At 56.4% G+C, this 113,957-nt stretch carries 109 protein-coding genes, 1 tRNA gene and 3 pseudogenes (1 of these 113 only partly in view); 62 read left to right on the forward strand and 51 right to left on the reverse strand.

The genetic code is table 11. The annotated features are described in order from the left end of the window. The 5 genes from MTP37_RS00260 to MTP37_RS00280 form a co-directional block, all read left to right on the forward strand. Positions 1-38, forward strand: the end of a protein-coding gene (locus tag MTP37_RS00260; RefSeq protein ID WP_249237682.1) for a PTS mannose/fructose/sorbose/N-acetylgalactosamine transporter subunit IIC. It extends 736 nt beyond the left edge of the window; 38 of the gene's 774 nt are visible here — the last part of the coding sequence; its start codon lies off the left edge, out of view; the stop codon is at positions 36-38. Then, positions 28-846: a PTS system mannose/fructose/sorbose family transporter subunit IID gene (locus MTP37_RS00265; protein WP_249237683.1), complete on the forward strand. Its 819-nt coding sequence runs from the start codon at positions 28-30 to the stop codon at positions 844-846. Before MTP37_RS00260 ends, MTP37_RS00265 begins: the two co-directional genes overlap by 11 nt. A 93-nt stretch (positions 847-939) precedes the next feature. After that, a complete protein-coding gene (locus MTP37_RS00270) occupies positions 940-1,839 on the forward strand; it encodes a serine hydrolase domain-containing protein (RefSeq protein WP_249237684.1) in 900 nt (299 codons plus the stop codon). Positions 1,840-1,872: 33 nt separating this feature from the next. Beyond that, the gene (locus MTP37_RS00275; protein ID WP_249237685.1) at positions 1,873-4,590 is read left to right on the forward strand and encodes a PRD domain-containing protein; all 2,718 of its coding nucleotides are present in this window, start codon (positions 1,873-1,875) and stop codon (positions 4,588-4,590) included. A gap of 25 nt (positions 4,591-4,615) precedes the next feature. Continuing rightward, positions 4,616-5,788 (forward strand): NAD(P)-dependent malic enzyme, encoded by a 1,173-nt coding sequence (locus MTP37_RS00280; protein ID WP_249237686.1) that lies wholly within the window; start codon positions 4,616-4,618, stop codon positions 5,786-5,788. A 69-nt stretch (positions 5,789-5,857) separates the two neighbouring features. Here the strand turns inward: MTP37_RS00280 and MTP37_RS00285 are convergent, their stop codons facing one another. Then, positions 5,858-6,079, reverse strand: a complete 222-nt coding sequence (locus MTP37_RS00285; RefSeq protein WP_249237687.1) for a DUF6061 family protein — start codon at positions 6,077-6,079, stop codon at positions 5,858-5,860. Next, entirely contained in the window at positions 6,080-6,493 is a 414-nt protein-coding gene (locus MTP37_RS00290) for a hypothetical protein (RefSeq protein WP_249237688.1), read from the reverse strand. A gap of 119 nt (positions 6,494-6,612) precedes the next feature. Between MTP37_RS00290 and MTP37_RS00295 the strand changes: the two genes are divergently transcribed. After that, entirely contained in the window at positions 6,613-7,695 is a 1,083-nt protein-coding gene (locus MTP37_RS00295; RefSeq protein ID WP_249237689.1) for a LacI family DNA-binding transcriptional regulator, read from the forward strand. Between the two features lie 106 nt (positions 7,696-7,801). On the opposite strand, the gene MTP37_RS00300 is transcribed toward MTP37_RS00295, so the two are convergent. Beyond that, complete coding sequence (locus tag MTP37_RS00300; protein WP_249237690.1) at positions 7,802-8,926, reverse strand: enolase C-terminal domain-like protein; 1,125 nt, start codon at positions 8,924-8,926, stop codon at positions 7,802-7,804. Positions 8,927-9,329: 403 nt separating this feature from the next. On the opposite strand from MTP37_RS00300, the gene dctP reads away from it, so the two are divergent. The 15 genes and pseudogenes from dctP to MTP37_RS00375 all read left to right on the forward strand — a co-directional run bounded on the left by dctP (position 9,330) and on the right by MTP37_RS00375 (position 23,738). After that, positions 9,330-10,451 carry a TRAP transporter substrate-binding protein DctP gene (dctP, locus tag MTP37_RS00305; protein WP_249237691.1) on the forward strand — a complete coding sequence of 374 codons (1,122 nt, stop codon included), beginning with the start codon at positions 9,330-9,332 and terminating at the stop codon, positions 10,449-10,451. A 103-nt stretch (positions 10,452-10,554) separates the two neighbouring features. Beyond that, entirely contained in the window at positions 10,555-11,043 is a 489-nt protein-coding gene (locus tag MTP37_RS00310) for a TRAP transporter small permease (protein ID WP_249237692.1), read from the forward strand. Further along, a complete protein-coding gene (locus MTP37_RS00315) occupies positions 11,044-12,345 on the forward strand; it encodes a TRAP transporter large permease (RefSeq protein WP_249237693.1) in 1,302 nt (433 codons plus the stop codon). A gap of 6 nt (positions 12,346-12,351) precedes the next feature. Continuing rightward, on the forward strand, positions 12,352-13,101 hold the full coding sequence (locus MTP37_RS00320) for an alpha/beta hydrolase (protein ID WP_249237694.1): 750 nt from the start codon (positions 12,352-12,354) through the stop codon (positions 13,099-13,101). A 6-nt stretch (positions 13,102-13,107) separates the two neighbouring features. Further along, positions 13,108-13,821: an RraA family protein gene (locus MTP37_RS00325; RefSeq protein WP_005938401.1), complete on the forward strand. Its 714-nt coding sequence runs from the start codon at positions 13,108-13,110 to the stop codon at positions 13,819-13,821. Between the two features lie 3 nt (positions 13,822-13,824). Next, positions 13,825-14,160: a UxaA family hydrolase gene (locus MTP37_RS00330; RefSeq protein ID WP_249237695.1), complete on the forward strand. Its 336-nt coding sequence runs from the start codon at positions 13,825-13,827 to the stop codon at positions 14,158-14,160. Between the two features lie 14 nt (positions 14,161-14,174). Continuing rightward, the gene (locus tag MTP37_RS00335) at positions 14,175-15,401 is read left to right on the forward strand and encodes a UxaA family hydrolase (RefSeq protein WP_249237696.1); all 1,227 of its coding nucleotides are present in this window, start codon (positions 14,175-14,177) and stop codon (positions 15,399-15,401) included. A 15-nt stretch (positions 15,402-15,416) separates the two neighbouring features. Beyond that, positions 15,417-16,217, forward strand: a complete 801-nt coding sequence (locus MTP37_RS00340; RefSeq protein ID WP_005938393.1) for an SDR family NAD(P)-dependent oxidoreductase — start codon at positions 15,417-15,419, stop codon at positions 16,215-16,217. A gap of 59 nt (positions 16,218-16,276) precedes the next feature. Beyond that, positions 16,277-17,689: a glucuronate isomerase gene (uxaC, locus tag MTP37_RS00345; RefSeq protein ID WP_249237697.1), complete on the forward strand. Its 1,413-nt coding sequence runs from the start codon at positions 16,277-16,279 to the stop codon at positions 17,687-17,689. A gap of 11 nt (positions 17,690-17,700) precedes the next feature. Beyond that, entirely contained in the window at positions 17,701-18,453 is a 753-nt protein-coding gene (locus tag MTP37_RS00350) for an SDR family NAD(P)-dependent oxidoreductase (RefSeq protein WP_249237698.1), read from the forward strand. A gap of 128 nt (positions 18,454-18,581) precedes the next feature. Continuing rightward, positions 18,582-18,698 (forward strand): annotated as a pseudogene (locus tag MTP37_RS13175) (DUF6061 family protein); the annotation flags it as partial. Between the two features lie 165 nt (positions 18,699-18,863). Then, complete coding sequence (locus MTP37_RS00360; protein WP_249237699.1) at positions 18,864-20,201, forward strand: TrkH family potassium uptake protein; 1,338 nt, start codon at positions 18,864-18,866, stop codon at positions 20,199-20,201. Between the two features lie 11 nt (positions 20,202-20,212). Continuing rightward, a complete protein-coding gene (locus MTP37_RS00365) occupies positions 20,213-20,860 on the forward strand; it encodes a potassium channel family protein (protein ID WP_249237700.1) in 648 nt (215 codons plus the stop codon). Positions 20,861-21,139: 279 nt separating this feature from the next. Next, positions 21,140-23,023 (forward strand): DUF4118 domain-containing protein, encoded by a 1,884-nt coding sequence (locus tag MTP37_RS00370; protein WP_396344535.1) that lies wholly within the window; start codon positions 21,140-21,142, stop codon positions 23,021-23,023. Then, positions 23,016-23,738: a response regulator gene (locus MTP37_RS00375; RefSeq protein ID WP_249237702.1), complete on the forward strand. Its 723-nt coding sequence runs from the start codon at positions 23,016-23,018 to the stop codon at positions 23,736-23,738. The genes MTP37_RS00370 and MTP37_RS00375 overlap by 8 nt, the downstream gene beginning before the upstream one ends. A 132-nt stretch (positions 23,739-23,870) precedes the next feature. On the opposite strand, the gene pyrB is transcribed toward MTP37_RS00375, so the two are convergent. The 5 genes from pyrB to MTP37_RS00400 form a co-directional block, all read right to left on the reverse strand. Continuing rightward, positions 23,871-24,824: an aspartate carbamoyltransferase gene (gene pyrB / locus MTP37_RS00380; protein ID WP_249237703.1), complete on the reverse strand. Its 954-nt coding sequence runs from the start codon at positions 24,822-24,824 to the stop codon at positions 23,871-23,873. Further along, a complete protein-coding gene (locus MTP37_RS00385) occupies positions 24,815-26,116 on the reverse strand; it encodes an adenylosuccinate synthase (RefSeq protein ID WP_249237704.1) in 1,302 nt (433 codons plus the stop codon). The genes pyrB and MTP37_RS00385 overlap by 10 nt, the downstream gene beginning before the upstream one ends. A gap of 6 nt (positions 26,117-26,122) precedes the next feature. Further along, a complete protein-coding gene (locus MTP37_RS00390; protein ID WP_249237705.1) occupies positions 26,123-27,346 on the reverse strand; it encodes an argininosuccinate synthase in 1,224 nt (407 codons plus the stop codon). Positions 27,347-27,570: 224 nt separating this feature from the next. Next, positions 27,571-28,371 carry a YoaK family protein gene (locus tag MTP37_RS00395; protein WP_249237706.1) on the reverse strand — a complete coding sequence of 267 codons (801 nt, stop codon included), beginning with the start codon at positions 28,369-28,371 and terminating at the stop codon, positions 27,571-27,573. A gap of 122 nt (positions 28,372-28,493) precedes the next feature. Then, positions 28,494-29,147, reverse strand: a complete 654-nt coding sequence (locus MTP37_RS00400) for an HAD family hydrolase (RefSeq protein WP_249237707.1) — start codon at positions 29,145-29,147, stop codon at positions 28,494-28,496. A gap of 240 nt (positions 29,148-29,387) precedes the next feature. Between MTP37_RS00400 and MTP37_RS00405 the strand changes: the two genes are divergently transcribed. The 15 genes from MTP37_RS00405 to argF all read left to right on the forward strand — a co-directional run bounded on the left by MTP37_RS00405 (position 29,388) and on the right by argF (position 46,445). After that, the gene (locus MTP37_RS00405) at positions 29,388-30,464 is read left to right on the forward strand and encodes a branched-chain amino acid aminotransferase (RefSeq protein ID WP_249237708.1); all 1,077 of its coding nucleotides are present in this window, start codon (positions 29,388-29,390) and stop codon (positions 30,462-30,464) included. A 350-nt stretch (positions 30,465-30,814) separates the two neighbouring features. Next, positions 30,815-31,585: an alpha/beta hydrolase gene (locus tag MTP37_RS00410; protein WP_249237709.1), complete on the forward strand. Its 771-nt coding sequence runs from the start codon at positions 30,815-30,817 to the stop codon at positions 31,583-31,585. A 152-nt stretch (positions 31,586-31,737) separates the two neighbouring features. Then, on the forward strand, positions 31,738-32,496 hold the full coding sequence (locus MTP37_RS00415) for an esterase family protein (protein WP_249237710.1): 759 nt from the start codon (positions 31,738-31,740) through the stop codon (positions 32,494-32,496). Between the two features lie 160 nt (positions 32,497-32,656). Further along, the gene (locus MTP37_RS00420; RefSeq protein WP_249237711.1) at positions 32,657-33,988 is read left to right on the forward strand and encodes an ATP-grasp domain-containing protein; all 1,332 of its coding nucleotides are present in this window, start codon (positions 32,657-32,659) and stop codon (positions 33,986-33,988) included. A 209-nt stretch (positions 33,989-34,197) separates the two neighbouring features. Beyond that, the gene (locus MTP37_RS00425) at positions 34,198-35,094 is read left to right on the forward strand and encodes a hypothetical protein (protein WP_249237712.1); all 897 of its coding nucleotides are present in this window, start codon (positions 34,198-34,200) and stop codon (positions 35,092-35,094) included. A 222-nt stretch (positions 35,095-35,316) separates the two neighbouring features. Then, entirely contained in the window at positions 35,317-36,285 is a 969-nt protein-coding gene (locus MTP37_RS00430; RefSeq protein ID WP_249237713.1) for a hypothetical protein, read from the forward strand. A 115-nt stretch (positions 36,286-36,400) separates the two neighbouring features. Next, positions 36,401-37,228, forward strand: coding sequence for an MYG1 family protein (locus MTP37_RS00435; protein WP_249237714.1), 828 nt, complete (start codon positions 36,401-36,403; stop codon positions 37,226-37,228). Beyond that, positions 37,215-37,523, forward strand: coding sequence for a GIY-YIG nuclease family protein (locus MTP37_RS00440; protein ID WP_249237715.1), 309 nt, complete (start codon positions 37,215-37,217; stop codon positions 37,521-37,523). The genes MTP37_RS00435 and MTP37_RS00440 overlap by 14 nt, the downstream gene beginning before the upstream one ends. A 368-nt stretch (positions 37,524-37,891) precedes the next feature. After that, entirely contained in the window at positions 37,892-39,124 is a 1,233-nt protein-coding gene (locus tag MTP37_RS00445; RefSeq protein ID WP_249237716.1) for an argininosuccinate synthase, read from the forward strand. A gap of 332 nt (positions 39,125-39,456) precedes the next feature. Continuing rightward, positions 39,457-40,857 (forward strand): argininosuccinate lyase, encoded by a 1,401-nt coding sequence (gene argH / locus MTP37_RS00450; RefSeq protein ID WP_249237717.1) that lies wholly within the window; start codon positions 39,457-39,459, stop codon positions 40,855-40,857. Then, positions 40,854-41,795, forward strand: a complete 942-nt coding sequence (gene argC / locus MTP37_RS00455; RefSeq protein WP_249237718.1) for an N-acetyl-gamma-glutamyl-phosphate reductase — start codon at positions 40,854-40,856, stop codon at positions 41,793-41,795. Before argH ends, argC begins: the two co-directional genes overlap by 4 nt. A 114-nt stretch (positions 41,796-41,909) precedes the next feature. Beyond that, positions 41,910-43,139, forward strand: a complete 1,230-nt coding sequence (gene argJ / locus MTP37_RS00460; RefSeq protein ID WP_249237719.1) for a bifunctional glutamate N-acetyltransferase/amino-acid acetyltransferase ArgJ — start codon at positions 41,910-41,912, stop codon at positions 43,137-43,139. A 217-nt stretch (positions 43,140-43,356) separates the two neighbouring features. Continuing rightward, a complete protein-coding gene (gene argB, locus MTP37_RS00465; protein WP_249237720.1) occupies positions 43,357-44,211 on the forward strand; it encodes an acetylglutamate kinase in 855 nt (284 codons plus the stop codon). A 120-nt stretch (positions 44,212-44,331) separates the two neighbouring features. After that, positions 44,332-45,534, forward strand: a complete 1,203-nt coding sequence (locus MTP37_RS00470) for an aspartate aminotransferase family protein (protein WP_249237721.1) — start codon at positions 44,332-44,334, stop codon at positions 45,532-45,534. Beyond that, entirely contained in the window at positions 45,531-46,445 is a 915-nt protein-coding gene (gene argF / locus MTP37_RS00475; protein WP_249237722.1) for an ornithine carbamoyltransferase, read from the forward strand. Before MTP37_RS00470 ends, argF begins: the two co-directional genes overlap by 4 nt. Before the next feature lie 106 nt (positions 46,446-46,551). Here argF and MTP37_RS00480 read toward each other — a convergent pair whose 3' ends face one another. After that, positions 46,552-47,919, reverse strand: coding sequence for an MATE family efflux transporter (locus MTP37_RS00480; RefSeq protein ID WP_249237723.1), 1,368 nt, complete (start codon positions 47,917-47,919; stop codon positions 46,552-46,554). Positions 47,920-48,558: 639 nt separating this feature from the next. Here MTP37_RS00480 and MTP37_RS00485 point away from each other — a divergent pair. Continuing rightward, positions 48,559-48,650: transfer RNA gene (locus tag MTP37_RS00485), tRNA-Ser, on the forward strand. Between the two features lie 87 nt (positions 48,651-48,737). Here the strand turns inward: MTP37_RS00485 and MTP37_RS00490 are convergent. From MTP37_RS00490 to MTP37_RS00515, 7 genes are all read right to left on the reverse strand, one after another. Continuing rightward, positions 48,738-49,913, reverse strand: a complete 1,176-nt coding sequence (locus MTP37_RS00490) for a tyrosine-type recombinase/integrase (protein ID WP_249237724.1) — start codon at positions 49,911-49,913, stop codon at positions 48,738-48,740. Between the two features lie 93 nt (positions 49,914-50,006). After that, positions 50,007-50,246, reverse strand: a complete 240-nt coding sequence (locus MTP37_RS00495) for a helix-turn-helix domain-containing protein (protein WP_316543814.1) — start codon at positions 50,244-50,246, stop codon at positions 50,007-50,009. A 42-nt stretch (positions 50,247-50,288) separates the two neighbouring features. Further along, positions 50,289-50,441, reverse strand: coding sequence for a hypothetical protein (locus tag MTP37_RS13240; protein ID WP_437443576.1), 153 nt, complete (start codon positions 50,439-50,441; stop codon positions 50,289-50,291). Next, a complete protein-coding gene (locus MTP37_RS13245) occupies positions 50,438-50,611 on the reverse strand; it encodes a type II toxin-antitoxin system PemK/MazF family toxin (RefSeq protein ID WP_437443578.1) in 174 nt (57 codons plus the stop codon). Before MTP37_RS13245 ends, MTP37_RS13240 begins: the two co-directional genes overlap by 4 nt. A gap of 73 nt (positions 50,612-50,684) precedes the next feature. Continuing rightward, positions 50,685-51,743 carry a ParB N-terminal domain-containing protein gene (locus tag MTP37_RS00505; RefSeq protein WP_249237725.1) on the reverse strand — a complete coding sequence of 353 codons (1,059 nt, stop codon included), beginning with the start codon at positions 51,741-51,743 and terminating at the stop codon, positions 50,685-50,687. Further along, on the reverse strand, positions 51,721-51,966 hold the full coding sequence (locus MTP37_RS00510; protein ID WP_005942348.1) for a hypothetical protein: 246 nt from the start codon (positions 51,964-51,966) through the stop codon (positions 51,721-51,723). The genes MTP37_RS00505 and MTP37_RS00510 overlap by 23 nt, the downstream gene beginning before the upstream one ends. A gap of 435 nt (positions 51,967-52,401) precedes the next feature. After that, positions 52,402-52,680: a hypothetical protein gene (locus tag MTP37_RS00515; protein WP_249237726.1), complete on the reverse strand. Its 279-nt coding sequence runs from the start codon at positions 52,678-52,680 to the stop codon at positions 52,402-52,404. Positions 52,681-52,783: 103 nt separating this feature from the next. On the opposite strand from MTP37_RS00515, the gene MTP37_RS00520 reads away from it, so the two are divergent. The 3 genes from MTP37_RS00520 (at position 52,784) to MTP37_RS00530 (ending at position 56,089) form a co-directional block, all read left to right on the forward strand. Continuing rightward, entirely contained in the window at positions 52,784-53,572 is a 789-nt protein-coding gene (locus MTP37_RS00520) for a DUF975 family protein (protein WP_249237727.1), read from the forward strand. A 434-nt stretch (positions 53,573-54,006) separates the two neighbouring features. Then, positions 54,007-55,581 (forward strand): type I restriction-modification system subunit M, encoded by a 1,575-nt coding sequence (locus tag MTP37_RS00525; RefSeq protein WP_249237728.1) that lies wholly within the window; start codon positions 54,007-54,009, stop codon positions 55,579-55,581. After that, entirely contained in the window at positions 55,565-56,089 is a 525-nt protein-coding gene (locus MTP37_RS00530; protein ID WP_249237729.1) for a restriction endonuclease subunit S, read from the forward strand. The genes MTP37_RS00525 and MTP37_RS00530 overlap by 17 nt, the downstream gene beginning before the upstream one ends. Here the strand turns inward: MTP37_RS00530 and MTP37_RS00535 are convergent. Continuing rightward, positions 56,078-56,701, reverse strand: coding sequence for a restriction endonuclease subunit S (locus MTP37_RS00535; protein ID WP_330221219.1), 624 nt, complete (start codon positions 56,699-56,701; stop codon positions 56,078-56,080). The genes MTP37_RS00530 and MTP37_RS00535 overlap by 12 nt on opposite strands. A gap of 148 nt (positions 56,702-56,849) precedes the next feature. Here MTP37_RS00535 and MTP37_RS00540 point away from each other — a divergent pair, with 148 nt between their 5' ends. Then, positions 56,850-59,990 (forward strand): type I restriction endonuclease subunit R, encoded by a 3,141-nt coding sequence (locus MTP37_RS00540; RefSeq protein WP_249237731.1) that lies wholly within the window; start codon positions 56,850-56,852, stop codon positions 59,988-59,990. Between the two features lie 148 nt (positions 59,991-60,138). On the opposite strand, the gene MTP37_RS00545 is transcribed toward MTP37_RS00540, so the two are convergent. The 6 genes and pseudogenes from MTP37_RS00545 to MTP37_RS00570 all read right to left on the reverse strand — a co-directional run bounded on the left by MTP37_RS00545 (position 60,139) and on the right by MTP37_RS00570 (position 64,184). Then, entirely contained in the window at positions 60,139-60,657 is a 519-nt protein-coding gene (locus MTP37_RS00545) for a hypothetical protein (RefSeq protein WP_249237732.1), read from the reverse strand. Between the two features lie 126 nt (positions 60,658-60,783). Further along, entirely contained in the window at positions 60,784-61,122 is a 339-nt protein-coding gene (locus MTP37_RS00550; protein WP_112091936.1) for a helix-turn-helix domain-containing protein, read from the reverse strand. Between the two features lie 162 nt (positions 61,123-61,284). Further along, positions 61,285-61,569: pseudogene (locus MTP37_RS00555) on the reverse strand (relaxase/mobilization nuclease domain-containing protein); the annotation flags it as partial. A 30-nt stretch (positions 61,570-61,599) separates the two neighbouring features. After that, entirely contained in the window at positions 61,600-62,529 is a 930-nt protein-coding gene (locus MTP37_RS00560) for a ParB/RepB/Spo0J family partition protein (protein WP_249237733.1), read from the reverse strand. Next, positions 62,486-63,313, reverse strand: a complete 828-nt coding sequence (locus tag MTP37_RS00565; protein WP_396344533.1) for a ParA family protein — start codon at positions 63,311-63,313, stop codon at positions 62,486-62,488. The genes MTP37_RS00560 and MTP37_RS00565 overlap by 44 nt, the downstream gene beginning before the upstream one ends. A gap of 4 nt (positions 63,314-63,317) precedes the next feature. After that, positions 63,318-64,184, reverse strand: coding sequence for a DUF6017 domain-containing protein (locus MTP37_RS00570; RefSeq protein WP_249237735.1), 867 nt, complete (start codon positions 64,182-64,184; stop codon positions 63,318-63,320). A gap of 164 nt (positions 64,185-64,348) precedes the next feature. On the opposite strand from MTP37_RS00570, the gene MTP37_RS00575 reads away from it, so the two are divergent. Then, entirely contained in the window at positions 64,349-65,668 is a 1,320-nt protein-coding gene (locus MTP37_RS00575; protein ID WP_158576330.1) for an AAA family ATPase, read from the forward strand. An 8-nt stretch (positions 65,669-65,676) separates the two neighbouring features. Next, positions 65,677-66,390, forward strand: a complete 714-nt coding sequence (locus tag MTP37_RS00580; RefSeq protein ID WP_117530175.1) for a retron system putative HNH endonuclease — start codon at positions 65,677-65,679, stop codon at positions 66,388-66,390. 97 nt (positions 66,391-66,487) lie between these two features. Here MTP37_RS00580 and MTP37_RS00585 read toward each other — a convergent pair whose 3' ends face one another. From MTP37_RS00585 to MTP37_RS00635, 11 genes and pseudogenes are all read right to left on the reverse strand, one after another. Further along, on the reverse strand, positions 66,488-67,117 hold the full coding sequence (locus MTP37_RS00585; RefSeq protein ID WP_118527509.1) for a helix-turn-helix domain-containing protein: 630 nt from the start codon (positions 67,115-67,117) through the stop codon (positions 66,488-66,490). Positions 67,118-67,663: 546 nt separating this feature from the next. Further along, positions 67,664-68,854, reverse strand: coding sequence for a tyrosine-type recombinase/integrase (locus MTP37_RS00590; protein ID WP_249237736.1), 1,191 nt, complete (start codon positions 68,852-68,854; stop codon positions 67,664-67,666). 65 nt (positions 68,855-68,919) lie between these two features. After that, on the reverse strand, positions 68,920-69,195 hold the full coding sequence (locus MTP37_RS00595; RefSeq protein ID WP_097773038.1) for a helix-turn-helix domain-containing protein: 276 nt from the start codon (positions 69,193-69,195) through the stop codon (positions 68,920-68,922). A gap of 912 nt (positions 69,196-70,107) precedes the next feature. Next, a pseudogene (locus tag MTP37_RS00600) lies at positions 70,108-70,542 on the reverse strand (YaiI/YqxD family protein). Continuing rightward, positions 70,539-71,207 carry an alpha/beta hydrolase gene (locus MTP37_RS00605; RefSeq protein ID WP_413784545.1) on the reverse strand — a complete coding sequence of 223 codons (669 nt, stop codon included), beginning with the start codon at positions 71,205-71,207 and terminating at the stop codon, positions 70,539-70,541. Before MTP37_RS00605 ends, MTP37_RS00600 begins: the two are co-directional and overlap by 4 nt. A 379-nt stretch (positions 71,208-71,586) precedes the next feature. Beyond that, complete coding sequence (locus tag MTP37_RS00610; protein WP_249237738.1) at positions 71,587-71,778, reverse strand: hypothetical protein; 192 nt, start codon at positions 71,776-71,778, stop codon at positions 71,587-71,589. Positions 71,779-71,800: 22 nt separating this feature from the next. Beyond that, positions 71,801-72,409 (reverse strand): HAD family hydrolase, encoded by a 609-nt coding sequence (locus tag MTP37_RS00615; RefSeq protein ID WP_249237739.1) that lies wholly within the window; start codon positions 72,407-72,409, stop codon positions 71,801-71,803. Positions 72,410-72,436: 27 nt separating this feature from the next. Further along, positions 72,437-73,177, reverse strand: coding sequence for an MgtC/SapB family protein (locus tag MTP37_RS00620; RefSeq protein WP_249237740.1), 741 nt, complete (start codon positions 73,175-73,177; stop codon positions 72,437-72,439). Next, the gene (locus MTP37_RS00625; protein ID WP_249237741.1) at positions 73,174-74,628 is read right to left on the reverse strand and encodes a cation:proton antiporter; all 1,455 of its coding nucleotides are present in this window, start codon (positions 74,626-74,628) and stop codon (positions 73,174-73,176) included. The genes MTP37_RS00620 and MTP37_RS00625 overlap by 4 nt, the downstream gene beginning before the upstream one ends. A 55-nt stretch (positions 74,629-74,683) precedes the next feature. Beyond that, entirely contained in the window at positions 74,684-75,355 is a 672-nt protein-coding gene (locus tag MTP37_RS00630) for a non-canonical purine NTP pyrophosphatase (RefSeq protein ID WP_249237742.1), read from the reverse strand. A 78-nt stretch (positions 75,356-75,433) separates the two neighbouring features. Further along, positions 75,434-75,769: a DUF4996 domain-containing protein gene (locus MTP37_RS00635; RefSeq protein ID WP_249237743.1), complete on the reverse strand. Its 336-nt coding sequence runs from the start codon at positions 75,767-75,769 to the stop codon at positions 75,434-75,436. Here MTP37_RS00635 and MTP37_RS00640 point away from each other — a divergent pair, their 5' ends adjacent. Next, a complete protein-coding gene (locus tag MTP37_RS00640) occupies positions 75,770-76,054 on the forward strand; it encodes a hypothetical protein (RefSeq protein WP_249237744.1) in 285 nt (94 codons plus the stop codon). An 85-nt stretch (positions 76,055-76,139) separates the two neighbouring features. On the opposite strand, the gene MTP37_RS00645 is transcribed toward MTP37_RS00640, so the two are convergent. From MTP37_RS00645 to MTP37_RS00670, 6 genes are all read right to left on the reverse strand, one after another. Beyond that, positions 76,140-78,083 (reverse strand): polysaccharide biosynthesis tyrosine autokinase, encoded by a 1,944-nt coding sequence (locus MTP37_RS00645; RefSeq protein ID WP_249237745.1) that lies wholly within the window; start codon positions 78,081-78,083, stop codon positions 76,140-76,142. A 15-nt stretch (positions 78,084-78,098) separates the two neighbouring features. Further along, complete coding sequence (locus tag MTP37_RS00650) at positions 78,099-79,781, reverse strand: MSCRAMM family protein (protein WP_249237746.1); 1,683 nt, start codon at positions 79,779-79,781, stop codon at positions 78,099-78,101. Then, on the reverse strand, positions 79,778-81,340 hold the full coding sequence (locus MTP37_RS00655) for an EAL domain-containing protein (protein ID WP_249237747.1): 1,563 nt from the start codon (positions 81,338-81,340) through the stop codon (positions 79,778-79,780). The genes MTP37_RS00650 and MTP37_RS00655 overlap by 4 nt, the downstream gene beginning before the upstream one ends. Positions 81,341-81,835: 495 nt before the next feature. Next, complete coding sequence (locus MTP37_RS00660; protein WP_249237748.1) at positions 81,836-83,728, reverse strand: heavy metal translocating P-type ATPase; 1,893 nt, start codon at positions 83,726-83,728, stop codon at positions 81,836-81,838. A gap of 506 nt (positions 83,729-84,234) precedes the next feature. Continuing rightward, positions 84,235-84,456 (reverse strand): cation transporter, encoded by a 222-nt coding sequence (locus MTP37_RS00665; RefSeq protein WP_249238732.1) that lies wholly within the window; start codon positions 84,454-84,456, stop codon positions 84,235-84,237. Positions 84,457-84,480: 24 nt separating this feature from the next. Further along, positions 84,481-84,816, reverse strand: coding sequence for an ArsR/SmtB family transcription factor (locus MTP37_RS00670; RefSeq protein ID WP_249237749.1), 336 nt, complete (start codon positions 84,814-84,816; stop codon positions 84,481-84,483). A gap of 500 nt (positions 84,817-85,316) precedes the next feature. On the opposite strand from MTP37_RS00670, the gene MTP37_RS00675 reads away from it, so the two are divergent. Then, positions 85,317-85,706: a thioesterase family protein gene (locus tag MTP37_RS00675; RefSeq protein WP_044953511.1), complete on the forward strand. Its 390-nt coding sequence runs from the start codon at positions 85,317-85,319 to the stop codon at positions 85,704-85,706. Positions 85,707-85,766: 60 nt separating this feature from the next. On the opposite strand, the gene MTP37_RS13080 is transcribed toward MTP37_RS00675, so the two are convergent. Further along, complete coding sequence (locus MTP37_RS13080; RefSeq protein WP_256469114.1) at positions 85,767-85,901, reverse strand: hypothetical protein; 135 nt, start codon at positions 85,899-85,901, stop codon at positions 85,767-85,769. 111 nt (positions 85,902-86,012) lie between these two features. Here MTP37_RS13080 and MTP37_RS00680 point away from each other — a divergent pair, with 111 nt between their 5' ends. Both MTP37_RS00680 and MTP37_RS00685 read left to right on the forward strand, forming a co-directional pair. Continuing rightward, positions 86,013-87,677, forward strand: coding sequence for a Na+/H+ antiporter NhaC family protein (locus tag MTP37_RS00680; RefSeq protein ID WP_249237750.1), 1,665 nt, complete (start codon positions 86,013-86,015; stop codon positions 87,675-87,677). Positions 87,678-87,964: 287 nt separating this feature from the next. Then, on the forward strand, positions 87,965-88,420 hold the full coding sequence (locus MTP37_RS00685; protein ID WP_249237751.1) for a MarR family winged helix-turn-helix transcriptional regulator: 456 nt from the start codon (positions 87,965-87,967) through the stop codon (positions 88,418-88,420). A 45-nt stretch (positions 88,421-88,465) separates the two neighbouring features. Here MTP37_RS00685 and MTP37_RS00690 read toward each other — a convergent pair whose 3' ends face one another. Next, positions 88,466-88,714 carry a hypothetical protein gene (locus MTP37_RS00690; protein ID WP_249237752.1) on the reverse strand — a complete coding sequence of 83 codons (249 nt, stop codon included), beginning with the start codon at positions 88,712-88,714 and terminating at the stop codon, positions 88,466-88,468. 192 nt (positions 88,715-88,906) lie between these two features. Between MTP37_RS00690 and MTP37_RS00695 the strand changes: the two genes are divergently transcribed. From MTP37_RS00695 to MTP37_RS00710, 4 genes are all read left to right on the forward strand, one after another. Further along, positions 88,907-89,668 carry an AzlC family ABC transporter permease gene (locus MTP37_RS00695; protein ID WP_249237753.1) on the forward strand — a complete coding sequence of 254 codons (762 nt, stop codon included), beginning with the start codon at positions 88,907-88,909 and terminating at the stop codon, positions 89,666-89,668. Beyond that, positions 89,665-89,994, forward strand: a complete 330-nt coding sequence (locus tag MTP37_RS00700) for a branched-chain amino acid transporter permease (RefSeq protein WP_005943786.1) — start codon at positions 89,665-89,667, stop codon at positions 89,992-89,994. Before MTP37_RS00695 ends, MTP37_RS00700 begins: the two co-directional genes overlap by 4 nt. 188 nt (positions 89,995-90,182) lie before the next feature. Continuing rightward, positions 90,183-91,040, forward strand: coding sequence for an NAD(P)/FAD-dependent oxidoreductase (locus MTP37_RS00705; protein ID WP_249237754.1), 858 nt, complete (start codon positions 90,183-90,185; stop codon positions 91,038-91,040). Between the two features lie 5 nt (positions 91,041-91,045). Continuing rightward, the gene (locus tag MTP37_RS00710; protein WP_249237755.1) at positions 91,046-91,735 is read left to right on the forward strand and encodes a Crp/Fnr family transcriptional regulator; all 690 of its coding nucleotides are present in this window, start codon (positions 91,046-91,048) and stop codon (positions 91,733-91,735) included. Positions 91,736-91,784: 49 nt separating this feature from the next. Here MTP37_RS00710 and MTP37_RS00715 read toward each other — a convergent pair whose 3' ends face one another. From MTP37_RS00715 to MTP37_RS00725, 3 genes are all read right to left on the reverse strand, one after another. Beyond that, complete coding sequence (locus MTP37_RS00715) at positions 91,785-92,252, reverse strand: hypothetical protein (RefSeq protein WP_249237756.1); 468 nt, start codon at positions 92,250-92,252, stop codon at positions 91,785-91,787. 25 nt (positions 92,253-92,277) lie between these two features. After that, positions 92,278-93,240: a TIGR03943 family putative permease subunit gene (locus tag MTP37_RS00720; RefSeq protein ID WP_249237757.1), complete on the reverse strand. Its 963-nt coding sequence runs from the start codon at positions 93,238-93,240 to the stop codon at positions 92,278-92,280. Between the two features lie 81 nt (positions 93,241-93,321). Continuing rightward, a complete protein-coding gene (locus MTP37_RS00725) occupies positions 93,322-94,569 on the reverse strand; it encodes a CobW family GTP-binding protein (RefSeq protein ID WP_249237758.1) in 1,248 nt (415 codons plus the stop codon). A 503-nt stretch (positions 94,570-95,072) separates the two neighbouring features. On the opposite strand from MTP37_RS00725, the gene MTP37_RS00730 reads away from it, so the two are divergent. Beyond that, positions 95,073-96,872 (forward strand): aminopeptidase P family protein, encoded by a 1,800-nt coding sequence (locus tag MTP37_RS00730; RefSeq protein WP_249237759.1) that lies wholly within the window; start codon positions 95,073-95,075, stop codon positions 96,870-96,872. A 99-nt stretch (positions 96,873-96,971) separates the two neighbouring features. Here MTP37_RS00730 and MTP37_RS00735 read toward each other — a convergent pair whose 3' ends face one another. Beyond that, positions 96,972-97,877 carry a glycosyltransferase family 2 protein gene (locus MTP37_RS00735; RefSeq protein ID WP_249237760.1) on the reverse strand — a complete coding sequence of 302 codons (906 nt, stop codon included), beginning with the start codon at positions 97,875-97,877 and terminating at the stop codon, positions 96,972-96,974. 14 nt (positions 97,878-97,891) lie between these two features. Then, the gene (locus tag MTP37_RS00740) at positions 97,892-98,809 is read right to left on the reverse strand and encodes a glycosyltransferase family 2 protein (protein WP_249237761.1); all 918 of its coding nucleotides are present in this window, start codon (positions 98,807-98,809) and stop codon (positions 97,892-97,894) included. Positions 98,810-98,871: 62 nt separating this feature from the next. Here MTP37_RS00740 and MTP37_RS00745 point away from each other — a divergent pair, with 62 nt between their 5' ends. Continuing rightward, the gene (locus tag MTP37_RS00745; protein WP_249237762.1) at positions 98,872-99,594 is read left to right on the forward strand and encodes a LytR/AlgR family response regulator transcription factor; all 723 of its coding nucleotides are present in this window, start codon (positions 98,872-98,874) and stop codon (positions 99,592-99,594) included. 53 nt (positions 99,595-99,647) lie between these two features. On the opposite strand, the gene MTP37_RS00750 is transcribed toward MTP37_RS00745, so the two are convergent. Both MTP37_RS00750 and MTP37_RS00755 read right to left on the reverse strand, forming a co-directional pair. Next, on the reverse strand, positions 99,648-100,631 hold the full coding sequence (locus tag MTP37_RS00750) for a glycosyltransferase (RefSeq protein WP_249237763.1): 984 nt from the start codon (positions 100,629-100,631) through the stop codon (positions 99,648-99,650). A 208-nt stretch (positions 100,632-100,839) separates the two neighbouring features. Next, the gene (locus MTP37_RS00755; RefSeq protein WP_249237764.1) at positions 100,840-101,490 is read right to left on the reverse strand and encodes an HAD family hydrolase; all 651 of its coding nucleotides are present in this window, start codon (positions 101,488-101,490) and stop codon (positions 100,840-100,842) included. A 147-nt stretch (positions 101,491-101,637) separates the two neighbouring features. Here MTP37_RS00755 and MTP37_RS00760 point away from each other — a divergent pair, with 147 nt between their 5' ends. Both MTP37_RS00760 and MTP37_RS00765 read left to right on the forward strand, forming a co-directional pair. After that, complete coding sequence (locus tag MTP37_RS00760) at positions 101,638-102,828, forward strand: patatin-like phospholipase family protein (RefSeq protein WP_249237765.1); 1,191 nt, start codon at positions 101,638-101,640, stop codon at positions 102,826-102,828. Further along, positions 102,815-104,422, forward strand: a complete 1,608-nt coding sequence (locus MTP37_RS00765) for a phosphoenolpyruvate--protein phosphotransferase (protein ID WP_249237766.1) — start codon at positions 102,815-102,817, stop codon at positions 104,420-104,422. The genes MTP37_RS00760 and MTP37_RS00765 overlap by 14 nt, the downstream gene beginning before the upstream one ends. Before the next feature lie 47 nt (positions 104,423-104,469). Here the strand turns inward: MTP37_RS00765 and MTP37_RS00770 are convergent, their stop codons facing one another. Beyond that, a complete protein-coding gene (locus tag MTP37_RS00770) occupies positions 104,470-105,213 on the reverse strand; it encodes an RsmE family RNA methyltransferase (protein ID WP_249237767.1) in 744 nt (247 codons plus the stop codon). Positions 105,214-105,286: 73 nt separating this feature from the next. Next, positions 105,287-106,201 (reverse strand): 50S ribosomal protein L11 methyltransferase, encoded by a 915-nt coding sequence (prmA, locus tag MTP37_RS00775; RefSeq protein ID WP_249237768.1) that lies wholly within the window; start codon positions 106,199-106,201, stop codon positions 105,287-105,289. A gap of 317 nt (positions 106,202-106,518) precedes the next feature. Here prmA and MTP37_RS00780 point away from each other — a divergent pair, with 317 nt between their 5' ends. The 7 genes from MTP37_RS00780 to phoU all read left to right on the forward strand — a co-directional run bounded on the left by MTP37_RS00780 (position 106,519) and on the right by phoU (position 113,665). Beyond that, entirely contained in the window at positions 106,519-107,985 is a 1,467-nt protein-coding gene (locus MTP37_RS00780) for a PTS transporter subunit EIIC (RefSeq protein ID WP_249237769.1), read from the forward strand. Between the two features lie 176 nt (positions 107,986-108,161). Further along, complete coding sequence (locus MTP37_RS00785) at positions 108,162-108,761, forward strand: GNAT family N-acetyltransferase (RefSeq protein WP_249237770.1); 600 nt, start codon at positions 108,162-108,164, stop codon at positions 108,759-108,761. Positions 108,762-109,059: 298 nt separating this feature from the next. Continuing rightward, complete coding sequence (locus MTP37_RS00790) at positions 109,060-109,953, forward strand: phosphate ABC transporter substrate-binding protein (RefSeq protein ID WP_249237771.1); 894 nt, start codon at positions 109,060-109,062, stop codon at positions 109,951-109,953. Between the two features lie 241 nt (positions 109,954-110,194). After that, a complete protein-coding gene (gene pstC, locus MTP37_RS00795; protein WP_249237772.1) occupies positions 110,195-111,106 on the forward strand; it encodes a phosphate ABC transporter permease subunit PstC in 912 nt (303 codons plus the stop codon). Then, the gene (pstA, locus tag MTP37_RS00800; protein WP_249237773.1) at positions 111,099-111,956 is read left to right on the forward strand and encodes a phosphate ABC transporter permease PstA; all 858 of its coding nucleotides are present in this window, start codon (positions 111,099-111,101) and stop codon (positions 111,954-111,956) included. The genes pstC and pstA overlap by 8 nt, the downstream gene beginning before the upstream one ends. Before the next feature lie 258 nt (positions 111,957-112,214). Further along, positions 112,215-112,982, forward strand: coding sequence for a phosphate ABC transporter ATP-binding protein PstB (pstB, locus tag MTP37_RS00805; RefSeq protein WP_005943706.1), 768 nt, complete (start codon positions 112,215-112,217; stop codon positions 112,980-112,982). A 14-nt stretch (positions 112,983-112,996) separates the two neighbouring features. Then, positions 112,997-113,665: a phosphate signaling complex protein PhoU gene (gene phoU / locus MTP37_RS00810; RefSeq protein WP_249237774.1), complete on the forward strand. Its 669-nt coding sequence runs from the start codon at positions 112,997-112,999 to the stop codon at positions 113,663-113,665. Positions 113,666-113,957 lie beyond the last annotated feature (292 nt).

Here is a 113,957-nt window from a genome sequence, read left to right on the forward strand (position 1 = left end):
CTGCTGTGGTTGACGGAGGTGCTGACGATGACTTCTAATAACGAGAAAAAGCTGCTCACCAAGAGCGATATCAACAAGGTTTTCTGGAGATCCTTTACGGTCAATGCATCCTTTAACTACGAGCGTCAGATGAACCAGGGTGCGCAGTATGCGCTGTCCCCTGTCCTGCAGAAGCTGTACCCGGAAAAGAAAGATCTGGCAGAGGCGCTGCAGCGTCACGCTGAGTTCTTCAACACCACGCCCATGCTCTGCCCCTTTATCTTCGGCATTGCAGCGGCCATGGAGGAGGAGAACGCCACGCAGGAGGACTTTGACCCCAACACCATCAACTCGGTCAAGGCCGGTCTGATGGGCCCTCTGGCCGGCATCGGCGACTCGGTGTTCTGGGGCACCCTGCGTCCGCTGGCCGGCGGCATTGCCTGCTCGCTGGCACTGACGGGCAACCTGTTTGCACCGTTCCTGTTCCTGCTGCTGTTCAACATCCCCAACGTGCTGGTGCGCTACTTCGGCTGCCACTGGGGCTACAACTCCGGCATGAAGGCACTGAACCGCTTTGAGGAGCTGGGTCTGACCGAAAAGATCTTTACCGCGGCATCCATCATCGGCCTGCTGGTCATCGGCGGCATGTCGGCCTCCATGGTCAGCATCAACCCGGTCATTGCCATTGGCAGCGGCGACAGTGCCATCAAGCTGATCGATGTCATCAACGGCATCATGCCCAAGATGCTCTCTCTGTTCACCACACTGGGTGTCTACAGGCTGCTCAAGAAGGGCACGAAGCCCAACACGATCCTGCTTGGCATCATCGTGGTCAGCGTGCTGCTCACCGCCATCGGCGTTTTCTGAGCAGAACTTTTCAAGACGACAATTTTATAGTAAAATGGAAAGCGGATGGGAGCGTGGACTGACATCCGCTTTCCCACTTATCAGGAGGCTGCAATGAACTGTACCGAAGAATTTATTGCTAAAATGAAGCAGAAGGATATTGTGATCAACTTTGTGCAGGCATGGCGCAATGATACGCTGGAGGAAAGCTATGCCCGTCTGGACAAGCCTACCCGCCTGCACGCGTATTCGGTAAGCAAGAGCGTCACCTCCATCGGTGTGGGCCTTGCCGTGCAGGAAGGGCTGCTGCGGCTGGACGACCCGGTGCTCAGGTTCTACCCGGAGTATGATCCCGCAGAGCTTGCGCCGAACCTGCGCCGCATGACCGTGCGGGATCTGCTGAAGATGGGCTGCGGCTCCAAGGATAAAATGTTCTTCTGGAACGATGCGCAGCGGCTGCAGTGCAGGGACTGGCAGGATTATTTCCTGCGCAATGCGTTCCCCTACGAGCCGGGCACCCGGTTCGAGTACAACAATTTCAACAGCTATATGTGCAGCTGCATCGTGGAGCGCGCTGCGGGCTGCACCCTAAAGGACTACATGACGCCCCGCTTTTTTGATAAGCTGGGCATCGGCAACCCGGACTGGCTCACCTGCCCCATGGGACATTCTGCCGGAGCGTACGGCCTGTTTTTGAGCATTGACGAGATGTCCCGCATCGGGCAGTTCCTGCTGCACGACGGTTGCTGGAACGGCGAGCAGCTTCTGGACCCCGCATATTTGCATGAGGCAGAAAAAAACCAGTACCCGGTCAATGCCCCCAAGCACGGCTACGGCTATTTCTTCTGGACGAACCCGGACGACGAATCCTACCGCGCAGACGGTAGGTATGGTCAGTACATCGTGGTGGTGCCCAAGAGCAATGTGGTGGTCACGGTGCAGGCGCTGGACAGTAAAAAATTCTTCGACGATGTGTGGTCGGAGCTGGTGGTGCCCTTCCTGAACAAGGGCTGACCGGATGAAAAAACAACAGGAGCAAAGGTGACAATGGCAAATCTGCAGAAGCTGAATCCGACCCAGCAGGAGCTGTACAACTATCTGGAACAGCAGACCGGACAGGTGAACTTTGAGGTGCTGCAGCCGTTTACCACGCAGGAAATGGGTGCGGTGCTGCACATCAGCCGCAACACGGTGAGCCAGTACCTGAACGAGTTTTTCAAAGAGGGCTGGATGGTCAAGATCAATACCCGGCCGGTCTATTATTTCCTGCGGGAGACGCTGAGCCGGAAATTCAACGTTCAGACGCTGGATGCTGAATATGAGGATCTGCAGTTTCTGCAGCAGGATCTGAACCATGGCCGCCGTGCGGACAGCTGCTTTGCGGGAGTCATCGGCTATCACCTCAGCCTGAAATCCGCCGTGGAAAAATGCCGTGTGGCGGTGGAGTATCCGCCCACCGGCCTGCCGCTGGTGCTGGCGGGCGAAAAAGGCACCGGCAAGCGTCTGCTGGCCGGCAAGACCTGGGAGTATGCAAAGGAAAAGCAGGTCGTGCCGGCAGAGAGCCGTTTTTCCGAGCTGGACTGCGCCATGTGGGGCGCAGCAGAGCCGGGCGGCACCGGCTTTGCCGCTTCGTTCAAACGCAGGCTGGAGGCTGGCACCGGCAGCGATTTTTTGTACCTGCACGGCTTTGACCAGCTGGAGAGCAGTGTGCAGGCCGAGGCGGTGCGCTTTTTAACGGCAGTGCTGCCGGAGCTGGGCGCGAAGTATCCGCGCCTGATCTTCGGTGTGCAGACGGTGCCGCCCTCGCTCAAGAACAGTGTGCCGGTGCAGGCAGAGCTTCTGCCGCTGCGCAGCCGGTCGCTGCTGGAGAAAAAACGGCTCATCTATCGTTTTCTGATGCAGGAGGAGCAGCGCATCGGCCGCAGGGTGCAGGTGACGGGTCAGGCATACCAGATGCTGATGCAGTATCCGTATGAGCGGAACGTGGGTCAGCTGGAGCAGGTCATCCGTACCAGCTGCACCAATGCATACTCCCGCAGCCGGGACGGCAGCATCTGCATCGGGCTGCCGGTGCTGCCGGATGCCGTGTTTGAGAGCTGCCTGCTGCTGCCGGAGGCCGGTGCGCAGAACCATCCGCTGACACTGGACGACCTGCGGGAGGACTGCGGCTTTGAAAAGGAGCATCGTCTGCTGGAGGAGATCCGGGAGCAGGGGCGGCTGTATTTACAGGGCAGTCTGGAATGTGCCGGATTCTGCACCCGCATGGTGCACCAGCTGGAAGAGTACAACAACTATATCCTGTTCCAGAACAAGATCGCGGATGAGCGCATCAAGGGCATCGAACAGGGAATGCTGCGCATCTCGGAGCGCATCCATGAGCTGTACGGTGTCGGCTTCCCCAACAGCTTTATCCTGATGCTGGCGCGGTGGGTGTATTTCGGCAATGTGTTCGATGATGCCTTGCCGGAGGACAGCGCCGAGGTGCAGCAGCTGGTGACAGATCTGACCGAGGCTGTCCGGCGGGATGCGCCCTACAGTTTTGCGGTGGCAAGTGATCTGCTGCTGATGGTGCAGAACACCACCGATGTGCATTTCTCGTCCATCGGCATCCTGATGATCAGCGCCTTTGTGGAGGTGCTGCACCGCCCCGGCAACAAGCTGCCGGTGCAGGCGTTCATCATCTGCCACGGTTACGCCACGGCCAGCAGCATTGCAGACGTGTGCAACAAGATGCTGCATAAGTATCTGTTCAACGCCATCGATATGCCCTATGATGTGCCGGTCAGCGAGATCGTCAGTCAGGTCAAAAAGATCCTTTATTTCAACGAGAACCGTGATGTGCTGATTCTGGTAGACCTCGGCTCACTGGAAAACATCACCGAGCTTCTGGACGACCTGCCGAATGTCAACCTCGGGATCATCAACAATGTTTCCACAGCGATGGCACTTTCGGTGGGCAGCCATATTCTGGACGGGATGCCGCTGGCAGAGGTTCTGGAAAATGCCAAAAATGCTTCGCAGATCCGCTATAAGATCCTGGAAAAAGCCCGCAAAGAGGATGTGATCCTGTTTGTGAGCGAGAGCGGCAGCAACGTCGCTGCAAAGGTGAGCGAGCTGTTCATGCACAGCCTGAACCACCTGAACACCAAGGTGAATGCGCGCTTTTTGTGCTACGATGTGCAGACCTATGAGCAGCTGCGCCAGAGCGGCCACTGGAATACCTGCAACGTGCTGTTTGCGGCGTCCACCATGGAGCTTGGCCCGGCGGATTTCCCGGTGGTGGCTGTGGAGGACATCATCACCCAGCGCGGACTGGATAAGATCAAAAGCGGCCTCAGCGGTTATCTGACCGAGGAAGAGTTCGAGCACTTCAAGCAGAATCTGGTCAACCAGTTCTCGCTGGAGAATGTGGTGGAATCGCTCACCATCCTGAACGCTTCACGGGTGCTTTCTTTGGTGGCAGATATGCTGGAGGAGATGCAGCGGGCGCTTGGCTCCCACTTCCAGCCCAAGACCGTGGTGGGTCTGAACCTGCACATCAGCTGCCTGATCGAGCGGCTGGTGAAAAAAGAGGAGATCAAGAGCTACCGTGAACTGGAACGCTTCTGTGAAGAGCACCGGGACTTTGTGGCACTGGCGCGGCGCTGCTTTGCCAACATTGCGGAGCAGTACCGCATCAACCTGCCGGACAGTGAGATCGGCTATATTTACGATTATATTTCCCACGATTACAGCGATGAAAGTCCTTGGAAAAATGAGTTTTGAACCAATGGGAGGAAATTCAATTCAAATGGATTACAATAAAGCAGCTCTGGAAATGCACGAGACCCACAAAGGCAAGGTGGGCATCGTGAGCAAGGTGGAGGTCGCCACCCGCGACGACCTGTCCACCGCCTACACTCCCGGCGTGGCCGAGCCCTGCCGCAAGATCAAGGAAAACCCCGAGGACGTGTATAAGTACACCTTCAAGGGCAACATGGTGGCGGTCGTTTCCAACGGCACGGCTGTGCTGGGCCTGGGCGATATCGGCCCGGAGGCCGGTCTGCCGGTCATGGAGGGCAAGGCGGTGCTGTTCAAGGAGTTCGGCGGCGTGGACGCCTTCCCCATCTGCATCGATGCCCACGACGCTGCCAGCGTCATTGCTGCCTGCAAGGCCATTGCGCCCACCTTTGGCGGCATCAATCTGGAGGACATCAAGAGCCCCGAATGCTTTGAAATTGAGGAAACTTTGGAGCGGGAGCTGGATATCCCCGTTTTCCACGATGACCAGCACGGCACCGCGATCGTGGTCACTGCTGCCCTCATCAACGCTCTGCGTGTGGTGGGCAAGAAGATGGAGGATGTGCACATCGTCCTGAACGGCCCCGGCGCTGCCGGTACCGCCATCATCAAGATGCTCATGACCGCCGGTGCGAAGGATATCATTGCAGTGGATCAGTTCGGCACCCTGTACAAGGGCTGCAACAGCGCCGAGGCCCACAAGAACTGGCTGGGTGAGATGACCAACCCCCGTCAGGTCAAGGGCGGCCTGAAGGAGGCGCTGGAGGGCGCCGACGTGTTCATCGGCGTGTCCAAGCCCGGCATCCTGACCACCGAGCTGTGCAAGACCATGAACAAGGACGCCATCGTCTTTGCCATGGCCAACCCCACCCCGGAGATCATGCCGGACGAGGCCAAGGCCGGCGGCGTGCGGGTGATGGCCACCGGCCGCAGCGACTTCCCCAATCAGGTCAACAACGTGCTGTGCTTCCCCGGCCTGTTCAAGGGCGCGCTCAGCGTCCGCGCCCGGGATATCAACAATGAGATGAAGCTGGCCGCTGCCTACGCCATTGCAGACCTCATCACCGATGCAGACCGCAGCGAGGAGAACATCATCCCCGGCGCGTTCGACCCCCGCGTGGCCGAGGCTGTGGCAAATGCCGTGGCAAAGGCTGCCCGCGAGACTGGTGTGGCAAGAGCTTGATCGAAAATAAAACAACCACCTATTGCACGATTTTGTGTAGTAGGTGGTTGTTTTTTCATATCTATAATGTTAATCTTCCAGTCTGCCATGGTCGCAGCCGAGAGAAAGACAACGCTCCATCTCCCCTCTCAGCACCATCTGTGCGTACTCCAAGGGCTTATTATACAGCAGCCAGTCCAGCTCTGCCCGCTGTGCCGTGGTGTTGCCGTACTCGTCCTCGACGGCAATGCAGTCGATGGCAAGAATGGTGCCATCCTCGAACAGGGCGGAGGCGCATAGCACCGCAAGCAATCAGCCCAGTGCAACAACGACGACCGCAGCCTGCGGCTGAAACAGGGAGGAGTTGTTGGGGCCGCGTTCTGATTTTTCAAAGCCCTGCCAAGGGGCTGCGGAAAAATCAGCTAACGCAACCCGTTTCTGTTGCTTAGCCCGCGGGTTCCAACGCGTAGGAATGTCTACCGTGGAAGCTGTAAATCGAAAGATTTCATGGCCTTTTGTTTTGTAAGCCATGGGTGCACGGTTTCTGCACGGTTTTTGCACGGTCGGTGTTTTCCATGTCCGATGATGTAGGGCGCTGTATTGCATTGCAATCAGTGCCCTTTTTTGCATCAGGTGAGCAGTGCCAGGCGCAGCTTTGCCTTCATTTCCGGGTCGGCATCCTTTGCGCTGCTCGTCCTCGGCCAGTGCGCTGATCCGCTTGACCATGGGGTGCTGCAGAAACTTCTGCTTATTTACAGTATACCTCGTGCGTGCTATACTAAAATCAGTACCCTTTTCACGCATCGTTTTTGCGAAACAGCTGTTTTTTAAGAGAGAGTGACCTTATGAACAAAAAGATTACGATCCGTGATGTGGCACAGGCAGCGGGCGTTTCCATCAGCACGGTCCATCAGGCACTGAACGACAAGCCTGGCGTCAGTGAGGTCACCAGGGAGCATATCCGGAGGATCGCGGATGATCTGGGCTACCGGCCCAATAAAATGGCTTCCGGCCTGAAACGCCGCACCCAGCGTGTGGCTGTGCTTCTGCCGGATGAGGTGGGTCGAAACCGCTTTTATTATCCGCCTTTGTGGCAGGGTGTGCGGGACTACTTGAAAAACTCTGAAGATCTGAACGTGGAGTGTACCGAGTTCAGTTTCCCCAATGAGATCGACCCTTCCCACTCCCGCGGAGTGGAAGAGGTGCGCGCTCTGCTGGCCGAGGACAAACTGGACGGCCTGCTGACAGTGGGTCACATGGAAGCTATGACAATGCAGGAGTGGCAGCATGCCCGGGATGCCGGTGTGGCAGTGGTGCAGGTGGGGTTTAGAAACCCGAAGATCGCACCGCTGTGCAGCGTGCAGCCTGACTATGAGGTCATTGGACGGACGATGGCGGAGCTGATCTTCAGCCATATCCCCTCTTTCGGCAGTGTGGTGCTCTGTGCCGGAAATCCCAAATGGGAGCAGCATGCCCGCATCGTGCAGGGGTTTGAGGATTATATGCAGGAGAACGGTGCGCAGAACCGCATTTATCTGGACAATTCCTGCTGCATCGGCTCAGAGGCACAGAGGAACATCCTGAATCTGCTGGAAAAACCGGATGTTGCGGCCTGCTGCAGTGTGCTGTCGCAGGGGAGCGTGATGCTCGTGCAGGGGCTGCAGCAGTGCGGCAAAGCGGGTAAAGTGTTCGCGGTGGGCAGCGACGTATTCGAAGAAAATCTGGACGCTCTGCGGAACAGAATACTGGACAATATCGTGCAGAAAAACCCTTACGCTCAAGGGTATCTTGGCATCAAAGCACTGGTGGAATATCTCGTGCAGGGCAAGGCTCCGGAACAGCGCACCATTTACGTGGGCTCTGAAGTGGTGTTCCGCAGCAACGCTGTGATGTATGACCGGGACAATTTCCGGGGGCTGCTGCTCTGAAAACAAAAAACATGAAAAAGGCGGACTGGTTTCCAATCAGTCCGCCTTTTTCATGTAAATGGAGAAGTAAAAAGAGCAAGCAGTAAACGTCAAAAAGTCAGTGGGATCAGCCCTTGTACTCGAGCTTGCGGTAGCTACGGCAGTTCTTCTCGATCAGATCCCAATCCAGTTCGGCACCCACGCCCGGACCCTGCGGCACATGGATGATGCCATGTTCGTCAATGGGCAGTTTGCCCTTCATGGGCAGGGTGTAGTTTTCTTCAGGTACGAAGTACTCGAAGTACTCACAGTTCTTGATGGCGCAGCTGACATGCAGGTTGACAAGATCCATGTAGTTCATGGTGGTGGTGTGGATCTCGCAGTTCAGGCCGAATGCTTCTGCCAGATGTGCGATTTTCAGCGTGCCGGTGATGCCGTCCTTCCAACTGACATCCGCGCGGACGATATCGGCAGCGTGCTGAGCAATGACCTGCGCCACACCCCAGTGGCAGCCGCGGGTGGTCTCGGTGGCAGCGATAGGGATATCCAGTGTGCGGCACAGCTCAGTGTATTTATACAGCTCAAAGTCGCGGAAGGGCTCTTCGAACCACTTATAATTCAGCCTTTCCAGCTGACGCCCCACGGTGACGGCTTCGTTGATGGTATAGTCGCCCACGGGGTCGGTCATCAGCAGGTAGTCGGGGCCGACAGCGTCGCGGATGGCCTGATGCACTTCCATATCAAAGCTGACCGGCCCGCCCGGATGGGCTTTGTAGCCGGGAATGCCTTTGCTCTGGTAGTAGAGAGCCTCGTCCACATACTCCTTAACAGTGCCGTGGAAGTTGCCGCTGGCATAGACCGGCAGGCTGTCGCGGCAAGCGCCGATGTACTTATAAAGAGGAAGCCCGGCTTCCTTGGCACAGATATCCCACAAGGCTACATCCACGGGGCCGGGCAGGAACACGGGAAAGAATGCCTCATGACGGTCGATGGTCCACAGTTCCTGGAAGATGGCCTCACGGTCATGGGGGTCACGTCCCAGAACAACAGGGCCGATGCTCTCCTGTAAGTAAGCTTCGCTCACAGCGCCGCTGCGGGCTGCCATGCAGGTGGCAACGCCCTCAATGCCGGTGTCGGTGGTCAGTTTGATGGCGATGACATCCCAGCCCATTTTGGCACCGCCCTGACGCTTTTCGTCAAACAGGCAGCGGCCGCGCTCGACCCACCATGTCTCGAACTTGGTAATGATCATAAAAATGCTCCTCTCGTTGATCGTGTTAAAGGAATTGGCTGCTTGATAACCGGAATTTTGCTTCGCGGCAAAGAATCTTTAACGGAAACACGTCAATAAAATATAACCGAAACGTTTTGCTTGATTATAATGCAAAAGCACATAAAAGTAAAGAGATTACAGAATTTTGGTTGGAAAATCGTCACACTGCAAAAACGATTTGGTCAAAAACTATGCTATACGACAAAAATATATCCGAAACAGACGAAAAAATTGAAAAATATTGACCTCGCGCACAAGACGTGCTAAAATGTTGCCAAAGAAAGCTACAAAAACGTTTTTGTAGCAAGGAGCAGGCGGGACACGAAGACGCTGCCCCGAACACGTATCCGACACACGATGCCAAGAAAAAAGGAGATTTCTTATGAAAAAAGCAATTTCTCGTCGTGACTTCCTGAAGGTTGTTGGCGTTTCTGCCGCAGCGCTGGGCATGACCGCATGCGGCGGTTCTTCCGCTTCCACCTCTACTTCCACCGCAGCTTCCACTGCAGCTTCCTCCACTGCCTCTTCTGCAGCAGCAGGTGCAGGCGAGGGCGGCTCCGGCAATGACTACAAGCTGACATGGAACGAGGTCAACGGCGAGGACTACGGCGCAACCGTTGGCGCACACACCTTTGCTGAGAAGATCGAAGAGCTGTCCGGCGGTCACATCACCATTGACCTGTACATCAACGGCACGCTGGGTTCCGAGGCTGAGTCCATGCAGGGCATCCAGATGGGTACTCTGGATATCTTCCGCGGCAACGCTTCTTCTCTGCCCAACTACGGCGCTGAACTGATCGGCACCACCGGCCTGCCGTATGTCTTTAAGGATATGGCACAGTTTGAGGATGTGGCTGAGAGCAGTCTGGGCGACGAGCTGCTGCAGAGCGTGGAAGATGCCAACTGCGGTTATGTTGCTCTGGGCTGGCTGGTCGAAGGTCCTCGCAGCATGTTCATCACCCCGAAGGTTTACGAGCGTCTGGGCAAGCCCACCGACTTCACGCTGGACAAGATGAAGGGCCTGAAGGTCCGCGTGCCCGAGACTGACCTGATGATCAACACCATGGATGCTCTGGGCGCTTCCGCCACCGCAATCGCTTACTCTGAGCTGTACACCTCTCTGCAGTCCGGCGTCGTCGATGCTGCTGAGAACGGCGTTACCTCTTACATGAGCAACAGCTTCAACGAAGTTGCCCCCTACTTCATCACCGATGCACACACCTTTGGCTGCGGCGTCATCCTGATGAACGCTGACAAGTGGAACGGCTTCAACGATGCCGAGAAGGGCTGGATCAAGGAAGCCGCTCTGGCCGCACGTTCCGCCTGCTACGAGTACAACCAGAAGCAGGAGCAGGCCTGCTTCGATTCCTTCGCCGACAAGGGCATCACCAAGCTGGAGGTTTCCGATATCGAAAAGTGGCAGGAGGCCTGCGCACCTCTGTACGAGAAGGAGAGCGCAGAGGCTCAGGACATCATCGCTAAGATCCAGGGCGGCAACTACTGATAAGCTCCACAGTACTTTTATAGCACAATAAAGGACGAACGTTCCCCACGGCTGGCAACGGTTGTGGGGAATTTTAGAAAAACGAACAATCAAGGAGTCGATTATGGACAAATTTGAAACTGTTTGGAAAAAGATCGACGCCGTGCTGTTCCAGACTTTGCGCCATATCTGCGCATTGATCCTGGGAGCTCTGGTAGCGGTGGTCTTTTTTATCTTCTTTGGGCGTTATGTGATGCACCATTCTCCAATGTGGGGCGAGCCGTTCTCCCTGCTGTGTCTGGTATGGCTGAGCCTGCTGGGCAGCGTGCTGGTGGTGCGCAAGAACGAGCACCTGGCCGTTACCATGTTTGACGAAAAGCTGGGCGAAAAGGGTGTCTTTCTCACAGATATTCTGGCGTCTGTCTGTGTGTTTGCTTTTTCCATCTTCCTCATCGTGTACGGCATCAAGCTGGCACAGCAGGGTGCAGGCAACAACATGGCCGGCATCAATGTGCCCTATGCCTTTATGTACAGTGCACTGCCTGTGACCGGCGTGCTGAACATCTTTGCGCTGATTGGCCACTGGGTGCTGGGTCGAAAGGAGAAAAAGTAAATGTCTACTGCAACGATCGCAACCATCCTGCTGCTGGGTGTGTTCCTGGTGCTGGTTTTCCTCCGCGTGCCCGTGGTATATGCCATTGGTGTGGCTTCTCTGCTGGATTTCTTCTATCTGGGCATCAACCCCATGCAGATGGCTCTGAAATTTGTCAGCAATCTGAACTCCTATACGCTGCTGGCGGTGCCCTTCTTCATCCTGATGGGTGAATTGATGAGCGCGGGCGGCATCACCGATACCCTGATCGCTTTCTCAAAGGAACTTGTCGGCTGGATGCGCGGCGGTGCTGCCATGGTCAACGTGGTGGCCTCCTTCTTCTTCGGCGGCATCTCCGGCTCTTCTTCTGCCGACTGTGCCTCTCTGGGCCCCATCGAGATCAAGATGATGGAAGAGCAGGGCTATGACCGCGAGTTCTCCACCTGCCTGACCATGGCATCCTCCGTTGAAGGCATTCTGGTTCCCCCCTCTCAGAACATGGTCATCTTCACTCTGGCTGCTGCCGGCGTCACCACCGTTTCCATCGGCCAGCTGTTCGTGGCCGGCTACATGCCCGGCGCTGTGCTGAGCATCGTGCTGATGATCTACTCCTACTACTACTCCAAGAAGATGGACATCCCGGTCACCGGCAAGTTCAACCTGAAGAACTGCATCAAGGCGTTCTTCAAGGCCATCTGGGGCATGCTGGCTGTTATGTTCGTGGTCGTCGGCGTCATCGCCGGTGTCTTTACCACCACCGAGTCCGCAGCCGCCGCTGTTGTGTGGTCTCTGTGCGTCGGCCTGTTCATCTACAAGGGCTTCTCCTTCAAGGATGTCCCCCACATCTTTGCAAACGTCGTGGAGACTCTGGGCAAGGTGCTGATCCTGCTGGGCGTGTCCGGCGCATTCACCTACCTGCTGACCTATCTGCGCATCCCCACCATGATCGCTACCGGTCTGTTCTCCATCACCAGCAACAAGATCGTCATCCTGATCCTGCTCAACATCCTGATGCTGTTCCTGGGCTGCCTGATCGAGATGGCCTGCCTGATCCTGATGCTGACCCCCGTCATCCTGCCCATCTGGATGCAGCTGGGTCTGTCCCCCATCCATCTGGGCATCGTCATGGTGCTGAACCTCGGCATCGGCCTGCTGACCCCTCCCGTCGGCTCCACCCTGTTCATCGGTTCTGCCATTTCCGGCATCAAGATCGAGACCCTGTCCAAGAAGATGGTGCCGTTCTACATCACCATGTTCATTGCGCTGATGATCCTGACCTACTTCCCGCAGAGCTTCATGTGGCTGCCCAACCTGCTGTACTAAGCGCGTATGGAAACAATGAATCTGCCGCTGGGGGCGCGGCTCTGGATTGCAGATGCCCCCAAAGACCCCAAAGGAATGATCTTGATCTGCCCCGGCGGCGGCTACCAGTGGCTTTCGCCGCGTGAGGCCGAGCCGGTGGCCCGCGCCTTTGCCGCCGCCGGCTGGGCGGCTGCGGTGGTGTACTACACCATTCGCGAAAAGCCCGGCCAACCCCCGCTGGGCACCCTGCCGGTGCGCCAGCTGGGCGAAGCACTGCAGACCATGCAGCAGCGTTTCCCGGCACTGTCGGCGCTGGTCTGCGGCTTCTCCGCAGGCGGCCATCTGGCAGCCAGTCTGGGCGTGCACTGGCGTGAGTTGGGCCTGCCCCGCCCCGACGGCATGATCCTGGGCTACCCGGTGATCACCGCCGGAAAGTACGCCCACCGCGGCAGTATCCAAAATCTGGCCGGCTCGGACGATCCGGGCTGGTATTCGCTGGAAACGCAGGTCACGGCAGATACGCCGCCTGCCTTCTTCTGGCATACCGTCACCGACCCGGAAGTGCCGGTGCAGAACAGCCTGCTTCTGGCAGGTGCACTGAGCGCGGCCGGTGTGCGCTACGAAATGCATCTTTACCCCCGCGGGGTGCACGGTCTGAGTCTGGCAACGCCCGAAGTGGACGAGCCGGAAAAGCACCGCGTTGCAGATCCTCACATCGCCGGCTGGTTCGGGCAGTGCCTCGAATGGCTGGATATTCTAAAAACGACAAAGGAGTGATTCCCCATGGCAATGTGGAAAAACGACGATGAAATGTTCGCCCTGATGAAAGAGAAGCTCTATACCCCCGTTGTGGGTGATATTCTGGATCAGATGGGCTATAAGCACCAGTTCCTGCCCGCTTCCATCCGCCCGCTGGCTGCACAGGTGCCTACCGCACCCTACATCCTGCCCGGAGAGGAAGAGGACAAGCGCCTGAAGGTGGCTGGCTACGCCTGCACCGTTCTGGAAAACGATGTGTTTGAGTACCCCGCCGAAAAGCCCTTCGGTTATATGACGGAGGCGCTGGATGACCTGAAGCCCAACGAGATCTACATCGCTACCGGCGCACACAACAGTGCTCTGTGGGGCGAGCTGCTCACCGCCTGCGGCAAGGCCCGCGGTGCAGTTGGCGCCGTTCTGGACGGCTACACCCGCGATACCCCCAAGGTCATCGAGCAGAACTTCCCTGTTTTCTGCTCCGGTACATGGGCACAGGATTCCTCCGTCCGTACCTACGTGTTCAAGTGGCGCTGCCCCATTGAGATCGGTCAGGTGACCATCCACAATGGCGATATCGTCTTTGGCGACATCGACGGCGTGCTCATCATCCCCAAGGATATTGCACCGGAAGTCATCGAGAAAGCCCTCGTCAAGGCAAGCACGGAAAAGACCATGCGCAAAGCCATTGAAGACGGCATGATGGTCACGGATGCATTTGCAAAGTTCGGAGTGCTGTAAGCTATGGACGAAAAGCAGAACGCCTTTCAGATCAATCGGGAAGACAATGTGGCCACGGCCCTGACCCCGCTGGTGCCCGGCCCTGTGGAGCTGCGCGGCGATGCCTGCGCCCCCGAAGTGGAAGCCGCCACCGAGGTGCCGATGGGCCATAAAATTGCCCTGCGGGACATCAGGAACGGTGAGGATATCGTCAAGTACGGCGTAGTCATTGGCCGCGCTACCGCCGATATCCCGGCTGGCAGCTGGGTACACCTGCACGTCATGCGCAGCGTCTACGACCAGCGTTCCAGCCATCTGGACGTCAGGACCGGTGCTCCCAAAGACACGAAGTACGAGTAAAGGAGAGGCTTTTAATGGATTGGAATGAACTGCAAAGCCTCACTTGGCCCGGCTACGCCCGCAAAAACGGCGGAAAGGGCATCCGTAACCGGGTGTTGGTGATCTACACGGTCAAGTGTGCCGAGTTTGTGGCGCAGCAGATCGTAGCCAAAAGCGGCAGTACCAATGTGGAACTGCTGGGCTTTGACGGCTGTACCGATAACCAGTATGCGGTGAACCTGCTCATCAGCTTCATCCGCCACCCCAACGTGGGTGCGGTGCTGGCTGTAGGCCTTGGCTGTGAATACGTGCAGCCGGAATGGCTGTCTAAAATTGCCGAGGAAGAGGGCAAGCCCACAAGCTGGATGTTCATCCAGAACGAGGGCGGCACCCAGCCTGCCGTCCGCAAGGGCGTGGAGTGGGTGCAGAGCGCACTCAAAGAGCTGGAAAACACCCCCCGCGTGGAGATGTCCGTAAAAGATCTGGTCATTGGCGCAGAGTGCGGCGGCAGTGACTACACCAGCGGTCTGGCTGGCAATGTGGTCGTGGGCCGGTTCTACGACTGGCTCACCGATCAGGGCGGCACGGCCATCTTTGAGGAGATCGTCGAGGCCATTGGTCTGGATCATCTGCTGCTCAAGCGCGCTGCTTCTGAGCAGGCCGCAAAAGAGCTGCGCTATACCTATGATAAAGCGCTGGAATACTGCCGCAGCGTGCGGCAGTATTCGGTCAGCCCCGGCAACTTTGCAGGCGGCCTGTCCACCATTGAAGAAAAGAGCATGGGTGCTGTGATCAAGAGCGGCTCCCGCCCCATTCAGGGCGTCATCAAGGTGTCCTGCCCTGCGCCCCATCCGGGTCTGTGGCTGCTGGACTCCACCCCGGACCCTTACTGGATGCAGTTTGGCATCACCAATCCCAACGACAACGAGGGCTTGATGGATCTTGCCAGCTGTGGCGCACACATCGTATTCCTCGTTACAGGACGCGGCAATGTGGTGGGCAGCGCAGTAGCCCCCTGCATCAAGATCACCGGCAACGGTGCGACTTACGCCCGCATGGAGGGCGATATGGACTTCAATGCCAACCCCGTGCTCCGGGGCGAATGCACCCAGAGCGAGCTGGCCCGCCGCCTGACCGAACTGGTGGTAAAAACTGCCGCCGGTCAGCCCACCAAGAGCGAAGCCCAGGGACACCACGAGTTCTTTGTACCGTATAAATATCAGGAAAAGCAGGTCGCTTTCAAGCGTGCCTGCGAAGAGTGAGGAGGACTGTTCCCCATGGCAGCATTTACCGAAGAACAGGTGAAGGATTTCAGCATCAAGAACTGGTACGATCTGTCCGGTCAGGTCGCCGTCGTCACCGGCGGTGCCACCGGTCTTGGCCTTGCCATTACCCGCTGTCTTGTTTCCGCAGGCGCAAAGGTGGCCGTTGTGGCTTCCCGCGCTCCTGAGCTGGTGGCCGATACTCTGGCAGAGTTTGGCGGCAAGGCTGTGTACTATCAGTTCAATATCACCGATACCGACCACGCTCAGGAACTGGCCGATAAGATCACCGCTGAGCAGGGCCCCGTGAGCATCCTTGTGAACAACGCAGGCAACCATTGCAAGAAGTTCATCTGGGATATGACCGTGGACGATTACAAGCGCGTTCTGGATGTGCATCTGGTGGGTGCATTCGCACTGACCAAGGCTTTTGTTCCCCAGATGAAGGAGCAGGGTCATGGCCGCATCATCTTCCAGGCCAGCATGACCAGCTACATCGGCCAGCCCCAGGTGGCAGGCTACTCCACCGCAAAGGCCGGCTATCTGGGCCTGATCCACACCCTGACCGCTGAACTGGCCGAGTACGGCATCACCGTCAACGCCATTGCTCCGGGCTGGATCGACACCCCCATGTTCCACAAAGCTACCGACAACGACCCACCGCGTCTGGCCAAGATCATGGGCCGCATCCCCGCCAAGAGCGTGGGCGACCCTATGGATGTCGGCATGTGTGCAGCGTTCCTGTGCAGTGACGCAGCCCGCTATATCAGCGGCACCTGCATCCCTGTTGACGGCGGCGCTCTGATCGGATTCTGATGAAATGAGCCCACCCATCTCCTGAACAGACGGGTGGGCATTTTTGGAGGATATTTGTTATGAATGATCGTTTCAGCGAAGAGCTGTTCCTCACCAATGAGACCGGCAAGATGCTCTACCACAAGTATGCAGAGCATATGCCGATCATCGATTACCATTGCCATCTGCAGCCCGTGGAGATCGCCGAGAACAAGGAGTTTGAAGATCTGGGCGAGATGTGGCTGCGCGGAGACCACTACAAGTGGCGCTGTATGCGCACCTTTGGTATCGACGAGAAGTACATCACCGGTGACGCCAGCTACTACGAAAAGTACATGAAGTTTGCCGAAATTCTGCCCCAGCTGGTGGGCAATCCCATCTACATCTGGTGTGCACTGGAGCTGAAGCGCTACTTCGACATCGACGAACCCCTGACCGCAGCCAATGCACAGGAAATTTATGACCGCACCAAAAAGCTTATCACTGAAAAGCACATGACCCGCCGCTGGTGCATGGAGCACAGCAATGTGCGTCTGGTCTCCACCACCGAAGACCCCATCGACGACCTGCGCTACCACAAGGCGCTGAACGAGGAAAAGATGTTCACCCGCGTGATCACCGCCTTCCGCCCCGATAAGGCCATGTTCTGCGCCAACGCCGATTTTGCTGCTTATCTGGCAAAGCTTTCTGCTGCTACGGAGCAGCCCATTGACAGCTTTGCCGAGATGCTCACCGCATTGGAAAAGCGTTTGCAGTATTTCCAGCAGATCACCGGCACCACCGTCAGTGACGACGGCATCCCCTACTTCAACTGGGCAGATTACACCCCCGCCGAGGTAGAGGGCATCTTTGCCAAGGCACGCAGCGGCGGCAAGCTGACCCAGCATGAGATCGACCAGTACCAGAGCGCATTCCTGTTCGAGATGGCCCGTATCTACAACCGCAACCACTACGTTATGCAGCTGCACATCGGCACCTATCTGGATGCCAACACCAGCCATGTGAAGAGTGTGGGCCAGTCCACTGGTTTTGATTGCTGCGACGATGCCGCACCGGTCAAGGGCGTTGGCGAGCTGCTGAACAACCTGACCACCATCGGCGAACTGCCCAAAACCATCATCTATCCGCTGGACGGCACCAAGATTGAGACCTGGGCGATCTTAGCCGCAGGCTTCTGCGATAATGGCACCAAGGCAAAAGTTCAGCTGGGCGCACCCTGGTGGTTCAACGATCAGGCCTTTGGTATCCAGCGCCAGTTCGAGGCCTGTGCAAACCTGTACCCGGTCTCACTGTCGGTCGGCATGCTGACCGACAGCCGCAGCTTTATCTCCTATCCCCGTCATGAGCTGTACCGCCGCGTGCTGTGCAGTTATCTGGGCAGTCTGGTGGAGCGCGGAGAGTATTTCTCCGGTGAGGAAGAGCTGAAAAAGACCATCGAGAATGTCTGCTTCAACAATGTGAATGAGTTCTTTGGCTTCAACGTTAAGGTTTGATAGGAGGATTTATGATGGCAGATCTGAAGGGTAAGGCCGGCATCGTCACCGGCGGCAGCAGCGGCATTGGTTTCCAGATCGCAAATGTGCTGGCAGAGGCCGGCGCAACGGTTTATGTGATCAGCCGTACCGGCAGGCCCAAAGAGGGCGTGGGAGAAAGCGCATCGGGCGTTGTCCACCTGAAGGGCGATGTGGGCGATGTAGAAGCCATGAAGGCTATGGTGGCAGAGCTTGCCGCAAAGCACAATGGCTGCCTTGATTTTCTGGTGAACAATGCAGGCGTCAGCTATAAATGCCGTGCCGAAAACTTCCCTATGGAACAGTTTGACAACATCATGAACGTGAACGTCAAGTATTTGTTTGAGATGAGCGTTGTCTGCTACCCCTACCTGAAGAAGAGCGCGGACAAGGGCCGCATCATCAACATCACCAGCATGAGCGCACATCTGGGCTTCAGCGAGGTGGTGCCCTACTGCACCAGCAAGGGCGCTGTTTTGGCTATGACCCGCGCACTGGCTGTGGAGTGGGCCGGGGACAACATCACCGTCAACAGCATCGCACCGGGCTGGTTCCGCAGCAAGATGAACGAGCAGGTGGTGGACGCCGCCCGTGAGCAGAAGATCCTGAACCGGATGCCCCTGCATGCTTACGGCGATACCCGCGATCTGGGCAAGATGGCCGAGTTCCTGGTGGGCGATGGAGCCTCCTACATCACAGGTCAGGATTTTGCCGTGGATGGCGGTGCCCTGGCGTATGGATACTGACCGAACTTGATTTTTGGTGTGCGGTCGCTCGAGTCCCTTCCATCGCACCAAACAATGAAAATCCGAACCTTTTCTCGATAGGAGAAGGGTTCGGATTTTTCGTTTTCTTCGGAAAGCAAAATGCCGCGGCAGAGTTAGACTGCCTTATTTACAATGACCCGCTGGGCTATGCGGACTTGATCCTGAATGGCGACCCGGAGAAATATTTGAAGAATGCGGCCGGAAGCCATGGGTCAGAGATCTGAATGAATGCTGGACATTACCGCTTTTTTTGCGCTGGTGATGCCCGGCATTTTTTAGTGTTGGCTGATCGATTTTAATGGAATCTTTATACTTCTACAATTTTCTTTACGGCTCCTTTATCTGTTCCATGCTAATCTTTATGCACACGGATAGGTAAAGGAGCTTTTATGATTCAATATCCTCGTTACAGGCAGCACCGTTTTTCTTCTTTTCAGGTCATTATTGCAGGTTTTGCGGCAGTTGATCTGGTGGGCGCATTGCTTCTGATGCTCCCGATTGCTGCACAGCAGCGGTGCGTCACACCGTTCCATGAGGCACTGTTTACCTCCACCTCCGCCCTTTGCGTGACCGGACTGGTGGTACAGGATACCGGCAGCTACTGGTCGGCATTCGGGCAGAGCGTGATCCTTCTTCTGATCCAGATCGGAGGATTGGGCGTCATTACGGTGGGCGCTGCCTTTGCGCTGCTTTCCGGGCGAAAGATCTCCCTCAAGCAGCGCAGCACGATGCAGGAAGCTACGGCTGCCCCGCAGATGGGCGGCATCGTGCGGCTGACGGGCTTTATTCTGCGGATCACCGCCCTGTTTGAATTGGTCGGTGCTGCACTGCTGCTGCCGACATTTTGCGCCGATTATGGATTGCGCGGGATCTGGTACGCATTGTTTCATTCCATTTCGGCGTTCTGCAATGCCGGGTTTGACCTGCTGGGAACAGAGGGGGCAAAATTTGTTTCGCTGACACAGTATGCAGGTGACCCATTGCTTACCACAGTGATCGCGGCCCTGATCGTCTTTGGCGGCCTTGGCTTTCTGACATGGGAGGACATTTGTACATATCGCCTTAATTTTCACCGTTACCGGATGCAGAGCAAGGTGATCCTTGTCACAACGGCATTTCTTCTGGTACTGCCGACGCTGTACTTTTATTGCTTCGAGTTCACGGCAGGCTCTGCCCGGCAGCGCATTTTATTGTCGATGTTCCAATCCGTTACACCCCGTACTGCCGGTTTTAACACCGCTGATCTTGCTGCGATGGGCAGCACTTCACAGGCATTGATGGTGGTTCTGATGCTGTTGGGCGGTTCGCCCGGCTCCACGGCAGGCGGCATGAAAACCACAACATTTGCCGTTCTGCTGGCCAATATGTGGGCGACCTTCCGCCGCAGAGAAGATGCCGAATTTTTCGGGCGGCGCATAGATGGTTCCGCGGTCAAGAATGCTGCCACCATCGCAGGGATGTATTTGACGCTGTTCTTCCTCGGAGCCTTTGTCATTGCTGCGGCCGAGCAGCTGCCGATGTCGGTCTGTCTGTATGAGACTGCATCGGCTGTGGCAACGGTGGGTCTGACATTGGGCATCACACCGCAGTTGGGCATCCTTTCGCAGGGGGTGCTGATCGCACTGATGTTTTTGGGACGTGTTGGCGGATTGACGTTGATCTATGCGGCATTTGGCAGCAGCCCTGCCCACTCTCGTCTGCCGCAGGAGAAAATCGCAATCGGATAAAGGAGGCAACTATGAAATCGATTCTTTTGATTGGGCTTGGCCGTTTTGGCCGCCATATTGCGCAGGAACTGAATGAGCTGGGTCATCAGGTCATGGCGATCGACAGCAACGAAGACCGTGTGAACGCCGTGCTTTCCTATGTGACGAATGCACAGATCGGTGACAGCACCAGCGAATACTTTCTGCGCTCCCTCGGTGTCGGCAATTTTGATGTGTGTATCGTAACCATCGGCGGTAATTTTCAAAACTCGCTGGAAACCACTTCACTGCTCAAGGAGCTGGGCGCAAAGCTTGTAGTCTCGCGTGCAGAACGGGATGTACAAGCCAAGTTTCTGCTGCGCAACGGTGCGGATGAAGTGGTCTACCCGGAAAAGCAGCTGGCAAAGTGGGCAGCGATCCGATACAGCTCCGAACACATTCTGGATTACATCGAGCTGCAGGACGACCACGCCATCATGGAAGTGACCATTCCGCCGGAATGGATGGATCGCACGATCGGTGAGATCAATATCCGAAAAAAGTATAACATCAACATTCTTGCACTGAAAAAAGACGGAAAGCTCGATATGAGCATCACGCCGGATACGCAGCTGTGCCGGGATGAAAGTATGCTGGTTTTGGGAAAATACGCATCGATCCAGAAGTGTTTCCGGCTCTGAAAAGATAGGACGGATCATATGGATGTCGTTTTGTTATTGATGGTTCTTGGAGTCATGTTGAGTGGTTTCCGGGCAGCAGATGCGCTGGATCACATGCGGAAGGAGATCCTTCAACAGGAAGGAAAAAGACGCGGCTGGTGGTCGTGACCATCAAATTGTGCTATACTGTGGGCAAGGCAGGTGATCTTTATGAATCAGAATGACCCACCCACTGAACATATTCTGGCGTGTCTGTCATCCTCTCCCTCCAATGCAAAGATCGTGCGGACGGCAGCAACGATGGCAAAGGCGTTTGGCGGGACCTTTACAGCTCTGTATGTCCGGACTCCGGATTCGGATCAGATGGGAAAAGAAGATCGTCGGCGCTTGCAGCAGCACATTCGTATGGCAGAACAGGCAGGTGCCGACATTTCTACGATCTACGGGGATGACATTCCACAGCAGATCGCAGAGTTTGCCCGGATCTCCGGCATTACAAAAATCGTACTGGGGCGCTCCAGCGTACATCGCCGCCATTTCTGGAGTGGGCCGTCCCTGACCGAAAAATTGACGCTGACTGCACCCAATCTGGATATTTATATCATCCCGGATGCTTCTGCAGAGAACGGCTACGATTCAGGACGGAAGCTGTTCACCCGTCCGCTTCTGCCGTCTGTCCGTGATCTGCTGATCACCGCCGGCATCCTGAGCGGCATCACGCTCATCGGCTTCTTTTTCCTGCAGCTGGACTTTGCGCGTTATAACATTATTATGCTCTATATGCTGGGGGTGCTGTTCACCGCATGGTTTACCAGCGGCTACACCTGTGGTGTGCTGGGCTCTGTTGCCAGTGTTGCGCTGTACAATTTTTTTCTGACGGAACCGCGCCTGACATTCCATGCGTATGATCCCGGTTATCAGGTCACATTTGCCCTGATGCTGACCTCTGCGATCATTACCTGTGCGTTGACGACACGGTTGAAAGACCATGCAAAAATGTCTGCGCAGGCAGCGTTCCGTACAAAAATACTGTTTGATACGAATCAGCTTTTACAGAGAGCAAAAAGCGAGGAAGAGATCCTCTCTCAGACAGCTTCCCAGCTGATGAAGCTGCTGAACCGGAGCCTGATCGTCTACCCGGAACAAAACGGAGGTCTTGGGGCAGAACAGATTTTTTCGGTTGACGGAGAAACGGCGCAAAACATCTTTTCTGCACCGGAAGAACGGGATGCGGCAAACTGGACGTTTGCCAACAAAAAGCGTTCCGGTGCAGGCACGGATAGCTACCCGGATGCAAAGGGGCTTTATCTTGCACTTCGGACCGGAGGCGGCGTGTTTGGAGTGATCGGGATCGATCTGTCCGAAAAACCGCTGGATGCCTTTGAAAACAGCGTGCTGCTCTCCATTCTGGGCGAAGGCGCGCTGGCTATCGAAAACCGCAGAAACGCACTGGAAAAAGAGCAGGCAACCGTGCAGGCAAAAAATGAAGAGCTGCGGGCAAACCTGCTGCGCACGATCTCCCATGACCTGCGCACCCCGCTGACCTCCATTTCCGGCAATGCCAGCAATCTGCTTTCCAACGGAGAAACGCTGGATACAGAGACCCGGAACAAGATCTGCACCGATATTTTTGACGATGCACAATGGCTGATCGGTCTGGTGGAAAATCTGCTTTCCATCACCCGCATTGAAGATGGACGGATGAATCTGCAGATCTCACCGCAGCTGATGGACGAAATGATCGAAGAAGCACTGCATCATGTCAACCGGAAAAGCTGCGAACACACCATCACAACACAGTATGGGGACGAGATCCTCCTGGTCAATGTGGATGCACGGCTGATCATGCAGGTCGTTGTCAATCTGGTGGATAACGCCATCAAATACACCCCCGTGGGCTCGGTCATTCAGATCTCGGCTTACCGGAAAGACCATCAGGTCGTAGTGGAAGTGGCAGATAACGGTCCCGGCATTCCGGATCACGCAAAAGCACAGGTGTTCGAGATGTTTTATACCGGGCAGAGCCGCATCGCAGACAGCCACCGCAGCCTTGGACTGGGCTTGCCCCTCTGCCGTGCGATCCTGACGGCTCACGGCGGAACATTGACCCTGCGTGACAACATTCCCAATGGCAGTGTCTTTTCCTTCGCATTGCCGCAAAGCGAGGTGAACATTCATGAATAAGCCGTCCATTCTGGTCGTAGAGGATGATGTTCCTGTACGGTGTCTGATCACAACGACCCTGAAGACCCACGGCTATAAATATCTGACTGCTTCCAATGGGGAAACGGCGATCATGATGGCCACCAGCCACAATCCGGACATCATGCTGCTGGATCTTGGGCTGCCCGATATAGACGGCATTGAGGTCATCCGCAGCGTCCGCACATGGTCGAACCTGCCCATCATCGTCCTGAGTGCCCGGAGTGAGGATTCTGATAAGATCGAAGCACTGGACAACGGCGCAGACGATTATCTGACAAAGCCGTTTTCCGTGGACGAGCTGCTGGCAAGACTGCGTGTAACACAGCGCCGATTGAATCTGCTGGCTTCTGACGGCATCAACAGTCCGGTTTTTGTCAATGGCCCTTTGAAGATCGATTTCTCGGCAGGCTGCGTCTGGTTGAGCGAGAATGAATTGCATCTGACCCCCATCGAGTACAAACTGCTGTGTGTGCTGGCGCATAATGTGGGCAAGGTGTTGACGCACACCTCCCTCACGCAGAAAGTATGGGGCAGTACGCAGGAAAATGACATTGCCTCCTTGCGTGTTTATATGGCATCCCTGCGCAAAAAACTGGAACGATGCCCGGATGCGCCGCATCTGATCCAGACCCATGTTGGCGTAGGATACCGGATGCTGCGCGTGGAAAATGATGCAGCCATCCCCGAAGAATAACCTGCATAAAAGGTTCCGGTGCCCACACCCGTGCCGAGTGGATGGACCGGTATCTGGATCAAACGCAAAATGCCCGCCCACTGTGGTTTTTCCACGGTGGGCGGGCATGATGGTTTTTCGGGAGGCAAAGGCTCAGCGCTGCAGGACTTTTTTCCCGGTCAGCGGATCGGGGATGCCCAGCAGGGCCAGAATGATCGCCATGCGGATGTAAACGCCGTTGTGCACCTGATCGAAGTAGGCGGCGCGGGGGTCGTTGTCCACATCCAGCTTGATCTCGTCGATGCGGGGCAGCGGATGGAGCACCGGCATATCCTGCGGTGCCTTCTGCAGCAGCGCTTCGTCCAGCTGGTAGCAGCCTTTCAGGCGCAGGTATTCTTCCTCGTTGAAAAAGCGCTCCTGCTGGATACGAGTCATGTACAGCACATCCAGATGCGGCAGCTCGGCTTCAAGGTCAGCCGTTTCCTTATAGATCTGATGGGTCGGCTCCAGCGATTCATTCTTCACATACTGCGGCAGGCGCAGATCTTCCGGCGAGATGAACACGAACCGGTTGCCCTCAAACTGGCTCAGCGCAGCGGTCAGGGAGTGGACCGTGCGCCCGAATTTGAGGTCGCCGCAGAAACCGATGGTCAGATGGTCCAGCCGCCCCTTGCGCTGGCGAATGGTCATCAGGTCGATCATGGTCTGGCTGGGGTGGGCGTGTCCGCCATCCCCTGCATTGATGACGGGAACGCGTGCATACATGGACGCCCGCAGCGGCGCACCCTCTTTGGGGTGGCGCATGGCAATGATGTCGGCATAGTTGCTCACGACGCGGGCGGTGTCGGCAACGGTCTCGCCCTTGCTGGCACTGGACAGCTGGGCCCCTGCAAAGCCCAGCGTCTTGCCGCCCAGCCGCAGCATGGCCGACTCAAACGAAAGGCGGGTGCGGGTGGAAGGCTCATAGAACAGGGTGGCCAGAATGCGCCCATCGCACAGGTGGGCATAGGGTGCCGGGTCGGCCTCCATCCGGTCGGCAAGATCCAGAAGGGCCAGCTGCTCTTCCAGAGAAAAGCTGTTGGGCTCAATGAAGTGTCTCACAGCCATTCTCCTTTCAGCACGAACTTCTCGCGCTCGGCACCGGTGGAAACGAACTGGATCTCATGACCCAGCTGCTTTTCCAGAAATTCCACGTAAGCCTTGGCCTCTTTGGGCAGCTCATCCCAGCTCTTGCAGCCGGAGATGTCCTTCTGCCAGCCGGGCAGCGTGGTGACGACGGGCTCTACACGGTCAAGGTCGGACAGCGGGTCGAAGCTGGGGACTTGCACGCCATCCAATGTGTAACCGGTGATCACCGGGATCTCTTTCATGCTGCTGAGCACATCCAGCTTGGTGAGGGCGATCTTGTCTGCGCCCTGACAGGCCAGACCGTAGCGGCTGGCCACGCAGTCAAAGGGGCCTACCCGGCGGGGACGGCCGGTGGCGGCACCGTATTCGCCGCCTGCCTTGCGCAGCTGCTCGTTCCAGCCTTCGCTCATGGCATTCTCGGCGGCAAAGGGGCCTGCACCCACACAGGTGGAGTAGGCCTTCAGCACACCTACCACGTGATCCAGCTTGCAATTGGGGATGCCTGCACCCAGCGGCGCATAGGCAGCCAGTGTGTTGGAGCTGGAAGTGAAGGGGAAGATGCCGTAATCGATATCCCGCATGGCACCCAGCTGCGCTTCCAGCACGATGCGCTTGCCGCTGTCGTGGGCCTGCTGCAGGAATGCGCCTGCATCACAGATATAGGGAGAGAACTGTCCCGCCTGCATCCGGCACCATTCCAGCAGGGCGTCATAGCTCATGGGCTCCTGATGGTAACAGCCTGCCAGCTCCAGATTCTTGGATTCCAAAATCATGTGCAGACGGTCCTGCACCCGCTTTTCGTTCAGGTGCAGCAGATCCCCCAGACGCAGGGTCTTTTTGCGGTACTTGTCGCTGTAGGCGTAGGCGATGCCGCGCCGGGTGGAGCCGAAAGCGGTGCCCTTTCGGGCAAGGCGGTCTTCTTCCAGCCCGTCCTGTACCTTGTGCCACGGCATGGAAATGGTGGCCTTATCCGAGAGCTTGAGGTTTTCGGGGCCGACCCGGATGCCGCGCTGCTCGATGGCGTCCATCTCCCCGGCCAGATGATCCAGATCGATCACCATGCCTGCGCCCAGCACACAAGTCACGTCCGGGTGCAGGATGCCGGAGGGCAGCAGGTTCAGGATGAACTTGCCCTGCTCCGTGACGACTGTGTGGCCGGCGTTGTTGCCGCCCTGATAGCGGGCCACTACATCGGCGTTTTCGGCTAACAGGTCGATGACACGGCCCTTGCCTTCATCGCCCCAATTGATACCAGTAACTGCGGTAAGCATAACTCTTTATTTACCTTCTTTTTCGTTGTTTACGATGGCCTGCACCTTGGTGGGCAGACCATAGATGCTGATGAAGCCGGTGGCATCACTCTGCTTGTAGTCGCCGCCGGCGGCAAAGGTGGCGATGTCCTCCCGGTAGAGGGAGTAGGGCGACCAGACCCCTGCATTGATGAGGTTGCCCTTGTACAGTTCCAGACGCACCTTGCCGGTAACATGCTCCTGGGTGGAGGTGACGAAGGCACTCAGGGCCTTGCGCAGGGGGCTGAACCACTGGCCGTCGTAGACCAGCTCACCAAAGGTGATGGCCAGCTCGCGCTTTTTGTGGGCGGTGAGCTTGTCCAGCGTCAGGGTCTCCAGCACCTCATGGGCCTTGTACAGGATGGTGCCGCCGGGGGTCTCGTAGACGCCGCGGCTCTTCATGCCCACCAGACGGTTCTCCACCACGTCGTACAGGCCGATGCCGTTGCGTCCGCCGATCTCGTTGAGCTTTGCGATGATGGCGGCGGGCTTCAGCTTCTCGCCGTTCAGAGCCACAGGCACGCCCTGTTCAAATTCCAGCTCCACGAACTCGGACTTGTCCGGGGCGGTCTTGGGGCTGACGCCCAGCTCAAGGAAGCCGGGCTTTTCGTACTGGGGCTCATTGCCCGGGTCTTCCAGATCAAGGCCCTCGTGGCTCAGGTGCCACAGGTTCTTGTCCTTGGAGTAGTTGGTCTCGCGGCTGATTTTCAGCGGGATGTGATGAGCCTCGGCGTAGTCGATCTCCTCATCGCGGCTCTGGATGTCCCACTCGCGCCACGGGGTGATGATCTTCAGGTCGGGTGCAAAGTGCATGATGGCCAGCTCAAAGCGTACCTGATCGTTGCCCTTGCCGGTGCTGCCGTGGCAGACCGCATCCGCACCCTCGGCGCGGGCGATCTCCACCACCCGCTTTGCCAGAATGGGGCGGGCAAAGCTGGTGCCCAGCAGATAGCCCTCGTAATCGGCCCCGGCCTGCATGGTGGGGATGACGTAATCCTCCACAAATTCGTCGGTCAGGTCTTCGATGTACAGCTTGGATGCGCCGCTTGCCTTGGCGCGCTCCTCCAAGCCTTCCAACTCACCCTTCTGGCCCACATTGCCGCACACGGCAATGACCTCGCAGTTGTTGTAGTGCTCTTTCAGCCACGGGATGATAATGGAAGTATCCAGACCGCCGGAGTAGGCCAGCACGACCTTTTTGACCTCAGACATAGGAACTGCCTCCGTTCACAAAACTACTTGATATACATTCGATTCCCTCTTGCAACGTTCGATTGCAGTGCTTATTATACGAGCAGACAGAGGATGTGTAAAAAGTATCCTGCACATGGCGGCAATATGATTTTTACATAAAAGCAGGGGGCAGCCGCACAAATACGATGCAGCTGCCCCCTGCGCAGAATGCGCTCAGGCGTAAAACAAAAAATTCAGAGAGATCATCTGTGGTGCGGCACGGCGCTCTCCTTTAATTCCTGCTGCTGTTCCTGCAGCTCCTGACGGAGGACGTGGTCGATCTCCCGGGTCTCCTGCCGGATCTCGGCAAGGTCTTTTTCGATCACCGGGTTCTCTTCCAGATCTTCACGAATGAACATCAGCGCAAAGCTGACCAGCAGCAGCCCGCAGGAGATCCAGATGGCCCTGCCGCCAAGCCAGACGCAGCTCTTGCTGCCAATGCCGGAGCCCAGAGCAAACAGCAGAATGATGCCAAAATAGCGCAGCATCCGGTCTTTGGCCTTGGGTTCGCGGGTGCGGCTCCAGACACACAGGGCCTCCACGCCGCTGCGCAGGTCGCCGATGCACATGGTGCTGGCAAAGGCGTAGCCGTTCACCTTGCGGAACGCCTGCACCTGCATGGCGCAGGAAAAGGAGACGATGGCATTGGCCAGCAGGTTTTGCTCCTGCGGCAGAAAGCCCACAAGGAACAGCAGCAGCACCTCGCCCAGCACCACCAGCTGCCGCCAGTGGAGCCGCTGCATGTTCCGGAAGTGCTCCTGCATCTTTTCGGCGGTCAGCACGCCCAGCGCAAAGGCGCACAGGGGCACCAGATAATGCAGCACCCGCTCCCAGTTCCCGTCCATCAGGTTGGAACTGAGCAGCACGATGTTGCCGGTCTGCGCGTTGGCAAATACCTTGCCGCGGAACAGATAGGTGTAGGCGTCCTGCAGGCCGCCGGACAGGGACAGGAATACGGCTGTAAGAAAAGATTCGGACATTTGTCCGCGATGTTTTGGTTTCATGCTTGCACCTTCTTTTTTTGCTCTCCCATTATAGTACATTTTTGCGGCCCGGCTGATATCAGTTTTACATGGCCGACATGTTTTGGGTGCAAGCTGTGCCGGAAAACGGCGGGGAAACGCTGTTACAGCTTCCCTGCTTTCAGCAGTTTCTTTACCTCGAACAGATCCCTGCACTCGGCGGTGTACAGGCTGCGCATCTCGTCGTCGGCGGGGGCAAGGTCCGGCACCATCACGGTGACAAAGCCGCCCCGGGCACCGGCCCGCACGCCGTTGTAGCTGTCCTCCAGCACCAGCGTTTCAGCCGGGACGGTGCCCAGCGCCTTGGCCGCCGTGAGGAAGATCTCCGGGTCGGGCTTGGACGCGGAGAACTGCTCGCCGGAAATAAGGGCCTTGAAGTGATCGGTCATGTGCCAGTTGTTGAGGTGCCGCAGGATGGACGCCATCCGGCTGGAGGAAGCCACCACCATGGGGATGTGCTGTGCTTCCAAATAGGCGATCAGCTCATCCAGCCCCGGCTTTTTGGGCGGCGGTGCCTGAAAGGCCGTCTCTGCCTGCTGGTGCAGCGCCTCCATGATGGCGTCGGTATCGCAGTCCGGGCCGAAGAAGCGGCGCAGCACCGCCCGCATGGAGTCGCCTGCCGTGCCCCGGGCGGCGGCGTCCAGCCCTTCCTTATAAGAAAGGCCCAGTGTGGCCAGCGCGGGCCGCCACAGGGTGGCCCAGATGCGCTCGGTGTCGAACATCAGCCCGTCCATATCAAAAATAACACCTTTTATCATTGTGCAAAAGCTCCTTTCTGAGCCTGTAAGATCCGGCTTATGCCCTCATTGTATCATATTTTGGGCAGATTGCACATAGAAAAGCAGGCAATTCCGCGCAACTTAACAGGGGGAAAGATGAAAGATTTTTCGTTTCCTTGTAAAACGATTTCATAATACTATAATAGAAAACAACATTCGGTGTTTGCGGGCGCATTTTCACTCGCTGCGCCCGAGATCAGGAAAGAGGGAAAATAAATCATGTTGGATATCAAGATCACCCGTACCACTGCTCCGAAGGCAAAGCCTGACGAGAGCAATCTGGGTTTTGGCAAGAAGTTTACCGACCATATGTTCGTGATGGATTACACCGAGGGCGAAGGCTGGCACGATGCCCGCATCGTCCCCTATGGCCCCTTTGAGCTGGACCCGGCTACCGTCGTGTTCCACTACGCTCAGGAGATCTTTGAGGGCATGAAGGCATACCGCACTGCCGACGATACCGTCCAGCTGTTCCGCCCGGACTGCAACGCAAAGCGTTTCCAGGACTCCGCCGACCGTCTGTGCATCCCCAAGATCCCTGTGGAAGACTACATTCAGGCTGTTGAGACGCTGGTGGATGTGGACCGTGACTGGGTGCCCCACACCGACGGCGCTTCCCTGTACATCCGTCCCTTCATCTTTGCCAATGATGTGGGTCTGGGCGTGCACGCTTCCAAGCACTATATCTTCTGCATCATCTGCGCTCCCTCCGGCGCTTACTACGCCGAGGGCATCAACCCCGTGCGCATCTACGTGGAAGACGAGTACATCCGTGCCGCTCCCGGCCTGACCGGCTTCACCAAGTGCGGCGGCAACTACGCTGCTTCCATCAAGGCCGGCGAGCTGGCCGAGGAGCAGGGCTACGCACAGGTGCTGTGGCTGGACGGCGTGGAAAAGAAGTACGTCGAGGAAGTCGGCAGCATGAACATCATGTTCAAGATCGACGGCAAGGTGTACACCGCTGCTACCGTCGGCACCGTTCTGCCCGGCGTCACCCGCCGCAGCTGCATCGAGCTGCTGAAGGACTGGGGCTATGAGGTGGTAGAAGGCAAGATCGCCATTGCCGACATCATGGCTGCTGCCCGCGAAGGCAAGCTGGAAGAAGTGTTCGGCACCGGCACCGCCGCTGTCGTCTCCCCCGTCAAGGAGCTGGTCTGGAAGGGCGAGCACGCCTACATCGGCGACGGCAAGATCGGCCCTGTCACCCAGAAGCTGTACGACACCATGACCGGTATGCAGTGGGGCAAGCTCCCCGATACCAAGGGCTGGATCGTGCCGGTGGAGAAAAAGAACTGATCCCGATTCTCCGGAGAAAACCTTTTTATTCAGAATAGCAGCAAACGCCGCCAGGCCTCCGCTCGGCGGCGTTTGCCGTATCACCCTCTCAGTCAGTGCCTGCGGCCCTGCCAGCTCTCCCGAAGGGCGAGCTTTGAGTGGGAACTGGAAAGTTTTCCTTTTTGGAAAAAGCTCCCCCATCGGGGGAGCTGGCTGCGAACACAGTGAGCAGACTGAGAGGGTCTCTCCGTCAAACCTCCAAAATTTCCCGGCGCAATTGCTTTCTGTGCCCTGCAGTGCTAAACTGAAAACAGAACAGCGGCCTGCATTGCGGCAGGCCATGTGCAGGAAAGATTGAGAGGAATGGACCCATGGTTAAAAAATGGAGCGTGAGCTACCCTGCCGTCAATGGCACCGAGCAGCGCAGAGTTTATGTCTATCTGCCCACGATGTATGAAGCCGAGCCGGACCGCAGGTATCCGGTGCTGTATATGTTCGACGGCCAGAACGTCTTTTTTGACGAGGACGCCACCTTTGGCAAGAGCTGGGGCGTGGCCGATTATCTGGACTACACCGACACCCCGCTGATCGTGGCTGCGGTGGAATGCAATGCCGGGGCCAACAACGAGCGGCTGGTGGAGTATTCGCCCTACCGGTTCGATGACCCGCAGTTCGGCCACTTCGACGGCAAGGGGCAGGCCACCATGAGCTGGTATATCCACCGGTTCAAGCCCTTTATCGATCACAATTTCCGCACCCTGCCCGACCGGGAGCACACCTTCATTGGCGGCAGCAGCATGGGCGGCCTGATGAGCCTGTACGCCCTGTTGCAGTACAATGAGGTATTCAGCCGTGCGGCGGCGCTGTCGCCGTCCATCTGGGTCTCACCGGAAAAGCTCTCCGGCCTTGTGGGCCGGGCAAAGCTGGAGCCGGGCACCGTGCTGTACATGGACTACGGCTCCCGCGAGATGGGCAACCACGAGGGCATGCGCCGCGGCTTTGCCGAGATGTGCAGCAAGGTACTGACCCGGGGCATCCACCTCACCAGCCGCATCGTGCCCGGCGGCACCCACAGCGAAGCCAGCTGGGAAAAGCAGCTGCCCTTTATGTTCCATACCCTGATGTATGAGGTGGAGGAGTAAAACCCTCTCAGGCATCGCCTGACGGCGCTGCCAGCTCTCCCGAAGGGCGAGCTTCTATGCATCTGGCGGTAAGGCAGAAAAAGCTCCCCCTTTCGGGGGGAGCTGGCGAACAAAGTGAGCCTGAGAGGGTCCACAACAAAGGAGGAAACACCATGGAAATGCAGTATTTCAAGGATTACAGTCCGGCGCTGGGCCGTGACATGGAGTGCAAGATCTACGGCCACGCAGGCCGCCCGATGCTGTACATCCCCTGTCAGGATGGCCGCTTCTTCGATTTTGAGAACTTCCACATGAACGATACCCTTGCCCCGTGGATCGAGTCCGGGCAGATCATGGTCCTCTCCATCGACACCATGGACAAGGAGACCTGGTCCGACACGCAGGGCGACCCCTATTGGCGCATCCGCCGCTATGAGCAGTGGCTGCGCTACATCGTGGAGGAGGCTGTGCCCAAGATCCAGTATCTGGCCAAGGAGCGCAACGGCTGGGACGACCTGCCCGGCGTCATTGCCTTTGGCTGCAGTCTGGGTGCCACCCATGCGGTCAACCTGTACCTGCGCCGCCCGGATGTGTTCTGCGGCTGTCTGGCCCTCAGCGGCATCTACACGGCCCACTACGGCTTCGGCAATTATATGGACGAGCTGGTGTACATGAACTCGCCCGTGGACTACATGAAGAACTTCCCGGAGGATCACCCCTACATGCAGCTGTACCGCAGCCAGAAGGCGGTCATCTGCTGTGGTCAGGGCGACTGGGAGCAGCCGGACACCACATGGTTCCTCAAGCGCATCTTCGAGGCCAAGAACATCCCCATCTGGGTGGATCTGTGGGGCCACGATGTCAACCACGACTGGAACTGGTGGTATAAGCAGACTGCATATTACATGCCGTATATTCTGGGACAGCAGTAAAACAAACCCTCTCAGGCGCTGACGCGCCAGCTTTCCCGAAGGGCGAGCTTTGATGCATCTGACGGAAAAGCAGAAAAAGCTCCCCCTTCGGGGGAGCTGGCAACGCTGTAAGCGTTGACTGAGAGGGTTTTCTTATAGAGGAAAGAGGAATCGTAAAACCATGCAGAATTTCATTTTTATTTCGCCCAACTTCCCCACCAACTACTGGCAGTTCTGCCATGAGCTGAAAAACAACGGCATGAACGTGCTGGGCATCGGCGACCAGCCCTACGATGAGCTGAAGCCGGAGCTGAAGGACAGCCTGAACGAGTACTACAAGGTGGGCAGTCTGGAAAACTACGACGAGGTCTACCGCGCCGTGGCCTTTTTTGCCTTCAAGTATGGCCGCATCGACTGGCTGGAGTCCAACAACGAATACTGGCTGGAGCGGGACGCAGCCCTGCGCACCGATTTCCACATCACCACCGGCTTCCAGACCGACGATATGCCCCGCATCAAGTACAAGAGCAAGATGAAGGAGTATTACAAGAAGGCCGGCATCGCCACCGCACGCTACCACATGGTGGACGATTATGAGGGCTGCCGGAAGTTCATCGAAGAGGTGGGCTACCCGGTGGTGGTAAAGCCGGATAACGGCGTGGGCGCATCCGACACCCACAAGCTGTCCAGCGACGAGGACCTGAAAAAGTTCCTCGTGCAGAAGACGGCCCATCACCCGGATGTGGAGTACATCATGGAGGAGTTCGTCCGGGCCGAGGTGAACAGCTACGATGCCATCATCGATGCCAACGGCAACCCCATCTTTGAGGCCGGCAACGTGAGCCCCATGTCCATCATGGATATCGTCAACGACAACGACAACTCGATCTACTACATCATCAAGGACCTGCCCGAGGATACCCGCGCCGCAGGCCGTGCCGCCGTCAAGAGCTTTGGCGTCCGGAGCCGGTTCATCCACTTTGAGTTCTTCCGCATGACCGAGGATCAGGCCAGCATGGGCCAAAAGGGCCAGATCGTGGCGCTGGAAGTCAACATGCGCCCCTGCGGCGGCTTCACCCCGGATATGATCAACTTTGCCCGCTCCACCAACGTCTACAAGATCTGGGCGGACATGATCGCCTTTGGCGGCACCGATATGCCGGTGGGCGAGCACTTCTACTGCCCGTTTGCAGGCCGCCGCGACGGCAAGCACTTTGTGTACAGCCACGAGCAGATCATGCAGAAGTACCAGCAGAACATGCGCATGGTGGACCGCATCCCGGACGCGCTGAGCGGCGCCATGGGCAACCAGATGTACGTTGCCACCTTCTCCACCCGCGAGGGCATGGAGCAGTTCTACTCCGATGTGCTGGCCGTCACCGACGAAAACAACGCCGCCGTGCAGAAGGAGCTGAGCAGCATTCTGGCTCTGGGCGAGCCGGAGACCGCCCCGGCCCAAAAGGCCGAGAGCAAGCCTGCCGCCAAGCCCGCCCGTACCGCAAAGAAAAAGTAAAACAAATGCACTGACTGCATAAATCCTCAGCCCCGGAACGGCATCTGCCGCCCCGGGGCTGTTGTTATATTGCTAAAAAATGGTCGCCTGTTCCGGGCAAAATGTCAAATATCTTCAGATCATTTGACAAGATGCCGGGGAGGGGGTAAGATGTGGGTGTGAAGCATATTTTTGGGGTGCTTCGGCACAAAAAACAGGAGGCTTGTATTATGAGATTGTACAAAAAAGCCGCCGCCGTTCTGCTGGCGGCAGCAATGGCTGTTTCCATGATGACCGCTTGCGGCGGCTCGAATGGCGGTGGAAACCCGGAGAATCCGGACAGCAAGCCCGGCGTTACTGACCCGGAAAAACCGGGCGATGGTAAGGACGACAATAAGGGCGACGATAAAAAGGACGATACTGCCCTGCCGGACCTGGATAAGGAAGATGGCATTGACATCAGCTGGCAAAGCAGCAAGGCTGGCCAGTATGTTCAGTGGCTGAACAGCAAACAGAGCTACTCTATGACAACCAGCACAACGGTAGCCGGTTCTGCCGATAAGCTGGTTACGTTCTCAGCCGTCAGCAATGGAAAGACCTATAGCAAGGTTATCGAAGATGGAATAGATAGTTCCGATGTGACGGGCATGGCAATGCTTAACACGGGCAAATACACTTATCAAATGTACCCGAAGGTGAAGATTGCTTTTAAAGGCGAAAACAAAACATCCTCTTCGGATGATTCTACAACAAAAATCGACACAGCTCTCAGCGTGAAAAAAGGTACAAAGACCTATAACGGAAAGACATATTACGCTGAGAAGATCACTGCAATTGTTTCCGAGGGCGATAAGAAAACGACTCAGGTTATGACGTACTGCCTGAACGATCAGGGTATGCCGGAATATATCTTTACAAAAACTGATAGGGGTGTTGCTATAACTCAGATCAGCGACCTGAAAACAGACGTTGACCAGAAATTGTTTGAAGTGCCCAGTGATTATGAAGTCTATATTACAGTAGTGAGCAAAGATGGAATGACCAGCTATGTTGCTCATGAAAATGGAGTCCCTCTTACAAAGGAAGAAATGGAAGAACTGGCGAAGAAGCTGTCGTCGATTCAATAATCTGCAATAGACTAAAACCGTGTAATATTTTTGCAGCCCCGCACCGGAAGACTATTTTCCCGTGCGGGGCTGTTGTTATATTGCTAAAAAATGGTCACCTGTTCCGGGCAAAATGACAAAATTTTTCAGATTGGTTGACAAGATGCCCGGGGGGGGGGTAAGATGTGAGTGCGAAGCATATTCTTGGGGTGCTTCGGAACAAAAAAACAGGAGGCTTGTATTATGAGATTGTACAAAAAAGCCGCCGCCGTTCTGCTGGCGGCAGCAATGGCTGTTTCCATGATGACCGCTTGCGGCGGTGGCGCAGGCGGCAATGGCGGCAACGGTGGCAATGGCGGTAATGGTGGCGACACTGAAATCGTTGAGCCGGTTCCCGGTCCGGATACAACGGACCCGGATCAGGGCGGTGAGACTGGCGGCACTACGACTCAGCCCGAGAAGACAAAAATCACGGATGTGACAAAGAGTCAGTATGCACAGTCCTCGAAGAAGATCTACAATTCGAACGAGTTCTATGTCCTGATTACTATGGCTGATTATGATGCCAATAAAACAAAAACGCTCGAAGGACAGATGATTGTGGCCCGCAAAGGCACCGATGTTTACGTGAAAACTGTCATGACTCAAGAGGGCAAGACCCAAAAGAATGCGGTGTTCGCAGAAAAGACAAACGATGGCAAGTATGCAAATTACCTGCTGTTTGAGGATGCTAAGACTGCATTGAAAAGTATTCGGAACAATCCGCCCATGGACTTTTCTAAAGAGGAAGAATTGCCGAAAGAAATGTACCGCACTACCGTAAAAGTCGGCGGCAAAGAATATTACGCAGAAACCTATACAGATGAAAACGGTTCCGAACAGACCATTTGCTTTGGCGATAATGGCATGCCGAAATATCAATTTTCTCAGCGAAAGGGTGGCTCCTCTGAGACTACGGCGTACCAAACCATCCGAATCGGTAACTCTAATAACCTGTGCCAGATAAACGGCTATAAGGCTTATACGATGGCGAACGATGCGGACGGTAGTTCGATTCTGGTCGATGAAAGTGGCAACAAGTACAAAGTTGCTATCAAGTTTGACCAGAATAACAATAAGTATACTGGCATAGAAGTCACAGACAGCAATGGCAAAGTTGTAACGGATGACTTTGCATGGCTTGATAACTATTTTAAATCAATTCTCTCTTAAAAATTATAAGATGTTTTGCCCCGGCTGTCCCCCGACAGCCGGGGCTTTTCGTTGTCCCTTTTGGCAAAGTGTGGTATACTGTTGCCAGAGATTTTATTGGGAACGAGGTACATCTATGAAAATTCCTGCAAACGGCTTTACCCATGCCGGCAAGTTCCACGCCGACGATGTGTTTGCCACTGCGCTGCTGCAGATCCTGCGCCCGGATATCAAGATCACCCGCGGCTTTGTGGTGCCGGACGGCTTTGACGGCATCGTGTACGATGTGGGCTATGGCATGTTCGACCATCATCAGGAGCCCCGGGAGTACCGCGCAAACGGTGTGCCCTACGCGGCCTTCGGCCTGCTGTGGCGGGTGCTGGGCCCCGGCCTTGTGGGCGAGCGGCAGGCCCGGCTCATCGACGAGAACTTTATCCAGCCGCTGGACCTCAACGACAACACCGGCGAGCAGAACAGCCTGTGCGATGCCATCGGCTTTTTTAACCCGGTGTGGGACTCCAAGGAGGATCAGGACGCCTGCTTTTTCAAGGCCGTGGCCGTGGCAAAGCAGATTCTGGAAAACCAGATCGCCAGCGCCAACGCCGTGAACCGCGCCGACGAAAAGGTGCAGCAGGCCTATCAGAACTCCCGGGACGGCATCGTGGTGCTGCCCTGCTACCTGCCGTGGAAGAACGGCCTGTACAAAACGGATGCGCTGTTCGTGGTCTACCCCAGCCAGCGCGGCGGCTGGAGCGCCCAGTGCGTCACCGACCACAAGACCAAGCGCCCCAAGCTCCCCTTCCCCCAGAGCTGGGCCGGTCAGCCGCAGGAGGTCATTGAGCAGAAGAGCGGCATCCCGGGCATCAGCTTCTGCCACGCCAGCCGCTTCCTTATCACGGCCAAGGATAAGGAGACCGCCCTTGCGGCCTGCCGTCAGGTGTTAAAGAACAATGGCCGCATCTGAGCATCCGGCCCGGCCCAAGCCCGCTTTTGTGTACATGGTGCGGTGTACCGGTGGCCAGCTGTACACCGGCTGGACCAACGCCCCCGCCGCCCGCCTGCAGGCCCACAAAAACGGCAGAGGGGCCCGCTACACCCGGGCCAGGGGTGCAGCGGCCTTTGCCTACGTGGTGGAGCGCTGTGCGGACAAGCGCAGCGCCCTGCGGCGGGAAGCAGCGCTCAAAAAGCTGCCCAAGGCGCAAAAGGAACTGCTGTGCCGCGCATGGAGCGCGGCAGGCGGGCCCTTTTCCGGCGCATAAAGACAAAACGAAACCCGGGACTCTTTCAGGGCCAGACGGCTCACAAAAGGGTTCCGGGCGTTTTGTTTTTGCGGTGTGAATTCTTTCCGTGTGCTGTAGTCCGCACATGCCTCCGGATAGGCTGCATGTGCCCCGAATATATACTGCGCAAATGCATAAAATGTGAATATATTCTGCAAATAACGCATAAAGATACAAATTGAACCAAAACAGAGGTCAAATCCGTGTAAGGTTTGGCGGTTTTCGGCATTGACGGAAAAGCCGCACGGCGTATAATAAAAGCATCAACAGAAATGCAGATGCAAGAGGGTGCGGGAGGGATGCCTGCACCGGAAAACAAAAGTGTATTTTTAAAAGGAGCAATCATCATGAAAAAGGAAAACATCAAAAAAGTCGTTCTGGCATACTCCGGCGGTCTGGATACCTCCATCATCATTCCCTGGCTGAAGGAAAACTACAACAACTGCGAGGTCGTCGCCGTCTCCGGTGATGTGGGTCAGGGTACCGAGCTGGACGGTCTGGAAGAAAAGGCCAAGGCTACCGGCGCTTCCAAGCTGTACGTGCTGGACCTGAAGAAGGACTTCGTGGAGAACTACATCTTCCCCACCCTGAAGTTCGGCGCAAAGTACGAGGACTACCTGCTGGGCACCAGCTTTGCACGTCCCTGCATCGCCAAGGCTCTGGCTGATATCGCCATCAAGGAAGGCGCAGACGCTATCTGCCACGGCTGCACCGGCAAGGGCAACGATCAGGTGCGTTTTGAGCTGACCCTCAAGGCCCTGTGCCCTGATATGGCCATCATTGCTCCGTGGCGTGAGTGGGATATCAAGAGCCGTGACGAGGAGATCGACTACGCCGAGGCTCACCACATCCCCCTGAAGATCAACCGCGAGACCAACTACTCCAAGGATAAGAACCTGTGGCACCTGAGCCACGAGGGTCTGGATCTGGAGTGCCCCGCCAACGAGCCCCAGTACAACAAGCCCGGTTTCCTGGAGCTGGGTGTCAGCCCCGAGCAGGCACCCGATGTTCCCACCTATGTGACCATCCACTTTGAAAAGGGCATCCCCACCGCCGTGGACGGCAAGGAGATGGGCGCTGTGGAGCTGGTGGAGCACCTGAACAAGCTGGGCGGCGAGAACGGCATCGGCCTGCTGGATATCGTGGAGAACCGTCTGGTGGGCATGAAGAGCCGCGGCGTCTATGAGACCCCCGGCGGTGCCATCCTGTACAAGGCCATCAATGTTCTGGAGACCATCACTCTGGATAAGGAAAGCTCTCACTTCAAGGCTCAGCTGGCCCAGAAGTATGCCGATATCGTCTACAACGGCCAGTGGTTCACCCCGCTGCGTGAGGCTCTGGATGCCTTTGCCGACAGTCTGGAAAAGACCGTCACCGGCGATGTGAAGCTCAAGCTCTACAAGGGCAACATGATCAACGCCGGCGTCACCTCTCCGTACACCCTGTACGACGAGCAGACCGCTTCCTTCGGTGAGGACGAGGACTACAATCAGGCCGATGCCACAGGTTTCATCAACCTGTTCGGCCTGTCCATCAAGGAGCATGCAAAGCTGTCCAAGAACTGGCCGGAGATCAAGTAATCGGCTGTAACATCTTCCCTTTCGTGTGTTTTCACACTTTCACACGGAAGTTTCATCCAACCGGCATCGTTGCCGGCGGCACCGCCGCAGGAGCGTTTTCCCCTGCGGCGGCTTTGCCGTTTTTAGAAGAAATTGACAACCCTCTCAGTCAAACCCTGACGGGTTTGCCAGCTCTCCCGAAGGGCGAGCTTTATGCGCAGTTCGGCAAAGCCGTTCTTCAAGTGGGGAAGCTCTTGCCTTTCGCAGGCAGAAGAAAAGCTCCCCCCTCGGGGGAGCTGGCACGGCGCAAGCCGTGACTGAGAGGGTTTGGACATAAAGTAAAGGATAAAACTATGGCAGAACAACTCTGGAAGGGCCGTTTTTCCAAGGCCGTGGATTCCCGCGTGAACGACTTCAACTCCTCCATCCGGTTCGACCAGCGCATGATCGCGCAGGATATGCGCGGCAGCGGCGTCCATGCCGCCATGCTGGCAAAGCAGGGCATCATCTCCGAAAAGGATTGTGAGGACATCCTCAACGGTCTGGCATCCATCGCCGACGATCTGGCAGCCGGCAGGCTGGAGATCGACCCCAATGCCGAAGATGTGCACACCTTTGTGGAGCAGACCCTCACCGCCCGCATCGGCGACGCCGGCAAGCGGCTGCACACCGGCCGCAGCCGCAACGATCAGGTGGCGCTGGATATCCGCCTGACCCTGCGGGACTACAGCCACACCCTGCAGGCCTACATTGTGGAGCTCATCAAGGTCATCTGCAAAAAGGCCGGTGAGAACACCACCGCCGTCATGCCCGGCTACACCCATCTGCAGCGTGCCCAGCCCATCACCTTTGGCCACGCCCTGATGGCCTACGCCTCCATGCTGCTGCGGGATCTGCAGCGCTTCGAGGACGCCACCGCCCGCATGGACAGCCAGTGCCCGCTGGGTTCCGGCGCTCTGGCCGGCACCACCTACCCGCTGGACCGCCAGTTCACCGCCGAAAAGCTGGGCTTTGCGGCTCCCTGCGCCAACAGTCTGGACGGCGTGTCCGACCGTGATTTCTGCATCGAGCTGGCCAATGCCATCTCCATCTGCATGATGCACCTGTCCCGCCTTTCTGAGGAGATCATCCTCTGGTGCAGCTGGGAGTTCAAGTTCATTGAGCTGGACGATGCCTTTACCACCGGCTCCTCCATCATGCCCCAGAAGAAGAACCCCGACGTCACCGAGCTGATCCGCGGCAAGACCGGCCGCGTCTATGGCGACCTGAACACCCTGCTGGTGATGATGAAGGGCATTCCGCTGGCCTACAACAAGGACATGCAGGAGGACAAGGAAGCCATCTTTGACGCAGTGGATACCCTTGAGCTGTGCCTCAAGACCGTGACCCCCATGCTGGACACCATGAAGACCCTGCCGGCCAACATGCGCCGCGCCGCCGCCAAGGGCTTCATCAACGCCACCGACTGCGCCGACTACCTCACCAAGAAGGGAATGCCCTTCCGGGATGCCTACAAGCTGACCGGCTGCATGGTGTCGGACTGCATCGCAAAGGACAAGACTCTGGAAGAGCTGACCCTTGACGAGTTCAAGGGCTACAGCAGCCTGTTTGAAAAGGATATCTACGAGGCCATCGATCTGGTCAGATGCTGTGAGGGCCGCACCAGCTACGGCGGCCCCAGCGAAGCCAGCGTGAAGAACCAGATCGAGCTGGCCGCTGCACAGCTGAATGCCTGGGAGGCGAATAACGCATGAGCGTGAAAGTTTTTATTGATGGCTCCTCCGGCACCACCGGCCTGCGCATTGCCGACCGGCTGGCTGCACGCCCGGAGATCGAGCTGCTGTCCATTTCCGCCGAGGGCCGCAAGGATGTGAACGAGCGGGCGAAGGTCATCAACTCCGCCGACCTCGCCTTCCTCTGCCTGCCGGATGCGGCATCCAAAGAGGTCATGCCCCTGCTGCGCCCGGACGTGAAGGTGCTGGACACCTCCACCGCCTTCCGCACCGATGCCGCATGGGACTACGGCTTCCCGGAGCTGGCGGGCCAGAAGGAAAAAATCAAAAACTCCTGCCGCGTGGCAGTGCCCGGCTGCTATGCCAGCGGCTTTATCAGCATTGCCCGCCCGCTGGTGGAGCTGGGCCTTGTCCCGGCAGAGTATCCCTTCAGCTGCACCGGCATCTCCGGCTACTCCGGCGGCGGCAAAAAGATGATCGCCGAGTACGAGAGCCCCGACCGCCCGGCGCACAGCAAGCTGGATGCACCCAAGAGCTACGGTCTGGGCCTTGCCCATAAGCATCTGCCCGAGATGCAGAAGATCAGCGGCCTTGCCCACACCCCCATGTTCGTGCCGGTGGTGTGTGACTACTACTGCGGCATGCAGGTGCTGGTGCCGCTGGACCTGACGCTGGCGGGCAGCACTGCCGAACAGGTGGCTGCAGGCATTGCCGGGTACTATAAGGACGCCGCCACCGTCAAGGTGCACGGGCTGAACGAGACCCTGCCGGAGAACGGCCTGTACTCGAACGCCATGGCCGGTACCGACCGCATGGAGCTGTATCTGACCGTGAACGTCGCCGGCGACCAGATGATGCTGGTGTCGGTGTTCGATAATCTGGGCAAGGGCTCCTCCGGTGCCGCCGTCCAGTGCATGAACCTGATGCTGGGGCTGGAAGAGACCGAAGGGTTGGAATAACAAAGAAAACCCTCTCAGTCACCTGACGGTGACAGCGCTCCCCCTTTTGGGGGAGCTGGCAATGCCGCAAGGCATTGACTGAGAGGGTTCGTCCTGTGGGAAAGGAAGATCATTATGCAGTATAAGGAAGTTGCGGGCGGCATCTGCGCGCCCAAGGGCTTTGCAGCGGCTGGCGTGCACTGCGGCATCCGCGCAAACCATGCAGAAAAATACGATCTGGCACTCATCAAAGCGGACGTGCGCTGCGCCGCCGCCGGTGTGTACACCACCAACAAGGTCTGCGGCGCACCCATCAAGGTGGATCGTGCCCACCTGAAGGACGGCTATGCACAGGCGATCCTTGTGAACAGCGGCAACGCCAACACCTGCGCCGCCAACGGCGTGGCTCTGGCCGAAGAATGCTGTGAGCTGGTGGGCAAGGAGCTGGGCATCGATCCGCAGGACGTGCTGCCCGCCTCCACCGGCGTCATCGGTCAGCCCATGGTCATCGACCCCTTTGCCCGGGGCATTCCTGCCGCCGCCGCAAAGCTGGCTGCGGACGAGCAGGGCAGCGCCGATGCCGCCACCGCCATCATGACCACCGACACCCACAAAAAGGAATACGCCATCCAGTTCGAGCTGGGCGGCAAGGTGTGCACCGTGGGTGCCATCGGCAAGGGCAGCGGCATGATCGCCCCCAATATGGCCACCATGCTGGCGTTCTACACCACCGATGCGGCGGTGTCCCCCATCCTGCTGGAAAAGGCCCTCAAGACTGTGGTGCCCGGCACCTACAACCAGATGAGCGTGGATCTGGACACCTCCACCAACGATACCCTCATCGTCATGGCTTCCGGCCTTGCCGGAAACCCCGAGATCACAGAGGAAAACGCTGACTACGATGCATTTGTGGCTGCGCTGACTGCCATTGCCGAGCACATGTGCGCCGAGCACGCCGGTGACGGTGAGGGTGCCACCCACCTCATCACCTGCGAAGTGACCCACGCCCCCGATCTGAAGACCGCCCGTGCCGTCAGCCGCAGCGTGGTGTGCTCCAACCTGTTCAAGGCAGCGGTGTTTGGCCGCGATGCCAACTGGGGCCGCATCCTGTGCGCCATCGGCTACACCCCTGGCGATTTCTCCATTGATAAGGTCTGCGTGCGGCTTTCCAGCAAGGCGGGCGAGGTGTATGTGTGCGAGAACGCCGCCTACCACCCCTACAGCGAGGAGGAGGCCGCCAAGGTGCTGGCCGAGCATGATATCCTGGTCAAGGTGGACATGGGCACCGGCAATGCATCCGCCAAGGCATGGGGCTGCGATCTGACCTACGATTACGTCAAGATCAACGGTGATTACCGCACCTGATAACCCTCTCAGGCGCTGCGCGCCAGCTCTCCCGAAGGGAGAGCTTAAAACGAACGACAAGCAGCTGATTTTATGAAATAAAGTGACCCGTCCGGCAAAAGATCCCCCTTGAGAGGACCGACGTCCCCCGTGCCGGGGGAAGATGTCGCGTGAGCGACAAAAAGGGGAATCTGGCAATGCCGCAAGGCATTGACTGAGAGGGTTCAGAGGAAATCTTATGAAAAACGAAGAAATGGCGCGCCTTTTCTCTGAGGCGACACCCTACATCCAGAAGTATCACGGAAAGACCATGGTCGTGAAATACGGCGGCAATGCCATGATCAACGAAGAACTGAAAAATGCCGTCATGAACGATCTGGTCACCCTCACCCTGCTGGGTGTGCGCGTCGTGCTGGTGCACGGCGGCGGCCCGGCCATCAATGAGATGCTGAAAAAGGTGGGTGTGGAAAGCCATTTCGCAAACGGTCTGCGGGTGACCGACGACGCCACCATGGAGATCGTGCAGCAGGTGCTGGCCGGTAAGGTGAACAAGGATCTGGTGGCAAAGCTGCGCGGCCGTGGCGTGGGCCTGTGCGGCATGGACGGTCAGATGCTGCGCTGCACTGAGCTGGACCCCCAGCTGGGCCATGTGGGCGAGATCGTGCATGTGGATGCCACCCTGATCGGCAGCCTGCTGGATGGCGGCTACATCCCGGTCATTGCCACGGTGGGCATGGACGATCTGGGTCAGGCCTACAACGTGAATGCGGACACTGCCGCTGCGCAGATCGCCATTGCGCTCAAGGCCGAGAAGCTGGTGTCCATGACCGATATCGCGGGCCTGCTGCGGGATAAGGACGACGAAAGCACCCTCATCCCCGAGGTGGAGGTGTCCGAGATCGAGGGCTACAAGTCCGCCGGTGTCATTGCGGGCGGCATGATCCCCAAGATCGGCGGCATGGCCGACGCCATCTATCAGGGCGTGCACGAGGCGGTCATCATCGATGGCCGGGTGCCCCACTCCATCCTGCTGGAGCTGTTCTCCAACCGCGGCTCCGGCACCCGCTTCTACCGCCGCAGCCACCGCGAATAAGCATTGCGCAGGTGCCGCGCAGGCGGTATAATAAGAAAAATGACCCTCTCAAGCCTTTGCCAGCATTTTCTGGCGCGTCAGCGCCTGAGAGGGTTTTTATCGTCAGTAGGAGGTACACCTATGGATTCTGAAAAGGTCATCAAGCGGGACGGCGAATACGTCCTGCACACCTATAACCGCAACCCCATCGTGCTGGAAAAAGGCCACGGTCTGCGTGCCATCGGGCCCGAAGGCCAGCAGTATCTGGATTTTACCAGCGGCATCGGTGTCAACAGTCTGGGCTACTGTGATCTGGACTGGGCCGAAGCCGTTTCCGAGCAGGCCCATAAGCTGCAGCACTCCTCCAACCTCTACTACACGGCCCCCTGCGGCAAGCTGGCCAAAAAGCTGTGCAAGCGCACCGGCATGAGCAAGGTGTTCTTTGGCAACTCCGGTGCCGAGGCCAACGAGGGCGCCATCAAGGCTGCCCGTAAGTACAGCGTGGACCACTACAACAAGGACCGCACCACGGTCATCACGCTGGTGAACAGCTTCCACGGCCGCACCATCGCCACCCTGACCGCCACCGGTCAGGAGGTGTTCCACAACTACTTCGGCCCCTTCAACGAGGGCTTCCTGTATGCTCCGGCAGGCGATATGGAAGCGCTGCAGGAGCTGGTGGACCGCAACACCTGCGCTGTGATGCTGGAACTCATTCAGGGCGAGGGCGGCGTGATGGCGCTGGACCCGGACTATGTGCAGGCCGTGCGCAAGCTCTGTGACGAAAAAGACCTTGTGCTCATCGTGGACGAGGTGCAGACCGGCGTGGGCCGCACCGGCACCTTCCTGTGCTGTGAGCACTACAACCTCAAGCCCGACGTGGTCACGCTGGCCAAGGGCCTGGGCGGCGGCCTGCCCATCGGCGCGGTGCTGATGAACGAAAAGGTGGCCGCAGGCATGGGCCCCGGCACCCACGGCTCCACCTTCGGCGGCAACCCGGTGGTCTGCGCCGGTGCCAATGTGGTGGTGGACCGCATGGACCAGAGCTTCCTTGCCAATGTCAACGAGCGCGCCGTCCAGCTGCGCGCAGGCATCGCAAAGCTGCCCCATGTCAAGAGCATTTCCGGCATTGGCCTGATGGTGGGCATCGAGTTCTACGACCTCAAGGCCGCAGATGTGCTGGCCGCCTGCCGCGAAGCGGGCCTGCTGGTGCTGACGGCCAAGACCCGCCTGCGCCTGCTGCCGCCGCTGACCCTCAGCGAGCACGATGTGGACATGGCGCTGGAGATCCTGAGCGATGTGCTGAGCAAAATGGAGCCGACGGCTCCGAAGGAGCAGGCATGAAAAATCTGCTGAGAATGAGCGATCTCTCCCCTGCCGAGCTGACCCACATTCTGGATGTGGCCGACCAGCTCAAGGCACAGCAGAAGCTGGGCGGCACGGCCCCGCTGCTGGCGGGCAAAACGGTGGCTCTGATGTTCTCCAAGGCGTCCACCCGCACCCGCACCAGCTTTGAGGTGGGTGTGTACCAGCTGGGCGGTCTGGGCAACTACATGAACACCGCCGAGCTGCAGGCCGGGCGCGGCGAGCCTCTCAAGGACACCGCCCGGGTGCTGGGCCGCTACTACGACTGTGTGGTGTGGCGCACCTACCGCCAGAGCGATCTGGAAGAGTTTGCCGAGCTGGCCGGTGTGCCGGTGATCAACGGCCTGACGGATTACGCCCATCCCTGTCAGGTGCTGGCCGATCTGATGACCATTCGGGAGCGCCGGGGCAGCCTTGCGGGCCGGAAGCTCTGCTTTGTCGGCGATGGCAGCAGCATGGCAAACAGCCTCATCGTGGGCGGACTGCTGGCCGGGATGCAGGTCACCTGCGTCTGCCCGCAGAGCTACCGCCCGGCGGCGGATGTGTTGATGTTCGCCCACAAGTACGGCAGCGCTTTCCACCTGACCGCAGACCCTGCCGAGGGCATTCAGGACGCCGATGTGGTGGCAACGGCTGTGTGGAACACCGCCCAGCCCGGCACGTCGGAAAGCGAGCAGCGCCTGCGGGATTTTGTGGGCTACCAGCTCACCGGCAAGCTGCTGGAAAGCGCCAAGCCCGACGTCATGGTGCTGCACTGCCTGCCCGCCCACCGGGGCGAGGAGATCTCCTCGGCAGTGTTCGAGCAGCACGCACCGGAGATCTTCGATGAAGCCGAGAACCGCCTGCACGTGCAGAAAGCCGTGCTGGCCATTCTTCTGGCGGGGAAATAAGAGGGCAATGGCCCTCCTCCAAACAAAGAAATAACAAAAACCCGGAACCGTCTCTGAGCCATTTTAAGGCCCTGAAAAGGTTCCGGGTTTCTGCTTTAGCTGGGGATCATACGTGAGCCGCACCGCGGTCGAGGATCTTATCGAACCGGGCAAAGAAGGTGATAGTGGTGATGGTTGCGGCCAGAATGTCGCTGACCGGCTCGGCCAGAAACACGCCGAACACCGGGTTCGGCAGCAGGTGCGGCAGGATGAAGATGAGCGGGATCAGCAGGATGATCTTGCGCAGGCAGGCCAGCAGCAGGCTTACCTTAGCCTGCCCCAGCGCCATAAAGCTCTGCTGGCAGGCGATCTGGAAGCCCATGGCAAAGATGCCCGCCATGTAAATGCGCATGGCCCAGGTGGTGTAGGAGATCAGCGCACTGTCCGAGGTGAAAATACCGGCCACTGCGCCGGGTACCAGCATCATCAGAAGCCAGAACACGCAGGTGTATACGCCGCACAGGGTCAGCTGAAAGCGGAAGGCTTCCTTGACGCGGGGCTTTTTGCCTGCGCCGAAGTTGAAGCTTATGACAGGCTGACCGCCCTGACAGATGCCCTGAATGGGCAGGGTGCACAGCTGGGATGCGCTGGTGATGACGGTCATGGCACCCACGGCCACATCGCCGCCGTACCGCGCCAGACTGGAGCTGAAACTGATGGACAGCAGGCTCTCGGTGGAGAGCATCACAAAGGTGGAGATGCCCAGCGCCATCACCGGCAGGATGACATTGCGCTCCGGGCGCAGATAGTCCCTGCGCAGGCGCAGGAGGGTCTTTTTGCCGGTGAGGAAGCGCAGGATCCACACCGCGCCCACAGCCTGACTGAGCACCGTGGCAATGGCTGCGCCCCGCACGCCAAGTCCGAACCCGAAGATGAGGATGGGGTCAAGGATGATGTTGATGACCGCACCGATCACGGTGGTGAGCATACTGGTTTTGGCAAAGCCCTGCGTGGTGATGAAGGGGTTCATGCCCAGCACCAGCAGCACGAACACCGAGCCCAGAAGGTAGATGCGGCTGTAGCTCAGGGCATACGGCAGGGTGGCATCGCTGGCACCAAACAGCCGAAGCAGCATCGGTGCCCCGACATAGAAGCTGATGGTCAGCACCACCGAAAAGAGCAGCAGCATGGTAAAGCTGTTGGAGATGATCTTTTCTGCCTGTTTCTTGTCGCCCTGCCCCAGAGCAATGGCGGTGCGGGGCGCACCGCCTGCGCCCACCAGCATGGCGAATGCATTCAACAGCATCAAGATGGGAGTGAACAGGCCCACGCCGGTCAGCGCTGCCGCACCGATGCCCGCGATATGGCCGATGTAAATTCGGTCCACGATGTTGTACAACAGGTTTACGACCTGCGCTACCACCGCAGGGATCATGAGCTGCAGCATCAGGCTGCGGACGTTCCCACTGCCCATGTCCTGTTTTGACTGTGCCATGGATGTGATTCTCCTTTTTACTTCAAATTTGAATTATATCCTCTATATCCCCTCTATTATACTCAAAACCCGCAAAAATACCAGTCCCTTTTCGCAAATTTTTCCATGTTCCGCTCAAAAGTGCAAAAAGCTCCGGGTCTGCCGCACAGCAGACCCGGAGCTTGGAACGCGAAAAAGTGTTGACGCCAACAGGCTTTTTTGCTATACTATATAAGGTTTATCGTGGAGATGTATCGAAGTGGTCGTAACGAGAACGACTCGAAATCCGGGTGGATGCTTCGCCGCATTTCTCCATTTCACACGAGGAAACGTCAGAATTTGATGTTCTGGCAGGCTTCTTGACCTGTCTGAACGATGCGTTTTCTAACAATATTCTAGCATTAAATTTCTAAGATTCAAGAGGAAATCGGCAATATACAAATTGCAATTTCTTCTCAAAATACAACATGGAGTAGTACTCAAGTGGTCGAAGAGGCGTGACTCGAAATCTAACTGGCTTTTTGGAAGTGGATTTCCGGTTTTGCTAGGTTTCATGCGGGTTTTCCGACTTCGAGAGTGAACGATTTTCGGTCGTTCTCTCCTGAAATTCTCTCCAAAGTTTTCCCGGAATGCACGGTGCATTCTAAGAATTTAATATCTGGAGCATTACTCAAGTGGTCGTAAGAGGTCGCACTCGAAATGCGATAGGCCGGGAGACCGGTGCCAGGGTTCGACTCCCTGATGCTCCGCCAAATCGAATGGACAGATGAATTTTATTCGTCTGTCCATTCTTTTTTGCCGGAACATCGCCCGTCCACCCTGTCTTGGGGCGTATGGCATCATGCTGACGCATTGCCATAGCCCAGCCCCTCCAGCATCGCCTGTGCAGACGAGAGCTTGGAAGCGTAATCGAGGTGGGCGTAAATATTGGCGGTGGTGGAGAAGTCGCTGTGACCCAACCATTCCTGAATCTGCTTCATGGGAACGCCGTTTGCCAGAAGAAGGCTGGCGCAGCTGTGGCGCAGATCGTGGAAGCGGATAGGACGCAGACCGTTTTTCTCCAACAGCTTCGGGAACTGCTCGGAAACGTAGTTGGGACGGATGATGTTCCCAATCTCGTCCACACACAGATAGCCGAGATAATCCCGATTGTAGCTTTTACCGCACAGGCGGCGGTAGGTGTCCTGCTGACCTTTCAGCATCAGCAGACGGTCACGGATGGGCGGCACAAGGGGCAGCGTCCGCAGGCTGGACTTCGTTTTTGCACGATCAGCCTGCACCAGAACCTTTTTGCCGTCGATGGATGCCTGCGTGACGATGTGCTTGATCTCCAACGTGTTGGCTTCAAAGTCGATGGCATCCCATTTCAGACCCAGCACCTCGCTGCGGCGCAGGCCGTAGAAGGATGCCAGCAGAACCGGGATCTCCAGTTTGGTGCCCTCTGCGACCTCCGTCAAAGCATGAATCTCATCGGCACTGTAATAGCTGCCTTTGAACTCGTTCTTCTTCGGACGCTCGACCTTATCTGCCGGATTGGTGGGGATCAGGTCGATCTTTACCGCATACTTCAGCGCCTTGTGGATGTTTGCATGGTAATGGATCACCGAATTTGCCTTGACCCGTTCAAGCTGCTTGGTGTAGAAGTCCTGCAAGTCGGTGGCTTTCAGGTCTACCAGTTTGATGCCGCGCTTTCGGAAATAGGGAACGATCACACGCTCCACCATTCCCTGATAGCTGGCATAGGTCGTGATTTGGATAGTGCTTTTCGCAACTTCCAGCCATTTCAGCATGAAGTCCGAAAAGAGAATGTCATCGTCTAAGCGGATCTCCGCAGGTGCGGTGGAAACCATGAAGTTCCGCCGACGTTCCAACAAAAGAGCCTCGGCTTTCTTCTTGTTCCTCTTGACGGACAGACCGGTGGCTTCCCACTTGGTCTTTCGCTTTCCGTTTGCGTCCTTGTAACTCAGAACGATGTAGTAGAAGTCGTTTTTTTCTTGCAGATGCCCTGCTACCATAGTATTTCCTCCTGTCTTTGCATCCACTTGAATATGTAACTTCTGCCGCTGACACCATCAGTGTACCCAACGGCAGGAGAGAATGCAAGGATGTCACGCCCGGACAGCATGACCGGGTGCGAATCCGATGAGATAGGTCAAAAGATGTGCCTTGGGGATGCGGTAGGAGCGTCCCACCTTCAAATGCTGGACGCTCCCTTTTTTCAAAAGCGCATACCCGGTTTTTGTGCTGACGCTCAATACCTCGCACATCTGGTCGATATTCAATACGTCCGGGTAATCCCGGAGCATCACACGGTACGCATCACGGGGATTCAGATTTTCCTCACCCAAACAGATTCCTCCCCTCTCTATAATGGAGTGTAGAATATATCTTTATGATGTGATTTCAGCGAGAGCAAGACTTGAAACAACGCCTTTCTCGATCTCCTGCATTTCATTCTGCGTAATCCGCCCTAGAAAACGCTGTATGCGGCTTTTGTCTATCGTGAAGATTCTGTTCCAGCTGAACCACAGATGGCTTTTCAAAGGCCGTATTGTGGGCTATCAGAACGTGTGTGGGCTGATATCTCTTTTTTTTCGGTGCGGGAAGTCACCGTTGCCACGATAAGGGTAGGCGCATAGCGGTTTCCTACATCGTTTTGCAGAACCACCACAGGGCGGGTGCCGCCCTGCTCGGAGCCGATGTGCGGCTCCATGTCTGCATAGTAAATGTTCCCTCTGAGGTATTTCCAGTCTTTTGGTATGATTGCGATCAGACCTCCTATCCTTCTATAGCACTCTCTCCTTTATCGTCTGAAGATAGGCAGAAGTGTCATCAATCAGATAAAGAATGGCACTTCGGCAGTCGTTGTCCTCAAAAACATCGGGATAGTCTTTGAATACGAGATTCCAGCGGCGGATAAAGTCCTCCTTTGCGCCCTGAACTTCGCACATCATAATCGAGCCGTTTGCAACGGTCATTTTATGATGACGGTTGTCAATGGATTGCCGAAGTCGTTTTCGATCTTCGTCTGTAAGACAGCGTTTGTGACCTTGGATACTCCTTTTGAAATCCGGGGGCGAATTGCTTACTGGCTCAATTTCATCCTCGGTATGGACTTCATTGGAATCAGGAGCATCGTCGGCAGCAACATCGGATTTTTCCGGGCTTGTCGGCTTCTTTGCTTTCCGGTCCTTCTTGGGTTTGCGTAGCTCCTTGATGATTGCCGGGATTTCTTCTTTTGGGGTTTGCGCCAAAGCGGTGATCTCGGCATCGGTAGCCTTGATATGCCCGGTCAGTATTTCCTCCATTGCACCGGGGACGGCAGCTTCCGCCGCATCAACGCCTTTTGCGTATTTTTCTGCTCGTTGCACAAACTTGGAACTGACACCATTTTTGTTGGCAATACGTTCACAAGTTCGTTTTTCGGTCGACCTCATGTGGACATTTTGTCTACATGAGGTGAATTTCCCGGATTCATCATGTTCTCTATGTGTTGACCCACCCACAGAAAGTTTTTCATTTTCGTAGGTTTTCCCCATCAAGAACTTCCGGCGTTCCGGGTCAAGATTTCTGCGCCCCAACTGATTCTGACAGATCCATGCCAGTGCAGCGTAACGGTCGGGCAACTGGATTTCCTTCACTTCAAAAGCGATTTCCGGGTGATGCTTGAGGATGCGATACCGGGAATGTCCATCCAGTATGTAACCGTTCCAGATGATGAGTGGATTCAGTAGCCGCCGCTCCTGAATCATGTTCTGCTCTAAGATGTGTTCCTCCTCGGCGTTCAGCGGCGGGATCTTGCCCTGAAACTCCGGGTCGATCTTAAGCGCATTCAGATTCATCATCAAACCGTCCCTTCTTAAAGTAGGTGGATTTCGGGCTGGTGGGCTGGATGTAGTAATCGTAGCCGAAGTTGGTCTGGCAGTAGGTGCAAGGCTCCTTGGTGAGCTGATAGGGGTCTGCACGGCGGACGCGAATGCCACGCGTGTTCCGAAAGGCATTCAGGCAGCGGGGGCAGAGGGTGGTCAGGGTCGATTCGTCAGTCTTGTGGGTAAAAGTACGGCTCATAATCAATACCTCCGTGTCATCAGAATGAATATTCGGTATGGAAAAAGCCCACTGCCTAGATTCAGAAGAATCCCGGTGGTGGGCTTTGAAGTTTTTGTTTTAAGTGTCCCACCCTATTTGTCCTCGACGCCCGGTGGGGATTGGAATACACCTCGGTGAGGGGGATTGCACCCTTCCTCTCATTGGCTTTTCAGCCACCCCGCCTTCTTTATAGCCGGGCCGCGAATTACGGAAGTTTCATTGTTTTATCCGAGGGAATGATATTCAGTTTTCAAGGTACGTCTTACAGCTTCGGGCTTCTCCCCATCTGGGGTGTTGCCCTTGCTGTGACCATAGTGTACTTGAAAACTGAAGTTCTCGTTAGGAACCAGTAGTTCCGGTTTTGCCATTTTCACCGGAACCAATCGTTCCGGTTTACAACAGTAAAGCGTTTGATCAAGCAGATTCGGCCTCAATCTCCATTGCAGCAAATGCCAGAAGCTGTTTACCGAATGATTCTATAATCTGCTTCTGGTCATGGATTTTTTTGCTGAGTTCCAGTTCCTTTTTGGTTTCTACTTTCCCAAGAATGAGGTAATCCAAAGTGACATCAAGATGTACTGCTATTTCAACGAACAAATCCAGCGGCGTATATGATGAACTGGACAAGCTGCTGAAGTAAAGGAAGGGGCTGTTGCACACGGATAAAAGCCGGTGCAACAGCCTCTTTTTCATTCATGCTGCAATTTTTTCAGCGTTTCAAACGTATCTAAATTAAAGTGGCATATCATATTCCTTTTCACACATACTTGCCATTTTCAGACAGGAGGTTGCTTTTATGAAAATATCTGCCGACTATCGTATGCTCGCTCTCGATGCTCTGCGCGGAAAATGGAAAACTGCTGTTCTGACAGGTATTGCCGCCAGTGCGCTCGGTGCTACCATTGTGAGCAGTTCCAACAGTGTCGTTTCCAATTCCAATCAGGCAAAGGACATTCATTTTAACCTGTTCGCCCAGCCAAACGGCGGTCGGCTGCTTGCTGTTTTGCTTGTCGGCATTGGTCTGTGGGCAATCCTCCAACTGATCGTGGGCGGTGCAGTTCAACTGGGATATGCTCATTTTAATCTGAACCTTGTAGATGGAAATGATGCTGCCATCTCGGACTTGTTCTCTCAGAAAGACCGTCTGTGGGATGGCTTCTGCATGAAATTTCTGCAGGGTCTGTACATCGCCCTCTGGTCGCTGCTGTTGGTGATTCCGGGAATCGTGAAAACATACAGCTATGCGATGACACCTTACATCATGTCCGAACATCCTTCGCTGACCGCAAATGAAGCGATCACAGAATCCCGGCGGATCATGAATGGCAACAAATGGCGGCTGTTCTGTCTGGATTTCAGCTTCATTGGCTGGGAGTTGCTCTGTTCGTTGCCACTGTATGCCGGGGGGTTTCTGGTTTTCAAATATTTCACCGGTTCAGAGGCTATGGCGATTTCTCTTTTTCTTCTGCTGACAATTCCATTGAGCATTGGCTTCTTTTTTGTACGCCCCTATGAGGAAGCTGCATGGGCCACTTTCTACCGTGATATTACCGCAGCACCTACCGAACCGGATGAAGCATACTGACTTTTATACTATTTCTCAGATGTGACCGGACTTTCGAGGTGATCTGCGTATGGAGAAGAAACCTGACCGTTCCGAAATAATTACAATGACCCTCTTGTTTGCTTTAACGCTGGTACTTACGGTATTAAAAGTGACGAGAGTGCTTTCATTGCCTTGGTTGTGGGTGCTGGGTCCGCTTTGGCTTGGTACATATCGATACCGCGACTAGGGCTGATTGCGCTGGGAGATTTCTCCCAGCGCTTTTTATTACTCGGAGATGCCAAGATATCTACCAGTGTTTTGCCTTGATTCCAAAGGTCTGAAAATCACCAAGACCGACTTTGAAAACAAGTTGGATAAAATAATTTTTTCAAAGAAAATAGCTTGATGTCCTACTTTTTGGATGAAAAGTGTGCTATTCTTAGTAAGGAATAAAGATATAGGAGGATCATGGTATGGCGCGAGCTACATCCAAACCCAAGAAAGAAATTTCCATGGAGGAAGCCCTTTGGAAATCGGCTGACAAACTTCGTGGTTCTGTCGAGCCAGCAGAGTACAAGCACGTTGTTCTCAGTCTCTTCTTTTTGAAGTTTGCCAGCGATAAGTTTGAGGCACAAAGGAAAACTATTTCTGAAAAATACGGTGAGAAGTTTGTTGACAATGTTGCCTTCTATACGAAAGACAACGTGTTCTTCCTACCTGAGATCAGCCGTTGGTCTTTCATCATGGCGAATGCGAAACAGGATGATATTGCGCTGAAAATCGACACCGCCCTCTATACGATTGAGAAAGCGAATCCCACACTGAAAGGCGCACTGCCGGACAACTATTACTCACGTCTCCACATTGACACGGCAAAGCTGGCGTCGCTGCTGGATGAGATTGACAAAATCAACACCGGTGACAAAGAAAATGACATTATCGGACGGGTCTACGAATACTTCCTGAGCAAGTTTGCACTTGCGGAAGGCAAAGGCAAGGGCGAGTTCTATACGCCAAAGTGCATTGTCAATTTGATTGCAGAAATGATTGAACCGTATGATGGCATTCTCTACGATCCTTGCTGCGGTTCTGGCGGTATGTTCGTGCAGTCAATGAAGTTCGTGGAGGCACATCACGGCAACAAGAAGAAGGTCTCTATCTACGGTCAGGAGTATACAAACACAACGTATAAGCTGTGCAAAATGAATCTGGCTATCCGCGGCATCTCTGCAAACCTTGGAGAAATGGCAGCGAACACATTCACCAATGACCAGCACAAGGACCTCAAGGCAGATTACATTATGGCAAACCCGCCTTTTAACCAGAAAGAATGGCGTGGTGATAATGAGCTGACTGATGATCCGCGCTGGGACGGCTATGAAGTTCCGCCCACGAGTAACGCAAACTATGGCTGGATTCTGAACATTGTTTCAAAGCTCTCTCAGAACGGTGTTGCCGGTTTCCTGCTTGCTAACGGCGCACTGTCTGACGATGGTACAGAGCTGAAAATCCGCCGTCAACTCATCGAGAACAATCTCGTTGAAGCAATCATCATCCTTCCCCGCAACCTCTTCTACACCACCGACATCAGTGTCACGCTTTGGATTTTGAACAAGAACAAAAAGGCTCGTGTGGTTGAAGAAAATGGCGAGGTAAAACGCTTCCGTAACCGTGAGCGGGAGATTCTTTTCATGGACTTGCGGCAAATGGGAAGCCCCTATGAAAAGAAGTACATTGAACTGACAGAAGAAGACCGTGCGAAGGTCACGAGCGTCTACCACGCATGGCAGCAGGAAGGCTATGAAGAAACTTATCAGAATGTGCCTGAATTTTGTTACAGCGCATCCTTCGATGAGATTGCAGAAAAGGGATTTACCCTTGTTCCGAGCCGTTACATCGAGTTTGTAAACCGTGATGAGAACATCGACTTTGATACGAAAATGAAGACGCTGCAAAGTGAGCTTCGTGATCTGCTTGTTGCAGAAGAGAAGTCGAAGGCTGACCTGTTGACTGTGTTTAAGGAGCTGGGCTATGAAATCGAATTATGAACCTCTTGGTAAACACATTCGGCTTATTGATTATCGGAACTCCGAGGAAGTCACCAGCAATGTTCTTGGCATAAGTATCGACAAAGAATTTATGCCTTCCGTCGCAAATGTGATTGGCACAGATTTGAGTCGGTATAAGCTGATTAGCAAGGGACTGTTTGCCTGTAACCCGATGCACGTTGGGCGCGACGAGCGTCTTCCGATTGCGCTCTATGAGGTGGACAATCCCGCAATAGTTTCTCCGGCATATTTCATGTTTGAAATTATTGACCACAACATCTTGAATGAAGAGTATTTGATGATGTGGTTTCGCAGACCGGAGTTTGATCGTGAATGCTGGTTTATGACTGACGGCAGTGTTCGCGGCGGAATCACATGGGATGATCTTTGTCGTATAAAGCTCCCTGTTCCTACCTATGCGAGACAATGCGAGATCGTCGAGAACTACCGTGCAATTACAGACCGCATTGCTTTGAAGAGAGCGGAAAATGATAATTTAGCGGCTTGAGATTTGGGACAGGAGTAGACGTTTCAGAGACTCCAAATGTTGTATTTCATATTGGTTTTCTCTGATCGAAGAAAACAGTGGCTCAACTTTATTGTGGTACTCTTTCATTGATGCCTCGTCAGGAAGTAGGATTGGTATCTGACCGAAGAGTGTTTTGTTGATGTTCAATGTTGTACTTCCGCCAGCTCCGAGTTGCTTCAAATACTCATTAAGCGTTGTCATTTTCGTATATACATAGAATGGGCTAATTTGGTCTTTGCATATAATTGAGTTAATCTGTTGGTTGGTCTGACTTGGTTCAGCAGTAAGACAAACCAAGCCTACGGATGCAATGCAACTTACGCAAACGCTGTTTGCTGGAAGCATTTTTCCCGGCTGTGTTGATGCGCCTTTCTCTGAAAGAAAGCGGGCGGTTGATGTTGTATAGACACTTCCGTGCATATCCGGAATTGTAATAAACGGGATTGTCCCACCATAGTTTTGCGGATCGGCAGTTGGAGGTGTCTTTCCGCAAATCACATCAGAGGCTATATCATCAACCGTCATCTCCTTCCAAGATGATGGCTGTGAGCCATCAAAGGGAATATAGTCAACAAAGAAGCACTTGTAGATGGATAATGCAGTCGCTTCTAAATTATCATTTACGGGAGAGAACGATTATGGATAAGATGAATCTACATAAGTGCACACACGCGCTATCCGTGAAGAGAAAATCGTTCTGTGGTCTGGGAATAGAGTAAACAGAAAGGGGGAAATTATAATGGCTAACTTCAATGAGCATTCTCTTGAAATGTCCATAATGGAGCTGTTTCAGGAAGAAGGATATATCTATTTGAATGGCGAGCAGATCCACCGCGAACGCTCTGAGGTTCTGCTTATCGATGATTTGCGGAAGTACCTTCTGAACAGATATGCTGTGGAAGGGCTTACTCCAAGCGAAGTTGATAGCATTATCCTTCGCTTGAGGTCTATTTCCGGCACAATCTATGAGGCAAACAAAGCCGTCTGCAAATTGATTTGCGATGGCTTCATTTTCAACCGCGAGGATCATACAAAGAAGGATCTTTATATTGAATTGATTGATTTTGATGAGCCGGAGAAAAACGTGTTCAAAATCGTCAACCAATTTGAAATTGAAGGCATTAACAACCAGCTACGCATACCTGATGGGATTGTTTTCATCAACGGCATCCCTGTTGTTGTGCTTGAGTTCAAGAGTGCAGTCAAAGAAAACACAACGATCATGGACGCATATACGCAGCTCACCGTGCGTTATCGCCGTGACATTCCTGAACTCTTCAAGTATAACGCCTTTATCGTCATAAGCGATGGCGCAAATAATAAATACGGCTCCTTCTTTTCTCCGTATGACTTCTTCTATGCGTGGAGAAAGATCGAGGCCGACGATAAGGAATTGGACGGCATCAATTCCCTTGTAACTATGGTGAGTGGACTGTTCCGCAAAGAACGGCTTTTGGCAGTCATCAAGGATTTTGTCTATTTTCCTGATAGCTCGGACAAAGACCTCAAAATCGTCTGCCGCTATCCTCAGTATTTTGCTGCGGTCAAGCTGTTTGAGAATATCAAGGCACATCTCAGACCGGAGGGGGACGGCAAGGGCGGCACATACTTCGGCGCGACAGGCTGCGGAAAAAGCTATACTATGCTCTTCCTCACAAGAATGCTTATGAAGAGTACCTTCTTCCATAGCCCTACAATCCTGATTATTACAGACCGAACGGATTTGGATGACCAGCTATCAAAGCAGTTCGTAGCATCCAAGAAGTACATCGGTGACGAAACCGTTGTAAGCATTGATTCCCGCGAAAAGCTGCGTCAGGAACTTCAAGGCCGGACAAGCGGCGGCGTGTACATGACTACCATCCAAAAGTTCACTGAGGATTTGGAACTTCTGACAGATAGAACCAATGTAATCTGTATTTCTGATGAAGCACACCGCAGCCAGATCAACCTCAATCAGAAAGTCAAGGTTACTGCGGAAGGTGTGGAGCGAACCTATGGGTTTGCAAAGTACCTCCATGATTCCCTCCCCAATGCAACTTATGTTGGGTTTACCGGTACGCCCGTAGATGGTACGATTGAAGTATTTGGTCCGGTTGTCGATGCCTACACAATGACAGAGGCGGTCAAGGACGGCATCACAGTTAACCTTGTCTATGACGGACGCGCTGCACGGGTCACTCTTGATCAGGCAAAGGTTCGGGAAATCGAAGATTATTATGACCGTTGTGCTGTTGAGGGTGCAAATGAGCATCAGATTGAGGAAAGCCAGAAGGCGGTTGCTCATATTGATGCGATCATCGGTGATCCTGACCGACTTCACGCAGTTGCGGAGGACTTCATTAACCACTATGAGACCCGCGTTGCCGAAGGAGCTACGGTCGCAGGAAAAGCAATGTTTGTCTGCTCTAATCGCAAGATTGCATACGCTTTTTATCAGATTATAGTTGGAATGAGACCGGAATGGGCAGAGAAAAAGGTTTGTCCTGACGGGGTTCAACTGACGGAAAAAGAGAAAAAGGAACTCAAGCCCATCGAGAAGATCAAGCTCATTATGACGCGAAATAAAGATGATGAGCCGGAGCTTTATGAAATGCTGGGAACGAAGGATGATCGCAAGGAGTTTGACCGTCAGTTTAAGAACGTAAAATCTAATTTCAAAATTGCGATTGTTGTTGATATGTGGCTGACTGGCTTTGATGTGCCGGCACTTGACACAATTTACATCGACAAGCCTATCCAGCAGCACACCCTTATTCAGACGATTTCCCGCGTCAACCGTGTCTATACCGGCAAGGACAAGGGTTTGATTGTGGACTATATTGGTATCAAGAAAAACATGAATCTTGCTCTCAAGAAGTACACCAACTTTGAGAGTGATGAGTTTGAAGGCGTCGAGCAGTCTGTCACGATCGTCAAAGACCAGCTTGATGTTTTGGCACAGATGTTCCACAATTTCAATAGTGCGGATTACTTCAACGGCTCTCCGAAAGAGCAGCTTGCTTGCCTCAACCGTGCTGTTGAGTATGTCCAACTCACGGAAGATTTAGAAACACGCTTTATGGCTGCGGTTAAGCGCATGAAGCAAGCGTTCAATCTGTGCAGTTCCAGCAATGCAATTTCCGATAAAGAGAAGGACTATTTGCACTTCTATTGTGCTGTGCGTTCGATTCTTTTTAAACTCACAAAGGGTGACGCCCCTGATATTTCGCAAATGAATGCTCGCGTCCGTGAACTGCTTGAAGGTGCAATTCAATCAGATGGTATAGAAGAACTGTTTGAAACCGGGAAGCACATCTCCGTTGATATTTTCAGCGATGAGTATCTGGATAAGATAAACGCAATCCCGCTACCCAACACGAAAATCAAGGTTTTGCAACGACTTCTCTCTCAAGCGATTGACGAATATAAAAAGGTCAATCGAATCATGGGCATGGAGTTCTCGGATCGTCTCAAGCAGGTCGTTGATGCATACAATAATCGTCGGCGTGACGAGGCTTTTGCCAACGAAGTCCTTGACGATGTAGCGGAACAACTTGCGAAGCTTCTTGAAGAACTCAAAAAGGAAAAGGATTCTTTCAAGGGCATGGGGATTGACTATGAAGAAAAGGCCTTCTATGACATCCTCAAGGCGGTTGCTAAGAAGTACGAGTTCGAGTACCCGGACGATAAGATGATTGAATTGTCAAAGCGGATTAAGATTATTGTCGATGATAAAGCCAAATACACCGACTGGTCTACCCGTGATGATATTAAAGCAAATTTGCAAGTTGACCTTATTCTGTTACTGGACGATTTTGATTATCCGCCTGTAACTATTGATGACGTCTACAAAGAAGTTTTGGAACAAGCTGAAAATTTTAAGAAGTATTCAGAATAACAACTTAAAAGGACGCATAGCTTACGCAAGCAATGTTTTCGTCTATACAAAAACACTTTTTGCGTTGCAAAATGCTTGTTGGGGAGTGCCCCAAACCCCTTTGTTCTGCATTTTTCAATGCAGGCTACGCATCCCGATGGGACGCTTTTTACCCGGTGATGTTCTCCGGGTCGTTGAGGACTTGCATAAGGTGTGATGCCGCTTCTGCCAAAGAAGCGTACTTCATCTGTTCCGGCACCGGCGCATCCAGAAGCGCAGCACCCCATTTCTGCATACATTTCTTAAGATCCTTCTGCGCTAGTTGTGCAGCCTCCCGGCGAACCTCTGGGGATGTGTCCGTGTCCAGAACATAGGCAGCATGAAATCTGCCGTTGCAATCTTCCGTCAATTGCACCATGGAATTGTGGTCAATCCAGAAATGGCAGAACCAGAGTTTGCCCCCGATGTTCTCCATGTCATGGTGCAGTTCTTCTTCATCGCTCCATTGCGGCACTTCGGAAAGAATGCTCTGCAACTGCTCATACGCCTGCTGCTCGGCAGGGGTTACTTTCTTGCATCGGTATTCCCGCTGGATGGTGCGTTGCCAGTACAACGCCAGCTTGCCCTGCTTTGCGCGCTCGGTTGCATCCTGAATATCCACTAAAATACTGTACTGCGGTTCTCTCATTTCTGCACCCCCGAATCAACTCTTTAGAAAGCAACACGCTCTATAAGAATGATTATAGCCGAAAGGAATGCAAAAGAAAAGCGTACCGGCTAAATCCCCGCCGATACGCTTGCAAAGTTTGTGATTTTATTCCTCGTTTGTGAGATAAGGGAGATTGCCGATATAGGTGTCCAGCAGATCGAGTGCCGCCTTTTTCTGGATGGGGGTCAAACCTTCTAGCCGCTTGCAAATTTCATCGTCGGTCACATGAGATGCGCTGGGAACCAGATCGCACAGCAGTGTGTCTGCGGAAATATTCAGAGCATTCAGAAGTTTAACAATGGTGGCAAGACCGGGTTCCTTTAAGCCGCGCTCTACCATGCCGATATAGTTGGAAGAAAGTTCGGATTTTTCCGCAAGCTGTTCCAGTGTCAACCCATGCTGTATCCGCTGCTCCCGTAGTCGCTGTCCAAAAAGCTCTTTCATAGTGCAACCTCATCCTATCGTGTTCTTTACACTCCATAGGATACCTGCTGGCTGCACCAACATACACAATCGAAAGAGATAAACCATTCCGTTAAAGATTGAGTCAACAAAAAAAGATTGCCGGGTGCCGACCTCTTACGGTCAGTTCCCGGCAATCTGCGTTTATCGAGTCTGCTCGTTCTCCTGTACTGTTTTTTCTTCCGCAAAAAATCGCTCCACGTTTTTCTGTGCCCGAACCAGTTCTTGCATCTCGTTCCGTGCTTTGCGGTAGTCCGGGTAAGCGGCTTTCTTCTTGGTCAGCAGTTCTGAGAACTCCGCATCCAACTCCTTGACTTTCGGCAATTTTTGCAGCCCGGCTTCGTCAAAGGCAGCTTTCGCCGCCTTGTGCAGAGTGATTTCCTCCCGATGGGCTTCCAGAAATGCTTTGCTGTACCCGGCTTTCCGATAAAAAAGACCCAATCGGGTCTTACGTTACGGTCAGCGCTCGTTGCGGCGCTGCTGCTTTTTCTGCCACGCATCCAGAAGCTGGATGATCTTCTCCTCCATCTGTTTGGGCGTGTAACTGCGGGGGAAATACTTCCGCAGGGTCTCATTTTTGATGGTCACGGTGTCTTTCTCGCTCTTTTTCTCCTGTCCCATCACATCAAAGGCTTTTTCGTAGCTGAACTCTCCCTGCTGTGCCATCTTTTTCAGTTGCTGCGCCTGCGATAAGGACGGCGCATTCTGGGTGTCCTGCATGGCTTCTAAAAAATCCCGCTGTTGGCTTTCGTCCAGATAGGACAGCTCCACAGCGGGATTGAAGGAGATTTTCTTTTCGTCTACCATGTCCAGCAGTTCCGGGATAAGGTTGGTCAGGCGGATGAACCGCTGGACTTGATTGCGGCTTTCACCTAAATCCTGTGCCACTTTTTCATCCGCTCGTAACTTCGTCCCAATTTGGGACGAAGTTAAATCCGACCTAGCACCTTGATTTTTTAGAGCTTCCAGCTTCATTTTGTAGGCGAACGCCCTCTCGCTGGGCAAGATGGTTTCACGCTGGAGATTGCTGTCCACCATGAGCAAAACTGCGGCATCATCATCCATATTGCGGACGATGACTGGCAACGTTTCTAGCCCGGCAAGTTTAGCCGCATACTGACGGCGGTGCCCGGAGATGATCTCGTAGCCGTCACCATCCGGGCGGGGACGGGCAATCAGCGGAGCCAGCACACCGTACTGTGCAATACTCTCCACCGTCCGGGTCATGGCTTCATCGTCCAGCACCTTGAAAGGGTGGTTGGTGAAGGGGTGCAACGCATCAATGGGAATCTGCTGCACCTGTTCCCGTTGCTCCTCTTGTCGTTTTTCCTCGGTGGAGAACAGGTCATCTAGCCCTTTCAGAGCTAAGTTTCCGCTGTCGATCGGCATCCGCCTGCACCTCCTTTGCAAGAGATTTGTAGGCTTCTGCCACCTTACCCTTGGGGTCGTGCTGGAAAATGCTCTTGCCCACGGCACTGGTTTCAGCCGCTCGGACAGAGCGGGGAATGGTCTGCTCAAACACCTTCAGGTGCTTTCCGTATGCCTGCCGGATCAGATTGCTGATCTGCTTTCCGTAGTTGGTGCGGCTGTCGGTCATGGTCAGCAGAATACCCTCGATTTTCAGTTTCGGATTGATCTGCCGCCGGACTTTCTGCACCGTCTGCAAAAGCTGTTCCAGACCTTTTGCGGAAAGATACTGCGCCTGCACGGGAATCAGGGCAGCGTCTGCCGCCGCCAGTGCATTGATGGTGAGCATCCCCAGCGAGGGCATATAGTCTAGCAGAATAAAATCGTACTCTCGTTTGGCACTGTCCAGCACCTGTTTCAGCATCTTTTCCCGGTTCATGCTGTTCACCAATGCCACTTCCAGCCCTGCCAGTTCGATGTTAGCCGGAATCAGGTCAACGCCCTCTGCATGGTGCAGAACGCCCTCGCCGGGCGGAATGCTCTGGTCGTTCATGGCTTTCTGCATCAGGGTGGAGAGAGTGGAGGGCAGTTCGTCGGGCTGCTGCCAGCCCATGCTGATAGTCAGCGACCCCTGTGGATCAGTATCCACCAACAGGACTTTTTTGCCCTCCATCGCCAGCCCGATGCCCAGATTCTCACAGGTGGTGCTTTTCCCTACACCGCCTTTTTGATTGGTGACTGCGATAATCGTAGCTTTCTTTGCGATAACATCACCCCGCCTTCGGTGAACCACGCGCAAAGTCGTGGTTCGTCTTGTTCTGATAGTAGAGGTTCATGGTGGTGGGCGCATTGTAGAGCATCGCCAGCAGATACTGCTTCATGTTCCGCACCGGGGCGGTATTTTCTGCCAGAGAATCCAGCACAAAACGGATGTGGTCGGCGTTCAGCTTTTTCAGCCGGCTGCGTACCACCTTGGTGGGCTTGTCATCTCCGGCAATCCGCAACATCTTGCGTTTGGTGGAACAGGTGTCCACAAGCAAGTCCATGATTTGATAGATGGTGTCCTCATCGTCCGGGCAGAGCCGGAGCAAGAGGTCCACCTCCAAAGACTGATAAAAATAATCCTCAAGCTGCTCCCGGATGCCCCCGGAATAGATAGGGTCAGGATCGTTCCACTCTGTCTTATTCTTATCAGTCTTATTTGCTTGCGGTTTTGGCTGCACCAGAATTGCGCTTTCGGCAGCGCCTGAATTGCTGTTTGGGCAATTCTGTACTTGCGCTTTTGGCAAGCCGGAGGAAAAGTCCTTGACGTAGATCAGGCTGGGTCTGCCCAGACCACGGCGCTTGCGCTCAATGAGGTCGATGTCCTCCAGTTCCCGGAACAGCTTGACCGCCTTGTGCTCGCCGCAGCAGAGGGATTCCTGCACTTCCCGGACAGTGTAGATGATATACACCCGGCCTTGCTCGTCCAGCCAGCCGTTCTTTGCAGACAGACTCATGCGGTCCAGCAGAATGCCGTACAGCGTCCGGGCATCGGTGGAGAGCTGCCGGAAACGGCAGTCTTGGAACAGTGCTTTGGGGATGCGGAAATAGGAGAACAATTCGCCCGACTGACCATAGAAGTAGTCCAGCGTCATTTGGTGTGACCTCGGATTTTCAACTGTGAGTGCTTATTCATGTGGAAAACCACCTTCTTTCAGAAATGAATGTAAAAACAGGTTGACATTTGCCAGCGAGAACGCTTACAATGGGAGATAGTAAAAGAGTCAACCCAAAACTATGTTGGATAGGAGGACAAACGGTGAAACTGCAAACAATTCGAGTGAAAAATTTCAAAAATTTCACTTCAGCAGCAGATGGTGGCTTTATTGAAATCGCTTTGAATGGTAAATCCACAGTCTTTTATGGCAACAATGGCTCAGGTAAATCGACTCTCCTCAGTGCAGTTTGCTATGCTGCATGGCCTTTTATCAACAGGCTGAACAATGCTCAAGGAACGGGATACCGAACATTAGATAAGGAACAACTGCATATTGGTCAGCGCAGTGGAAGTAGTGCGCGATATGGTACCGGTATTGTGTTACAGCTTGACGGAGAAACATTCGAGATCACAAAAGAAATGGAAAAAACCGCATCTGGTCGAGTGAATGCGGTCAATGCAAGTCAGCAAAGTAAGCAAGCGGTTGATTTAGCACAGTTTTTTAATGAACATTATCTGGCGGACGATGATACAGTTGCCGGAGATGATTGCCCGAAGCAGAATATGCCTGTGTTTCTAAATTACGGAACAAATAGACTTGTTCTGGATGTTCCATTAAGGATACGCAAAAAGCATTCTTTCTCCAAAAGAACAGCATTGGAAAGAGCATTGGAAAACAGGCTTGATTTCCGTACTTTTTTCGAGTGGTTTCGCAATCAGGAAGACTTTGAAAATGAGCAGAAAAGTATAAAACGCGATTGGGATTATCGCGATCCTGCGTTGGAGTGTGTGCGAAAAGCAGCCCTCTCAATGCTGGACGATGCTGAAGAAATCAAAGTGCGTCGGAATCCTCTCCGAATGGTTGTCATACGCAATGATAAAGAATATCGCGTAGACCAACTGTCAGATGGTGAAAAGTGTACGCTAGCCTTGCTGGGAGACATTGCTCGCCGCGTGGCAATGGCGAACCCCTGCCGTGAGAACCCGATGGAGGGAGAGGGCATCGTACTGATTGATGAACTTGATCTGCATATGCACCCTGCGTGGCAGAGGAAAATACTATCAGTGCTTCGGAAACTTTTCCCAAACATTCAGTTTTTGATTACAACGCACTCTCCGCAGATTCTTGGGGAAGTGGATAGAAGCTACAATTTGTTTATGCTTGAGAAAAATGCTGATGGCGAAAGCGAGCTACACGATCGTTATCTATACGGTAAGGATTCTGACAGCATTCTCCGTGCGGATATGAATGTTACTGTTCGCACATCCGAAGCTGAAGAATTGTTTGAAAGGTTTTATCATGCTCTCGACCAAGATGATTATACGGTTGCTGAAACCGTTCTCGACGAGATGAATTCTAAGCTGGGTGATGACCCTGAAATTGTAAAGTGTCGCACACAGTTGGATTTCAGCCGTATGTGAGGAAACATATGATACACATTGTGAAAAAACACGAGCCAAAGGAATTAAAGGAATACCGTGAAAGCGAATCCTGCACTGGTGTACGACCGACTTACGATTCCATGAGTAGCGACCTGCATGAGTATGTTTTGTCAAAGTTGGTGGAAGAACAGGGAGGACTGTGTGCATACTGTATGTGCAGAATTCCCGAAACCGACAAAAAAACAGGGAGTACATTGAAGTGTACGATTGAGCATATTGAACCTCAGAGCCTGACGAGGGGCACTGAAAACTGGAAAAAAGAATTGGAGTACAGTAACTTTCTTGCAGTATGCTCAGGAAATGAAAACAGAGGAGCTTTATGTTGCGATAAATCAAGAGGGAACAAAAAACTTTTTTTGACACCATTAAATCCTGAGTGCAATCATTTGATTCAATACTCTTACAGCGGCAAGATACTGGCTGCCGAAACGATACCTGCTAAAGAGGACCGGGATGAAATCAATCGTGAACTAAATGATATTCTGAATCTGAACGATGGTAAGGACTTGAAAACCAAGAGAAAAAATGCTCTTGATGGTATGCTGTCGGTATTGCAAAAGCAGCATAAAGATCAAGATATTGAAGAGTGCAGAAGAAAGTTAAGAGAGCTGGAAGCACCCAGAGGTCAAAAAGTTGAATACGTCGGGATTTTAATATTTTGGCTAAAGAAACATATTCAACGTCTTGAAAGCAGAGGATAATAGTTGAGATAGATTGGAATCTTGCTGTAAAATCATACATTTTCTAAACGAACAGGACTGCCTCACATACATTGCGTTGTGGAGCAGTCCTGTCTGTTTAGTATGTAATGGTCATTGCACCTTCATGGCATTCCTGCGCATAGGTGCGGAGCAGGTCAAGGTGCTTTGAGGATTTTCGGACAATGCCCGTTGCACGGTCGCCGGACATAAACTCAACGACCGCAAGCCGAGGAATCGTTAATGTGCCACGAATTTTGAATCCAACAAGGATCTTCTGATTGCACCATCGCTGTATGCTTTGTGCAGAGTAGCCCGTCAGTTCCGAAACTACCGGGGTGGTCAACAGATCATCATATCCAGCGGTGAGCTTTTCCCACATGGTATACAGCCCTGTTTTTTCCGGCTCTGTAAAATTGAAGCGGATGATCTCTGCGGCAGGCTTGTCCGGGTGCCGTTTGGAGCAGCCATTCTTTCCGATATAAAAGCCCGTTGGCACTTTATACTTTTCGGGATGATCTTCACGGTCACACAAGTAGGTGATCACATCGTGGGTCGCAATATGGTATTTGCGTGTTTTCTTTCCTGTATTGATACACGGAACGAGACCGGAATCCAGAAGGTATTTTGCGTGTTGCTTGTTGATGCGGGCAACACGGTAGAACTGGTCTTTCGTCATTCCGTTGGGGTATTCTTCGAGAATTTTATAGCACTCTAACAGCGTTCTCATGTTCATCCATCCTTTGCTGCTTTGATTTGGTCAGCGTCAGAAGCAACATATTGTGTGGATGGATTTTGGCTCCCGGAATCTCTCTCGCCCGTTCTCTCCAACAGGCGTAAAATCTCTCCCACTTCTCTCCAAAAGGCAGATTTTTCTGCGTTTTGGAAAGTGGGTTCAAATCCGCACAGAGCCTAGTGATTTTGGATTTTGATGAAATTTTGAGCGTAAATTCGATGGTTCGTATCTTCTGGCAAAGTGGGCTAATTACCTCTATCTTCCACCAAGTACCGTGAAGCAGGAAAAACTCGAAATCTCGTAGGCCCTGCAAGGGGCGCCAGGGTTCAAATCCCTGCTACTCCGCCAGAGGCGTGGATTCATACGAATCTACGCCTTTTTTTTGTTTGCCCTTTTGTCACTTGGAGAGCAGGAACACTGACGAAAAGCGGGTTTCAGATGCCCGTTCTCTCCCGAATTCTCTCCAACGGTCGGCTCGACCATACCACGGTTGAATCTGGCCGAAATACTACCGATTGTTGAAGGTTGGAAGAATCCACTTTACTTTTTCGTTTCTAGCAACTCTGCGATCACGCCAGCGGACCCCTCCTTGCTCTTGTAATCGAGATGTGCGTAGATGTCAGCGGTGGTCGAGAAGGTGCTGTGACCAAGCCATTCCTGAACCTGCTTCATAGATACGCCGTTCATCACCATCAGGCTGGCACAGCTGTGGCGCAGGTCGTGGAACCGGATGTGCGGCAGACCATACTGCCGGAGCAGCCATTCAAAATGTTCCGTCACGAAGTTGGGCCGAAGCAGCTTGCCTTCCTGATCGGTGCAGACGAAGTCCAGATAATCGGTGCGGTAGCTCTTGCCGAACAGCCTGCGGTAAAGCTGCTGCTTTTCCTTCTGCTTCAGAAGTTCTTCTTCCACAGCCGGGATCAGCGGCAGGGTGCGGCAGCTGGTCTTGTTCTTCATCACATCGCTGACCACAGGAACGTACTTGCCGTTCACCAACTGTTCCGTCACCTTGTGGTTGATGGTGATGGACTTGCGCTCAAAGTCGATAGACGACCACTTCAACCCCAGTACCTCGCTGCGGCGCAGGCCATAGTAGGCCGTAATGAGGATGCACAGGTGCAGGGGGTCATCCTGTGATACTTCCAGCAGCTGCTGGACTTCATCCTTGGAGTAGAAGTTGGGCCGGAAGCTGTTCTTCTTTGGGCGGTCAACTTTCAGCATCGGGTTGGTTTCCAGATAGTCCTTGCGGACGGCATCCTTGAACGCTTTACCGAAGATGGCGTGGTAGTGAATGACCGTGTTGGTGGTGTAGCCCTCCAGCAAGATCTTCTCCTGAAACTCATCCAGCACCTGCGGCGTGACCTCGCACAGCTTCAAGCCCAGCGGCTCAAAATACTGCGTGATGCGCCCGGTGATCATCCGATTGTAGCTGATAAAGGTTGCAGGCTGGATGGATGCTTTATGGACTTGCACCCACTCGTTGAGATAGTCCAGAAACAGCATCTCCGACTTGCTGACGGGTTGGAGATGCTGCGGCAAGGGCTTGGCGGTTTTAGCATCTACTTTTTCGTAGGCTCCGCCCCGCCCTGTGGGTAGCTCCCCGGTCTCATCATAGTGGAGCAATACTTCCCGGAGCATGGATTCTGCCTTGCGCTTGTTGCCCCGGACGGTCAAACCTGTGGAGATCCACTTGATCCTCCGCTTGCCGTTGGCATCATAAAGATTGATCACGAAATAGAAACGTCTATTTTTCTCTTGGACAGACCCTGTAGTTTTCATCATAAACCTCCTTTGGGTCAACAGGCGTGCTGTCCGTTGCTGCACCCACAGCATACCACATCCAGCGGCGGATTTCCAGCCGGGAAGGTGCTCTGCCCGGTGAGCAGGAACTCGATCACACTCAGCTTCGGGATACGATAGGTGCGGCCGATTTTAAGCGCAAACAGGCGGCGGGAACGGATCAGTTCCCCAACTGTATGGCGGTTCAGACCAAGCATCTCCGCAGCCTGCTGAAGGCTGACGGCATCGGGGTAGCCGGGAAACATCTGGGAATAGGCATTGTTAAACTTCATAGGCACTCCTTCAGCATAAGTAGTCTAAGGTCAAAAAGTGTGTTACCTGCGGTTATATCCTTTGCAGCAAAGCTGCGGTCAGGTGGCAATGTAAAGAGAGCTGGCAGTAGTTCCAACTCCCCCATCGCAGATAAGTTCAAACCCGTCTGCGTTAATAAGTTAAGGTCTCCCATATTGGTCCTCGACTTCCCTAGGAGTGGGGAATCGTCCGGCGGCGGGCTTGCACCGCACCATTGGCATTTCAGCCACCCCGTCTTCGTTATGACCGGGCTGCGAGTTACAGAAGTACCTTTTGTGAAGTACCGGACGATTGAACTATTCACTTGTCAAGGAACGTATGGAAGATTTCTGGACTTTGATGGACGAAAAACATCCTTCTACTTGGTAGCCGATGAAAAAGGCCATTTCGTAGCATTGGAAGCAATTTTGTAAACAAAACGTAATAATAGTCCGAGAATGGTCTTGAAAAAGATGCCCTACACTTGGTAGGCATCGAGAACGCCTGTTTCATAGCATCGAAGGGAAAATTGTAATTGAGTTGTAATTCTTGAGGCCGAATCTCCACTTTTGAAAAAGTCCTCTCACTTGGTAGCCGACGAAAAAGACCAAAAGAAACCATCTTTTTGAGAATTAACAAAAAGGTCACAAATGACTGACCTTCAAAGAAGCGTTTCTACTATTAACAGAAAAAGCGGCCTAAAATGGGGGGTGTTGACGCTGATTTTTTTGCCTTCATTGAAGGTTGAGAGCGTTCCCTCACTTGGTAGGCATCGAGAAAGGCTGGTTGACAACCTTTATTTTGAAAATTAACAGAAAGTTAACAAAGCAAGATGCGCTGAACAAGAAACAACCGCCGCTCACTCCGGGAAAGAGTGAGTGGCGGTTGCAATATCAAATTTTTGATTCAGAAAATCAGACGCTCGCTAAAATATCTGTCAGTGTGGCGACAAATGCTTCATCCTGCTCCTTCGTCCGCTTTGGGCTCCCCTTTGGGTGCTTTCCGGCACAGAGGAGCTTTTTGTTTTCATACCGCCGCAGCATGAGGGCGTCCATATTGTCGGAGGTGTACTCCAGACCATTCTGGTTCAGCACGCGTGCGCGCTTGGCAAGACACATGCTGGCCAGCCCGTAGTCCTGTGTCACGACAATATCCCCCGGCCTTACTCGGTTGACGAGGGCAAAGTCTACGCTGTCAGCCCCTTTATCGAACACCAGCGTCTACGCACCTTCCCGCTCGATCTGGTGGGAGGTGTCGCACAGGATGATGACAGGAACGCCGAACTGCTTTGCAATCTGCAATGTCAAATCGACAACCGGACAGCCATCTGCATCGATCAAAATGGTCATGCGTGTTCCTCCATCGCCCACCGAAAGGCTTTCGCAGTGCGTAGGTCGGCGTCTTTGAAGTGCCCGCCGCTGTTCCATTCAAGGGTGCAGTCTGTGCTACGCTCTGCAAGCCGACTGTGCAGGGTGCGGATGTTATCGCCCACCGCAGCCATGACGGTGTTTTTCGTGTGCTCTTCCTTGTCGCCAAGGCTCAGATAAACGCGCTGTGCCTGTATCGGGTGCCGCTGTTCAAACTCCATCCAGCCCGGGAACCACACCGAGGGAGAAGCGGCGGCGACACCGTGGAACAAATCGGTCTGGGTGGATGCCCACAGCGAAAACAATCCCGCCAGCGAGTAGCCGCCCAGAATGATTTTGACGTTCTCCGAGAGTTCAAACTGTTGTTTCAGCGTGGGGATGACCTGTTCTGTCAGAAAGCGCAGGGTGTCCGCAGCATTGCCACCGAAACCCTGCTTCCCCCACACGGCAGGGGCTTCCCACGGAGAAAGTGCATCGTTCCAGCTTTCCACCGGGATGGCCGCAAACAGAAAGTGGTGCGCACTCTGTGCAATAGCGGTAACCTCGCTTTCCATGCTCTGTAGCTCGTGTTCGCCGGTCATTTGGAGCAGCAGGTATTCTGCATGAGCTTCGCCGTAAATGCGGCAAGGTCTGTTCCCGATTAGTATTGTCTGTGCAGTCATAGCGGCATCCTCCCGAAAAAACTTTGATAAGCCCAGTATAGCAACTGAAAAATCATTTTGCAATTCAAAAAGGCGTTCGCATTCGCAGCAAGCAGGGCTTGTTGGGAAATCCCAAACCCTTGTCTGCATCGTAGGAGGGTGTAGCCATCACGGAAGCGTGATGATTGCAGGAATGCTATGCTGCAGCAACAAGAGCGGAGCCTTGCAAAAGGCTCCGCTCTTGTTGCTGCCGTTAAGCAGAAAATGAAAATGAAGGAGATTTATCTTTCAAAACCGCCTGTGGACTGCTGCAGCGATGGGGAGCCATAACAAATCCATCAGACAGGCTTTGGAAGAAGCAAACAGGGACGGGAAAAATGCACTGTCACAGGTTGATGCCGATTGCAAGGATCACGAACAGGATCGCCAGACAGATGCAGCTTACCCCGTTTCTTCGTTCCGTGAAAGCGTCCAGAGAACACTTTGTACGCTGTTTTGCCTGTTCCAACTGGGATGCCCCCGCATAAGCAGAGAATCCGGCACAAATCAAAAGCATCAAACCGATCCAGATCATCATAAGCATTTCTCCAATCAAAACCTTACCATTCCACGCCCAGAGCGTGCAGGCTCTCGGCAAGGGCAGCAACATCCATGTTGAACACGATGCCTGCCATATTTTCGTAGAGTGCGCCCTCCACGTTGATGGGCGTATCGTCAATAAAGACGCATTCCTCCGGGCGAAGGGCGAACTTGCGCAGGAAGGTGCGGTAGATCTGCGGGTCGGGCTTCAGCAGCTTGACCTCTGCGGAGATCAGGGCACCGTCCATCAGCTTGCTGGCTTCTGCCCGTGCCCAGTAGATGGGTTGACGGGTGGCAGCATTGGAAAGCAGGTAGAGCCGGTAGCCCTTTGCTTTCAGTGCCTGCAAAAGCTCCAGCATTCCCTCTACCGGCACAATGGGGTTATCCCACGTTTCGATCAGCCCGCGGGCTGCATCGTGCAGACGCTCCGGCAGGCGGGGCAGAATGTGCTGTTCTGCGATCTCCTCGTCGATCACGCCCCGGTCCAGCATGGTCCACTCCACCGAGCGGAACACCTCGTTGCGGATCAGCTTGCGGTCCTCGCCGGTGAGGGAATAGCGGTCCATAAACAGCTCCGGGTCAAACCGAACCAGAACGTTTCCCATATCGAATACGATATTTTTAATCATGTGGAACCCTCTTTCTGCACAAACCGCTTAACGCAGTTCCTCGATATGATAGATGTAATCCAGCGAACTCAGTGCCTGAATGATCTCCCGGTGGGTCTTGTACTTTTTCAGCTCTGCGCTGAAGATGGTGAAGGTGATGGTGTACACGCTCAGACCAGAACCCACATACGCCTGATTCGCCTCGATGTCGTCGATCCGCAGACCAAGCTGACGGCTGACGGTAACGAAGTCGCGCAGATAGTTGCTGTTCTTCAGCTCCAGATGGATCTCGAAATGGTTGGAGCGGTTGTTCAGATACACCTCAATGGACGGGAACCATGTGAGGATGCACAGGAACAGCACATACACGATGATGCTCAGGGTGTACTGTCCGGCACCGATGACAAAGCCAAGGAAGCCGCAGAACCACAGAGCAGCGGAGGTGGTCAGACCCTTGATCTGGCTCCGGGAGCTGAAGATGATGGAGTTGCCGGAAAGCATGGCTGCGGAGATGATGGTGGCAGTGGAAAGAAGCGGGAGACCAATGCGGTATTCCTGCATCAGATACAGGTCCAGGATCATGGCTACGCAGGAGGAGAAGGACACCAGCACAAAGGTACGCAGACCTGCGGAGTGCCGCTTGCTGGAACGCTCGCAGCCGATGATGGAGGTCAGGATGATGACGGTCACAAGGCGGAGCAGGATGGAATAGGTGGTAAGCTCCACCGACCAGCTGCCCAGCATTTTTGCAATGGGATCAGCCAGTGCAAACAAGGATAACTGTTTCAAAATGCTCCCCTCTTCCTTCTGTACAGATTGGGATTGGGAATCCCTGTCATGGCATAGTGTTCTTCAGCGGCTTCGGAGAATGCCTTTTCGTCCTCATAGAAGGGGTCGTCGTGCTTCGGCAGCTCTTCCTGAATGGCCTGGATGCGCTGGATCAGCAGCTCCAGCTCAGTCTTCTGCTCTGCCCCTTCCTCCTCCGGGATCTCAACGATCTCCTCCAGCTTATTGGAGTAGGATTTGGACAGGTAGAGGGACAGCTTTGCACAGGCAGGGCCGATCAACTCGTACAGAACGCTGGAAGCCAGAATGACGGTCTCCAGAATGTTGCCGGTCTCGCCGCCGAGGGTACGGGCACCCATTGCTGCCAGACCGATGGCAACACCAGCCTGCGGGATCAGGGCAAGACCCAGATAGTTGCGGACCAGCTTGTCCTTACCGGCAATGGCACAGCCGATGAATGCGCCTGCATACTTGCCAATGATACGGACAAGGAAGTAGACCACGCCGATGTGCAGCAGGGACACCGAGCCGATGCTCTCGGAACTGTTCACCAGTGCGCTGAGGTTGAAGTTGACACCGGAGCGGACAAAGAACAGCAGCAGGATGGGGGGATTAAAGTAGTTCAGCTGCTTGAACAGCCGCTCGTCGTCCGTCAGGTTGATGTAGACCATGCTCATGGACATACAACCCAGCAGGGGGGACACATCAAACACGGCACAGATGCCGCAGAAGGCAAACAGCAGTGCCACAGAAACGATCAGGCGGTTATCGGTGGAACGCTTGTGCAGCAGCAGTTTGAGAAACACGCCGAACAGACCGCCCAGCAGGAACACGGCGATGTTCAGAACGATGGGCTTAACGATGTGACCGGCCTGAAAAGTGCCGGTCATGGAAGCCAGTGCCACCGAGATGGCAATGCTGTAAGCCAGCAGACCCACCACGTCATCCAGTGCCACCACCTGCAGCAGGGTCTCTACAAAGTCGCCCTTGGCATGGGTCTGCCGGATGGTCATAACGGTGGAGGCGGGTGCCGTAGCAGACGCCAGTGCCGCCAGCACGATGGAGAAGTTCAGCTCCAGACCCAGAATAAAGTAGACCACGATGAACACCAGTATGGAAGCAAGGCAGGCTTCCATGACCGTGATGATCAGAACCTTGGGACCGCTTTTTTTCAGGGTAGAGAACTTGAAGAACTCGCCGGTGCTGAACGCGATGAATGCCAGTGCAATATCGGCAATAAAGCCCATGCCGCCCACGATCCGGGCCGGGATCAGGTTGAAGCAATAGGGGCCGATCAGGATACCGGCAACGATATAGGCGGTAACGTTGGGCAGCCGCAGACGCTTGGTGATGCGGGTCATGGCAAAACCTGAGATCAGCATCAGTGCCACCGATACCACGATAACGGATACGTCAGACGTAATGTGAAGCGTCTCGAAAAGTGGTGTTGACACGAAATTTCTCCTTTCCTGTCAGAATATGTGTTTTCTTTCTTTCGCTTTATTTCTTTTATTTCTCGTGCTTTTCGGATCGATCCGGATAGGGAACGATCTCAGAGCGCAGGTCGTTTTGCAGCAGCTCCGAAAAGAACCTGCGGACACCCGTGGCAAGGGTGGAACCCTTGGCGTTCTGTTCGTCCTTCAAATCGCCCTCCACCCAGTACCGCCCGGTCTGGGGGTCTACCGCAATGCTGTCCATGGGAAAGCCCTTCAACCGGGTGGGGTGGGGCGTTTCCACGATCCAGAACCAGTCTGTGGAGACCTGCGGCCCTGCGGCTTCTTTCCGCTGCCGGTCGTTCAGCACCACGCACAGCCCGTTGATGAACCGTGCCTTGAGCCTGCCGCCGTACTGGTGCGCCAACTGCTGATAGTAGGCAATGAACTCCTCGTCGGAAAGTTCCCTGCCCTTTACCCGGCGGACGTAAGGCCCCGGCTGAAGCTCTGCCGGCACCCCTTCCAGATACAGCCCGGAATCCAGCGAGAAGCTGGGCAGGCCGGAAACAGCATGGTATGCCTCGGCTTTCAGCACTGCATTTTCAAGCGGTGTTGCGCCGGTCTCCTCCACAGCCGGGAGCCGGATGCCGAGGTCTGCCGGGGTAACAAGCTCGATGGGCATCCCAGCAAGGATGGCGCGCATATTCCGCAGCTTGCTCTGGTTTCCGGTCCCATAGAACAGTTTCATGGTATCGTCTCCTATACAAAAAGGCAGAGACCCGTGCAGTCTCTGCCTTCAGGGGTTACACGCCGGGCTTTTTATCGGTTATACGCCGAATTTCTCGTCCCGATAAGAAGCCAGCAGGGAAGGCCAGTCAGTCTGGATCACATTGTATCCACGATCCATCAGAACGCCCCATGCGGCATCCGGTCCCTCGCTGAGGGCCACATCGTCGTTGTAGGTGCCGCTCAGTTCGTGACCTCTGCCCAGATTGATGCTGTTGACCCAGATGTACAGCCCCTGCTCCCGAATCCACTTCAGGTTCTCCGGGTCGATCATCTCGGAATCCGCAGTCTTGGCAATGGCCTCCACGCCAACGATGTTGATGTTGTCGTAGGTCAGAACCTTACGCAGCTCCTCCATGTTGTACACGATGGGCATGTGGCTTCCCTGCTGGTTCGTCTGGGCGGCACCTCCCCCATCGTGGATGCCTATGAGGATTTCCAGAACTACAGCATCTTCCCGTGGATGAACACTTCCAAAAAGAGTTTTGGATTGGGACAGCGTGGGGTGATAAACCAGACCCCGGAGCGGTTCTCCATCCCGAAATACGAATTTGCAGTAGGCACTGCCGTCCGCAACGTGGTGCAGGATCTGATGACCCCGGAGGATGCCAGCCGTATGGCGCAGGCCCTTTACGATGCCGCCGACCCGGTCTGCCGCTAAACCGGAACAGAAACTGCATGAATATGAAAAAGCCCACAGGCCGGAATTCCATCTGACCTGTGGGCTTTTTGTCTCTTTTCGGTTCTCAGTGCTTCGGTTTTTTGCCCCAGAGCCCCAGTCCGCTGCGGCTGGATGCCTTGCCGTGCTTGGGCGCTGCAGCCGGCTTCGGTGCACGGCTGCGCTTCTTCTCTGGCTTTGGTTCGGGTTTCGGCTCGGTCCAGGGGAGCAGACCGGCCTTGGACTCCGCTTCGGGCTCCGGCTGTACGGGTTTCGGCTTCTCCACCGGTATGGGTGCAGGCGGTGCATCCGGTACGGTCTTTGGTTTCTTTGCCGGTGCGGGTGCAGGCGGTGCATCCGGAACGGACTGCGGCGGCTGGGGCGTGCTGCTGTCCGCCACCGGTTTCCGCTCTGGCCGCTTCCAGCTTCCGTCTTTTCCCATGCGGAGCAGCTCCCACATGATCTCATCATCGCTCCGGGTATTCTGGCTGCGCTGCAGATCATCGGTCAGTTCGTCCATCACGCTTCGGCCATCTCCTGCCGGTTTCCATGTCGGCTCCAGCGCGGAATCTGCCGGACGGAGCAGGTCCTCCGGCAGCGGGCTGTCGGCATTCTCCGGTTTCTTCTTTTTCTTCCGGATGGGAGCTGCGACGTGCTCCGGATGGAGCGGAAAGATTTCCAGCGACTGCACTTCGTTGACCACACAGCCCAGCAGCTGCACACCGGACTTGTTCAGCTTTTCAATGGCATCCTGTATGACAGGCAGCGGGGTGGCATCGTGACGCACAACGAACAGCGCATGGTCTGCCAGCTTGTTCAGGCGCAGCACATCCGAGGAACGTCCCACCGAGGAAGCATCAATGATGACATACTCGTAGGGCTCCATGATCGGTTTCAAAAAGTCGAACAGGGCGGCATCCAGCGGCACCGCATCGGGTTCTAGCACCATCGGCAGAAGGTCCAGATAGCCGGTCAGCGAAATAACCGCTTCCGGCTCGGCAGATTCGCCTTTGTACAGGGCATTCAGCGTCCGGCTGTACGGCAGATCCTGCAAAAACATTCCGCCCAGGCGGGGAGCACGGGTGTTCAGATCCAGCAGCAGGGTGCGCTTTTCCATATCGGACAGCTGCAGGGCCAGATTGGCCGCCACCGTGCTTTTGCCTTCTCCATCCTCAGCCGAAGTCACATAGAACCAGTGCGGCTCTGCCGTGGTGCCGAACCAGTTGATCAGGATATGCGCGGCCGAAGCAAAGTTCTGCACGGCATCGGCATCTGCACGGTGCGTTTCGCTCAACAACTGCATACTCTTCTGGAAGTAGCTGTTGTCCTTGGGGATGCTGCCCAGAGTTTCGAGCTTCAGGACATCCTCCACGTCCTTCACATTCAGCAGGGTGGGCCGCAGGAAAAACTCCAGCACCGCCAGACCCGCACCGGCGGCCAGACCCAGCACACAGAAGATCACCCACAGGCGGACATACTGGCCGGCACCGCCGCCCGTTGTAGAAGCTGCTTCCGGAGCATCGATCATGGCCACAGAGCCCATCATCAGCGTTTCCGGCAGGATCTCCTTGATGGCATCCACCAGCGCATTCATCAGCTGAACACCGGCCTCGGCATTGTTCCAGGTCAAGGTAAGCAGCAGCACCTGCGTCTCATTGTAGCGGCTCACCTGCAGATTCTGAGAAACATCCTGTGTTGTGACCGATACAAGGCCTGCACGATCAATGGCAGCCTGCAGGGTGCGCTCACTCTTCATCACAAAGGTCGCGGCGTCCATCATATCCAGGGTCTGATAAAAGGTGTTTGAACTCAGATAATCAGAATTATTGTATACAACGCCGTCTGCAGAGGGTTGGGAGGTGATCGCAACGGAACAATTGACCGCATAGTTGGTACGGCTGTTCCGCAGAAAGGAGACGCCGCTGAACACGAATCCGCAGAAAAAGCCCAGCAGGCCCAGCACAAGGATCGTCTTCCGGTGCTTGAAGACGGTGTACAGCAGGTCGCTGATGCGGATCTCGTCATTGTCCATTGTTTCTCACCACCTTTATGATTTATTTTCGCTCTGGTCGAGGGTCTCGTCCTGAGCTGCAGCAGCTTTCCGCGCCTTGCGGCGGCGTGCAAGGATGCCCCACAGGAACACCAGCAGCCAGACCACACCGGCGGCGACCACAGCCAGAACGGCCAGAGCCACCGCACTGCGCAGCGTAAACACCGGCACGGTCCAGTTCTGCGTACTTGCCGTATCCTGTACAGTGAACGGATATTTCCGGGCATTTGCGGGATCTGCCTTGCCGCGTACCACGTAGTAGCTGCCCTCGGTCAGATCGGTGAACAGCTGGCCGGAATCGCTGGACGTCCAGCTCCGGATCAGCTGATCCTGCTCGTTGTACAGGGAGAGCTGTTCGCCCTCCGTATTGCTGCGCAGCACCGTATCCACAGCAGAGATGGATACCCGCAGGAGCCGGTTGGTGATGTCCAGCGTTGTGCTGCCTGCACCGTCAATGCGGCCGTCCGCAGCGACGATCACCGTGTGATCCGTGTCATCCGGACGGTAGTTTTCCGGTGCCTGCTGTTCGCGGATAAGATAGGTCGTGCTCTTATCCAGATCGGTCAGACGGATCTGGCCCGCCCCATCGGTCGCCACTGTCTGGGTGGTGCCGGTGCGCCGGTTGGTCACCGTAAAGACGGCACCCTCCAGAGCAGAGGAAGTAAGTTCGTCCGTGACGTTCAGAAGGATCGTTGTCTTTTCGGTATCGATCTTGTGCAGCTCCGGGTCGCTGCCGTTCTTCTTTTCCACTTCTGCATCCAGATCCTGCTGCATGGTGGTGTAGTAGTTGGGGGACGACTGCTGCTGCACCGTGTACTTGCCAAGATACAATTCCACGCTTTCGCCGTAGCCGGCTTCGTCACAGGTGATGGTATCCATCTGCTGGCCCTGCGTATAGCGCACCGTGCCATCCTTCGTGATGATATCTTCGGCTGCGATCACCCGGAAGGTGCCGCCGCCTACAGGCTGCTGTGTTTCGGCGTCGTTCATCTGCAGCCGGATGATGTTTTTGCAGGGAGCCACCCGAATCTGCACGATGTAGGGCTCCGGCCAGTCGTACATGCGGTCCACATCGTAGTAGGTGTCCGCTGCCGCATCGTATCCTTCCGGCTCACTGAGTTGACGGAAGTAGTAGCTGCCCTGCCAGATCTTTTCCGGCAGATAAAAGGTGCCTTCCCCGGTGGTCTCATACTCCCGGTAGCTGATCTTTTCCGGGTAGTAGGTATTCAGGGTCTGCAGGCTGCCGTTGATCAGATGGGCCGTATCCGTGCGGTACAGCTCAAAGCGCACACCGGCTTCCTGAATGCGCCGCTCGGTCTCTTCATCGATCAGCTCGGCAAACACGGCGGCCTTAACGCCGTCCTCGTCGTAGCCGCCGCCACCGCCACCGCCGCCGGTCTGGATGATCTGCTGATCGTATCGTCCGTCGCCGTCACCGGGGTCATCATCGGCACCGCCATCGTGCCAGCCGTCGTAGTCGTCGTCATGCCAGCCGCTGGACGCAGCTTCCTCACTGGAAGAGGAGGGCTCTTCGAGGCCGGTGTAATCGCTCAGAAGATAAAGGCCCAGCAGTGCAATGATCAGAAGCAGCACATACACAAGGGCGCTCATCATATCGGTTGCCGGCTGCCAGAAATTGTATTCTGCATCCGGATCCTGTCTGCGTTTTCTCGTTTTCATCCGGAGTGCCCCACTTTCAGGATCCTGACAAATTCATCCACCGACAGCGGACGGGAGAAGAGGTATCCCTGCCCTTCGGTGCAGCCGGCTTTGCGCAGCACGTTCAGCTGCTCGGTGCTTTCAATGCCCTCGGCCAGCAGATTCAGCCGGAGCGTGCGGGCCTGTGCAAAAATACCGGGCAGCACATCGGTCTTATTCTGCAGCGCAGCGCTGCGCAGATCCAGCTTGAGCAGGTCGGTGCCAAAGCCGCCCAGTGCGCTCAGTTCCACATAGTCGCCGTCAAAGCCGTCCAATATCACCCGGAAGCCCATCTGCTGCAGCTGTGCTTCCGTATCACTCAGCGCACCATGGGTCTCCAGATAGGCAGACTTTGCAATATCGATGTTCAGATATTTTGGCGGGATACGGTATTTTTTGAGCATTTCGGAGAAAAACTCCGCCACATCGATGGCCAGAATATCCGTCTTTGTAACATTGACCGCGATGGGGACCGGGCGGACTCCCGCATCAATCCACACTCGGATAGTCTTGCATACTTCCTCCCAGATGTACTGGTCCAGCTTGGTGATGTAACCATTATTTTCCAGCACTGGGATGAACACGGCGGGCGAGATCACGCCCAGCACCGGGTGGTTCCAGCGCACCAGTGCTTCGGCACCGACCACCCTGCGGGTGTTCAGATCATATCGGGGCTGCAGGAAGAAGGTGAACTCGTTCTTGCGCAGACCATCCAGAATCTGCGGCATCAGTACGCGCTCGTTGAGGCCTGCACTTTGCACCGTCTCGCGGCTCAGAACGCCGTTGCCTGCATTTCTGGGCAGGCGCTCCAGCAGTTCCAGAATCTGCCGCACTTCGCGGCGGCTGCTGTAGCGCGCCTGCTCGTCAGTGGTGGGAATGACCGACTTGTGGAATTCTTCCAGAAACAGCCCGGTCTCACGATTCATGATAGTGCGCAGGACGTTGTTTGTGATGTTGAAGAGGATCGACAGGATCACGCCTGCAATAGAGGTGTAGAATGCCGTGTTGATGCCGGCCAGAATGGACTGCACGCTGCCCAGTGCGGCTTCCACCGTGACGAAGCTGATGCCCCGCAGGCCCAGCAGCAGACCCACGAAGGTGCCAAGGATGCCCAGACCGGTCAGGGTGCCGGGCAGCTGCGCGATAACGCCTTTCCATGTGTGCAGCGCCAGCACGTCCTCGTTGAGCACTTCGTCAAGATCGCTGACGATCTGCCCGGTCTCACGCTGATGCTGCACTTTTTCACGATATTCCTCAAACAGTCCGTCCAACGTCTTCTGCTGAAAAAAGCGTTCGATCTGCAGGGCCGCGACCCATGCGGAGCTGCCTTCGGTCTCGGACGCCTTGCGGATGCTTTTTTGGCCGTTCAGCAGACCGCCCGTAATGGAGATGGTCGGTAAAAGGCCGTGAATGCACCCGGCCAGTGCAATGATGCACATAAGACCAACGATCAGCGCCGAGAGCAGATCCGGGGAGTACGCTGCAAGTGCGATGCTGCTTAGAAGCAGCACCGCCACAGACAGGTAGGAAAACAGCTTCATATTTCCATCCTTCCTCTTGTTTTGAACGGAGAACCGTTTTCATAAGCAGTGCACACTGCCGGAACGGCCTTTTTGCCCATATCCATTCGGTGCACACTGCTTACGAAAACGCTTCCAACCGAGCACAAAACACCTGCTCTTCCGAAAACGTTGCCCCAAACGGCCCCTTTATGTAGAAATAGACTGAATTTTTGATGCTTCAGATACACCCTGATAAAAATGTGCATTTTTTGAGCGTTAGGCTCTCATTTTACCACGTTCTCGGCGAAAGAGCAATCATTTCCGGAAGAAATTGGAATGCGGAAGTTCCAGCTATGGAGCGGGATTTTGGTGCAGGAAAGCCGGCATCCGGCGTCTCTCACAGCGCAGCGCGCGCAGCCATCATGCAGCCGCTGCGGCGGCAAAACGGATGGGGGGACACCTTGCGCCGGATAAAAAAATGCCGTGGACCCTTCACAGGATGCACGGCAGAGTTGCTATAAAACAGGGCGGGCCTTACGGTTCGTTTTTCCGGGCAAGGTCCTTGGTGTACAGGGCACGGGTGGCGTTGAGCACGGCCAGCACCATCACGCCCACATCGGCAAAGATGGCGGTCCACATGCTGGCCATGCCGACCGCGCCCAGCACAAGGCAGGCAAACTTGATGGCCAGTGCAAACACGATGTTCTGGTACACGATGCGCAGGGTGCGGCGGGCAATGCGCATGGCCAGCGCGATCTTGGCCGGGTCGTCGTCCATCAGCACCACGTCTGCGGCCTCAATGGCGGCGTCGGAGCCCAGTGCACCCATGGCGATGCCCACATCGGCACGGGACAGCACGGGGGCATCGTTGATGCCGTCGCCCACAAAGGCAAGGTTCTCTTTGGGCCGCTTTGCGGCGAGCAGCATTTCGATCTGGTCTACCTTGTCGCCCGGCAGCAGGCCTGCATGGTATTCATCCAGACCCAGCTCTGCGGAAACGGCCTTTGCTACGGGCTCGGCGTCGCCGGTCAGCATGACGGTCTTGCGCACACCGGCGTCCTTCAGGCCCCGGATGGCCTGTGCGCTGTGGGGCTTTACCACATCGGCGATCAGCAGATAGCCCGCATATCTGCCCTCAATGGCAACATGTACAAGGGTGCCCGTCTCGCTGACGGCGGGGACGTTCAGGCCCAGCTTTTCCATCAGGCGGGCGTTGCCGGCAGCAACGGTCCTGCCGTCCACCTTTGCGGTGACGCCGTGACCGCCCAGCTCCTGCACATCGGTGACGCGGTTCGGATCGATCTCCCTGCCGTAAGCGGTCTTGATGCTCAGGGAGATGGGATGCTTGGACCAGCTCTCGGCCAGCGCGGCGGCTTCCAGAAGCTGCTGTTCCGTGGTGCCCTTTGCGGGGTGGATGCCGGTCACCTTAAAGGTGCCCTGGGTCAGGGTGCCGGTCTTGTCGAACACAACGATGCCGGTGCGGGCCAGCTCTTCCAGATAGGTGGAACCCTTGACCAGAATGCCGCAGGCAGATGCACCGCCGATGCCGCCAAAGAAGCTCAGGGGGATGCTGATGACCAGTGCGCAGGGGCAGCTGATGACAAGGAAGGTCAGTGCACGGTAGACCCAGTCGCCAAAGCGGGCAGGCTGACCCATGAGCAGCAGCACCACCGGCGGGATAAAGGCCAGAGCCAGTGCGCTGTAGCACACGGCGGGGGTGTACACGCGGGCAAACCGGGTGATGAAGTTCTCGGCGCGGGCCTTCTTCATGCTGGAATTTTCCACAAGGTCCAGAATTTTGGAAACGGTGGATTCGCCGAATTCCTTGGTAGTTTTCACCTTCAGCAGGCCGGTCATGTTCACGCAGCCGCTGATGACCTCGTCACCGGTCTGCACATCGCGGGGCAGGCTCTCGCCGGTCAGGGCGGCAGTGTTCAGGGCAGAAGCGCCCTCCACGATCACGCCGTCGATGGGCACGCGCTCACCGGGCTGCACCACGATCACGGTGCCGATCTCCACATCGTCCGGGTCCACCTGCTCCAGTTTTCCGTCCTCGCCCTCAATGTTGGCGTAGTCCGGGCGGATGTCCATTAAGCTGGAAATGCTCTGCCGGCTCTTGCCCACGGCCACGCTCTGGAACAGCTCGCCGATCTGGTAGAAGATGATGACAGCGCAGCCCTCCATGTAGTCGCCCAGCGCAAACGCACCCACGGTGGCAACGGCCATCAGGAAGCATTCGTCAAAGGGCTGGCGGTTTTTGATGCCAAGCAGTGCCTTGCGCAGCACGTCCCAGCCCACCACGAGGTACGGGATGCAGTACAGTACCAGCTCCACCGGTGTGGGGAACTGGGGCAGCAGCTTGAGGATGAGCACCAGAACTACCGCAGCGATGATGCGCTGCAGGTTCTTTTTCTGCTTTTTATTCATAGTAAAGCTCTCCTTTTTTGGGGGATCATGGGCCGCATTGCGCTGCGGCAGGCGGGGACTTTTCAACAATTTTTCCCCATAAAAATGGATATTCCACGGTTTTACCCGGGTTTTCCACGCAGTTTTTCTGCCGGAAAAGCACTTTTTCACGTTTCTTTTGCAAGTTTTCCGCAAAGGACGTTGAAAACTGGGTGGAAACTGTTGAAAACAGTCTGTTTTTTCAACAGAAAAAGTTATTGCACAACACAATCGCACACAAAGTAAAAAGCATCTGCACATTCGTTTGAGCTCTCAGAAAATCTACGAATTCTTGCTGCAGATGCTTTTTTCTTTAGCGGGCTCGCCCTCTCAGGCTCACATTCGTTCGCCAGCTCCCCCAAAGTGGGAGCCCTTGGCAGTCCACGCAAACTTCATCTCTTTGCCAAGGCCTCTCCCTTTGGGAGAGGTGTCACCGCAGGTGACGGAGAGGGCGAGGCTGTTGATCGTGTGCAGCAACCTGCCGCGCATCAGATGTCAAAGATCTCGCAGTCGTCCTCCACCTTCTTGCAGGCGGCCAGAACGTTCACCATGGTGTCGTGGGGGTCTGCACCCTCGGCAAACTCCACCTTCATCTTCTGGGTCATGAAGCTGACGGTCGCACTTGCCACGCCTGCGACCTTGTTGGCAGCGTCCTCCATCTTCTGTGCGCAGTTTGCGCAGTCCACTTCGATCTTGTAGCTCTTCTTCATCGTCAATACCAGCCTTTCTTGGAATCACTCTTCGATATGATCCATCCCCATGGAGAGGATGCTGCGCACATGGTCATCGTCCAGTGCGTAGTAAACGGTTTTGCCCTCGCGCCGGAACCGCACGAGCTTGGAATCCTTGAGCACCCGCAGCTGATGGCTCACCGCCGACTGGCTCAGCGCCACCGCATTTGCAATGTCCTGCACGCACAGCTCGTTGTCGTGCAGTGCATACAGGATCTTGATGCGGGTGGAGTCGCCGAACACCCGGAACAGGTCGGCCAGCTCGTACAGCACCTCGTCGTCCGGCATATCCGGGCCTTCCGGCTGCAGGGCGGGCGCGGGGTCTTTTGTCTCAGGCATGTTGACAGCTCCTTTCGCAGTGGATTCATATGAACGTCTGTTCATGTGTTCATAGTAGCACGCGGAATGCCCCTTGTCAAGGCTTTTTTCAAAGATTTTGGTCATCTGCGCTGAATTGATGAAATCTGCCTTAAAACGCAGGAAATTTGCGTTTTTGAATCGCAAAAAGGGTGCAGATTGGAGGCTTTGCACCCCCACGGTCAGCATCCTCGCCCTCTCAGTCAATCCCTGTCGGGCTTGCCAGCTCTCCCAAAGGGAGAGCCTTTGGCAGTCCCCGCAAACTACATCTTTTTGCCAAGGCATCTCCCTTTGAGGAAAGACTTCCCCTGCGCCGGGACGCCGCCCTTTCCGCTGCATAACAGCTCGTTTGCGCAAAAAAGAAAAAGAGAAATTTACAAAAAAGTGTAAAACAGGGTGCGTTCTGGTGCAAAATGTGGTATCTTATAAAGGTGTTCAAAAATAAAATGCGCCATACGGCGCGCAAAAGGAGAGGAAAGTATATGACATTGGAAACTGGTATCCGCGGGGAACAGAGCGTGCTCGTCACCGCAGCCAATACCGCAAAGACCATGGGCAGCGGCACGCTGGAGGTGTTTGCCACCCCGGCACTGGTGGCGCTGGCTGAAAAGACCTGCTGGATGAGCGTGGCCGACGCGCTGGGCGAAGGCAATGGTTCGGTGGGCACCAAGCTCGAGCTGGAGCACACCGCCCCCACCCCCGTGGGTATGACCGTGACCTGCGAGAGCGAGCTGGTGGCGGTAGAAGGCCGCAAGCTCACCTTCAAGGTGGCCCTGCATGACGAAAAAGGCCCCGTGGGCGGCGGTACCCACGAGCGCTTTGTGGTGAACGACGCAAAGTTCGCCGCCAAGGCAGAGGCAAAGAAGGGGTAAAACTCCTTCCGTCCTCGCTGAGGAAGCTGGCACGGCAACGCCGTGACGGAAGGAGCCGGCTTACTTCTCGTCCTCCTTCTCATCCAATCGGATCGGCGGCAAGTCTGCTTCCAGCAGCTGTTTTTCGGCCTGCTGCTGTGCGGCCTGCAAAAGCTGTGCGGCCTGCACGCTGGCCCGGAACAGCTCAAAATACATCGCTTTATAATCCGGCGCGGCGCACCCCTCCCTTTGCATTCGATGGGGATAGTTTCTCCTGCACAAAGAGGGGTATGCATCCCCGGAAATTTGAAAAAAGAGGAATCCGTTATGAAAAACAAGAACCTTTCATGGTTCGCAGCTCTGCTGGTGTTTGCCCTGCTGCTGTGGTGCACAGCGGCAACGCCCGGCAAGATCGCGGACCCGTCCACCTATACCTGTGCGGTGTACAGCACCATCTTTTCGCTGCTGCCGCCGGTGATCGCCATTGTGCTGGCGCTGAACACCAAGGAGGTGTACACCTCCCTGCTGGTGGGCATCGCGTCCGGTGCACTGCTGTACGCCAATGGCAATCTGGAGCTGGCCATCAACACCCTGTTCTTCAACGAAGACGGCGGAATGGTCGCCAAGCTCTCGGACAGCAGCAACGTGGGCATCCTGATCTTTCTGGTGATGCTGGGCATTCTGGTGGCCCTGATGAACAAGGCCGGCGGCTCTGCCGCCTTTGGCCGCTGGGCCTCCACCCACATCCACTCTCGGGCCGGTGCGCAGTTTTCCACCCTGCTGCTGGGTGTGATGATCTTTGTGGACGACTACTTCAACTGCCTGACCGTGGGCTCTGTTATGCGCCCGGTCACCGACCGGCAGAAGGTGTCCCGCGCAAAGCTGGCCTACCTGATCGACGCCACTGCGGCCCCGGTGTGCATCATTGCACCCGTGTCCAGCTGGGCGGCTGCGGTCACTTCCAGCGTGCCCGAAGGCTCCGGCATCAACGGCTTTACCATGTTCCTGCGCACCATTCCTTATAATTACTATGCCGTGCTCACCATTGTGATGAGCCTGTTCCTCATCTTCACCGGCACGGACTTCGGCTCCATGAAGCTCAACGAGGACAACGCGAAAAAAGGCGACCTGTTCACCACCGAGGACCGTCCCTACGGCAACGATGTGGACGACGGCACCGACACCTGCGGCCATGTGGCGGACCTGATCGCCCCGGTGCTGGTGCTGATCGCGGCCTGCATCTTTGGCATGATCTACACCGGCGGCTTCTTTGAGGGCGTGGACTTCGTTACCGCCTTTGCGGACTGCAACGCCTCTGCCGGCCTTGTGCTGGGCAGCAGCATCGCCCTGCTGTTCACCTTTGTGTTCTACCGCGTGCGCAGCGTGATGACCTTTCAGGACTTTGCCGCCTGCATCCCCGAGGGCTTCAAGGCCATGGTCAGCCCCATGCTGATCCTCTCCCTCGCATGGACCCTGTCCGGCATGACCGGCCTGCTGGGCGCAAAATATTACGTTGCAAACCTGCTGAACGGCTCCGCCTCTGCCCTGCAGTACATGCTGCCGGTCATCATCTTCCTTGTGGCAGTGTTCCTTGCCTTTGCCACCGGCACTTCCTGGGGCACCTTCTCCATCCTCATCCCCATCGTGTGCCATGCCTTCCCGGAGGGTGAGATGCTGGTCATTTCCATTGCGGCCTGCCTGTCCGGTGCCGTCTGCGGCGACCACTGCTCCCCCATCTCGGACACCACTATCATGGCCTCCGCCGGTGCCCACTGCAGCCATGTGAACCATGTGTCCACCCAGCTGCCCTACGCCATTACGGCGGCTTCCTGCGCGGCAGTGTGCTATGTCATTACGGGCATTGCACAGGCTTTTCTGGGTGCCAACGGCAGCCTGTTCACCTCGCTGATCCTGCTGGCTGTTGCCATTGTGGTGGAGCTGGCGGTGCTGAACGTGATCCGCCTGCGCACCAAAAAGACGAAGCAGGCCTGAAAAGGCTGTTCGGCTTCTCCGCACGGAAATCAACTTTTGCAGCTTGACCCGGAGCAAAAGCCTTCACCCCTTGGGGGGAAGGTGGCGCGTAGCGCCGGATGAGGGGTGTTCAGGCGAAATCGTGCTATCCTGCGCCCTCATCAGTCACCTACGGTGACAGCTTCCCCCGACCGGGGGAAGCCTTCATGCGGAAAATTGATTTCCATGGCTTCTCCGTGATTTCCCTTTGCGCTGCGTGCAAAATGTGGTATACTGAAAGAAAATGAACCATCGGAGGCGCACGACCCATGCTGGAACAGGCATTTCAGGACGTATATACCAAATTCAAGCTGCACTTTTACCAGAACATTTTTCAGCGCTTTGCCACCCGGGAAGCCACGCTGACCACGGTGGAATCCTTCTGTATGGAGGGCATCATGGCCATGGGCGAGCCCACCATTGCGGAGTTCTCCCGCATGATGCAGATCTCCACCCCCAATGCGGCGTATAAGATCGGCAGTCTGGTGAAAAAAGGCTATGTGGAAAAGATCCAGTCCACCACCGACCGGCGCGAATACAACCTGCGTCCCACCCAGAAGTATATCGATTACTACAACATCAGCTATTCCTACCTGCACACCGTAGTGGAGCGCGCCCGCGAGCGTTTCTCCCCCGAGGACTGCGCAAAGCTGGAAGAGATGCTCACCATCGTGAGCGAGGAGCTGATGCCGGAACTGGACCTGCACAAAAAGAACGCAGAATAAGTAAAAAACCTCCCGGTCGCTGGCCGGGAGGTTTTTTGCGTATCGTTACTTCTGCTCTTTATCTACCACCTGGATCCTGCCCTTCTTCCACAGTACGTAGGAGGTCAGGATGCCGATGGGCAGCATCACGATGATAAAGATGCCCACAAGGCCGCCCAGCACGGAGCCGTAGCCTGCAAGGCGTGCGGCGAGGGAGAGCACTGTCATGATGACCAGCACCGGCAGCACGCCCTTGATGCCGCCCTTGACCACCTTGCTGCCGCTGGACGAGCTGGCGAACAGACCCAGCGCCATGGAGCCGAACAGGGCCGGCAGGGGAAGCCTTCATGCGGAAAATTGGTTTCCATGGCAGCGGGGCCGCTACTCTTGCAAAAGCCGTGAAACCTGCTATAATAATACATACATCTACATATCGAGGAAGTGGGTTTGACGGCAGCACTGCGGCTGCGGTCAAAGGCCCTATGCTGTTTTTTTGAGGGAAGACCAATGGAATATGCAACCGGACAACAACTGACAAGGCGGCAGAGCACCGTATGGCGGGCACTGCGCGCCGCCGCACCGCAGACCATCCCGGTGCTGGCGGGCTATTTTGTGCTGGGGATGGGCTATGGCATTTATGTGCAGTCGCTGGGCCTGCCGGTGTGGATGCCCATGCTCATGGGCACGGTGGTCTACGGCGGTTCGCTGGAATTTGTGCTGGCAAGCCTGCTGCTGAGCGCGTTCTCGCCCCTTTCGGCCTTTTTGATGGCGCTGATGATCCAGGCGCGGCATCTGTTCTACGGCCTTGCCATGCTGGAGCGCTACAAGGGCTACGGTCTGCGCAGCTTTTATATGATCTTTGCCATGAGCGACGAGACCTTTTCCATCACCTGCTCGGCCGAGCCGCCGGAGGGGGTGGACAGGGGCTGGTTCATGTTCTTCATCACCCTGCTGGATCAGTGCTACTGGGTGTTCAGCGCCGGTCTTGGCGCGGTGGTGGGTTCGGTGCTGCCCTTCAGCACCGAGGGTGTGGACTTTGTGATGACCGCCATGTTCACGGTGATCTTCCTCAACCAGTGGGAAAAGGACCGGCAGCACTACAGCGCCCTGATCGGCCTTGCCGCCCCGCTGGTGTGTCTGGTGTTTTTTGGCTCCGGCAGCTTTCTGCTGCCCTCCATGGGATGCATCCTGATCCTGCTGCTGGCCCTGCGCAAGCCCATTGAAAAAGCCGAGGGCCCTGCAGAAGAGACCGGGGAGGTGGGCGCATGACCGCCGTTCAGATGGGGCTGACCATTGCGGTGTGCACAGCCGCCACCATGCTCACCCGCTTTCTGCCCTTTGTGGTGTTCTCTTCCAAGGATCAGCAGCCGCCAGAGGTGGTGCGGTATCTGGGCCGGGTGCTGCCCGCAGCCATTTTTGGAATGCTGATCGTCTACTGCCTGAAAAGCGTCACCCCCTTTGCGGGCAGCCGCGGCATTCCGGAGGCCATCGCCCTGCTGGTGACGGTGGGCCTGCACAAGTGGAAGCATGAGACCCTGCTCAGTGTCGCGGGCGGTACGCTGTGCTATGTGCTGCTGGTGCAGCTGGTGTTCTGAAGAAAGAGAAAAGCGCGCTGCCGAGCAGGAGGATTCCTGTACGACAGCGCGTTTGTGCATGGGACGATCCGCTGACAGCGAACCGGAGCAGGACCGTCCGAAAAAACGATGCTTTGCGACCCGGTCACGGAAATTTTTCAAAAAAAGGTGTATACTGTAGAAAAATGCATCCGAAGGAGGGGTTTCCCATGCCCAGCATTATCATTATAGGTTCCGGCCCGGCAGGCATTTCCGCTGCTCTGTACGCTGTCCGCGCCGGTGTGGATACCACGGTGCTCACCAAAGGCCCCGGTGCCCTTGACCGCGCCGAAAAAATTGAAAACTACTACGGCTTTGCCCAGCCTGTTTCCGGTGCGGAGCTGGAACGCCGCAGCATGGAAAACGCCAGACGTCTGGGCGTGCAGTTCGTCACGGCCGAAGCGGTGGGCCTGACCTATACAGATAAACTCACAGTAGAAACATTGGATAAAAATTACCCGACGGATGCTGTGATCCTTGCCACGGGCGCATCCCGGGCGGTGCCGCGCATCCCGGGCCTTGCCGGGTTGGAGGGGCACGGTGTGAGCTATTGCGCCGCCTGCGATGCCTTTTTCTACCGTGGAAAGGACGTGGCGGTGCTGGGCAGCGGCGAGTACGCCCTGCACGAGGTGCAGGCTCTGCTGCCGGTGGTGCACAGCGTCACCCTGCTGACCAACGGCGCACCGCTGACGGCGGACTTCCCGCCGGAGGTCACAGTCTGTCCGCAGGCCGTGGAGGCTGTTCTGGGCGAAACCGTTGTCACCGGCGTGCAGCTGTCCGGCGGAGCGCAGCTGCCTGTCAGCGGCGTGTTCGTGGCGCTGGGCGTGGCGGGCAGCACCGCACTGGCCCGGAAGATCGGCGCAGAGGTGGACGGGAACCGCATCGTTGTGGATGCGCGGATGCAGACCACCGTGCCCGGCCTGTATGCGGCGGGCGACTGCACCGGCGGCCTGCTGCAGGTGGCAAAGGCCGTGTATGAGGGCGCACAGGCTGGCACCGAAGCCGCCAAGGCCCTGCGGAAAGGATGAATGGAATGACGGAAAAAGCGACCGACCACCGTGGCTGTCTTGCCAAAGGCTTTCCCTTCTGGAACGACCTGACGCCGGAGGAGCAGGAGATGCTCTGCCGCTACACCCGGCCGGTGCACTATGCAAAGGGGGCAAGGGTGCACAGCCCGCTGGAAAGCTGTGTGGGCATCCTGCTGCTGCGCTCGGGCCAGCTGCGGGCCTATCTGCTCTCGGAGGACGGGCGGGACGTGACCCTTTACCGCCTGTTCGGCGGGGAGGTGTGCATCCTGTCGGCCTCCTGCGTCATGGACTCGGTGAACATCGACCTGTATATCGACGCCGAAGAGGACACCGAAGCCTACTGCATCAGCGCGGGCATCTTCCGCAGGCTGATGCAGCAGAACGTGCATGTGCGCTGTTACGCCTATCAGATGACGGCGGAGCGCTTTTCCGACAGCATGTGGACCATGCAGCAGGTGCTGTTCATGAGCGCAGACCGCAGGCTTGCCATTTTTCTCACCGATGAGCTGGCCAAGACCGGTGGTGATGAGGTGCGCATGACCCACGACCAGATGGCAAAGTATATGGGCTCCGCCCGCGAGGTGGTGAGCCGGATGCTGAAATACTTTGCACAGGAGGGCTGGGTGCGGCTGTTCCGGGGCGGCGTGCAGGTGCTGGACAGGAAAAAGCTGCAGCAGCTGGCAAGAGGAGAATAACCAAAAAGGGACGATGTGATGTTCACATCGTCCCTTTTCTAGTCATATGTTATCCTTTGCAGCCCTGTTCTTCCCAGTCGCCGAAGTCGCTGGCTTCGGCGATCTTGGTGGGATCGAATTTTCCGCTCTCGTCTTTGGGCGCCACGGCGGGGCCGGCTTCCACCGGGTTCGGGTTGGGCGCCTCCGGGTCGCACACCGGCTTCTCGCCGCCCTCTGCGGGTGCTGCCGGGGCAGTGGCTTCTTCGGCGGGCTGGGCAGCAGGTTCGGCAGCCGCTTCCGGGGTTTCGGCGGCAGCGGCCTCTGCATTGGCCTCGTCTGCCGCCTTTGCCTCGCCCTCGGCGTAGGCCTCGGCAGCCTTTTCGGCCTCCTTGGGGTCCAGCTCGGCGTCCTCGGGGAATTCTACTTCCTCCACGTGGAGCGGGTCTTTCTGGTTCAGAATCTTGTCCAGTGCCACGATGGCAGCACCGGTAACGGCTACCGCAGCAGCCGTGCCAAGGATACGGAACAGTGTTTTCATGCCGGGACCTCCTTGAAAGATCAGATCAAGAGAATGTTACTACATCTTCCAGCGGCTTTTCGGCGGGCTCCACCGACACAGCGGTGAGCACCGGGCCTTTGCCGCGGTAGATGTTGTGGAACTTGTAGCCTACCTTTGCGGTCACACGCACCCAGGCGCGCTGCTCCAGCGCCTTGTAGCCATCGTAGCTGCAGGGGAAGCCCACGAACTGGATGTCCTGCACGCAGCAGGTCATGGCGAAACGGCCCGGCACAAAGCTGTTCTTGCCGGCACGATTGGTCTGGCACACCTGTGCAAGGAATTTGACCGTTTTGCCGGTGTATTTCTGGGGCTCGTCCTGACAGTCCATGTACCAGATGCCGAAATCGTCATCCGGAATGTCGATGATATCCGCGTTGATGTCAAAGGGCAGCGGGTCGGGGATGTCGTCATAGGCCACGCTGCCGTCGGCAAACTCGTAGGCGATGTCGCACTTGCGGGAAGCCTGACGCACCAGCTTGTGCAGCTCCTGACGGGCGGCGTCATTGTTCACGGCTTCGGCGCGGTTGAACACGATCAGCTCACTGCGGGCGATCTTGTCCAGCAGCAGGCTGCGCATGGAGTTGTCGCGGGCGTAGGTCAGGGCGGTGGTGCCGTCGGCGGTGGCGATGCACTGGTACACGATCCAGCTCTCGGGCAGAGCTTCGGCCAGATCCTGCAGCAGCCACATGCCGTTGTACTCAATGACCACGCGGCCTGCGCCGGATTCCTTTTCCAGCTTGAGCAGATTCTGCGGGTTCAGCTCGGCCTTGTCCTCCAGCACCTTGACGGTCACGCCGGGAAAGGCGAACTTTTTGGGATTATACTCTTCTTCGCCCTCTTCGCAGATCAGCAGCAGGGTCTTGTCGCCGGAGTCAAAGTTGGGGTCTTCAAAGGTCTCCTGAATGAATTTGGTCTTGCCGCTTTCCAGAAAGCCCACAAACAGGTAGACCGGAATTTCTTTTGCCATAGGAATGGTTTCTCCTTATCGATGATTCGTCCTCTTCGCTCCCTCGCTGCAGGAGCTGGCGCGGAGCGCCGGAAGAGGGGTTCAGCAGCCGAACAGCTCTGCAATGGCCTTTTCGTTCAGCTTGGAGCCGATGACCACCAGCTTGCCGCCCACATCTGCACCGCGGGCACGCACTTCCCACTCGCCGGGCACATAGTCGAACTCCAGCCAGCCGTCTGCGCCGCCGTTCACGATGCCCTTGCTGCGCAGGATCATGCCGTAATTGCCGGTATCCAGCTCGGTGAGGGCGTGCTCCACTTCTGCCTTGGTGAACTTGCGGGCCGTCTCGACGCCCCAGCTGGTGAACACCTCATCGGCGTCGTGGTCATGATGATGGTGATGGCCGCAGCAGCAGTGGCCGTCATGGTCGTGATGATGCTCGTGCTCGTCGTCGTCATCGTCGTCATCGTCGTCATCGTGGTCGTGATGGTGACCGCAGCAGCAATGGTCATGGTCGTCATGATCGTGATGATGGTGCTCATGCTCATCGTGGTCATCATCTTCATCGTGATCGTGGTGATGCTCGTGCTCATCCTCGTCGTCATCATCATCGTGGTCGTGATGATGGCCGCAGCTGCACACACCGTTTTCGTGATCGTGGTGATGATGGTGGTGATGCTCTTCTTCCTCGTCCTCGTGGGCGTGCTCTTCGTTGGCCTTTGCAGCCATGGCGATCAGCTCTGCCTTGAAGTCGTCCTTGGTGGACATGGCCTTCAGGATCTGCTCACCGGTCAGCTCGTCCCATGCGGTGGTCACGATGGTAGCGGTGGGGTTCTTCTCGCGCAGCAGGGCGACTGCAGCGGCGATCTTCTCCTCGCTGGCGGTCTGGGTGCGGCTGAGCAGGATGCAGCTTGCGTGGCTGATCTGGTCGTCGTAGAACTCGCCGAAGTTCTTCATATACATCTTGACCTTGTTCACGTCGGCCACGGTGACAAAGCTGTTCAGCTGCACATCCAGATGTTCGGCCACGCCTTCCACAGCGCGGGTCACGTCGGAGAGCTTGCCCACGCCGGAGGGCTCGATCACGATGCGGTCGGGGTGGTACTGCTCCACCACCTGCTGCAGGGCGGTGCGGAAGTCGCCCACCAGAGAGCAGCAGATGCAGCCGGCATTCAGCTCGTTGATCTGGATGCCGCTTTCCTTCAGAAAGCCGCCGTCAATGCCGATCTCGCCGAACTCGTTCTCGATCAGAACGACCTGCTGGCCGGCAAAGGCCTCTTTGATGAGCTTTTTGATCAGCGTAGTCTTACCGGCACCCAGGAAGCCGGAGAAAATATCGATTTTGGTCATGATTCAATTGCCTCTTTCTTTTTAGCGCAAAGAGCCGCAGAGTGCTGGCTCAAATATCTTACATTCCTATTATAACAAGGCTGTCAATGGGAAAACGGCCTTTTTCAAGAAAAAATTGTAACTTTTTTTGCAAGAAAGTTGCGTTTTCAAGAAAAAAGAAGAAAACAACTCCTTCAGTCACGGCTGTTGTCGTGCCAGCTCCCTCAAGAGCGGACCCTCTCAGTCTCACTTCGTTCGCCAGCCGTTCCCCTTTCTGGCTTCGCCATCTTCCCCCGGCCGGGGGAAGTCGTTCCACTCAGGGGGAGCTTTTTGCCATCTGCCGATAAGTGGAGTAAAACCTCCCCCTTTCGGGGGAGGTGGCATCGCGCAGCGATGACGGAGAGGGTTCGTACTCCCCTGCATTGCAATCTTTTTCCCGGAATGATACAATAGGACACAGAAAAATTCCCCGCCGCCGGGGGCTTTTCCGGCGGTCCGGCCATAGAAAAAAGGAAGCTGTCATTATGAGCATGAATACCGTACCCGAGCGCCTTGCCGCGCTGCGTGCCGCCATGGCCGCAAACGGCGTGGCTGTTTATCTGATCCCGGTGGGGGACCCCCATGCCAGTGAGTACCTGCCCGCCCACTACACCAGCCTGACCTGGTTCTCCGGGTTCCACGGCGAGAACTCCAACCTTGTCGTCACCCGCACCGGGAGCGCTCTGTGGGCCGATGGCCGGTACTTCGTGCAGGCGGAAAAAGAGCTTGCCGGTACCGAGATCGAGTTGCAGCGCATGGGTGAACCGGGTGTGCCCACCGTGGAGGAATACTGTGCCGATGCCCTGAACGAAGGGGAAACACTGGGTCTGTGCGGCCTGACCGCCAGCACGGCCCTCGTGAACGGCCTGAAAAAGGCACTGGAGAAAAAAGGCGCTTCCATCCGGACGCTGCGCCTTGAGGACGAGCTATGGACCGAGGGCCGCCCTGCCCTGCCGGACACCCCGGCGTGGATCCTGCCGGAGGAGTATGCGGGCTTCTCCCCTGCCCAAAAGCTGGAACAGCTGCGCGGCAGGCTCCGGGAACTGGGCTGCACCGCGCAGTTCGTGGGCAAGCTGGACAATCTGGCATGGCTGCTGAATCTGCGCGCCATGGACATCGAGTGCACCCCCTACGCCGTGGCCTACTGCTACGTGACCCCGGACCGGGCGGTGCTGTTCATCAACACAGCCCGCGTGGCCCCGGAAGCCCGGGCAGAGCTGGAAGCAAACGGCGTCACGCTGGCGGAGTATGATGATGTGCTGTCCTGCCTTGCGGCCGAGACCGAGCCGCAGACCGTGCTGGCCGAGACGGCCACCGTCAACTACGCCGTGTATCAGGTGCTGGAACAGAATGCCGCCCTCACCGTGAAGGACGGCACCGACCCGCTGCTGCTGATGAAGGGTGTGAAGAACGAAACGGAGCTTGCCCACACAAAGCAGGCCCATATCCGGGACGCTGTGGCCATGGTGCGGTTCCAGATGGAGCTGGAAAGCCGCCTTGCCGCCGGTGAGACCCTGACCGAGCTGACCGTGGACGAGATCCTGCACAAGTACCGCAGTGCGGACGATAAATTCCTTGTGGAGAGCTTTGGCACCATTGCGGCCTACGGCGGCAACGCTGCCATGATGCACTACCACGCCACCCCGGAAGATCACGCTGTGCTGGAAAAGAAGGGCTTTCTGCTGGTGGACAGCGGTGCCACCTACATGGACGGCACCACCGACATCACCCGCACCTATCCGCTGGGTGAGCTGACCGAGGACGAAAAGCGCTTCTACACATGGACCCTGCAGAGCCATATCGACCTTGCCAGGGCTGTCTGGCTGGATTACTGCGAGTGTAAGATGATCGATACCATCGCCCGGGAGCCCCTGTGGCGCCACCTCATCAACTACCGCTGCGGCACCGGCCACAGCGTCAGCTTTGTGGGCAATGTGCACGAGGGGCCTCATGCCCTGAACAGCCGCAACACCACCCGGATGCGCCCCGGCATGGTGGTCACCGATGAGCCCGGCGTCTACGAGACCGACCTTGTGGGCATCCGCATTGAGAACGAGCTGGTGTGCATCCACAAGGCAGATAACCAGTACGGCACTTTTCTGGGCTTTGAGCCGCTGACCTTTGTGCCCATTGCCACCTCGCCCATCCTGCCCGGTGTGCTGGACAAAGACGAGCTTGCATGGCTGAACGATTACCACCGTCAGGTGTTTGCAAAGCTGGCCCCGCACCTGAACGCGGAAGAGCGGGTCTGGCTGGCCGAAAAGTGCGCCTCCATCGGCTGCTGAGCCGGATAAAAACAGAAACACCCGGATGCCGTACAGCGGCAGTCCGGGTGTGTGGTTTTCAGAAAAGTAGTGCGCCGTTTTGCCCGCGGAAACAGCCGGTTACAGCCTGCAGGAATGGGCCTGCGGGGTGTCCAGCGGCGGCAGGGTGAACTCGTTTTCGCCAAAAGCGGAGCGCAGAATGGCGGCCCGGGTCTCCGGGTAGATGCCCAGTTCGGTATAGATGCTCTTGTACAGGCCCATCACCCGCCGCCGCAGCCGAAGGATATCGGCGGTGGTCACTCTGGAGTGGGAAACGCTCTGGCTGCACTGCAGGTAATAGTAGCCGATGTCCGGGATGGAAACGGCAGTGCGCACATAGCGCAGGTATTCGGTGTTGAACAGCTGATCTTCTGCAAACAGCTCCTGCCGGAAGCGGATGCTGTGCCCGGCAAGGAGATCCCGGCGGTAGAGCTTGTTCCACAGCACACCGTAGTAAAAGGTATTGGGCTTTTCGATCAGCTGCCGGGCGTACTCCTGCCCGGTGTACACCCCGGCGGGCAGATAGCCGTAGGCCCGGGTGCAGGGCGGGTTGCGCCGGAGTACGGTGCCCAGCGCCTTTTCCCACGGGCGGGTGTGCTCCACGTAGTCCTTTGGATACACCATCCAGAAGGGCGCGATCACAAGATCGGCGGCGTGGGTCTCGGCGGCGGTGACGAGCTTTTCGGTAAAGTCCGGGGCCAGCCAGTCATCGCTGTCCACGAACTGGACGTAGCGGCCATGGGCCAGCGCAAGCCCCTGATTGCGGGTGTCCGCCGCGCCGGAATTGGGCTTGTCCACCAGCGCGATGCGGTGGTCCTGAGCGGCAAGAGCACGGCAGGCCGAGAGGGTGCCGTCCTTGGAGCCGTCGTTCAGCAGGATGATCTCGATGCTTTTATAGCTCTGGGCACAGATGCTTTTTACACAGCGGGCAATGCAGCCTGCGGCGTTGTACATGGGCACGATGATACTGACAAGGGGAAATTCCATAGCGTCTCCTTTTCTCAGATGCGGCTGTGGGTGCGTGCAGCGGCGTCGGAGAGCCGCTGCACCGGGCCGTTGGGCAGGGGGCTTTCAAACAGGCTCAGGTAGATGCCCCGCAGCCGCAGGCGGAACCGGTCGTACACGCCCAGCTGAATGCACATCTGCCGGTAGGCGCGGTACATCCGGTCACGGTGGCGCAGCATGTCTGCCACCCTCACCTGCGTGTGACAGACGCTCTGCGGGTTCTGGATGTAGCAGTAAACGGCCTCGTCGATGGCGGCGAACCGCTGCGCCGCCTGCAGATACCGGGTGTTGAACAGCTGATCCTCGGCGAAAACGACATTTTCAAACCGGATCTGCGCCATCCGGATCAGGTCGCGGCGGTAGAGCTTGTTCCACAGCACGCCGTAGTAAAAGGCGGCGGCATGGCCGGTGAGCTGCCACAGATAATCCACCTTGCTGTACTCCCCTGCGGGCAGCAGGCTGTATTCCCGGGTGTCATAGCCGCCGTCTCTGCGGGGCACCATCATCCGGTAGGGGGCCAGCACAAGGTCGGCACGGCTGCGCCGGGCAGCTGCCACAAGGTTTGCCGTGCAGCCCGGCAGCAGATAGTCGTCACTGTCCGCGAACTGGATGTACTCGCCTCTGGCCAGCGCAAGGCCGCAGCTGCGGGTGTCTGCTGCGCCGGTGTTCGGTTTATCGATCACCCGGATGCGGGGGTCGGCTTCGGCCAGCTTCCGGCAGATGGCAAGGGTGTCATCCCTGGAGCCGTCGTTCAGCAGAAGGATCTCAAGCTCCTGATAGCTCTGGGAGACGATGCTCTCCACACAGCGGGCAATGCAGCCTGCGGCGTTATAGGCGGGCACAATGATGCTGACAAGGGGTTCCGGCATGGCAATGGTCTCCATTTCTGTTTTTTCGGTGCAGCGAGGTTTCATTTATCATACTCCAGCCCTGCGCAAAAATCAAGGCAGGCGGCTGGCGGAGAGGGGAATGTCGGATGGTCTTTCACATTGCGGTATGCAGCACGGATGCGGCCCTGCGCAGCGGGCTGGAACGTCAGTGCATGGAATATTTTGCCCGGCGGCAGGATGCGTGCATCGTGCAGCAGCTGCCGGACGCAGATGCGCTTCTGCGCCGTGACGCCGAGGGCGAGCGGTTCGACCTGTATCTCATAGAGCTGGCAGCGGTGGCGGCTCCGGCCGGGCTTTCGGCGGCTGCGGAGCTGCGCCGCCGGGGCCGCAGGTCTCCGCTGGCCTTTGCGGCCCGCACGGCGGCCCACGCCTACAGTGCCTTCCGGGTGGACGCCATGCAGTATCTGCTGCTGCCGGTGCATCAGCAGGAGCTTTCGGCCCTGCTGGCCCGCGCCACCGAGCCGGAGTATGGCCCGGCCCTCACCGTGGCCACGGCCGAGGGCCTGCGGCTGCTGCCCTATGCCCAGCTCGAGTATCTGGAGTGTACCCACCATGTGGTGCGTTTCCACCTGCTCAGCGGGGAGGATGTGATGTCCCTTTCGCTGCGGGTATCCTTTGCCGAGGTGGCAAGGCCGCTTTTGGCGGACGGCCGCTTTTTGCAGCCGCACCGCTCCTATGTGGTCAATCTGGCGGCGGCCCGGCTGCTGACGGCGGGCGAGCTGCAGATGAGCAGCGGTGCGCGCATCCCCATCCCCCGCGGGCGGGAGGGCATGGTGCGCGAGGCCGTCCGCAGCTGGACCGACCGGTAAAATGGCAAACAAAAAAGAGCTGCCTTGTGCAGCTCTTTCTCATGTACGGAAGTTCAGGCCTCTGATTTGGCGTGGCGTTTCTTTTCCTTGTCGGAAGCATCCAGAACACCAAAGCCCCAGTGGTTGGCCATGTCCATGATGATCTTCTGGGGCGAACCGGCGGGATAGGCATTCTCCGAGAATGCGGTCAGGAATTTGTACAGCTGCGGCTGCACCTTGTCGTACAGGCCCAGCTTTGTGTAAAGATCTTTGTAGTAGCGGAACACCTGCAGCTTGTTCTGCACGATGGAAGCCAGATTGATCTGGGTGTGGCAGATGCTCTGGGGGTTCTGCACATAGTGGTAGCCTGCCTTGGGGATGGAAACGAATACGTTGGCGTACAGGATATATTCCAGATTGAATACCAGATCCTCGGCCCAGCGCACCTCGCTGGTGAACTGCAGATGGTTGTCCACAAGGATGTCGCGGCGGTAGAGCTTGTTCCACAGGACGCTGTAGAAGAAGGATGCGGGCTTTTCCATCAGGCGCAGGGCAAAGGTGTCGCGGTCATAGATGCCCTCGGGCAGAAAGCCGTATTCGCGCACATCATCGGGACGCTTTTCCTCGATGCCAAGGTTCTCCTGCAGGTTTTCCAGAGCCTGACCGGCCTTGCAGGAGTTTGCCGGGATCACCATCCAATAGGGGGCGATCACCAGATCGGCATTGTTGGTCTCGGCGGCCGTTACCAGCCGCTCGGTAAAATCAGGCTCGATATAATCGTCGCTGTCCACAAACTGTACGTACTTGCCGGATGCAAGGGTCATGCCGCAGTTGCGGGTGTCCGACACGCCGGAATTGGACTTGTCCACCAAAACGATACGCGGGTCTTTTTCGCGGAACTGCTCACAGACCGAAAAGCTTTCATCTCTGGAACCGTCGTTGACCAAAATGATCTCGATATTCTTCCACGTCTGCGCACAGATGCTCTCCAGGCAGCGGGCAACACTATTCTGCACATTGTACACTGGCACGATAATGCTGACGAGTGGGTTGTTCATGACGGAAGGTCTCCTCTTTACGGATATTATACCTTTATATTTTAAAAATCAAACGGTGTATTCTCACATATCTTACAAAAACAGGGAAATGAGGGCACTGCCCCCTTGGGACAGTCCTGTTTATAATATCATACTCTTCTTGATGGCAAAAAGCAAGAGTAATACCCCTTTAATATGAAAAAGAACCGCACCCTGCGGCCCTTTTTTATTACACGGCGGTCCAGTCCAGCGCATCCCACCGGGGGAGGAACTGGCTGCAGACGCGGCGCATCTCCGGCTCGTCGGCGGCAGAGGCGGGGTCTGCGATGCCCACGACGTAAAATCCGGCCCCGTGCGCCGTGGAAGCGGCGTACACTGCATCCTCGCACACCGCACACCGGGCGGGGTCTGCACCGCCCAGACGGCTCATGCATTCAAAGAACACTTCCGGGCGGCTCTTGTGCAGCGCACCCTGCGCCTCCACGATGAAGGAAAAATACCCGGCAATGCCAAGACGGGTGAGCACGGTGCGGCACTGGTCGGCCCATGTGTTGGAGCAGATGCACATGCGGGCACCCTCGGCCTGCAGCTTTGCCAGCATCGTGCGCACGCCGGGCTTGAGCTCCACGGTCTCGTACAGCTCGGCGATCACCTCCCGCATTACGGCAAAGTAGCTCTCCTCGGTCAGCGGCAGATCGTATTCCCGGATCAGGTACCGTGCGCCTTCCTGCATCCCCATGCTCAGCAGGGTGGCACGCAGGTCGGCACGGGGCGTGCGGCCGTAGCGGCGCAGCAGGGCGTCCGGCGCACCCTCCCATACCACGGTCATGCTGTCGGTCAGGGTGCCGTCCATATCAAAGATCCATTGGCTGCAGTGCATGAGAATGCCTCCTTTAAAGTATCCTGACAAGTATACCATGTTTCTTAGCCGGGAGAAAGCCTTCAATTTACAAAAAAAGGGAGAAATTTCTCCGGAAATATGCTATAATCTGAACAAAACCGGAACCAATCAAAGGAGGCGGAGGCAATGGAAGAACGCAGTGTCCCGTGCAGAGCTCTGGTGCTGGCCGGCGGCGGTGCCCGCGGCAGCTATCAGGTGGGTGTGTGGCGCGCGCTGATGGAGCTGGACTGGCACCCGCAGATCATCACCGGCACCAGTGTGGGCAGCCTGAACGGTGCCATGTTCGTGCTGGACCAGTACGAAACGGCGCGGGACATGTGGCTGAGCATCCGCAGCAAGGACGTGATGGAGCTGCCGGAAGAGGATGCCGACCTCTCGGCCCTGCACCAGTTCCTGCGCAGTGTGGTGAAGGCCGGCGGCATGGACGTGACCCCGCTGGAGGAGATCGTGGAGCGGGTGCTGGACGAGGATGCCCTGCGCGCCGCGCCTATCCGCTTTGGCCTTGTCACGGTGGAGCAGCGGGGCCTCAAGGCCCGGGAGCTGACGCTGGACGAGATCCCGGCAGGAAAGGTCAAGGACTACCTGATGGCCTCCGCCGCCTGCTTCCCTGCCCTGCGGGCGCGGGACATTGACGGGGTCAAGTTTCTGGATGGCGGCTACAGCGACAACATGCCCACCGGCCTTGCCAAACGGATGGGCGCAGAGGAGCTGGTGTGCGTAGACCTTGAGGGGGTGGGCATCACCCGCCCGAACCTCACCGGCCTGCCCACCGTCATGGTGCGCAGCTACTGGGAGCTGGGGGATATCCTGCACTTTGACCCGGACACTGCCCGCCGCAACATCGAGCTGGGCTACTACGACACCCGCCGCGCTATGGGATATCTGCGGGGGTGCGCCTATGCGGTCTCCTGTGACGCCCAGAGCTGCGCGGACGCTGCTGCCTTCCATGCAAAATTTGAGCGGGTGCAAAAGCAGGTGCGGGAGAAATACCCCGTCACCCTGACGGCGGACGCCGCCCTGCTGCTGGCCAACATGAAGGATGCGGACCTTGCCCCGCTGGAAGCTGCCGCCGAGGATGTGGGCGTGAGCCCTACCGGCTACTATACCACCCACACCCTGTGCGATGCGTTCCTTGCAAAGTGCGATCAGGCACGGATGCAGAGCTTTGCACCGCTGTTTGAGGGCAGCGCCGATGCGGCGCGGGCTGCGCTGGCGGCATTGCTGCCCAATACCTTTCTGCAGGCGCTGGTCTGGCACACCCTGACCACGCCGGAAACGGAACTTTTGCCGGAGGTGAACCAGAATGAAGATCTATAAAGGTTTCTGTGCCTCGCCGGGCCTTGTGCTGGGTCAGGTGAGCCGGTTGGAGCATCATGTGGAGACCACGACCGTTGGCCCCTTTAAACCGTCCCGGGAGCTGCAGCTGCTCACCGATGCCATCCGCACCGCGCAGGACGAGCTGGAATCCATGGCAGACCGCGCTGCGCCCAGCGAGCAGGCCATCTTCCAGTTCCAGAGCATGATGCTGGACGATGAGGGCATGATGAACGAGGTGCGTTTCTGCATCAATGCGGGCGTTGGCGCCGCTGCGGCCATGAATCAGGTGGGCCAGCGCTACGCCGACCAGCTGGCCAACATGAAGGATAACCCCTACATGCAGCTGCGCAGCGTGGATATTCTGGACGCCACCCGGCGGGTCATCAACATCATCACCAACCGCCCCCGCATGTGGCTGGCGCTGGACCACCCGGTGATCCTTGCCGCAGAGCGGCTGATGCCCACCGACCTGTTCAGCGTGCCCTCCGGCATGATTTTAGGCATCATCACGGCAGAGGGCAGCGGCCAGAGCCACGCGGCCATCATTGCCCGGGCAATGAATATCCCGGGCGTCGTGCAGGTGGGCCGGGATTTTCTGGACGACTGCGACGGCCGCACCGTGATTTTGGACGCCACCGGGGGCCAGTGCACGCTGGACCCGGATGCTGCCGCCCGCCAGCAGGCCGAGACCCGCATCTGTGAGCTGCAGCGGGAGAATGAAGAGATGGGGCAGCTGCATGCTCTGCCCAACAGGACAAAGGACGGCCAGCCCTTTGAGCTGCTGGCCAACTGCTTTGGGCCGGAGGACATCGACACGGCCATGCAGTCCGGCGCGCAGGGCGTGGGCCTGCTGCGCACCGGCTACATGATGCTGCCGGGCCGCATTCTGGACGAGCAGGAGCAGTATTTCTTCTACTGCTCCTGTCTGGCGGCGGCGCAGGGCCGCCGGGTGACCGTGCGCACCTTCGACTTTGGCTCAGACCGCACCATTTCCGACGCCTATCAGGGCCTGCAGTCCTCCAAGCTGGGGCTGCGGGGCATCCGCAACAGCCTGCGCCAGCCCCGCCAGTTCGAGACGCAGCTCTGCGCGCTGATGCGCGCCGCCGCCCGGGGCCCGCTGCAGGTGATGTTCCCCATGGTGACGACGGTGGAGGACTGGGACGCCGCCATGCGCGTGGTGGAGCGCTGCCGGGAGCATCTGCGGGAGCGGGGCGTGCCCTTCAAGGAGGATACCAAGTTCGGCGTGATGCTCAGTGTGCCTGCCGCCTGCCTGACGGCGGAGGAGTTCGTGGCGCACGGGGTCGATTTTCTTGTGGTCGGCACCAACGACCTGACCCAGTACACCCACGCCGCCGACCGTGAGCTTGCCAGCGCGGAGCACTACTACCGCCCGGCCAGCAGCGCCATGAAAAAGCTCATCACCATGGTGATGGACGCCGCCAGAGAGCGGGATGTGCCGGTGACCATCTGCGGCCTTGCGGTGGGCAACCCGGCCAACACGGTGCAGTATCTGCAGCTGGGCCTGCGCAGCTTCTCGGTGAGCCCGCAGAACCTTTTGAACGTGAAGAAAGCTCTGCGGGAAGCAGAGACATAAACCCTGAAAATAACAAAAAAAGCAGCTGCAACGCAGCTGCTTTTTTGTTACTCCAGATCCCCGGTCAGGGTCATGACGGACGCAAGGACTGCCAGCGGGGCGGTCTCGCAACGCAGGATGCGGGGGCCAAGGCCCACCGTTCTGGCACCGGCCTTTGCGGCCATTTCGGCTTCCTCGGCGGCAAAGCCGCCCTCGGCTCCGGTCACGATGGCAATTTTCCGCTTTCTGCCGTCGGCAGGCGCGGTCTCTGCCAGCAGTTGGCGCAGGGGCGCGCCGCCGCACTCGTAGCAGAACAGCACAAGGTCATACTGGTCAAAGGTGCGGCACACGGCCCCGAAGTTCGGCAGCGGCAGGGCCACATCCGGCAGAACGCCCCGGCCGCACTGCTTGGCGGCTTCCGCTGCAATGCGGTTGTAGCGCTCGTTCTTCTGCTCCTCTTTTTTGGGCGCGGCCACGCAGTACCGGCTGAAGAAGGGGATGAAGTGGGCTGCGCCCAGCTCCACCCCGTGCTTGATGATCTGTTCCAGCTTGTCCTGCTTGGGATAACCGGCCAGCAGGGTCACTTCCACGCCGGGTTCGGCGGCGCTGGGATAGCCCGGCTCCACCCGGAACTCCACGCACTCGTCCCCAAAGCCGGTGATGGTGGCGGTGTATTCCACGGCGTTGCCGTCGCACAGAATGACAGTATCGCCCAGCTTTGCGCGCATCACGCGGGCAAGATGGTGGGCATCGGCCCCGCGCAGGGTGGCGGTGCCGTCAGAGATCTCGGTGGTAAAATAACGGTGCGGCATTTTATCAATCCTTTTACATCTTATAGCTCGCCCTTCGGGAGAGCTGGCGCGTCAGCGCCTGAGAGGGTTCTCCTTACGCTTTCTTGCAGACGATGCACTCCCAGCCGCGCTTCTCCTTCACTTCCACAACGGCAAGGCCGGCCTTTTCCAGACCTGCGATCACTTCGTCCTTGCGGCTGTCGATGATGCCGCTGGCAATAAAGGTGGCACCCTCCGCCATCAGGCCCGGCACGGCGGGAGCCAGAGACAGGATGGCGTTGGCCACGATGTTGGCGGTGATGATGTCGTATTTGCCGCTGGCCTTGTCCGAAAGGTCGCCCACCAGCACGGTCAGCTTGTCCTGCACGCCATTCAGGGCGGCGTTTTCCCCGGCGGTGCGCACCGCCACGGGGTCGATGTCCACGCCCTCGGCCACGGCAGCGCCCAGCTTCAGTGCCGCAATGGCAAGGATGCCGCTGCCGGTGCCGATGTCCAGCACCCGCTCGCCGCCGGTCACCCGCTCGTCCAGCGCTTCCATGCACAGGCTGGTGGTCTCGTGGCCGCCGGTGCCGAAGGCAAGGCCCGGGTCAAGGATCAGCTTTACCCGGTCGGTGTCGTACTGCTGCCACGAGGGCACCACCGCCAGCCGTTTGCCGATCTCCAGGGGGTGATAATACTTGCGCCAGCCGTTCTGCCAGTCCTCCTGCTCCACGCCCTCGGTCTCTGCGGTGTAGGCGATGCCGGCGGCTTCCATGCGGGCGGCAATGAGGGCCAGCGTCTCCACGGGGGAAGCGCCCGGCTCCAGATACATATGGATGATAACGGTGTCGCGGGGCTTGTCCAGCAGCTCCTGCTCGATCAGATCCACATGGGCGATCTCGGCCACCTGCTGCTCGATGTCGCTGTAGTCTTCGATATAAATACCGCCCTCGGCGATCATGGTGGCAACGGCTTCGGCGTTGTCGGCATCGGCCTTGGCTACGGTCAGGCGGATATCAGTCCATTCCATAAAGTAAACCTCCTTCGGTTCCCGGCTTTTCTTATAATAGTATAGTACCCGATTCGGCTGTGGGATGCAAGCCTTTGGGCAAAATGTACGTAAAAAGAAAAGAATTTTCAACATAAAGACGGTGCGCGTGCGGAAAAGCCAAAAATTATCGACTAAAAAGCCGGTAAATAAGGACTTTTGACGCATTTTGATAGAAAAATGAGAAATGGGCTTTCTTTTCTTTCAAAAATATGTTACTATTTTATTACGGAATTATGGACAGCCGACAACCAGAGGCGTCTGTAAACACAAACATTTCTTAAGGAGGAATGTGCTTTATGATGAAGTATCTCCAGAAACTGGGCAAAGCATTGATGCTCCCCGTCGCGGTCCTGCCGATCTGCGGTATCCTGATGGGTCTCGGTTATGCCCTTGCTCCGGGCGTCATGGGCGTTCCCGGTGCTGCAACCTCCGGTGCAGCTTACACCGTTGGCTTCCTGCTGGTCAAGGCAGGCGGCGCTCTGATCGATAACATGGCATGGCTGTTTGCCATTGGTGCCGCTGTCGGCCTTGCTGACAACGACGGCACCGCAGGTCTGGCCGGTCTGGTCAGCTTCCTGATGATGCAGCAGCTGCTGAACCCCGGCGTGGTCGGCATGGTCCGTCACCTGGAAGAAGGCACCGCTACCTACATCGCTTTCCAGAAGGTCGCCGGCAACTCCTTCATCGGCATTCTGGCCGCTGTTGTGGGCGCTGCCTGCTACAACAAGTTCAAGGATATCCAGCTGCCTGACTGGCTGGCATTCTTCTCCGGCAAGCGCTTCGTTGCAATTGCAACCGGCCTGATCTCCATTCTGGTGTCCGTTGTTCTGCTGTTCGTCTGGCCCGTCATCTTCGACGCTCTGGTCGCAATCGGCAACGGCATCGCTGGCATGGGCGGCGTCGGCGCCGGTATCTACGCCTTCCTGAACCGCCTGCTGATCCCCACCGGCCTGCACCACGCTCTGAACAACGTGTTCTGGTTCGACACCATCGGTCTGGGCGACCTGTCCCACTTCTGGGCTGGCGAGACCTCTGCTGATGTGGGCTGGAGCCTTGGTATGTATATGTCCGGCTTCTTCCCCTGCATGATGTTCGGTATTGCCGGTGCTGCTCTGGCTATGGTCAAGACCGCTAAGAACAAGAAGGCCGCCATCGGTCTGGTTCTGTCTGCTGCAATCTGCGCATTCGTCTGCGGCGTCACCGAGCCGTTTGAGTTCGGCTTCATGTTCCTGTGCTTCCCGCTGTACATTGTGTACGCTGCTCTGTACGGCATCTTCACCATCATCACCTACTACTCCGGTTTCCGTGCTGGCTTCTGCTTCTCTGCAGGCGCTACCGACCTGGTGTTCTCCGCTTCCCTGCCCGCAGCTGCCAAGACCTGGATGATCATTCCTCTGGGCATCGCAGCCTTCGTGGTGTTCTACGCAGTGTTCTACTTTGCCATCACCAAGTTCGACCTGAAGACCCCCGGCCGTGAGGACGAGGACGAAGAGTCCGAGAAGAAGGTCGTTCTGGCAAACAACAACTACACCGAAGTTGCTTCCGCTGTTCTGGCTGCTGTTGGCGGCAAGGAGAACGTGAAGGACGTTGGCTACTGCGCAACCCGTCTGCGCTTTGAGGTCAAGGATAACGCCAAGGTGGACGAGAAGGCCGTCAAGGCTGCTGGTGCTGCCGGTGTCATCCGTCCCAGCAAGACTGCCTGCCAGGTGATCATCGGCACCAAGGTCCAGTTCGTGTACGACGAGCTGAAGAAGATGCTGTAACACAAGGCATTCCATCTGACCCGATGCGGGAGACTGGTTGATCCCGCACCATCATAAAACTGCCGCCGGGAGACGGGACTCAGCTGTCCGCTCCCGGCGGCTTTTTGCGTTCCTGCACGGAGTATGCTATACTGGAAGCAGCAAAACAGGGCGCACCTGCCCGGGAGGAGAAAGCGATGAGCAAAACGTACAACTGGCGGAAACTGAACGAAAAAGAGCTGACGCGGGTCTATCTGGACGAAATGCGGCGGGACTTCCCGCCCACGGAGCTCAAGCCCCTGAGCATGATCCTGAACAGCGAAGCCAACGGCACAGCCCACACATGGGGCGTGTTCGACGGCGAAACACTGGCGGCGTATCTGCTCATGGTGCGCCCGGCGGGCAGCAGGGTGAGCCAGCTGGATTACTTTGCCGTGCTGCCGGAATACCGTGCTGCAGGGCTGGGCGCGCAGCTGCTGGCCGACCTGCCGCAGCACGAGCGGGGTGCACAGGCCATCCTCATTGAGGCCGAATGCCCGGATAAGGCGGAGGACGAGACAATGGCGGTGCGGCGGCTGGGCTTTTATGCCCGGTGCGGGGCCCGGGACTCCGGCTTCACCGAGCATCTGTTCGATGCATGGTTCCGCATTCTGGTGCTGGACTGCCCGGGTGCCGGTACCTTTGCGGACCGGCAGGCCGTGGATGCACTGGTGGACTGCTACCGCCGCACCATCAGCGAGACCGAGTGGCAGAAGTACGTGCAGTTCTACTGCCCGGACGGAACAAAATACTGCTGAGCAGAAGGCGCTCCATGGAGGGCGCCTTCTTTTTTTGTCACTTTGCCCAGCCGGAAAATGGCATTTTCGGCATATTTATCCTGTTTGTAAAATCCGAGTGCAGGTTTTTCATCCCGGCTTTACACAGAGCTGACACGCCCGCAAAAACGGTGTGCAAAGCTTTACCTCCATTTTGCGCGTACATGGTCGCAGCGCGCATGGCGGTGCGGTACAATAAGGCCGTTCCCAAGGAAAACACATAGAAACAAGAAAACATCGGCCGGAAATGCATTCCGGCATTTATTGGAGGAAAAGGGTTATGAAAAAGATCACTCGTCGTTCGTTTATCACTGTCTGCGGCGCTGCTGCTGCAGCGATGGCTCTGACCGCCTGCGGCGGCGCAGCCTCTTCCACTGTGGCATCCTCTGCTGCAGAGTCCACCTCTTCTTCTGCCGCTGCTGAGACCGCTGCAGGCACCCTGTCCGGCAATGTGGCTACCGGCGGTTCTACCTCCATGAAGAACGTCATCGCTGCCCTGACTGAGGGCTTTGCCGAGGTGGAGCCGGGTGTCACCGTCAGCTACGACCCCACCGGTTCCGGCGCAGGCATCACCGGTGCTACCGATAAGACGCTGGACATCGGCCTGTCCTCCCGCGCCCTGAAGGACGACGAGAAGAACGACGTGGACGGCACCATCGTGGCTCTGGACGGCATCGCCATCGTTGTCAACAAGGCCAGCAAGGTGGCAGACCTGACCGTAGACCAGCTGAAGCAGATGTTCACCGGCGAGATCACCAACTGGAAGGATGTGGGCGGCGACGACGGCGAGATCGTTCTGGTGGGCCGCGAGGCCGGTTCCGGCACCCGCGATGGCTTTGAGAGCATCGTGGATGTGAAGGACAGCTGCAAGTACGCACAGGAGCTGACCGCTACCGGCGCAGTCATCAGCGCTGTGGAGGCCAACCCTCTGGCCGTCGGCTACGCTTCCCTGTCCGCTGTGGGCGACACCGTTGCCATGGTCACCGTGGAGGGTGTGGAGTGCAGCGAGGATACCGTCAAGGATGGCAGCTACAAGATCCAGCGTCCCTTCGTGTTCGTCACCAACAAGAGCGCGACCCTGTCGGAGCAGGCACAGGCCTTTGTGGACTTTGCCACCAGCAAGGACGCTGCCGACCTCATCCGCACCGCAGGCGCTGTGCCGGTGAACGAGTAAAAGAGTGAAAATTTAGCTGGCTCGCCCTCTCCGTCATTGCTTGCGCAATGCCACCTCTCCCAAAGTGAGAGGCCTTGGCAGTCCATGCAAAGTCTCCGGTTTCGCCAGAGGCTCTCCCTTTGGGAGAGCTGTCGAGACACGAAGTGCCGAGACTGAGAGGGCGAGGCCGTTCACAAAATACCCCGCCGCGTCGGGCTGCCGTTTCTGCGGGCCGACGCGGCTTTTATAAAGGATTTCGGCTATGAACAAAAAATCCTATCTGAGCCGGGTGCGGCTGCCCCGTACCCCCGCCGAATGGCTGGAAGCAGTGATGAACTTCATCTTCTTCCTGTGCGGTATGCTGGCGGTGGGCTGCGTGGTGCTTATCTCGGTGTACATGGTGATCTCCGGTGTGCCGGCCATCCACAAGATCGGTCTGTTCCAATTCCTGTTCGGCACAAAGTGGGCCTCCACGGCAGCCCAGCCGCTGTTCGGCATCCTGCCCTTTATCCTGTCCAGCATCTACGGCACGCTGGGCGCTGCCATCATCGGTGTGCCCATTGGCCTGCTGACGGCGGTGTTCCTCTCCAAGGCCGCCGACCCCAAGCTGCGCACCGTGGTGGTCACCGCCATCGAGCTGCTGTCCGGCATCCCCAGCGTGGTGTTCGGCCTGCTGGGCATGCAGGTGCTGGTGCCTGCCGTGGCAAAGACCTTCGGCAAGGCTTCCGGTGCCTGCCTGCTGAGCGCTATCGTGGTGCTTTCCATCATGATCTTGCCCAGCATCGTGTCCGTGTCGGTCACGGCGCTGAATGCTGTGCCGCCGGAGTATGAGCAGGGCAGTCTGGCACTGGGGGCTACCGACACCGAAACGTGGTTCAAGATCAGCATCCCGGCTGCCAAAAGCGGCATTGCCGCAGGCGTTGTGCTGGGCATCGGCCGTGCCATCGGCGAGGCCATGGCGGTGATGATGGTGGCAGGCAACAGCCCAAACATGCCGGACAGTCCCTTCCGCAGCGTCACCTTCCTGACCACCGCCATCGCCAAGGAGATGAGCTATGCCGGCGGTCTGCAGCGACAGGCGCTGTTCAGCATCGCACTGGTGCTGTTCGTCTTTATCATGATCATCAATGTTGTGCTGAATGTTGTGCTGAAGGGAGGAAGCCGGGATGAATAAGGGCCTTTCGCCTTCCCGTCAGATGTGGAACCGGGTCATGACCGCACTGGTCTGGGCCAGCGCCGTGCTGGTGATGGTGCTGGTGGCCGGTATCATCGGCATGGTGCTGGTGCGGGGCATCCCCCACATCAGCTGGAAGTTCCTTTCCACCACTGCCAGTGTGCTGAAAAAGACCGACGGCATCCTGCCTGCCATCCTCAACACACTGTATGTCATTGTGCTGACATTACTGATCGTACTGCCGCTGGGCGTAGGCGCGGCGGTCTACCTGACCGAGTACGCCTCCAACCGACGGATTATCGAGGTCATCGAGTTCACCAACGAAACGCTGGCGGGCATCCCCAGCATCATCTACGGTCTGGTGGGTATGCTGGTGTTCAGTCAGGCACTGGGCTTCCAGACCTGTCTGCTGTCCGGTTCGCTCACGCTGGTGGTCATGAACCTGCCCACCATCATCCGCACCACGCAGGAATCCCTCAAGACGGTGCCGCAGGGCTACCGGGAGGGTGCCATGGGTCTGGGTGCAGGCAAGTGGCACATCATCCGCACCATCGTGCTGCCCTGCAGCATCGACGGCATCGTGACCGGCTGCATTCTGGCTGTGGGCCGCATCGTGGGCGAAAGCGCCGCCCTGCTCTTCACCGCCGGTGCCGCAGAGGTCATTGCCAAGAGCGTGGCCAAAGCCTACACCTCCAACGGTGCCACCCTGTCGGTGCTGCTGTACCTGCGTGCCTTTGAGGACGGCGATTTCGCTTCGGCCTGGGGCATCGGTGCAGTGCTGCTGGTGCTGGTATTGGCCATCAACCTTGCGGCGCGGCTGGCAAAGACCAGGCTGAAACAGAAACAGTAAAAAAGAGCGAACCCCACAGGGATGCCGTGTGCGGTATGAGCGGTTGCAGATACTCCGCAAAAGCCTTCACCCCTTGGGGGGAAGGTGGCGCGCAGCGCCGGATGAGGGGTGATTTCCCGCAAGCAGCAGCTTGCCCGCGCCCTCATCAGTCACCTGCGGTGACAGCTTCCCCCGACCGGGGGAAGCCTTTAGAGAAAACCGCAAGATTGATAGATACGTGACGGCTCCGAATAAGGGGGTCATAATATGAGGTACTCTATGGAAAACACGAATGTGCCGGTGATATCGGCAAAAGACCTGAACCTCTGGTACGGCGACTTCAAGGCGCTGAAAGGCATTTCGCTGGATGTGGGCGAGCGGGAGATCACCGCTCTCATCGGCCCTTCCGGCTGCGGCAAATCCACCTTTCTGAAAACCCTCAACCGCATGAACGACCTTGTGCCGAATGTGCGCATTGAGGGCGATGTGCGGCTGAAGGGCGAGGACATCTTTGCCCGGGAAATGCAGCTCACCGACCTGCGCCGCCGGGTGGGCATGGTCTTCCAGAAGGCCAATCCCTTCCCCATGAGCATTTACGACAATATCACCTACGGCCCCAAGCTGCACGGTGTGCGCAATAAGGCTGAGCTGGACGAGCTGGTGGAAAGCTCGCTGCGGGGCGCGGCCCTGTGGGACGAGGTGAAGGACCGCCTGAAAAAGAGCGCGCTGGGCCTTTCCGGCGGACAGCAGCAGCGTCTGTGCATCGCCCGTGCACTGGCGGTGAAGCCCGAAGTGCTGCTGATGGACGAGCCCACCAGCGCACTGGATCCCGGCTCCACCATGAAGGTGGAGGAGCTGATGAGTGAGCTGAAGAAGAACTACACGGTGGTCATCGTTACCCACAACATGCAGCAGGCGGCCCGTATCAGCGACCGCACCGCCTTTTTCCTGCTGGGCGAGCTGGTGGAAGTGGGCCCCACGGCCCAGATCTTCAGCGCACCGCAGGATAAACGCACCGAGGACTACATTTCCGGTCGGTTCGGTTAAAGGAGGAAACAGCTATGAGTATCCGTAAACAGTACGACACCGATCTGGAATCGCTGAAAGAATCGCTGACCGAAATGGGCCGCAACTCTGCCGATGCCGTGGAGAACGTTCTGGAAGCGCTCTGCGTTGCTGATGCCGATGCAGCTGCGGCCATCGTGAAGGGGGATGCCCGCATCAACAATATGGAGCGGGATATCGAGCACCGCTGCATGACGTTGCTGCTGCGTCAGCAGCCGGTGGCGGGCGACCTGCGCCGCATCTCCACGGCCATGAAGGTGGTCACGGATATTGAGCGTATCGGCGACCATGCCGCCGACATCGCCGAGATCATCCCCCACCTTGTCACCGTCCGCAAAGAGGGCGACCCGGCGGTAAGTCAGGCCATTGCCATGGGCAAAAAGGCTCACCAGATGATCCTGGATGCCCTCGATGCCCTGACGGCAGAGGACGAGCTGGCGGCGCGCAAGGTCATTGCCGCAGACGACGCGGTGGACTACGATTTCAACGCCATCAAGCATCAGCTGGCGCAGGAGATCGCCGAAGACCCCGGAAAGGTGGATGCAGCGCTGGATCTGCTGATGGTCATCAAGTATCTGGAACGCATCGGCGACCACGCCGTGAATGTGGCCGAGTGGGTGCAGTTCGTGCGCACCGGCCGTTATAAGGACGAGAGCATGTTCTGATGATAAACGGGCTCGCCCTCTCAGTCTCGCGCCGCTCGACAGCTGTTCCTCTCTTTGTCACCTGCGGTGACATTTCTCCCCGGCTCGGGGAGAATCTGTCCTCAAAGGGGGAGCCCTTGGCAAAACCGTGAACTTTGCGTGTACTGCCAAAGCCTCTCCCTTTGGGAGAGGTGGCAGCGAATGAAATGAGCTGACGGAGAGGGCGAGGATGCTGACCGATAACCGCATTTCCCTTCCTCATTTTTGAGGGTTCGTGTTTTCTTTATTTCTCCTGAAAAAGGCCGTTTCTGCC

The organism is Faecalibacterium sp. HTF-F (assembly GCF_023347535.1).
GTDB lineage: Bacteria > Bacillota > Clostridia > Oscillospirales > Ruminococcaceae > Faecalibacterium > Faecalibacterium wellingii.

Bases quoted from the DNA above. Each gene is read 5' to 3' on its own strand.
- MTP37_RS00265 (WP_249237683.1), top strand. From the start codon at position 28: ATGACTTCTAATAACGAGAAAAAGCTGCTCACCAAGAGCGATATCAAC.
- MTP37_RS00270 (WP_249237684.1), top strand. From the start codon at position 940: ATGAACTGTACCGAAGAATTTATTGCTAAAATGAAGCAGAAGGATATT.
- MTP37_RS00275 (WP_249237685.1), top strand. From the start codon at position 1,873: ATGGCAAATCTGCAGAAGCTGAATCCGACCCAGCAGGAGCTGTACAAC.
- MTP37_RS00280 (WP_249237686.1), top strand. From the start codon at position 4,616: ATGGATTACAATAAAGCAGCTCTGGAAATGCACGAGACCCACAAAGGC.
- MTP37_RS00290 (WP_249237688.1), bottom strand. From the start codon at position 6,493: ATGGTCAAGCGGATCAGCGCACTGGCCGAGGACGAGCAGCGCAAAGGA.
- MTP37_RS00295 (WP_249237689.1), top strand. From the start codon at position 6,613: ATGAACAAAAAGATTACGATCCGTGATGTGGCACAGGCAGCGGGCGTT.
- MTP37_RS00300 (WP_249237690.1), bottom strand. From the start codon at position 8,926: ATGATCATTACCAAGTTCGAGACATGGTGGGTCGAGCGCGGCCGCTGC.
- dctP (WP_249237691.1), top strand. From the start codon at position 9,330: ATGAAAAAAGCAATTTCTCGTCGTGACTTCCTGAAGGTTGTTGGCGTT.
- MTP37_RS00310 (WP_249237692.1), top strand. From the start codon at position 10,555: ATGGACAAATTTGAAACTGTTTGGAAAAAGATCGACGCCGTGCTGTTC.
- MTP37_RS00315 (WP_249237693.1), top strand. From the start codon at position 11,044: ATGTCTACTGCAACGATCGCAACCATCCTGCTGCTGGGTGTGTTCCTG.
- MTP37_RS00320 (WP_249237694.1), top strand. From the start codon at position 12,352: ATGGAAACAATGAATCTGCCGCTGGGGGCGCGGCTCTGGATTGCAGAT.
- MTP37_RS00325 (WP_005938401.1), top strand. From the start codon at position 13,108: ATGGCAATGTGGAAAAACGACGATGAAATGTTCGCCCTGATGAAAGAG.
- MTP37_RS00330 (WP_249237695.1), top strand. From the start codon at position 13,825: ATGGACGAAAAGCAGAACGCCTTTCAGATCAATCGGGAAGACAATGTG.
- MTP37_RS00335 (WP_249237696.1), top strand. From the start codon at position 14,175: ATGGATTGGAATGAACTGCAAAGCCTCACTTGGCCCGGCTACGCCCGC.
- MTP37_RS00340 (WP_005938393.1), top strand. From the start codon at position 15,417: ATGGCAGCATTTACCGAAGAACAGGTGAAGGATTTCAGCATCAAGAAC.
- uxaC (WP_249237697.1), top strand. From the start codon at position 16,277: ATGAATGATCGTTTCAGCGAAGAGCTGTTCCTCACCAATGAGACCGGC.
- MTP37_RS00350 (WP_249237698.1), top strand. From the start codon at position 17,701: ATGATGGCAGATCTGAAGGGTAAGGCCGGCATCGTCACCGGCGGCAGC.
- MTP37_RS00360 (WP_249237699.1), top strand. From the start codon at position 18,864: ATGATTCAATATCCTCGTTACAGGCAGCACCGTTTTTCTTCTTTTCAG.
- MTP37_RS00365 (WP_249237700.1), top strand. From the start codon at position 20,213: ATGAAATCGATTCTTTTGATTGGGCTTGGCCGTTTTGGCCGCCATATT.
- MTP37_RS00370 (WP_396344535.1), top strand. From the start codon at position 21,140: ATGGCAAAGGCGTTTGGCGGGACCTTTACAGCTCTGTATGTCCGGACT.
- MTP37_RS00375 (WP_249237702.1), top strand. From the start codon at position 23,016: ATGAATAAGCCGTCCATTCTGGTCGTAGAGGATGATGTTCCTGTACGG.
- pyrB (WP_249237703.1), bottom strand. From the start codon at position 24,824: ATGGCTGTGAGACACTTCATTGAGCCCAACAGCTTTTCTCTGGAAGAG.
- MTP37_RS00385 (WP_249237704.1), bottom strand. From the start codon at position 26,116: ATGCTTACCGCAGTTACTGGTATCAATTGGGGCGATGAAGGCAAGGGC.
- MTP37_RS00390 (WP_249237705.1), bottom strand. From the start codon at position 27,346: ATGTCTGAGGTCAAAAAGGTCGTGCTGGCCTACTCCGGCGGTCTGGAT.
- MTP37_RS00395 (WP_249237706.1), bottom strand. From the start codon at position 28,371: ATGAAACCAAAACATCGCGGACAAATGTCCGAATCTTTTCTTACAGCC.
- MTP37_RS00400 (WP_249237707.1), bottom strand. From the start codon at position 29,147: ATGATAAAAGGTGTTATTTTTGATATGGACGGGCTGATGTTCGACACC.
- MTP37_RS00405 (WP_249237708.1), top strand. From the start codon at position 29,388: ATGTTGGATATCAAGATCACCCGTACCACTGCTCCGAAGGCAAAGCCT.
- MTP37_RS00410 (WP_249237709.1), top strand. From the start codon at position 30,815: ATGGTTAAAAAATGGAGCGTGAGCTACCCTGCCGTCAATGGCACCGAG.
- MTP37_RS00415 (WP_249237710.1), top strand. From the start codon at position 31,738: ATGGAAATGCAGTATTTCAAGGATTACAGTCCGGCGCTGGGCCGTGAC.
- MTP37_RS00420 (WP_249237711.1), top strand. From the start codon at position 32,657: ATGCAGAATTTCATTTTTATTTCGCCCAACTTCCCCACCAACTACTGG.
- MTP37_RS00425 (WP_249237712.1), top strand. From the start codon at position 34,198: ATGAGATTGTACAAAAAAGCCGCCGCCGTTCTGCTGGCGGCAGCAATG.
- MTP37_RS00430 (WP_249237713.1), top strand. From the start codon at position 35,317: ATGAGATTGTACAAAAAAGCCGCCGCCGTTCTGCTGGCGGCAGCAATG.
- MTP37_RS00435 (WP_249237714.1), top strand. From the start codon at position 36,401: ATGAAAATTCCTGCAAACGGCTTTACCCATGCCGGCAAGTTCCACGCC.
- MTP37_RS00440 (WP_249237715.1), top strand. From the start codon at position 37,215: ATGGCCGCATCTGAGCATCCGGCCCGGCCCAAGCCCGCTTTTGTGTAC.
- MTP37_RS00445 (WP_249237716.1), top strand. From the start codon at position 37,892: ATGAAAAAGGAAAACATCAAAAAAGTCGTTCTGGCATACTCCGGCGGT.
- argH (WP_249237717.1), top strand. From the start codon at position 39,457: ATGGCAGAACAACTCTGGAAGGGCCGTTTTTCCAAGGCCGTGGATTCC.
- argC (WP_249237718.1), top strand. From the start codon at position 40,854: ATGAGCGTGAAAGTTTTTATTGATGGCTCCTCCGGCACCACCGGCCTG.
- argJ (WP_249237719.1), top strand. From the start codon at position 41,910: ATGCAGTATAAGGAAGTTGCGGGCGGCATCTGCGCGCCCAAGGGCTTT.
- argB (WP_249237720.1), top strand. From the start codon at position 43,357: ATGAAAAACGAAGAAATGGCGCGCCTTTTCTCTGAGGCGACACCCTAC.
- MTP37_RS00470 (WP_249237721.1), top strand. From the start codon at position 44,332: ATGGATTCTGAAAAGGTCATCAAGCGGGACGGCGAATACGTCCTGCAC.
- argF (WP_249237722.1), top strand. From the start codon at position 45,531: ATGAAAAATCTGCTGAGAATGAGCGATCTCTCCCCTGCCGAGCTGACC.
- MTP37_RS00480 (WP_249237723.1), bottom strand. From the start codon at position 47,919: ATGGCACAGTCAAAACAGGACATGGGCAGTGGGAACGTCCGCAGCCTG.
- MTP37_RS00490 (WP_249237724.1), bottom strand. From the start codon at position 49,913: ATGGTAGCAGGGCATCTGCAAGAAAAAAACGACTTCTACTACATCGTT.
- MTP37_RS13245 (WP_437443578.1), bottom strand. From the start codon at position 50,611: ATGGAGCCGCACATCGGCTCCGAGCAGGGCGGCACCCGCCCTGTGGTG.
- MTP37_RS00505 (WP_249237725.1), bottom strand. From the start codon at position 51,743: ATGATGAATCTGAATGCGCTTAAGATCGACCCGGAGTTTCAGGGCAAG.
- MTP37_RS00510 (WP_005942348.1), bottom strand. From the start codon at position 51,966: ATGAGCCGTACTTTTACCCACAAGACTGACGAATCGACCCTGACCACC.
- MTP37_RS00515 (WP_249237726.1), bottom strand. From the start codon at position 52,680: ATGAAAAAGAGGCTGTTGCACCGGCTTTTATCCGTGTGCAACAGCCCC.
- MTP37_RS00520 (WP_249237727.1), top strand. From the start codon at position 52,784: ATGAAAATATCTGCCGACTATCGTATGCTCGCTCTCGATGCTCTGCGC.
- MTP37_RS00525 (WP_249237728.1), top strand. From the start codon at position 54,007: ATGGCGCGAGCTACATCCAAACCCAAGAAAGAAATTTCCATGGAGGAA.
- MTP37_RS00530 (WP_249237729.1), top strand. From the start codon at position 55,565: ATGAAATCGAATTATGAACCTCTTGGTAAACACATTCGGCTTATTGAT.
- MTP37_RS00540 (WP_249237731.1), top strand. From the start codon at position 56,850: ATGGCTAACTTCAATGAGCATTCTCTTGAAATGTCCATAATGGAGCTG.
- MTP37_RS00545 (WP_249237732.1), bottom strand. From the start codon at position 60,657: ATGAGAGAACCGCAGTACAGTATTTTAGTGGATATTCAGGATGCAACC.
- MTP37_RS00550 (WP_112091936.1), bottom strand. From the start codon at position 61,122: ATGAAAGAGCTTTTTGGACAGCGACTACGGGAGCAGCGGATACAGCAT.
- MTP37_RS00560 (WP_249237733.1), bottom strand. From the start codon at position 62,529: ATGCCGATCGACAGCGGAAACTTAGCTCTGAAAGGGCTAGATGACCTG.
- MTP37_RS00570 (WP_249237735.1), bottom strand. From the start codon at position 64,184: ATGACGCTGGACTACTTCTATGGTCAGTCGGGCGAATTGTTCTCCTAT.
- MTP37_RS00580 (WP_117530175.1), top strand. From the start codon at position 65,677: ATGATACACATTGTGAAAAAACACGAGCCAAAGGAATTAAAGGAATAC.
- MTP37_RS00585 (WP_118527509.1), bottom strand. From the start codon at position 67,117: ATGAGAACGCTGTTAGAGTGCTATAAAATTCTCGAAGAATACCCCAAC.
- MTP37_RS00595 (WP_097773038.1), bottom strand. From the start codon at position 69,195: ATGAAGTTTAACAATGCCTATTCCCAGATGTTTCCCGGCTACCCCGAT.
- MTP37_RS00610 (WP_249237738.1), bottom strand. From the start codon at position 71,778: ATGATGATCTGGATCGGTTTGATGCTTTTGATTTGTGCCGGATTCTCT.
- MTP37_RS00615 (WP_249237739.1), bottom strand. From the start codon at position 72,409: ATGATTAAAAATATCGTATTCGATATGGGAAACGTTCTGGTTCGGTTT.
- MTP37_RS00630 (WP_249237742.1), bottom strand. From the start codon at position 75,355: ATGAAACTGTTCTATGGGACCGGAAACCAGAGCAAGCTGCGGAATATG.
- MTP37_RS00635 (WP_249237743.1), bottom strand. From the start codon at position 75,769: ATGCCCATCGTGTACAACATGGAGGAGCTGCGTAAGGTTCTGACCTAC.
- MTP37_RS00645 (WP_249237745.1), bottom strand. From the start codon at position 78,083: ATGGACAATGACGAGATCCGCATCAGCGACCTGCTGTACACCGTCTTC.
- MTP37_RS00650 (WP_249237746.1), bottom strand. From the start codon at position 79,781: ATGAAAACGAGAAAACGCAGACAGGATCCGGATGCAGAATACAATTTC.
- MTP37_RS00655 (WP_249237747.1), bottom strand. From the start codon at position 81,340: ATGAAGCTGTTTTCCTACCTGTCTGTGGCGGTGCTGCTTCTAAGCAGC.
- MTP37_RS00660 (WP_249237748.1), bottom strand. From the start codon at position 83,728: ATGAATAAAAAGCAGAAAAAGAACCTGCAGCGCATCATCGCTGCGGTA.
- MTP37_RS00665 (WP_249238732.1), bottom strand. From the start codon at position 84,456: ATGAAGAAGAGCTACAAGATCGAAGTGGACTGCGCAAACTGCGCACAG.
- MTP37_RS00670 (WP_249237749.1), bottom strand. From the start codon at position 84,816: ATGCCTGAGACAAAAGACCCCGCGCCCGCCCTGCAGCCGGAAGGCCCG.
- MTP37_RS00675 (WP_044953511.1), top strand. From the start codon at position 85,317: ATGACATTGGAAACTGGTATCCGCGGGGAACAGAGCGTGCTCGTCACC.
- MTP37_RS13080 (WP_256469114.1), bottom strand. From the start codon at position 85,901: ATGTATTTTGAGCTGTTCCGGGCCAGCGTGCAGGCCGCACAGCTTTTG.
- MTP37_RS00680 (WP_249237750.1), top strand. From the start codon at position 86,013: ATGAAAAACAAGAACCTTTCATGGTTCGCAGCTCTGCTGGTGTTTGCC.
- MTP37_RS00685 (WP_249237751.1), top strand. From the start codon at position 87,965: ATGCTGGAACAGGCATTTCAGGACGTATATACCAAATTCAAGCTGCAC.
- MTP37_RS00690 (WP_249237752.1), bottom strand. From the start codon at position 88,714: ATGGCGCTGGGTCTGTTCGCCAGCTCGTCCAGCGGCAGCAAGGTGGTC.
- MTP37_RS00695 (WP_249237753.1), top strand. From the start codon at position 88,907: ATGGAATATGCAACCGGACAACAACTGACAAGGCGGCAGAGCACCGTA.
- MTP37_RS00700 (WP_005943786.1), top strand. From the start codon at position 89,665: ATGACCGCCGTTCAGATGGGGCTGACCATTGCGGTGTGCACAGCCGCC.
- MTP37_RS00705 (WP_249237754.1), top strand. From the start codon at position 90,183: ATGCCCAGCATTATCATTATAGGTTCCGGCCCGGCAGGCATTTCCGCT.
- MTP37_RS00710 (WP_249237755.1), top strand. From the start codon at position 91,046: ATGACGGAAAAAGCGACCGACCACCGTGGCTGTCTTGCCAAAGGCTTT.
- MTP37_RS00715 (WP_249237756.1), bottom strand. From the start codon at position 92,252: ATGAAAACACTGTTCCGTATCCTTGGCACGGCTGCTGCGGTAGCCGTT.
- MTP37_RS00720 (WP_249237757.1), bottom strand. From the start codon at position 93,240: ATGGCAAAAGAAATTCCGGTCTACCTGTTTGTGGGCTTTCTGGAAAGC.
- MTP37_RS00725 (WP_249237758.1), bottom strand. From the start codon at position 94,569: ATGACCAAAATCGATATTTTCTCCGGCTTCCTGGGTGCCGGTAAGACT.
- MTP37_RS00730 (WP_249237759.1), top strand. From the start codon at position 95,073: ATGAGCATGAATACCGTACCCGAGCGCCTTGCCGCGCTGCGTGCCGCC.
- MTP37_RS00735 (WP_249237760.1), bottom strand. From the start codon at position 97,877: ATGGAATTTCCCCTTGTCAGTATCATCGTGCCCATGTACAACGCCGCA.
- MTP37_RS00740 (WP_249237761.1), bottom strand. From the start codon at position 98,809: ATGAAACCTCGCTGCACCGAAAAAACAGAAATGGAGACCATTGCCATG.
- MTP37_RS00745 (WP_249237762.1), top strand. From the start codon at position 98,872: ATGGTCTTTCACATTGCGGTATGCAGCACGGATGCGGCCCTGCGCAGC.
- MTP37_RS00750 (WP_249237763.1), bottom strand. From the start codon at position 100,631: ATGAACAACCCACTCGTCAGCATTATCGTGCCAGTGTACAATGTGCAG.
- MTP37_RS00755 (WP_249237764.1), bottom strand. From the start codon at position 101,490: ATGCACTGCAGCCAATGGATCTTTGATATGGACGGCACCCTGACCGAC.
- MTP37_RS00760 (WP_249237765.1), top strand. From the start codon at position 101,638: ATGGAAGAACGCAGTGTCCCGTGCAGAGCTCTGGTGCTGGCCGGCGGC.
- MTP37_RS00765 (WP_249237766.1), top strand. From the start codon at position 102,815: ATGAAGATCTATAAAGGTTTCTGTGCCTCGCCGGGCCTTGTGCTGGGT.
- MTP37_RS00770 (WP_249237767.1), bottom strand. From the start codon at position 105,213: ATGCCGCACCGTTATTTTACCACCGAGATCTCTGACGGCACCGCCACC.
- prmA (WP_249237768.1), bottom strand. From the start codon at position 106,201: ATGGAATGGACTGATATCCGCCTGACCGTAGCCAAGGCCGATGCCGAC.
- MTP37_RS00780 (WP_249237769.1), top strand. From the start codon at position 106,519: ATGATGAAGTATCTCCAGAAACTGGGCAAAGCATTGATGCTCCCCGTC.
- MTP37_RS00785 (WP_249237770.1), top strand. From the start codon at position 108,162: ATGAGCAAAACGTACAACTGGCGGAAACTGAACGAAAAAGAGCTGACG.
- MTP37_RS00790 (WP_249237771.1), top strand. From the start codon at position 109,060: ATGAAAAAGATCACTCGTCGTTCGTTTATCACTGTCTGCGGCGCTGCT.
- pstC (WP_249237772.1), top strand. From the start codon at position 110,195: ATGAACAAAAAATCCTATCTGAGCCGGGTGCGGCTGCCCCGTACCCCC.
- pstA (WP_249237773.1), top strand. From the start codon at position 111,099: ATGAATAAGGGCCTTTCGCCTTCCCGTCAGATGTGGAACCGGGTCATG.
- pstB (WP_005943706.1), top strand. From the start codon at position 112,215: ATGGAAAACACGAATGTGCCGGTGATATCGGCAAAAGACCTGAACCTC.
- phoU (WP_249237774.1), top strand. From the start codon at position 112,997: ATGAGTATCCGTAAACAGTACGACACCGATCTGGAATCGCTGAAAGAA.